Here is a 114,664-nt window from a genome sequence, read left to right on the forward strand (position 1 = left end):
ATGGCCTCCGAGCCGCCGCGCAGGATGCAGGCGTTGCCGCTCTTGATCGCCAGCGACGCGGCCTCGATGGTCACGTTCGGGCGGCTCTCGTAGATCATGCCGAACACACCCAGGGGCACGCGCATCTGGCCGACACTGATGCCCGAGGGCCGCCGCTTGACGCCGGTGATCTCACCCGTCGGGTCGGGCATGGCCGCGATCTGCTCGCAGCCTTCGGCCACGGTGGCCAGGGTCTTGGCATCGAGCTTGAGGCGGTCGCGCATCGGTGCGTCCAGGCCCGCTGCGGCAGCCAGATCCTTGGCATTCGCCTCGGCCAGGGCTGGGCCGGATTCACGCAGGCGCCGGGCCAGCGCCATGAGGGCCTGGTTCTTGGCGGCGGTGGAGGCCGCGGCCATGGTGGTGGCGGCGGCCCGGGCGGCGGCGCCCAGGCCGTCCATGTAGGAATGCAGATCTTGGCTCATCGTGAGCCCATTCTCGACGATGGGCCATAGTGGGCGCTTCGCGTCACAGCAAGGCCAGCAGCGCGAGCCACAAAGGCGCCGTCACGACAAAGAGCAGGGTGGAAAGCACGATGGCCGCGGTGGTTTCGCCCTCCAGCGTGCGGTAGCGCTGCGCAAAGATCAGCGCGTTGGAGCCCACCGGCAGCGCGCCCATCATCACGATGACCGCCAGCGGCTGGCCGCTGAGGCCCAGACCCCAATGCGCCAGCGCCAGCACCAGCGCGGGCAGCACCATCAGCTTCAAGAACACCAGGCCCAGCATGCCGCGCCAGCGCTGGGGCCATCCGTAGTAGGCCAGCGACATGCCGATCAGGGTCAGGCAAAGCGGCACCACGGCCGTGCCCAGCGTGGCCAGCACTTCGTCGACCACGGCGGGCAGGCCCAGGCCCAGCGCGTTCCAGAGGAGGCCGGCCACCACCGGCAACACGACCGGATGGATCACGGTGTTGCGCAGCGTGGTCTTGAGCGTTGCCACCAGGCCGGCCGGCGCTTCGCGCGAGCGCTCGCGGGCCAGGTCCAGTTCGACAAGCAGCGTCAGCACCGTCAGCAAGCTCAAGGCATGCAGGCTGACCACGGTGATGTGGATGGCAAGGCCCGATTCGCCGAACACACCGGCCGCCACCGGCACGCCCACCTGCAAGGTATTGCCGAACACGGTGGTGATGGCCCGCGTGGCCGGCATCGCGGCCGTGCCCGTGCCACGCCAGCGCTGCCAGGCATAGACCGCCAGCATCAGGAGCATCACCGGGATGAAGAACGCCAGAAGCGTGGGCCAGGGCATGACCGCGAAGTCGACCCGCGCAGTGGTGCGGAACAGCAGCGCCGGCACAAAGATGTAGAAGGCCGCGTTGGACAGCACGCGCGCCGGATCGCCGCCGCTGCCGCCCGCATCGGCCTGGCCCAGCCAGCGCATGCGGCCGACGAACCAGCCTATCGCCACGGCGATGAAGATCGCCAGCAGCTTGTAGAAGACCATCCAGGACATGGTGGCGAGTATGCAAGCCGCGGCTTATCGCCGGCTTGCGTACATCAGGCGGAAACCGGGACTTCGAGCTCGAAGCTGAAGCAGCTGCCGCCGCCGCGCTCGCTGACCACGCTGATCTGGCCGCCCATCAAGCGCACCAGCTGCTGGCTGATCGACAGGCCAAGGCCCGTGCCGCCAAGGCGCCGGGCGTCTTCGGAGACCTGCTCGAAGGGCTGGAACAGTCGCTCCAGTTGCGCCGGCTCGATGCCGATGCCGGTGTCGCTGACCTCGAAGCGCAAGCGCACGCGGCCGTCACCCTGCCAGACCGGCTGGCAGGCCAGGCGAACCTCGCCCGCATCGCTGAACTTCACGCCGTTGGACAGCAGGTTCAAGAGCACCTGGCGCAGTCGCTGGCCGTCGGCGCGCACGCGCGTGGGCAGGTCGTTGTGCAGCTCCATGCGCAACTCGAGATGCTTTTCCTCGGCACGCAGGCGCACGGCATCGCAGGCCACTTCCATCAGCGCACGCAGGTCCAGCGCTTCGCTTTGCAGACGCACCCGACCGGCCTCGATGCTGGCCATGTCCAGCACGTCGGTGATCAGGCTCAGCAGATGGTCGCCGGAGTCGCGGATCAGGTTGATCTTGCCGATCTGGCTGGCGTTCAGGCTCGCATCCATCTGCAGGAGCTGCGAGAAACCGAGGATGGCGTTCAGCGGCGTGCGGAACTCATGGCTCATCGTGGCCAGGAAACGGCTCTTGCTCTGGCTGGCGGCTTCGGCGCGCAGCTTGGCCTGGCTCAGCTCGGCGGTGCGCTCGGCCACGAGCTCTTCCAGGTGGTCGCGGTGGCGAGTCAGCTCCTGCTCGGCGGCACGGCGCTCGCTGATGTCGCTGAGCATGCCCTCGATGCGCGGGCCGGCGGCATCCGGCACGATGTGGGCGCTGAGCTCGACCCAGCGCTGCTGGCCGTCGTGCGTGGAGATCAGCAGCGGCACCTGCGTCAGCACACGGTGGCGCAGCAGGGCACTGGCCAGGCGGCGGTACTCGGGCAGCTCGATGCGGGCCAGGCGGCGCAGGCTGTGCGAGTGGCCCAGCACCTGCTCGGGCCGGGCAAAGCCCAGCATCTGCGCCAGGGCGCGATTCAGGCGCAAGAGTCGCCCTCGGGCATCGCACTGGAAGATGCCCATGGTCGCGTTCTCGAACAGGCTTCGGTAGCGCTCTTCGCTGGCGCGCAAGACCTCGGCCGAGCGCTGCAACTGCAGGCTCATGGTGTTGAACTGCTCGGTCAGCACGCCCAGCTCATCGCGCCGCTCGACCGGCGTGGTCGAACCCAGCTCGCCCCCTGCCACACGCTGCGCCACGGCGCCCAGCCGCGACACCGGCAGTTTGACGAAACGGCGTATCAGCAGGGCGCTGGTGGCAATCACCGCCAGCAGCACGGCCGCCAGGATGGAGGCGACAAAGCGGCGCGATTGCGCCACGGCTTCGGAGACGAACTGCCTCGTGTAGACCAGCCGGCCACTGCCCACCTTGGCCGGCGCGGCCTGGGGCGAAGCCTGGTGGACGATGTCGAACTCCACCGTCAGCGGCTGCACGGCCTCGCGCTCGCGCACGCGCCGGGTCGGCTCGGCATCCACGCCCACCGCATTCAACTCGATGGCGTGCACCTCAGGCTCGGCCATCACCGCGTCCAGCAGGTTGCCGACGGCTGCCGTATCGAGGTTCCAGATCGGGCCGGCGAAACCACGCGCCGCCAGCTCGGCCATGCGGCCCTGGCGTCGCTGCAGCGCCTGCGTCAGCTCGTTCTCTTCGCGTTCGGTCCAGTACCAGCCCAGAGCGGTGACCAGCACGGCAGCCGCCAGCGCGATGCCGGCGGTCAGGCGGGTCTGCAAGCTGGTCGTGGGTCTGATCAAGAACTGCTCACTTCACAAAAAACAGCTGGGCCGATTGTGCCGGCATCAAGCGCTCTTGGCTGCCTTCTTTGCGGCGACCTTCTTGGCGGCAGGGGCCTTGGCGGCCACCGTCTTCGTGGCGGCGGTCTTGGCGGCGGTCTTGGCAGCGGTCTTGCCGGCCGGTGCCTTGGCAGCACGCGGCTCAAACTCGAACATCACCTTGCCGGCCTTCTTGTCGTACGCCAGGAAAGCCTTGAACTTGCGGCGCGTCTTGTTGGAGACGAAGTTCTCCAGCAGGTCGGTCTTGCCGGTGGCCAGCAGCTTTTCCATCTGCGCCGCCTCGATGGGTTGCTGCAGGATGATCTTGCCGCTCTTGAAGTCGCAGTTCACGCTCGCGCCGACGGCATGCTCGCACACGTAGTTGCTGCCATGCTCGAAGACCCGGCCCTGGCATTTGGGGCAGGCGCCGAGCGGGGTCTGCGCGCCGAAGTCCACCGGTTCGCCGTCGCCCTCCGCCTTCTTGGCGTCCTCGCCGAAGTCGAACTCGAGCTTCCAGTTCTGGATCTCCTCGTCATAGACCAGGGCCAGCTCGGCCGTGAAGGGCCAGCCCGCCTTGGAGCGGAAGCCTTCCAGCGGGCCGATCTTCTTGTTGGCCAGGAACTGCTCGACCTCATGCAGCTCGAAGCTGCGCCCGCCCGGGATCTTGCCGATGGAGAAGCCACAGCCTTCTGCATCGCCAGACTTGCCGGTGCAGGTGAAGCGGCGGTAGTTCTCCTTCACCACGCCGCCGCACTTGGGGCAGGGCGTCTTCAGCGTCGCATAGTCACCGGGAATGGTGTCGCGGTCGTATTCCTTGGCCTTGCGCACGACCTTCTCGGTCATCGCTGCAATCTCGGCCATGAAGGCCTCGCGGCCCAGGCGGCCCTTTTCCATCTCGGCCAGCTTCTGTTCCCAGTTGCCGGTGAGTTCGGGCTTGGTCAGGTCCTCGATGTCGAGGCCGCGCAAGAGCGTCATCAGCTGGAAGGCCTTGGCCGTGGGTATCAGCTCGCGGCCTTCGCGCAGCATGTACTTCTCGGTGATCAGGCCTTCGATGGTGGCGGCGCGCGTGGCTGGCGTGCCGAGGCCCTTCTCGGCCATGGCTTCGCGCAGCTCGTCGTCATCGATCAGCTTGCCCGCGCCTTCCATGGCGGACAGCAGCGTGGCTTCGCTGTAGCGGGCCGGCGGCTTGGTCTGCAGGGCCTTCACGTCCACGCTCTCGGTGGCCACCATCTCGCCGGCCTGCACCGGCACCAGGTTGACGCCGCTGGCGTCGGTGTCGTCGTTCTGGGCTTCCTTGCCATAGATGGCCAGCCAGCCCGGCTTCACCAGCACCTTGCCATTGGTCTGGAAGGCGAATTCCTTGCCGGCAGCCTTGACGGTAGAGATACGCGTCGTGACCTGGAACTCGGCCGGCGGGAAGAACACCGCCAGGAAGCGCTTGACCACCAGGTCGTAGAGCTTGGCCTCGATCTCGGAGAGGCCCTTGGCCGGCTGCAAGGTCGGGATGATGGCGAAGTGATCCGACACCTTGGCGTTGTCGAACACCTTCTTCATCGGCTTGATGTAGCCGGACTTCAGGGCCAGCTTGGCGTGCGGGGCCAGCATGCCGCCTTCGTCGGCCAGCATCTCGGCGGTCTGCTTGGCCACCTCGACATAGTCTTCGGGCAGGTAGCGCGAATCGGTACGCGGGTAGGTCAGGACCTTGTGCTTTTCATACAGGGCCTGGGCCAGGGACAGCGTGGTCTTGGCCGAGAAACCGAATCGCGAGTTGGCCTCGCGCTGCAAGGTGGTCAGGTCATACAGCCCCGGGCTGGCCTGGTTGCTGGGCTTGCTTTCTTCGGTGACGCTGGCGGGCTGGCCCTTGACGGCCGTCGCAATCGCATCAGCTTCAGCCTTGGTCCAGACGCGGTCGGCGCGCTGTTCGGCGTCCTCGGGGTTCTTCTTCCACTTGGGGTCGAACCACTTGCCTTCGTACTGGCCGGCCTGCGCGTCGAAGGTGCTGCGCACTTCCCAGTAGTCGCGGTAGATGTGCTTGCGGATCTTCTCTTCGCGCTCGACCACGATGGACAGCGTCGGCGTCTGCACCCGGCCCACTGTGGTCAGGAAGAAGCCGCCGTCGCGTGAATTGAACGCGGTCATCGCGCGGGTGCCGTTGATGCCCACCAGCCAGTCGGCCTCGGAGCGGCAGCGCGCGGCGTCGGCCAGCGGCATCATCTGCGCGTCGCTGCGCAGCTTCTCGAAGCCTTCGCGGATCGCCGCCGGCGTCATCGACTGCAGCCACAGGCGCGTGACCGGCTTGGTGATCGCGGCCTTGGCCGTGCCGGCGTACTGCAGGATCAGGCGGAAGATCAGCTCACCCTCGCGGCCCGCGTCGCAGGCATTGATCAGCGAGGTCACGTCCTTGCGGCGGATCAGCTTCACGAGCGCGTTCAGGCGACCCTTGCTCTTGTCGATCGGGTTCAGGTCGAAGTGCGGCGGAATCACCGGCAGGTTGGCGAAGCTCCATTTGCCGCGCTTGACGTCGAACTCTTCCGGCGCCTTGATCTCGACCAGGTGGCCGACGGCCGAGCTGACGACATAGCCCTCGCTCTCGTAGTACTCGTCGTACTTCTCGAACTTGCCCGCGGTGGGCGTGAGAGCGCGCACGATGTCCTGGGCCACGCTGGGCTTCTCGGCAATGATCAGTGACTTGCTCATGACTCTTTCATTTTTACGACAGCGCAGCTTCCCGTTCCGAGACGCTGCCTACAATCCGGCCTCGCGTACGCGCGCCCACGCGCACGCACACCCATGAATTCAATGTAACCACAAGACTCGATGACGCAAGCCGCCGCCCCTAAATCCTCTGGCCGCCGTATCCAGGTCAGGCAATCCGGGGTTCATGGGCGCGGAGTCTATGCCGTCGCGGACATCGAGGCCGGCACCACCATCATCGAGTACACAGGCGAGAGGATCGACTGGCCGGAGGCACTGCGCCGCCATCCGCACGATCCCAAGCAACCGGACCATACCTTCTACTTCCATATCGAAGGCGGCCATGTCATCGACGCCCTCTTTGGCGGCAACAGCTCGCGCTGGATCAACCACAGCTGCGACCCCAACTGCGAAGCCGACGAAACGCCCGAGGGCCGTGTCTTCATCAAGGCGCTGCGCGACATCCTGCCGGGCGAGGAGCTGTTCTACGACTACGGCCTCGTGATCGAGGAGCGCCACACGGCCAAATTGAAGAAGCAGTTCGCCTGCCGTTGCGGCAGCGAGGTCTGCCGTGGCACGATGCTGGCGCCCAAGCGCTGAAGCCGCCTCATTCAACCAAGCCATCGCCCCACCATGAGCCTGAGCCCTGCCACACACCTGAACTGGGGCGCCGAGGCGCTCTGGCAGGAGCTCGAACCCCTGCTGCCCGGTCTCTCGATCGAGGTGCTGGCCCGTTGCGGCTCCACCAATACCGAACTGCTGGAGCGCCTGCGCCAGAGCAGCGAAGAGCCGTCAAGCGATCGCCGCGGCCACGCCCGCCGCAGCCACGACCTGCAGCCCTGCCTGCTGGTGGCCGAGCATCAAACCCAGGGCCGCGGCCGTATGGGCCGCAGCTGGGTCGCCAGCCCTGGCGCCTCGCTGACCTTCTCGCTGGCCCTGCCCATGGCCCTGGCCGACTCGGCCGGCCTGTCGCTGGCCGTGGGCACCGTGCTGGCGGACGCGCTGGAGCCGCCCGGTGAAGGCGCGCTGCACATCGGCCTCAAATGGCCCAACGACCTCTGGCTCGATGGCCGCAAGCTTGGCGGCATCCTGATCGAGACCGTGCCGGCCGGTGGCCAGCGCATGGTCGTCGTCGGCATCGGCCTGAACATCCTGGCCGAAGGCAAGCCGGTGGACGGCCACCAGTTCGCGACCGGCTTCGCGAGCCTGGATGAGCTCTATCCAGGCATCGATGCACCGCGCGCCCTGGCCCTGCTGGCACACCCGCTGATCAGCCTGCTGGCCGGCTATGCGAGCCAAGGTCTGACGCCCTGGCTTGACGCCTACAAGCGCCGCGACCTCCTGCGCGGCCAACTCATCACCGCTGGCAGCCTTGAAGGCCTGGGCGCTGGCGTGAACGCGCAGGGCGAGCTGCTGCTGCAGACCGGCAGCGGCGCGCCGCAAGCCGTCAGCGGCGGCGAGGTTTCAGTCCGTTTTTCACCCGGGGATCCCCATTGATGCTGCGCGCCCTTCTTGTTCTGCTGCTGGTCGTCAATGCGCTCTTCTTTTCCTGGACCCAGGGCTGGCTGGATGGCCTGACCGGCGTGCGCGCCATCGGCGAGCGCGAGCCCGAGCGGCTGAAGAAGGCCCAGCAGGTCGACCGGGTCAGCCTGCTGAGCCCGCAGGCCGCTGCCGCCTTGCAACTCACCGCCTGCATCGAAATCGGCCCGGTTGTGGGCGAGGCTGCCCTGCAGCAGGTGCAGAGCTCGCTGGAGCGCGTCGGCATCACGCCGGCCAGCTATGAGCTGCAGGCCAGCGAGCAGGCGGGCCAGTGGGGCGTGGCCACGATCAAGCTGACCAGCAAGGACTTCCGCGAGCGCAAGGAAGAAACCTACAAGCGGCTCAAGGTGCCCTATGAAGCGCTGCCCGGCATGCCCGAAGAACAGCCCAGCCTGCTGCTGAGCCGGCATGCCAGCGAAAAGGCGGCCGAAGCCGCGCTGGAAGCCTTCTCGCAGCGCGCCCTGAAGGGCCTGCGGGTGCTGCAATTGCAGAAGGCCCAAACCAGCCACAAGCTGCGCTTCGAAGCCGCCGACGGCGCCTTGCAGGCGCAGCTGCGAACGCTGACGGCCCGCGAGTTCGGCGGGCCGGGCCTGCACACTTGCGTGCCCTCGGCCGGCGTGGCGGCTTCTGCGCCCACGCCCGTGCCCGCACCCGCCCCCGCTGCAGCCTCAGCCGCGAGCTCGGGCGGCAGCCGCTGACAAGCGCCGAGAGCGGGCCGGGCCGCCCAGCAAGGCGCCGGCCAGCAAGAGGCCCAGCAGCCACAAGGGGCTGGTTGCACCGCCGCCGCCACCACCCCCGCCCGAGCTCACAGGCGGTGTCACCACCACAGGCACCGCAGAGACCGAGATCGTGCTCGGGTTGCCTGGGTAGCTCGTGCCCTGGTCGTCGGTCAGCGTGACCCGCACCACGAAGCTGCCGGCAGCCGAGGGCGTCAGGGTCACGGTCTGCGTGTTCGTGCCCGAGCTGAAACCGGTGACGATGCCGCCGCCGTCGACCAGGGTCCAGCTGTAGCCCGCAACGCTGCGGCCGGCAGCCAGGCCGGTGATGCCGGCGGTGAGCGTGACCGATTGGCCGGCCGTCGGGCTGGCACTGGCCTGCACGGTGACGCCATTCAGCGCCTGGGCCGCTGTCACGGCCGCGGCGGCATCCAGCATGCCGGCGCCGCAGTAGCTGGTATTGCAATAGCACTCGAGCAGCTCGGTGCCGTTGGGGGCGCGGCATTGCAGGGTGCCGGCCGTGGCACCGGTGCTGACGAAGGGCCGCGCGCTGCTGCGCAAGGCCGCCATCGCCTCGGCAGGGCTCATGCCCGGCCGCACCGACATCATCAGGGCCACGGTGCCCGCCACCAGGGGCGCCGAGAAGCTGGTGCCCACCGAGGCTGCGCCATCGGTATAGGCGTTGTCCGCCGCCTTGGGGCTTGTTGGTCCGCTGTTGGTCGTGCTCAGCATCGGGTAGAGGCAGGGCTCGCCCGCGCCGGTGTTGATGCAGTTGCCGCCAGGGGCGCTGATGGTCACCTCGGGGCCCAGGCTGGAAAAGCCGACCTTGCTGCCGGCATGGCGAAGCGCCGCCACCGCGACCACACCCGGGCAGTTGCCCGGCACGCCCACGGCCAGTCCGGCTGTGTTGCCGGCGGCCGCCACCACCAGGGCGTTGCGGGCCGTGACCTGGGTGATGACCTCCCGGTACAGCGCGCCGGTGCTGTCGCTGGCCGCGCAGCTGCCTTCGCCGCCCAGGCTCAGGTTGAGCACCCGGGCCGGGTTTGCATTGACCGTCGTGATATCGGGCACGCTCAGGCCCACGGCCCATTTCATGCCGGCAATGATGTCGGAGTCGTAGCCGCCACATTTGCCCAGCACCCGCACCGGCAGGATCTTGCTGCCCCAGCTGACGCCCGCAATACCCAGACCGTTGTTGCTGGACGCTGCAATCAGGCCGGAGACCCGCGTGCCATGCCAGGAGCTGTTGCTGATGTCGGCGCTGGTGCAGCCACTGCCCAGCGCGCCGCTGGTGATGTCGGCTTGCGAGACCCAGTCGCCCGGATCGTTGGCGTCGGCGTCATGCAAGTCACCATCATTGGCGGTAGCCCGGGCCACGGAGCTGCTGCTGGCGAAGCCGATCATGTCGTAGCCGGGCAGCAGCTTGGCCGCCAGGTCCGGGTGGTCGTAGCGCACGCCGGTGTCGAGCACGGCCACCACGATGGCAGCGCTGCCGGTGGTCTTGTCCCACGCGTCGGGCGCATTGATGCTGGAGACCACCTCGCCCGCCGGCGCCTTCAGGTACCACTGGCCGACGGCCGGCAGGTTGTTGTTGCCCACGGCGTAGAGCGGGTCGTTCGGCGTCGTGGCCGCGTGGCGGCGCAGGTGGTCGACCGCAACCAGTTCCACTTCGCTGTCCTGCGCCAGGCGCCTGGCAAGCTCGGCTGAGCTCAGGCCATCCGCAAGCATCACATGGGTGCGCTCGTCCAGGCTTCGCAGGGCCGCCAGCGGGCGACCGATTCTTTGCGCCAGGCTGAGTGCGCGTGTCTGAGCGATCTGGCGCACTTCGAGTGCGCCGCTGTTCACCGCCATGATCTTGGCCCGCACGCTCGGCGCCGCGGCCTTGAAGCGCACGATGACCCGCGCCGATTCATCGCTGGCGGCCTGGCTGGCGCCAGTGAACACGAAGGCCAGGCTCAGACTGGCCAGCAACTGCTTGGTCGCGAAATTCATCAGCACGCCTTGGGGGCTTGGTCGCAATGCCCGCAGTGTAGAAGCGCGGCCTGCCGCCTGCTGTGAAGAAAGGCAATCGCTTCCACGCTTGACGGACACAAACGGAAAAGCCCCGCAGAGCGGGGCTTCTTGAAGGCAGCGAGCGATGCCGCCCAGGCCAACAGGATCAGGCCGCGACCACGCGCACCATCTCCAGCACCTTGTTCGAATAGCCCCACTCGTTGTCGTACCAGGACACGAGCTTGACGAAGGTGGAGTCGAGTGCGATGCCGGCGTCGGCGTCGAAGATCGAGGTGCGCGCATCGCCGCGGAAGTCGGTGGCGACGACCTTGTCGGTCGTGTAGCCCAGCACGCCCTTGAGCGCGCCTTCCGACTGCGCCTTCATCTCGGCGCAGATCTCGGCGTAGGTGGCCGGGTTGTTCAGCTCGACCGTCAGGTCGACCACCGACACATCGCTCGTGGGCACGCGGAAGCTCATGCCGGTCAGCTTCTTGTTCAGCTCGGGAATCACCACGCCCACGGCCTTGGCGGCACCGGTGCTCGACGGGATGATGTTCTCGAGGATGCCGCGGCCGCCGCGCCAGTCCTTGTTGCTCGGGCCGTCCACGGTCTTCTGGGTGGCGGTGGCAGCGTGCACGGTGGTCATCAGGCCGCGCTTGATGCCCCACTTGTCGTTCAGCACCTTGGCCAGCGGTGCCAGGCAGTTGGTGGTGCACGAGGCGTTGGAGATGATGGCCTGGCCGGCATAGGTCTTGTGGTTGACGCCGTAGACGAACATCGGCGTGTCGTCCTTGGAAGGCGCGGAGAACACGACCTTCTTGGCGCCCGCAGCCAGGTGCTTCTCGCCACTGGCCTTGTCCAGGAACAGGCCCGTGGCTTCGATCACGATGTCGGCGCCGACTTCGTTCCACTTCAGCTCGGACGGGTCTTTCACGGCGGTCAGGCGAATGCGCCGTCCGTTGACGATCAGGGTGTTGCCGTCGACCGAGACTTCGCCGTCGAAGCGGCCATGCACGCTGTCGTAGGTCAGCATGTAGGCCAGGTAGTCAGGCTCCAGCAGGTCGTTGATGGCAACGACTTCCACGTCCTTGAAATTGGCGATGGCAGCGCGGAACACCATGCGGCCGATGCGGCCGAAGCCGTTGATACCGATCTTGATCGTCATGAGGAAAGCTCCTGGGTATTGGGAATTCTTGCGGCCCCGCGGTGCGTCAGGCGCCCGGAACGGCGAAGCCGCAAGGATACCCGGTCGCACTGCCGCCCGGGTTACCAAGGGCCATCAAGACACTGCGCGGCATCAAGCCTTCTTCAACACCACACGCACCGTGTCGGCCAGGTTCTCCGGCGTGAAGCCGAAGTGCTGGAACAGCACCGGCGCCGGGGCCGACTCGCCGTAGGTGTCGATGCCGACGACGGCTGCGCAGCCGTACTTCCACCAGCCGTCGCTGGCGCCCATCTCGACCGCCACGCGCGGGATGCCTTCGGGCAGCACCGAGAGCTTGTACTCGCGGTCCTGGCGATCAAACACGCTGGTGGAGGGCATGGAGACCACGCGCACGGCGATACCGCTCTTGGCCAGTTGGGCTTGCGCATGCAGGGCCAGCTGAACTTCGGAGCCGGTGGCGATGATGACGGCTTGCGCCTTCTTCTTCAGTCCGACTTCGCTCGGCTCGGCCAGCACGTAGCCGCCCTTGGCGATTTCATCGACCGCGGTCTTGGGCGCATAGGGCAGGTTCTGGCGCGACAGGGCCAGCACGCTCGGGCGCTGCGCGTTGCCGATGGCCATGGTCCAGGCGACCACGGTTTCGGTGGTGTCGGCCGGGCGCCAGACATCCAGGCCCGGAATCAGGCGCAGCGAAGCGACATGCTCGATCGACTGGTGGGTCGGGCCGTCTTCGCCCAGGCCGATGGAGTCGTGCGTGAACACATGGATGACGCGCTGCTTCATCAGCGCGGCCATGCGGATCGCATTGCGGCTGTAGTCGCTGAAGGTGAGGAAGGTGCCGCCGTAGGGGATGTAGCCGCCATGCAGGGCCACGCCGTTCATGATGGCGGCCATGCCGAACTCGCGCACGCCGTAGTTGATGTGGCGGCCGCCGTTGGGCACGCCGGCATCGTCAAAGCGCAGCGGCGCCGTCGACTTGGTGTTGGTGAGGTTGGAGCCGGTCAGGTCGGCCGAGCCGCCCAGCAGCTCGGGCAGCGCAGCGGTGAAGGCTTCCAGCGCCAGCTGGCTGGCCTTGCGGCTGGCCACGGTCTGCGCTTCGCTGTGGGCCTTGATGACGGCATCGACGGCGACTTGCGCGTAGTTGGCAGGCAGCACGCCCGCGATGCGGCGCGTGAACTCGGCGGCCAGCTCGGGGAAGGCCTCGGCATAGGCGTCGAACTGGGCGTCCCAGTCGGCTTCCAGGTTCGCGCCCTCGGTCTTGGCATCCCAGGCCTCGTAGACCTCCTTGGGCACGACGAAGGGCTCATGCTCCCAGCCCAGGGCTGCGCGGGTCAGCTTGATTTCGTCAGCGCCCAGGGCCTCGCCATGCGCCTTGGCCGTGCCGGCGCGGTTCGGGCTACCCTTGCCGATGGTGGTCTTGGCGATGATCAGCGTGGGCTTGGTCTCGCTCATCTTGGCCTTGGCGATGGCCGCGTCCACAGCGTTCACGTCGTGGCCGTCCACCGGGCCGATCACGTTCCAGCCATAGGCCTGGAAACGCTGGGCCGTGTTGTCGATGAACCAGGGCTGGACCTGGCCGTCGATGGAGATGCCGTTGTCGTCGTAGATGGCGATCAGCTTGTTCAGCTTCCAGGCACCGGCCAGGGCGCAGGCCTCGTGGCTGATGCCTTCCATCAGGCAGCCGTCGCCCAGGAAAGCGTAGGTGTGGTGGTCGACGATCGCGTGATCTTCGCGGTTGAATTCCTTGGCCAGCAGCTTCTCTGCCAGCGCCAGGCCCACGGCATTGGTGATGCCCTGGCCCAGCGGGCCGGTGGTGGTTTCAACGCCGGGGGTGATGCCCACTTCGGGGTGGCCCGGGGTCTTGCTGTGCAGCTTGCGGAAGTTCTTCAGCTCGCCGATGGGCAGCTCGTAGCCGGTGAGGTGCAGCAGCGCATAGATCAGCATCGAGCCATGACCGTTGGACAGCACGAAACGGTCGCGGTCGGCCCAGTGCGGATTGGCCGGGTTGTGGCGCAGGTGGCGGGCCCAAAGCGCAACGGAGATCTCGGCCATGCCCATGGGCGCGCCGGGATGGCCGGAGTTGGCTTCCTGCACGGCATCCATGGCCAGTGCGCGGATGGCATTGGCCATCAAATTGGTGTTGCGGGCAGCGGAGTTGGCCATGGTGTCTGTGTTGGGTTGGTTCTGGGGTAAACCCGGCATTTTACGTGGCCCGGCGATGGCGTCGATCCAGACCCTTGATCCAGGGCAAAGCAGGGTCGCGAATACGGGCGCAGGCTTGCGTCATGAACCCGCTGACCTTGCGCGTGATCCGTGAAGAACATCGAGCCCTTGCGGCCATGCTGCGCTCGATCCTTCTCCTGCTGGCCGAGCACCGCCGGCGCGCCACCCTGCCCGACTTCACCGCGCTGCGCGCCATGCTTTTCTATGTCGACGAGTTCCCTGAGCGGCTGCATCACCCGAAGGAGAGCGAGCTGCTGTTTCCGAAACTGCGCGCACGCGTGCCGGCGGTGCGCGAGACACTGGACCGGCTCGACGACGACCATGACCGCGGCGAGCGCGCGATACGCGACCTGGAGCATGCGCTGCTGGCCTTCGAAATGATGGGCGAAGCCCGCCGCAGCGCCTTCGAGCAATTGGCCGAGCGCTATGTGCAGGGCTATCTGCGCCACATGGAAATCGAGGAGCGCGAAGTGCTGCCGCTCGCGCTCGCACATCTGCAGGCGACCGATTGGGAAGACCTCGACGAGGCCTTTGCCGCCAACCGCGACCCGCTCACCGGCCATGCACCGGACGAGCCCTACCGCGCCCTGGTCGAACGCATCCTCAACAGCCTGCCCACGCCGCTGGGCCTCGGCCCGGCCCTCTAGGCCCCCTAAACTGCGGCTCCATGCGAGCCATCATCCTGGCGGCCGGGCGCGGAGAGCGCATGCGGCCGCTGACCGACCACACACCCAAACCCCTGCTCAAGGCCCGCGGCAAGCCGCTGATCGAATGGCATATCGAAGCGCTGGCCCGGGCTGGCGTGCAAGACATCGTCATCAACTGCGCCTGGCTGGAAGAGCAGTTCCCGGCCGTGCTCGGCGACGGCAGCCGCTGGGGCCTGCGCCTGCACTACTGCTTCGAGCAGCAGCGCTTTGGCGGCGCGCTGGAAACCGGCGGCGGCATCGCCACTGCCCTGCCGCTGCTGGGTGCCGATGGCGATGCGGCCTTCTGGGCGGTGTCGGGCGACATCTACATGCCCGGCTTCGAGTTCGACCCGGCCAAGGCCGCCGCATTTGCAGCCTCTGAACAACTCGCCCATCTGTGGATGGTGCCGACACAGGCCCAGCATCCGCAGGGCGATTTCGCCATCAATGCCGACGGCCATGTGCGCGCCGACGGCGGGCCGCTGCAGGTCTTCGCCAATATCGGCCTGTACCGGCCGGCGCTGTTCGGTGTCATCCGGGCGGGCGAACGCCAGCGCATGCGCGTGGCGCTGGACCATGGCATTGCGCTGGGCCGCATCACGGCGGAGCTCCATGACGGCCCCTGGATCAATGTGGGCACACCCGAGCAACTGGACGCGCTGAACGCGACCTAGCAGGCTAGCTGCGCACCACCTGCAGCGCCGGGTCTGCCAGCCATTCCGTGGCTGAGGCTCGCACACGGCGTTGCAGCTCGGCGGCGCTGAGCTGCTCGTCCGCGCCCAGCACGCCCACCCAGCGGTTGCGGCCGGCCCGCTTGGCGGCATAGAGCGCGCCATCCGCCAGCGTCACCACGCCCGCCCAGTCCACTGCGCGCGGATGCTGGCGCGACAAGGGGAAGACGGCGAAACCGACCGAGCAACTGCGGGTGACCTGCGCACCATCGGGCAGGATGAACGGCCGGTCGGCCACCATGGCGCGAGCGCGCTCGGCCAGTTCGATCGCATGCTCGCGCGATGCGGCGCGGGCCACGATCAGGAATTCCTCGCCGCCCCAGCGCACCAGGTAGTCGGCCTCGCGGAACACCGGCTGCAGCCGCTCGCGCATCTGCACCAGCACGGCATCACCGCCGGCATGACCATGCTCGTCATTGACCGACTTGAAGTGGTCGATGTCGACCAGGAAGAACACCAGGTCAGCGTCCAGCGGGGGAGCCGCATGGCCATGGGCCATGTCTTCGAAGCGGCGCAGGGTCCAGGCCACATCGGACTCGATGTGCTGGGTCAGGAAACGGCGGTTGCGCAGGCCGGTCAGCGGGTCGGTGAGGCTGGACTCCTCCAGCGCCGCGCTCTTCTGCTGCAAGGTGAGCGAAAGGCTTTCGAGCTCGGCCGTGCGGCTGCGCACCATGTCCTGCAGCACCTGCTGGCGACGGCGCAGGTAGCCGGTGCGCAGATGCACGATGATCATCAAGCCCAGCCACAGCAGCCCGATCAGCAGGGCGCGCGCCCACCAGGTCTGCCACCAGTTCGGCAGCACGTCGACAGGCATGCTCAGCTCATGCGGGCTCCAGGCGCCGCTGCGGTTGGTCGCCCGCACCCTCAAGGTGTAATGGCCTGGATTCAGGTTGCTGTAGCTGGCCACGCGCAACTCGGCGCCGGTGTTGATCCAGTCGTTGTCGTAGCCGTCCAGCTTGTAGCGGTAGCGGCTGCGCGCCGGGTCGCTGTAGTCCAGCGCGGCGAACTCGACACTGAAGCTGCGCTGGCCGGGCTTCAGGGCCAGGCCTTCGGCCGCCTGGCCCTGGCCCTGGCGGCGGCCGTCGATGCGCAACTCGGTCAGCACCACCGGTGGCTGGAAGCTCCAGCCGTCGAAATGGTTCGGGTCCACCACCAGGAGACCGCGGCTGCCGCCGAACAGCATGAGGCCGTCGCTGGTGGCGCCATAGGCCCGGAACCAGCCGGTGCCGAAGTCCACGCCGTCGGCAGGGGTCAGCTCGTAGACATGGTCCTTCTGCGGGTCGTAGACATGGTGCTGGGTCCAGATGCGACCCCGGTCGTCCTGCATCAGGTTGGCACCGAAGGCACGGCCGCCAATGCCATGACGTTCGCTGATGCGCTCGAAGGCGGCGGTCTTGCCATCCCATTCCAGCATGCGGTGCAGGCCGATGGCGGTGTCCACCCACAGCCGCTGCTCGCGGTCCACCAGCACGCCAACCACCGAGGCATGGGCCAGTCCCTGGCCGCTGCGCGCCTGGATGGCCAGCAGTTCGCGGCCGCCCGGCGCGATGCGGAACAGGCCCTTTTCCGTGCCCACCCAAAGGCCGCCATCGGCGGCTTCGGCCAGTGCATTCGCGTCGCCGCTGAGCACTTGGCCGCCGGCGATGTGCAGCCGCTGCAGCGCCGGCTTGCCACGCTCCAGCAGGTAGAGCCCGTCCTGCGTGGCTACCCACAGCCGGCCATCGCTGCTGGCCAGCATGCGCCGCACCCGGCCCTGACCCGGCTTGTAGGTGTTCAAGACCTGGCGGCGACTGGCGTCGAGCTGGTGCACGCCGGCATCGCTGCTCAGCCAGACCGCGCCGTCCGGCATCTGCGCGATGGCGCCGATGCGGCCATTGGGCAGGCCGCCAGCGCGGCCGGGCATGGGCAGCAGCGAGCCGACGAGTCGCATCCCGCGGTCGAAGATGGCCACACCCTTCTCGATCGTGCCGACCCAGGTCTCGCCGTCCGACAGCTGCTTGACGCTGCGTACATCGGGATCTTCGAACACGCCACCAAAGCCCTCGACCTCGCGCCTCACCCAGATGCTGCGGTTCTCGGGGTCATGCCGCTGCAGGCCGCCACCATAGCCGCCCACCCACAGCCAGCCGGCGCGGTCGCGCAGCAGCGAGCGCACCTCGTTGCCGGCCAGGCTGGCCGGATTGCGCGGGTTGTGGCGCAGCACGCGCAGCAGCTTTCCGTCGATCGCGCGCACCTCGATGCCGCCGGTGCGCCCCACCCACAGCTCCCGCTCATGCGCGGTGACGAAGGTGGCCACGGAACCGCGTCCGCCCTCACGGTCCAGCAGCTGGTGCTGGCCGGTCGCGGGGTCGAGCAGCAGCAGGTCGCCCTGCTGCGTGCCTATCCAGAGCCTGCCGTCCTCGGCCTCGTGCAGCGCATTGATGATGCGTTCGGCCAGCGGCTCGCCGCGACCCGAGAGCACCGGCTCGAAGTGCTCGCTGCCGGCCTGGCGCCGGGCCAGCCCGGCCCAGCTGCCCACCCACAGCGTGCCAGCCTTGTCGACCAGCAGGGTCTGCACTCGATCGTCGGGCAGACTGCCCGGCTGGCCGGCGTGGCGGTGGTGGCTGAAGCGGCCGCTGGCCGGGTCGAATCGCTTCAGGCCGCCACCTACGGCGCCAATCCAGATGCCGCCGTCCGAGCCCTCGGCCAGCGCGCGAATGGTGCCGGGCGCCAGGCTGTCGGCCTTGTCGCCGTCGTTGCGGAACACACGCACCTGCTCGCTGGCCGGGTCATAGACCGCCAGGCCATCAGATTCCGTGCCTATCCAGAGCCGTCCATCGCGAGCGGCCAGCAAGGCCCGCACAAAGCCCAGGCCCTTGCCGGCCTTCTCGCCCTCGGTGCGGAGCTGGACGCGAAAGCTGTAGCCGTCATAGCGCACCAGGCCGGCGCCCGTGCCTATCCAGAAGAAGCCGTATTTGTCCTGGGCCAGCGCGGCCACCACGGCGGAAGGGATTGCGCTGCCCTGGCCGACCGACTCGAAGCGCGGTTCGCTGAGCGGCTCCGCTGGCGCCGCCAGCACGGAGCCAGCGGCAAGCAGCGACAAGGACAGGGCGACTACAAGAACACGGAACATGACGCCTCATGGTAGCCGAGCCTTTGCCCGGCCCAGAAGACATGTGGTGCGGGGACCGCGTCGAGCCGCCCGCCCGCTCGGCAAGCTGCAAGCTTCAGCTCGCCAGCGCCTTGCACAGCGCATCGATGCGCGCCAGCACCTCGGGCGTCAGCCGCGGTGTCAGCGCCAGGGCGCCGAGGTTGTCCTGCAATTGCGAAAGCTTGCTGGCGCCGAGGATGACGGTCGAGACATGCGGGTTGCGGTTGACCCAGGCGATGGCCAGCTGGGCCACATTGCCCCCCAGCTCGTCGGCGATCTTGGCCAGCTCTGCGACCACGGCATTCTTGGCCGGGTCGGTCAGGCCCTCGCGCAGAAAGGCCATGTTCTCCATCGCGCCACGGCTGTCAGCCGGGATGCCATCCTTGTACTTGCCCGTCAGTAGACCCGAAGCCAGGGGGCTCCAGGTGGTCAGGCCCAGGCCCAGGTCTTCATAGAGGCGGGCATATTCCTGCTCGACCTTGCGGCGGCAGAACAGGTGGTACTGCGGCTGCTCCATCACCGGCTTGTGCAGGTGGTGGCGCTCGGCGATTTCCCAGGCGGCGCGGATGTCGGACGCGCTCCATTCGCTGGTGCCCCAGTACAGCGCCTTGCCTTGGGTGATCATGTCGCTCATCGCGCGCACCGTCTCTTCGATCGGCGTGTGCGGATCGGGGCGGTGGCAATAGACCAGGTCGATGAAGTCCAGCTGCATGCGCTTCAGGGAGCCGTCGATGGCCTGCATCAGGTACTTGCGATTCAGCGTGTCCTTGCGATTGGTCGTCGTATTGCCTTCGCGCGACAGGCCCCAGAAGAACTTGGTCGAGACGATGTAGTCCAGCCGGTTCCACTTGAGCGCCTTGAAGGCCTCGCCCATCACCACCTCGCTCTGACCTTGGGCATAGACCTCGGCGTTGTCGAAGAAGTTGACGCCGGCATCAAAGGCGGCGGCCAGCATCTCGGTCGCGGCCTTGGTGTCGACCTGGTTGTGATACGTGACCCAGGAGCCCAGCGAGAGCTCGGAAACTTGCAGGCCGCTGCGGCCCAGACGACGGTATTGCATGGTGTGCTTCTTCTGACTGCTGAAGTGGAAGCGCCAGAGCGTAGCGCAGACCGGCCGCTATAGTCTTTCGCATGAGCAATACCCCGCTGCCGCCATCGCTGAAACTGGCCGTCATCGGCGCCGGCCCCGCCGGCCTGACCCTGGCTCTGCATGCGGCCCGCAGCCTGCCGCAGGCGCAGATCAGCCTCTTCGATGCCCGCCAGGCAGACCGCGACGTGTCGGGCGATCCGCGCACGATTGCGCTGTCACTGGGCAGCGTGCAGCTTTTGCAAAGGCTCAAAGCCTGGCCGGCGAGCGATGCGGAGCCGATTCTTCAAGTGCATGTGAGCCAGGCGCCGCCGACGCTGCAGGACATGCCCGCTGTGCGCATCACGGCGGCTGAGCAGGGCGTAGAGCAGCTCGGCGCCGTGCTGCACTACGGTCAATTGGTAGCGCCCTTGCAAACGGCATGGCTGGCGGCTGCGGCGGCCGAGCCTGAGCGACTGCTCACGCGTTTCGGTTCGCCGGTGGCGGCGGTCAAGGCGGTGACTGGCGGCGTGGAAGTGGATGCCGGCATCGTCGAGAACTTCGACCTGGCCGTGGTCGCCGAGGGCGGCGTGTTTGCCGACCAGGCGCGCAAGTCTTTGGCCCGCGACTATCAGCAGAACGCCTGGGTCGGTACCGTCACCCTGAGCGCCGAAAGCCCCGCCGGCGTGGCCTATGAGCGCTTCACGCGCAACGGCCCCTTGGCCCTGCTGCCCTTGCGCCCACGTGATGGCCAGCGCCGCGCGGCCCTGGTCTGGTGCCTGCCGCAGGACGAGGACGATGTGGCCACGCTCAGCGATGCCCAGCGCCTCACCGTCATCAACTCCCTGCTGGCCGAGGATGTCGGGCCGCTGCAATCCATCAGCCCCTTGAAATGCTTTGCCCTGGGGCTGAATGCCGAGCGCAGCCTGGTGGACGGCCGTGTCGTGCGCATCGGCAATGCCGCCCAGACCCTGCACCCGGTGGCCGGCCAGGGGCTGAACCTGGGCCTGCGCGATGCCTGGAGCCTGGTCGATGCCCTGCGCCGCCATGGCGAGCACAAGATCGACGCCGCGCTGAAGAGCGTTGAATGGCAGCGCGGCCCCGACCGCTGGAGCACCATCGTCAGCACCGACTTCCTGGCCCGCACCTTCACCTGGCGCTGGCCAGGCCTGCCGGCGGCGCGGGCGCTGGGACTGGCCGCCCTGCAATCCTTGCCACCGCTCAAGAAGGCATTGGCAAGACAGATGATGTTTGGGCGGCGCTGAGCGCCCGCCAAGGAATCCACATGCGCCTTCATCCCTTCCTTGCCCTGCTGCTGGTGCTTGCGCCCCCCGCCGCCATGGCCCAGACGATCAAGCCCGCGCCGCTGCTCACCGCCGAGGCGCAGCAGGCCTTCTTCAATGCGCTGCGTGAGCATTGCGGCAAAGCCTACGAGGGCAAGGTCGTGATCGACAACCCCAAGGGCAGCGGCTTCGAGGGTCGGCTCGTGATGCATGTGCGGCGTTGCAGCGAGCAGCAGCTGCAGATCCCCTTCCATGTCGGGGAGAACCGTTCGCGCACCTGGCTGATCACGCAGACCGGCGCCGGTTTGCTGCTCAAGCATGACCACCGCAAACCGGATGGCAGCGACGACAGCTCGACCATGTATGGCGGCCACACGCAGGACGCCGGCTGGCCGCAAGTCCAGTCATTCCCGGTCGACGCGGTCTCGAAGGAACAGTTCGTCCGCCAGGGCCTGGCCGCCTCGGTGGGCAACACCTGGCAGGTGTACATCTACCCCAAGGTGTTCAGCTACCGCCTGGTGCGCGAGGGGCGGGAGTTCCGCGTCGATTTCGACCTGACCCGGCCGGTCGATCCGCCGCCAACACCCTGGGGTTATTGAAGCGGGCGGGAGGGCCTCCTTGAGCTGGCTCGGCAGGCTGTCGTCCGGCTGAGCAGAAAGCAGCCAGGGTAGGCCCGCTCACCGCGTGCCGCTGCGCTCCGTTAGCATCGCCGCCATGGCCCCGACCCGGGGCGACCGCAAAGCCATCCATGCCCGCAGCCATGCCCACCCCGCGTTTCAACGAGTTCTATCGCTATGACGCGCTGACCCAGCTCCTGTTTGAATATGCCGAGGCGCGGCCGAACCTGGTCTCGGTGCGCTCGATTGGCAAGAGCTTCGAGGGCCGTGACATCTGGCTGCTGGTGCTGACCAACACCGCCACCGGCGCCGACATCGACAAGCCGGCCTTCTGGCTGGACGGCAATATCCACGCTGCCGAGCTGACCGCCTGCACCACCTGCCTGTACTACCTGCACCAGCTCCTGCGCGACCACGGCAACGACGCCGCCATCACCCACCTGCTGGATACGCGCACCCTCTACATGGTGCCGCGCCTGAACCCGGATGGCGCCGAGCTCGCGCTGGCGGACCGGCCACGCCACATCCGCAGCTCGACCCGACCCTACCCCTACGACGAAGAGCCGGTCGACGGCCTCACGGTCGAAGACATCGATGGCGACGGCCGCATCCTCACGATGCGCATTCCAGACCCGCACGGCGGCTACAAGAAGCACGAGACCGACCCGCGCCTGATGGTGGCGCGCGAGCCGGGTGAATTCGGCGGCGAGTACTACCGCCTGATGCCCGAGGGCTTCATCAAGGCCCATGACGGCCTGACGGTCGTGGTCAACAAGGACCGCGAAGGCCTGGACCTGAACCGCAACTTCCCGAGCGACTGGCGGCAGGAATACAAGCAGCTCGGCGCCGGCCCCTACCCGACCAGCGAGCCCGAGGTGCGCGCAATGGTGGACTTCGTGTCCACCCATCCCAACATCGGCGCCGCCATCAGCTTTCACACGCACAGCGGCGTGATCCTGCGCCCGATGGGCACGCAGGCCGACGAAGACATGACGCCGGAAGACCTCTGGACCTACCAGCGCTTCTCGGCACTCGGGGAAAAGGCCACCGGCTATCCGGCCATCAGCATCTGGCACGACTTCCGCTACCACCCCAAGGAAGTCATCACCGGCACGCAGGACTGGATGTACGAGCACCTGGGCGCCTTGTTCTGGGTGGTGGAGCTGTGGTCGCCGGCGCGCGAGGCAGGCATCGCCAACACGAAGTGGATCGATTGGTACCGCGACCATCCGGTCGAGGACGACCTCAAGCTCATGAAGTGGAGCGACGAGCAGTGCGACGGCCAGGCCCATGTGGACTGGCGGCCCTTCTTCCATCCGCAGCTCGGCGCGGTCGAGATCGGCGGCTGGGACAAGATGAACTACTGGCGCAATCCGCCGCCCGCCTTGCGCGAGCGCGAAGCGGCGCGCTTTCCGGCCTGGCTGACGCAGATTGCCCTGTCGTTGCCCAAGCTGGAGCTGGTGCGCACCGAAGTCCGCGCCCTGGGCGCCGACACCTGGCGCGTGCGCCTGGCGGTCGCCAACAGCGGCTATCTGCCGGCCTATGTGACCAGACGCGCCCTCGAGCGCAAGGTGGTGCGCGGCGTGATGTTCGACATCCACCTGCCGGCCAACGACCCCGAGATCAGCCTGATCAGCGGCAAGGAGCGCGTGGAGGGCCCTCAGCTCGAAGGCCATGCACTCAAGCAGAGCCAGCTCGCCTTCATCGGTACCCGTGAGGTGACCGCCGACCGCGCCGTGGCCGAATGGGTGCTGCGCGCGCCCACCGGCACGCGGCTGACGCTGACCGCCAGCGCCGAGCGGGCCGGGACGATTCGGACCGAGGTGGTGCTCGACTGATTGATCAGTCGTTCTCTTCCTTGTCCGCCAGCCCCTGCGCCTGCGCTGCCTGCATGGCTTCGCGCCAGACGCGGGCCGGCACGAAGGTCTGCAGCTGCTCCATTGCTCGTGCGATCAGGGCTTCATGCAGCTCATGGCCGATGTCGGGCAGCACATCAGCCGTCACGTCGCCGCCGAGCTGCACCAGGCGCCGGGCGGCAGCAATCTGGTCTTGATAGGGCAGCACGCCATCGAGCTGGCCGTGCAGGATGTGCACGCTGACCTGCGGCGGCGCATGGCCGGGCATGGTGGCGTAGGCGCCGCTGAAGGCGAGCACCCGCCCTGCCAGCTCCACTTCCTGCTGTACCGCCTCCAGCGCGAGCACGGCGCCTTGCGAGAAGCCGGCGAGCGCCACACGCTGCCAGGGCAGGTCGAACTGGGCGGCCCAGCTGCGCACGGTGGCGATGAAGTCGGGCAGCACGGCGTTGATACGCCCGGCATGGTTGTCATCATTGGCGCCGGCGAGGGAGTACCACTGCCAGCCCTGATGCAGATCCACGCCACCGGGCATCTGGTCGTAAGGCTCGGGCCCGTTCAGCGACAGCACCGCGGCCTGCGGATACAGTGTGTGCAAGGCTTGAGCCAAAGGCCGCATCTGCGCCGCATCGGCGCCAGCGCCGTGCAGCAGCAGGAACAGCAACTCGGGCTGGCCCTCGGCGGGCAGTTTGGCCAGGGCCTGGGAGCGGTGGACATCGGGGTTGCTCATGCGCCCGATTGTCACTCGCTTGCTTGGGTCGAGGGCGCCGGTTTGAGCGCCGTCAAGCCCATGCAAGCGTAAGGCCTCATGATGACTGGTCTGAAAGGCGAGGAATCGATTGATCATGACCCTCTCGCGTCGTCCGCTGCTGCTGTTGCCTCTGGCGCTGGCCGCCTGTTCCGGGTCGGCCCCGCCACTCAAGCTGGGCTTCCTCGGCGGCCTGTCGGGCCGGGTGGCCGACCTGGGCGAGGCCGGTCGCAACGGCACGCTGCTGGCCGTCGAGCAGTGCAACCAGGCCGGCGGCCTGCAGGGCCGCCCGGTCGAGCTCCTGATCGCCGACGACGAGCAGAACGCGGATGCTGCCAGGCGCGGCATCGAATCCCTGCGCCAGGCCGGCGCCATGGCGCTGATCGGCCCGCTGACCAGCGCCATGGGCGTGGCGATGCTGCCCCTGATCAACCAGCACCAGCTGCTCACCATCAGCCCGACCATCACGTCCACCGAGCTCTTCGGCCAGGATGACTACCTGCTGCTGGTGGCCCCGCCTGTCAGCGAGAACTGCTTGCGCAGCGCCCGGCACCTGCATGCCAAGGGGCTGCGCCGGGCCGCCGTGGCCTATGACCTCGGCAACCGCAGCTACACCGAAGACTGGCTGCGGCATTTCACCAAGTCCTTCAGCGCGCTGGGAGGCCAGGTGGTCAGCCAGGCCTCATTCCAATCGGGCGCGGGCTATGGTGAGGTGGTGAGCCAGTTGCTGGCCAGCAAGCCGGACCTCCTGATGTTCGCGGCCAATGCCCTGGACACCGTGCGGCTCACCCAGGCCGCCCGCAACCAAGGGGCCACGCAAGCGATCAGCGCAGCCTCCTGGGCCGCCACGGAAAGCCTGCTGCAACTGGGCGGGCGAACGGTCGAGGGCATCAGCCTGCCCCAGTACTTCGACCGGGACGACCGCTCGCCCCGCTACCTGGCCTTTGCCGAGGCCTACCGCCAGCGCTTCAAGCAGGAGCCTGGGTTTGCCAGCGTCGCTGCGCATGACGCGACCCGGGCCCTGTTGAGCGTGCTCAATGGCAAGACAGGCCCGGCGCTCAAGACGGCCTTGCTCGGCGGCCAACGCTTCGAGGGCCTGCAGGCCACGTTCGCTTTTGATCGCTACGGCGACGCCGAGCGCCAGACCCACATGACCGAGGTGCGCGACGGCCGCTTCGTCCGCCTGCCGTGACACTGACGCGATTGCGCCCCGAGCTGCGCCTGCGCACCTCGCTGATGCTGCTGATGGTGCTCGCAGCAGCGCTGACTTTCGGCCTGGTTGGCGGCGCCATCCTGTCGCTGCGCCTGCCGCAGGTCGAGCAGCGCGCCCTGGAGCAACTGCAGCGGCGCGCGCTCAACACGGCACGCCTGCTGGACCTGGACCTGTCGGGCATCGAGGCTCAGCTGCGGCCACTTGGCCACCTGCTGGCTCAGGCTGCCGCCACCGAACCGCAGCCCGTGCTGGACGCGCTGACCCGGCCCGACAGCCCTTTCGTGGCCGTCTTCCTGCTGGAGGCCAGTGGCCGCGTGCAGGCGCTGGGCCTGCGCGGCGGCAGGGCCGAGGCGAAGACGGAATTGCGCGGCGCCGACTTCTCAGGCAATGCGCTGTTCCGCGCCCTGCGCGAGCGGGGCACCGCCAGCAGCGCCACGCTGTGGAGCGACAAGTACCTGTCCACGCTGGCCGGCACCACCACCGTGGCCCTGGCCCTGCCGATCGACCAGCGCATGCTGATCGCCGAGCTCGATCTCGCCCGCATGCTGACCAAGCTGGAGCGCGCCTCGCAGGATGCGGAGGCCGAAGTGATGATCGTCGATGGCCGCGGCCAATGGCTGGCCTCGACCCGCAGCGCCGTCAGCAGCACCGAGCGGCACCTGAACTACGCCAACCTGGCCAGCGTGCAGATGCTCGACCGCGGCGAGGCCGCGCCGGGCCGTGAGGAGCTGTTTGGCGAGCCCCGACTGGTCAGCGCCGTGCGGCCCGACCTGCTCGGCTGGAGCATCATCGCCAGCGCCTCGGCCGGCTGGGGCCAGTATTCCTATCGTGTCACGGTGCTGCTGGTGGTGGCGGGCTTCGGCGGCGCCCTGGCCATCAGCATGTTGCTGGCGCCCTGGTGGGCGGCGGTGTTCACCCGGCCGGTCCAGGCCCTGATCGCCCGCGCCCATGCAGTGGCCGGCGGCGACTACCTCGGAGCCTGGCCAGGGCGCGGCCCGATACGCGAGCTCAACCAGCTCGGCGCTGACCTGGCCCGCATGGTCAAGACCATACAGACTCACGGCGAGCGCCTGCGCGCCACGCTGGACAGCGCGCCGGCCGTGTCAGTGCAGTGGTACAGCCTCGAAGGCCGCGTCCTGTACTGGAACCAGGCCTCGGAGTCCATGTACGGGTACAGCGCCCGTCAGGCGCTCGGCGCCGAGCTGCGCGAACAGCCGCTGATGTACCTGGACGAGGCCCAGGTGCAGGCATTCCTTGGCATCCTGGCCACGCTGGACAACGAGGGCGGCAGCTTCGGGCCGGCCGAGTTCGAGCTGCGCCATCGCAAGGGCCATGCGGTCATCGTGCTGGCTTCCATCTTTGCAGTACCGGGCGAGCAGGGCCAGAAGATCTTCGTCTGCATGGACGTGGACATCACCGCCGCGAAGCGTAGCGAGGCCGAGATCCTGCGCCTCAACCAGGGGCTGGAGGCGCGCGTGGCCGAACGCACCGAGGCGCTGACGGCGGCCAACGAAGAGCTGCAGACCACGGTCGAGTACTTGAAGGCCACGCAGGCACAGTTGGTGCGTTCCGAGAAACTGGCCGCCCTCGGACGCCTGGTGGCAGGCGTGGCCCATGAGCTGAACACGCCGCTGGGCAATGGCCTGATGGTGATCAGCACATTGCGCGAGAGCCTGCGGAACCTGCAAACCGAGATGAACCAGGGCCTGCGGCGCAGCACGCTGGAAAGCTTTGTGACCCAGGCCGATCAGGGCAGCGACATCGCCGAGCGCAACCTGCGCCGAGCGGCCGAGCTGGTGGCCAACTTCAAGCAGGTGGCGGTGGACCAGACCAGCGCGCAGCGCCGTCAGTTCACCCTGAAAGAAATTGTCGGTGAAGCCTTGCTGATGCTCAGCCCGACAACGCGCAAGACGCCCCACCACCTGCGCACGGTGCTGCAGGAAGACATCTCGATGGACAGCTACCCCGGCGCCCTGGTCCAGGTGCTGAGCAACCTGGTCGAGAACGCGCTGGTGCACGGCCTGGCTGAATGTGCCGAGGGCGAGATCATGATCTGCACCGAGGCAGCCGCACCGGGCGAGGCCCGCATCGTGATCAGCGACAACGGCTGCGGCATCCCGAGCGAACACATAAGTCGCATCTTCGACCCCTTCTTCACCACGCGCATGGGACGCGGCGGCTCGGGCCTCGGCCTGCATGTGGTGCATGAGCTGGTGGGCAACGTCCTGGGGGGCCGCATCAGCGTCTTCAGCGCACCGGGCACTGGCGCCCGCTTCGTGATCGAGCTGCCCCTTTCCGCTCCCGTGCAGGTCACACAGCCGGGTGATCTCTGAACTTCGGTCTTGCCGCTTGCTTGATCCACATCATTCAGCGTGCCTGGAATTGGGCCAGGATGTCATCATTGGCGCTGTATGCCCCTAACTCGCTCAGCCAGTGACCCAGGATGCCATGCAGACCAACAGCGAACCCGGAGTGTCCCCGCCCCTCACCGTGCTGGTCGTCGACGACACCGGTGAGAACCTCGGCATCACCGGCCAGCTGCTGCGTCCCCACTACCGGGTCCGGGTGGCCAACTCTGGCGCGCATGCACTGGTGGCGGCCGCCGGCGAGCCGCGGCCCGATCTCATCCTGCTCGACGTGATGATGCCGGAGATGGACGGTCACGAGGTGCTGCGCCGCCTGCGCGCCCAGCCGTCCACCGCGGACATCCCGGTGATCTTCGTCACCGCCCTGGACGCTGACGAAGACGAAGAGATCGGCCTGGCCCTCGGTGCCGTCGACTACGTCACCAAGCCGATCAAGCCGGCCCTGTTGCTGGCCCGGGTCAAGGCCCAGCTTGAGCTCAAGCGCTCGCGGGACTGGTTGAGCCGGAAGAATGCCGAACTGGATGCCGAGGTGCATCGGCGCATGCTCGAGAACGAGCTGATCAAGGAGGTCAGCCTGCATGCCCTGGCCCTACTGGCCGAGAAGCGCGACAACGAGACCGGCAACCACCTGCATCGCACCCAGTCCTACGTGAGCGTGCTGATACGCGCACTGCGCAAGCATCCGCGCTTCGAGGCCGCGCTGGCCAACCCGATGGACTGCCAGCGCATGGTGCATGCCGCGCCGCTGCACGACATCGGCAAGGTAGGCATCCCGGATGCCATCCTGCTCAAACCGGGCAAGCTCACGCCGGACGAATTCGAGATCATGAAGACCCATGCCGCCATCGGCCGCCAGGCCCTGGCAGACGCCATCGACCGGGTGCGGCACCGCCTGCCGTTCGGCGGCATCGACTCCGACACCTCGCTGGCCTTCCTGGCAACGGCGCAAGACATTGCCGGGGGGCATCACGAGAAATGGGATGGCAGCGGCTACCCGCAGGGGCTGGCCGGCGACGCCATTCCGCTGGCCGCGCGCCTGATGGCGGTGGCAGACGTGTTCGATGCGCTGATGTCCCGGCGTCATTACAAAGAGGCCTTCCCGCTGGAGCAGGTGCTTGAAATCATGCGCGAAGGCCGCGGCCGGCATTTCGATCCGGACATCGCAGACGCATTTCTGCAAAGCGTGGACGAGTTCGTCGCCATCTCGCGGCGCTTCGCCGACCACGAGGCGGAGCAGGCGCCATGAGGCGGTGGCTGCTGCTGTGCAGCTTGCTGGGCGCCTCGCTGCTGGCGGCTGCGCCGGCCCTGGCGAACACGCAGGCGCCCAGCCCGGCAGCCTTCAAGGAGCGCATGGCCACGCCGGCCCAGTTGCAGTCCCTGCGCCAGGGCGGCTATGTGCTCTACATCCGGCACGGCGCGACCGACAACAGCCGCGCCGACCACCTGCCCGTCGATCTCGGCAACTGCGACACCCAGCGGGTGCTCAGTGATGAAGGTCGCGCAGGCATGCGCTTGCTGGGCCAACGCTTTCGCCAGTTGGGCATCCCTGTGCACGAAGTGTTGCACAGCCCGATGTGCCGCACACGTGACTCCGCCCTGCTTGCATTCCAGGATCGTCCGCGCCGCAGCGAGCACAACCTGATGTACTCCGCCAACTTCACCTCGGAGCAGAAGAAGCCGCTGCTCGTCACGATCCGCCGGCTCGTATCCACTCCGCCGCCCGCAGGGAGCAACACGGTGCTGGTCGCCCACGCCCCCAACCTGGCCGACCTGTTCGGCTACTTCGTCAACCCTGAGGGCACGATCGTCATTCTGCGGCCGCGCGGCAATGGCAGTTTCGAGTACCTCGCCAGCATCCCCCCGTCGCTCTGGGACAGCTTGCTGGCCCGCCCCGTGAGCCCATGACCGCCACCCAGAATTTCGCAAAGCGGGCCCGCCGACTGCGCTTCCTGGCCGTGTTCTTCGTGCCGATGGCGATGGCCCTGAGCGGCAGCCTGCTCTATGCGCTGTGGTCGGACCGGGCCCAGGCACAAGCCACGGAAGCCGTGTTCCTCGAGCAGCGGCACGACCTGGCGCTGGCCAACGATGCCCTGACCATCAGCCGTGAGTTGCTGGGCTTGCAGCAACAGGTCGAGGACCTGATGGCCGACAAGCGACGGCTGTCCGACGCGGCCCAGACCTATGCGCTGCACGCCCGTGCCGTCGATGCGATGGCCGGGGTCGAGCAACGCCTGCTCCAGCTGCCGGTGCCCAGCACGAACGCGAAGGCCGCGGCGACGCTGGCCGAGGCCCGCGAGCGCTTCAATGATTTCCGGCGCGACCTGATCCGTAGCACCGACCTCGCCGCGATCGATGCCACGCAGGCACGTGAGCTGCTGGGCCGCACGGCCCGGCATTTCCTGAGCTTCTCGCAGAGTGCGCATGTGCTGGCACAGCAGCTGACCCAGCACACCAGCGAGGAAGCACAGGCCTCCATTGCCCAAGGTCGCGAGGACAACGCGATTCGACTTCGCTGGCTGGCGCTCGGCACGCTGGCCCTGGTCCTGGCCTGGCTGGCCGTGGCCCGGCGCATCGCCGTGCGGCTGGACTGGATCAACGAGGCGGTGAACGACATCGCCCAGGGCAGCGGCATCGACGCCCCCACACTGCGCGAGCAGTTGCTGAAACAGGCCAGGCCCTCGGGCAGCCTGCTCGGCTCGCTGGCGGCTTCGCTGCTGGAGTTCTCGCGCGTGCAGGCGGAGCGCGACCAGGCGCAACAGGCCCTGGACGGTGAGCGCCAGCAAATGCAGGCCCTGATTCAGGGCATGCCCGACCTGGTCTGGCTCAAGGATGCCGGCGGCGCCTACCGCATCTTCAACCGGCGCTTCATGGAACTGACCGGGCACGAGGCGGCAGAGCTGGTCGGCAAGACCGACGCCGACCTGTTCGCGCCCGAAGATGTCGAGCGCTATCGCGAGGCCGACCGCCTGGCTCTGGCCACGAGCCAGCACACAGTAGAACCGCATTGGCGGACCTTTGCCGACGGCCACCGCGAACGACTGCTCGTGATCAAGACCCTGGTTCGCGACACGGCCGGACAGCTGATCGGGATCCTCGGGGTGGGACGCGACGTGACGGCCCTGCATGCGGCCGAGCAGGAACTGCTGCAGCACCGTGAACGGCTGGAGCAGCTGGTGGCCGAGCGCACCGAGGAGCTGCAGCGCGCCAACGAGGAGCTGCGCATCGTGTTCGACGCCGCCACGGTGGGCATCGTGCTGCTGCGCCGCCGACGCGTTGTGCGCTGCAACGCGCGGTTCGCACAGATGCTGGGCCGACCCATGGAGACGCTGACCGGCACCTCCACCCGCCTCTGGTATGGCAGCGACGAGGATTTCGAGCAGGCGGGACGCCAGCTCTACCCGGAAGGCGTCAGTTACGACAACCCGGCGGCCTTGGAACAGTCGCTGACGCGCGGCGACGGCAGCCGCTTCTGGGCACGCATCACCGGCGCGCCGCTGCGCCTGAAGGGCCAGGTCGACCTGGTGATCGGCATCATCGAAGACGTGACCCGCGAGCATGAGGTGGCCGAAGCGCTGCGCACCGCCAAGGAGGCTGCCGAGAGCGCCAACCGCGCCAAGAGTTCCTTCCTGGCCAATATGAGCCACGAGATCCGCACGCCGATGAACGCGATCATCGGCCTCACCCATCTGCTCAAGCGCGACCGGGTCAACGAGCGCCAGCGCCAGCAACTCGAGAAGATCTCCGGCGCCGCCCTGCACCTGCTGGCCGTCATCAACGACATCCTCGACTTCTCGAAGATCGAGGCCGGCAAGTTCACGCTGGAGCCCACGGACTTCGACCTCGAGCGCTGCATCGCCAACGTGTTCGCACTGAACGCCGATCGGGCCGATGCCAAGAACCTGGAGATGGTGGCCGACATCGGCAAGCTGCCGCCCCAACTGCATGGTGACGGGGTGCGGCTCGGCCAGGTGCTGCTCAACTTCGTCAGCAATGCGGTGAAGTTCACCGAGCACGGCAGCGTGGTGCTGCGCGGCAGCCTGGTGCTCGAGGAGGGCGAGGAGCTCTGGCTGCGCTTCACCGTCACCGACACCGGCATCGGCCTCACGCCGGAGCAGCAGTCCCGCCTGTTCAAGGCCTTCGAGCAGGCCGACACCTCGACCACCCGGCTGTACGGCGGCACGGGCCTTGGCCTCGCCATCTGCAGGCGGCTGGCCGACCTGATGGGCGGGCAGGTCGGGGTGCGCAGCGAGCCCGGCAAGGGCAGCAGCTTCTGGATCGAGCTGCCGCTGCGCCGCGCGCAGGCACCAGTGGCAGAGCCGGTCGCCCTGCCGGCGGGCACGCGGGTGCTGGTCGTGGACGACATGGAGGAAGCGCGGCAGTCCCTGTCCGACATCCTGAGCCGCCTCGGTGCCCGCGTGGACACTGCGAGCGACGGCAGCCAGGCCCTCGTGCGATTGGCCGAGGCCGAGGCCAGCGCCGACCCCTACAGCCTGCTGCTCACCGACTGGCAGATGCCCGAGATCAACGGCGTCGAACTGGTGAACCGGCTGGCCCAGCTGAATCTGCGCCAGCGTCCGGTCTGCATCCTCGTCAGCGGCTCGACCGGTTGCCCGCAGGCCGACATGCTGCCCGGCGAGATCGCGGCCTTCCTGCCCAAGCCGGTGCTGCCGGCACAGTTGCTGGACGCGGTGGCCAAGGCCTGGGCCCAGGCCTTGAACGCGGGGCCTGACCCGAAGCGGGCGCCGCCGGCTGCGGCTCCGTCCCCAAAGTCGGCGAGCGCACGCATCCTGCTCGCCGAGGACAACCCGCTGAACCAGGAGGTGGCGGCCGAGCTGCTGCGCGGACTGGGCTACCTCGTGGACCTGGCCGACGACGGCCTCGCAGCGCTGGAGATGGCGCAGCAGCAGCCCTACGACCTGATCCTGCTCGACCAGCAGATGCCGCGCCTGGATGGCCTGGAAACCTGCCGCCGGCTGCGGGGTCTGCCGGCCTACCGGACGACACCGATCATCGCCATGACCGCCAATGCCTTTGCGCAGGACCGTGCGGCGGCGCTGGCTGCCGGCATGAACGACCATGTGCCCAAGCCGGTGGAACCGGACCAGCTGCGCGACACGCTGGCGCGCTGGCTCCAGGCGGCGCCAAGGGCCGCCGCTGCACCCGACGCAGGGCCTGCACAGGCGGTCCTGACCAGCGAGGTGCGCGAGCGCTTGAAGGCGCTCGCCGGCTTGAATCTCGACCTGGGCCTGCGCAGCGTGCGGGGCCAGGAGCAGCGCCTCGCCGCCCTGCTGCAGCGTTTCAACCAGGACCACAGCGCCGACGCCCTGCATTGCCGACAGGAATTGCAGGATGGGTTTCCTGACCAGGCCCGCCACCGCATGCACACCCTGCGCGGCGTGGCAGGCACGCTGGGGCTGTCGGCCATCCAGCTGCAGGCGCGCGCGGTTGAACAGCCGCTGCAGGCCCAGACACCCGACACTGCCGCCGCAGAGGCAGCCCTCGAACCGCTCGCGCAAGCGCTGACGGAGCTCCACCAGCAGATGGGCACCTGGCCCGACCTGGCGCTGGCCCCGCCAAGTGCCGGCCCCAATCTGGAACGGCTTCGCGAGGCGCTGATGAGCTGGCTGATGCTGCTGCGGCGCGACGACCTGGACGCCGCAGAAGCCTTCACTCCATTGCGCCCCATGCTCGAGCAGTGCTGCCCGGAACTCGTGCGCCCGCTGACGGTCGCCGTCGATGCCTTTGATTTCCGGACCGCCGCCAGCCTGGCCGAGCAGGCCTGGAAGAGACTGAGCCCGTCCTGAAGCGCCGCGCTCAGCTGCGCTGCTTGTCGTTGTCCTTGTGACCGATCAGGCGAACCAAGGCCTGGCGCAGGCGCTGTGCATCGATCGGCTTGGTCAGGAAGTCGTTCATGCCCGCGGCGAGTGCCTCGTCACGTTCGGAAACGAGCGCTGCCGCAGTCAGCGCAATGATCGGCAGCTCGGTCGCATTGAAGCGGCGGCGCACCACGCGCGTGGCCTCGTGACCGCTCATCACGGGCATCTGCACGTCCATCAGCACCGCGTCGAAGGGCTTGCCCAGCGTGGCTGCTGCATTGATCGCCTCGATGGCCTGGCTGCCGTCGCTGGCCTGCGAAACCTCCAGCCCCCATTGCTCCAGGAGCGCCACGGCAATCATCATGTTGACCGGGTTGTCCTCGACCATCAGCACGCGCAGGCCTTCGAGCTCCTCGTTGCTGCGGGCCTCTCGAAGCTGGGTGCTGATCGGCGTGGGCGCGGCGGGCAGGTCCAGCTCGGCCCAGAAGACCGAGCCCTGGCCGTATTCGCTGTCCACGCCGACCTGGCCGCCCATCAGCTCCGCCAGCTCCCGGCAGATCGAGAGGCCGAGGCCCGTGCCGCCGAAGCGGCGCGTGGTCGATTCGTCGGCCTGCGTGAAGGGCTGGAAAAGGCGGCCGCGCAGCTCGGGCGAAATGCCGGGGCCGGTGTCCTGCACCTCGATGCGCACGCGTTCGGCACTCAGGGCACGCACCCGCACCGCCACCGAACCGCTTTCGGTGAACTTGAGCGCGTTGGTGAGGTAGTTGGCCAGAATCTGGCGCGTGCGCACCGGGTCGCCAACCACCCAGGCGGGCACATTGGCATCGACCTCGATACGGAACGACAGGCCGCGCGCCTGCGCCAGGGTCAGGTAGGCCAGGCGCATGGTGCCCAGCATGTCGCGCAAGGCAAAGGGCACGGTCTCCAGCGTGAGACGGCCCGCCTCGATCTTGGAGAGGTCCAGGATGTCGGAGATCAGGCCCGACAGGCTCTCGGCGCTGTCCAGCATCTGGTCCAGGTACTCGCGCCGGGTTTCATCCTTGAGGTCAGGCTGCTGCAGCATGCGTGCCAGGCCCACCAGGCCGTTCAGCGGCGTGCGGATCTCATGGCTGGTGTTGGCCAGGAAGGCACTCTTGGCACGGTTTGCGGCCTGGGCCTCGTCCTTGGCCTGGGCCAGCGCAGCCTCAACGCGGCGACGCTCGGTGACGTCTTCCAGAATCCAGATCGTGCCGCCGCGGCTGGGGTGGTGCGGGTCCACCGCGCGGGCCAGCAACCGGCACAGAAAGGTCGAGCCATCGCGGCGCTTCATCGGCCGCTCGGTTTCCACCTGCTCGCCGGTGGCCAGGCGCGGGCCCAGCTCGGCGCCTATCGACTGCCAGTCTTCCACGCTCGGCCAGACGACGCTGCCATGCTGGCCCACCAGCTCGCCATGGGCCCAGCCGAACATCTGCTCGACCATCGGATTGGCCAGCACGAAATGCTGGTCGCGCGTGAGCGCAATGCCGATCGAGGCGTTCTCCAGGATGCCGGAATGGACGAGGCGCGTGCGCTCGCTTTCGGTCACGTCGCGGCCATTGATGACCAGGTAGGTCTGGCCTTCCATCTCGAAGGGCGCGGCCGACATCACCATCGACACCGGCGTGCCGCTCTTGGTGCGGAAGTTCACCGGCAGATCGGTCGCACGCCCGTGCTCGCGCACTGCGCTGACCACGCGGGCCCGGTCGTCCGGGTCGTACCAGATGCCCAGCTCGTCGGCCGTGCGGCCGAGCACCTCCTCGGTCGTGTAGCCGCTCAACTGCTCGAAGGTCTTGTTGACCATGGCATAGCGGCCCGAGGTCATATCGGTCAGCGTGATCACGTCGGGGCTGGTGGCCACGAGGTGCGAGAGCAGGGCTTCGGAGCGGCGCAGCGCTTCCTGCGCCCGCGAGGCTTCGGTCTGGTCGATGAAGAAGGACAGGGTGGCCGGTCCGCCGATGGCATCAACCCGCACCGTCGTGACCTGCACCAGACGGCGGCGGCGCGACAGCGTGCGCAGCCGGAACTCGGCCTGCGGCAGCATGGCGCCCACGGGCATCGCCTCGATCTTGCCGGCCCGCTGGCGGGCGCGCTCGTCCTCGCCCGGCTCGTAGTGGGCAAAGATGTCCTGGCCGATCATGCTGGAACGCTGCGTGTAGCCGAACATGGCCATGGCGGCCGGGTTCGCGTCCAGCACGCGCCCCCAGCGGTGCAGCACCAGCGGCGAAGGCGAGCGGCGGAACAGCTCGCGATAGCGTGTCTCGGTGGCGTGGATCGTCTGCTCGGCCTGCACTTCGGTGGTCACGTCGCGGCCCACGCCCCAGTAGCCGCGGAAATTGCCTTCGGCATCGAAGCGCGGCTCGCCACTGATCGAGACAAAGCGCTGGTTGCCGTCGGCACCGCGGCGGCGCGCGACCAGCCCGTGGAAGGGGCGGTGCGACTCGAGGTCGGCGCGGTGGGCATCCAGCTCCTCGTCGGACAGGCCCATGCTGTCGAGTTCCCAGGGCGTCTTGCCCCGGCGCGAATCGAGGTCCATGCCCGAGGAGCCAGGCTTGTCTTCCGCCAGGTGCGTGAACCGGAATTCGCGGTCCATTTCCCAGTACCAGTCGGCCGCCATCGAGAGCAGATGGCGGAAGCGCGAATTTCGCTCATTGGCTTCGCGTATCGAGCGGCGCACCATGCGCATCGTCGACAGGCCGACCACCAGGCCGGTGAGCAGCACGGCCGCATGCGTGATCAGGGTCAGGGGCAGGGGCGGCGCGGCGGTTTGGGGCTGGATCAGGCCGCTCATCTGGCCCCAGGCAATCGTGATCAAGCCAATGCCGGCCACCGAAAGCACGGCCACGCCGGTGCGCATGCCATGCATGGCGGTGGCCATGGCGACCATCAGGGCCAGCACGCCCAGGCCGATGGCATTGAGACCGGCCTGGCGCACAAAGGCTCCCGCCACGGCCAGGCCGATGATGGAGAACAGCACGGCCAGCACGAAGGCGCGGCCATGCCTGCGCGGCACCTTCCACAACCCGAGGAAGCACAGGCCGCTCACCGTGAGCGTGAGCAGGGGCATCAGCAAGCCCTGCAAGACTTCATCCGGGTTGCGGGCTACGAGCAGCGCGATGGTCAGCAGCAGGGCCATCAGGCCGCAGCCCATCGCCAGCACACGCACCGAGCGCCACTGCACATTGCGCTCGAGTGCGCTCATGCGATCCAGCTGGTCTTGCTCCTGCCCGACCAAGCTGCTCAGCTCATCAAGGGTGTCCCTGCTCTTCCTGTTCACGCGCCCATGCTCCCGGCTTCGAGAGCATGAGTCTGACCCAGAAGCGCGGGACAGAACCATCGGGAGCAGCCCCTGAGGGCGCGAAATCCGCCCGCTTTGCCTCGCAGATCACGAACCGGCCGCCGGATCGAGAAATACTGCGCAGCTTCCTTCAGCGCGCGGCGTTGAGCATGTCGCGCGTCTGCATCGCCACGCGGCGTGCAGCGGCCGCAAAGTCATCCCCCGAGCTGGCATAGAGCACCGCCCGCGAGCTGCTGACGATGATGGGCGCGCCCTCGCGCCAGCCGGCCTTGACCGTGGCCTCGGCATCGCCGCCCTGCGCGCCCACCCCGGGAATCAGCAAGGGCAGCGTCGGCGCCAGCTCGCGCACCCGGGCGATTTCGCCGGGGAAGGTCGCGCCGACCACGAGGCCCAGCTGGCCATTCTTGTTCCACGCTGTCTGTGCCAGTGCAGCCAGGTGTTCGAAGAGGCGCGGCTGGCCCGGCACATCGGCCAGGCGCTGCATCTGCCAGTCGTTGCCGCCGGTGTTGGACGTGCGGCACAGCAGGATGGCGCCCTTGTCCGGATAGCGCAGGTAGGGTTCGATGGAGTCCAGACCCATGAAGGGCGACAGCGTCACCGCGTCGGCCTGGTAGCGCTCGAAGGCCTCGCGGGCGTACTGCTCAGCCGTGGAGCCGATGTCGCCTCGCTTGGCATCAAGAATCACCGGCACGTGGGGCGCCACGCGCTTGATGTGGGCCATCAGCCGCTCGAGCTGGTCTTCGGCGCGGTGGGCGGCGAAGTAGGCGATCTGCGGCTTGAAGGCGATCACCAGGTCCTTGGTGGCGTCGACGATGCCGGAACAAAAGTCAAAGATGCGGCCGGCATCGCCCTTCCAGGCGCCCGGAAACTTCGCCGGTTCCGGGTCCAGGCCCACGCACAGCAGGGAGTTGTTGAGGCTGGCGGCGGCGTGGATCTGCTGGATGAAATTCATGACGGAAGGCGGGGCGGTTCAAGGTGCCGTATTGTCCTGCTTTTGCAATCCGACGAGAGAGGGAGTGAGCGATGCTGGTTCTGAAGACGGAGCGCTTGCGGCTGCGCTGGTTCGATGCCGAGCGCCCCGGCGACGCCGAGTTCATCCTCGAGCTGCTCAACGAGCCCTCGTGGATAGCGAACATCGGCGACCGCAATGTTCACAGTCTCGATGACGCCAAGGCCTTCATCAGCGACCGCCTGGTGGGCGGCTACTGGTTCCAAGGCTTTGGCTTCTGGGCCGTGGAGCGCCTGGAAGACGGCGCCGTGCTGGGCATGTGCGGCCTGATCAAGCGCGACAGCCTGCCCCATGTCGATGTGGGCTATGGCTTCGTGCCGCGTGCCTGGGGCGCAGGCTATGCACGGGAGGCGGCCGCCGCCTGCCTTCGCTATGGCCATGAAGTGCTCGGGCTGAACACCATCCTCGGGATCACCTCGCCCACCAACACGGCGTCGGCACGGGTGCTCGAAGGCATCGGCCTGCACCATGTGGAAACCACGGTGCTGGAAGGCGAGACCCGCCAGACCGCCTTGTTCCGCTGGGATGCGCCCCTGCCGGCGCAGCTGGACGACCGCGCGCAGATCGAGCAGCTCGTGAACAGAATGCTCGGCTGCTTCAGCAATACCGGTGGCGCGATTCCCGTGCTCGCCAGCCTGCCTCACTGGCTGCTGCCCTATGCCAGCAGCGCCTGCGACCGGCCCGATGGCCTGGAGCTGATGGACCCGCGCACCTTCGTCAGCCAGCGTGCCGAGCTCTTGATGGAAGGCCGGCTGCGTGACTTCAGCGAGGCCGCCGACGGGCCATTGCAGATCGACTCGCTCGGCCGCAGCGCGCAAGTACGGCTGCGCTTTCGCAAGTCCGGCGTGCTGGACGGCGTGGCTTTCAAGGCCAGCGGAACAAAGCACCTGCAGGTCGTGAAGACGATCGAGGGCTGGCGCATCGCCGCGCTGGCCTGGCGCGATGATGACGACAACGAGGCTTGATCGGCGCGCCCGGTCCAACAAGAATCAAGCCAATTCCCAGGAGACACCCATGCGCCGCCGCCATCTGATTGCCGCCACGATTGCCGCTTCCGCCCTGACGCTGCCCCCGTTTCAGGCGCAGGCCGCGGGTGCGGCGAACTGGTATTTCATCTTCCTGGAAACCGGCAGGCCCACGCCCAACGACAAGGCCGCGGTGCAGAAAATGCAGCAAGGCCACATCGACAACTTCGTGCGCCTGCATGCCGAGGGCAAGCTGTTTGTGGCCGGCCCGATGCGAGACCCCGCCCGTGTCAAGCGCGGCATCGTGGTGGCCAAGGCTTCCTCGCGCGAAGAGCTGCAGAGCTATTTCGGCCCGGACGAGTATGTGCGCGAGGGCTATATGACACTGAACGCTGCCACAGCCGAACCCAACAAGGCCCTGATCACGCTGGCGGTGAACCCGGGTGGCATCGAAGAGGGCCGCATCATCCTGATCGGCCGCGACGCCAACGCCACCCCGGCCCTGCAAGCGCAGCGCCGCGCGATGCTGCAGCAGTTGATCGACAGCGGCCGCTTTGGCGCCTGGTACTCGCTCGCCAACGGCCCGGTAGCAGAAGTGCTGTTCGCCAAGACCCAGGACAGCGAGGCTGTGCAGGCTGCCTTGGCGAACTATCCCGGCGTGGCGGACAAGAGCGTCAGCCTGGACGTCTGGGCCCAGTACCTCGGCACCGGCGTCTGGAACTGAGCGCTCGCGAAGTTCAGATCCGCTTCGCCAGCGCTTCGGCCTTGCCGGTGTAGCTGCCCGGCGTCATCGCCAGCAGACGGGCCTTCTCGGCTTCGGGCAGTTCCAGCGTCGCAATGAAGGCGGCGATGGCCTCGCGGGTGATGGCCTTGCCGCGGGTCAGTTCCTTCAGGCGCTCGTAGGGGTTGGGCAGCGCGTAGCGGCGCATCACGGTCTGGATCGGCTCGGCCAGGACTTCCCAGGCGCTGTCGAGGTCGTCGGCCAGCGCGGCTTCGTTGATCTCGAGCTTGTCCAGGCCCTTCAAAAGCGAGTCGTAGCCCAGCACCGCGTAGCCGATGGCCACGCCCATATTGCGCAGCACCGTCGAGTCGGTCAGGTCGCGCTGCCAGCGGCTGACGGGCAGCTTCTGCGACAGGTGGGTCAGCACCGCATTGGCCAGGCCGAAATTGCCCTCGGCATTCTCGAAGTCGATCGGGTTGACCTTGTGCGGCATGGTCGAGCTGCCGATCTCGCCGGCCTTGGTGCGCTGCTTGAAGTAGCCCAGCGACACATAGCCCCAGACATCGCGCGACCAGTCGATCAGGATGGTGTTGACGCGAGTCATCGCATCGAACATCTCGGCCATGTAGTCATGCGGCTCGATCTGGATGGTGTACGGGTTGAAGGAGAGGCCCAGCTGGCCCTCGATCACGCGCTGCGAGAAGGCTTCCCAGTCGAACTCGGGCCAGGCGCTCAGGTGAGCGTTGTAGTTGCCGACGGCGCCGTTCATCTTGGCCAGCAGCTTCACGTCCGCGATGCGCTCGCGTGCATTGCGCAGGCGCGCGACGACGTTGGCGATTTCCTTGCCCACGGTCGTCGGGCTGGCGGTCTGGCCGTGCGTGCGGCTCAGCATCGGCGTGGCGGCCATGGCGCGCGCCATGCCGGTGAGCTTCGCGATGATCTTGTCGATGGTGGGCAGCACCACGTCCTGGCGCGCGGCCTTGAGCATCAGGCCGTGGCTGGTGTTGTTGATGTCTTCGCTTGTGCAGGCGAAGTGCACGAACTCGCCGGCGGCCTTCAGCTCCGGCTGCGACTCGAAGCGCGACTTCAGCCAGTACTCGACCGCCTTGACGTCATGGTTGGTGGTCTTCTCGATGTCCTTGATCGCCTGCGCATCGGCTTCCGAGAAGCGCGTCACCAGGCCGCGCAGCAGGCCGCGGGCGGCCTCGGACAAGGGCGCGAATTCGGCGAAGCCGGCATCCGACAGCGCAATGAACCACTCCACCTCGACCTGCACGCGGCGGTGCATCAGGCCGAACTCCGAGAGCAGCGGGCGCAGGGCGGCAAAGCGCGAGGCGTAGCGGCCGTCCAGCGGCGAGAGGGCGGTCAGTGCGGAGAGCGTCATGGCGGGTAGTGGCGCAGGGCCGGATGAGGGCAAACCCGCGGATTTTAGCCGCGAGGCCCAGCGGCGCTTTCGCCAGCACAATGTGGCCGCAAAACCGTCCACGTCAGTCACAAGCATCCGGGGAGCCCGTCCTTGTCTCTATCCTTGCGCACCGCCCTGCTCTGTGCCGGCCTGCTGGCCCTCGCCGCTTGCCAGCCCAAGAGCGCCGAAGCACCCGCTGCCGCGAGCGCGCCGGCAGCCAATGCCGCGCAGCTGGCCGAGCTTCAGCAAGGCGTCGACCAGGTGCTGGCCCGCTACCGCCAGATGATCGTGCTGATGGACGGCGAGGCCGCCTTGCCACCGGCGGAGCGGCGCGCGGTGTCGGGCGTCGGTCAGCTGATCTTTCATGAAATGCGTGAAGCCACCGAGAAGCTGTGGCGGCTCTCGGCCGCGCATCAGGACCCCGCCCTCGTTGCCGCGCTCGCCCAGGTGCTGGACCGCATCGAATCCGAGCCCACCTGGTTCGACGCCGACCGCCTCGCTTTCAAGGACTACCTGGGCCGCATTGCCGAGCAGTATTCGGGCGCGCAAAGCCTGGCCGCCCTGAAACTGGCCAAGCGCGCCAATGAAGACCTGGCCGTGCTGGCCGAGGTCGAACAGGCCTATGAGCGAGAGCTGAAAGACGCCTTCGGTCGATTCGGCAACAAGCGCGGCATCGAATTGAAGCGTGAGAAGTGGAGCGACTACGTGGCCAAGCTGCGCAGCCTCTACAGCCGCGAGCAGATCCTGCGCGACTACGCCACCATCGTGCCTTATGCCAGCGCCGCACCCTCGGCGGCCAAGCAGGCAGCGACCTCGTCAACACCGCCGCGCGAGTTGTTCGGCGAAGACCTGCCGCCGAAGACGGTGCTGCTCACCTTCGACGATGGCCCGCATGGCCGCTACACGGACGAGATCCTGGAGATCCTGAAGCGCTATCAAGCGAGCGCCGTTTTTTTTCAGCTGGGCCAGAACCTTGGCAAGCTTGACGCCAAGGGCCAGGTCCAGCCAGGGCCGGGCAGCCAGGTGGCGCAGCGGGTTCTGGCCGCCGGTCATCAGCTCGCCAACCACAGCTTCACCCATGGGCTGATGTCCAAGTTCGAGCAGACCAAGGTGCGCGAGGAAGCGGCCAACACTGAAGCGCTGCTGGACAAGGCCGGCCGCCAGGGCCAGGCGCTGTTCCGCTTCCCCTATGGCGCGCGCAACGAGGCTGCGCTGGCGACGGTCGAGGCCTTGAAGCTGCGTTCGATGATGTGGAACGTGGACTCGCTGGATTGGTCCGACCCGATCCCGAAGTCCATCGCTGCGCGCGTGCTCGGCGAGCTGGACAAGCGCCAGCGCGGCATCGTGCTGTTCCACGACATCCACGCCCGCACCGTGCAGGCCCTGCCCTTGGTGCTGGATCAGCTGAGCGCCGAGGGATACCGCTTCGCGAGCTGGAAGGACGGCCGCATCGTCACCGCTGATGCGGCTGCGCCGGCACCGATGCCCACGGCCGGCACCAGCCTTTACCGCGACAGCCACGCGCTGATCGTCGGTATCGACCAGTACGCCAAGTGGCCGCGCCTGGCGCATGCGGCGCGCGATGCCCGGGCCATGCGCGAGACGCTGGAAGCACGCTTCGGCTTCCGCCCCGAGAACATCACCATGCTGCTCGACGGCGAGGCCACGCGCGCCAACATCCTGCGCGCCTTGAACGACAAGCTGGGCGACGCCAGCAAGGTCAAGCGCGACGATCGGGTGCTGGTCTTCTTTGCCGGCCACGGCAGCACGCGGCGCCTGCCCAGCGGCCGCGAGATCGGCTACGTGATTCCGGTCGATGCCTCGCAAGATGATTTGCAGACCGACGCGATAGCGATGCCGCAATTGCAGGAAGTGGCCGAGTCCTTGAGCGCCAAGCATGCGCTCTTCGTCATCGATGCCTGCTACTCGGGCCTGGGCCTCACACGCGGCGGCGCCGCCAACTTCGCGCGCGACAACTCACGCCGCATCGGCCGGCAGATGATGACCGCCGGCGGCGCTGATCAGCAGGTGGCCGACGACGGGCCCGGTGGCCATTCGGTCTTCACCTGGACACTGCTGCAGGCGCTCTCGGGCAAGGCAGACCTGAACGGCGACGGCCTGATCACCGGCACCGAGCTGGCGGCCTATGTGGCGCCGGCCGTCTCGGCCATCGCGCACCAGACACCGGCGTTCGGCAGCCTGCCGGGTTCGGAGGGCGGCGAGTTCGTGTTCGAGCTGCCGGTCGTGGAGCAGGCCCTGAGCGGCGAAAGCGGCCAGCTCGATGCAGCGGCCAGCCGCCTGGCCAAGCGCATCGACGACGTGGCCGCGCCGCAAGCGGCGGCCAGCGCGGTGAAGGTGACGATCACGGGCCTGGATGGCCGCGAGCAGTCGCTTTCAACGTCCACCGCCAAGGTCGACCCCGGCTCGCGCGTCGCGGCGCAGCGCGCGAACGACCGCGGCCTTCAGCTCTACAAGGAGCGCCGTTACGACGAAGCCGAAGCAGCCTTTGTCGAAGCGCTCAAGCTGCAGCCGGCCTTCGCGCTGGCGGCCAACAACCTCGGCTTCATCTACTACAAGCGCGGCAAGCCGGCCGAGGCGGCGCGCTGGTACGAGAAGGCGATTGCAATGGATGGCAGCCGCGCGCTGGCCTGGCTGAACCTGGGTGACGCACGCCTGCAAGCGGGCGACGATGCCAAGGCGCTGGAGGCCTACAAGACCTTTGTCGGCCTCTCGCCCAAGCATGGCCGCGCGGCGGAATTGCAGGCCTTCATCGCAGAGCCGGATGCCGCCCATCGGCCCAAGCCGCCGCTCTGAATGTGCGCCAGCGCCGGCATGGGTCCGGCGCCGTGCGGAAACAGGAGCAAATCAGCTGCGCAGCTTGGCCAGCGTCTGGCGGATCCGCGCGGCGTCGCGCAGGCGCTGGCCGGAACCGTCGGCGTCCAGCAGCACCACGGTCACCGGCTTGCCGCCACTCATCATGCGCATGGTCAGGCAGCGGCCGGCTTCCTCGGTGTAGCCGGTCTTGGAGAGCCGGATGTCCCAGCCCCTGGCACCGACCAGCCGGTTGGTGTTGTTCACCTGGCGCGGCTTGCCGTTCAGCGCCACCTGTTCAAGCTTGTCGCTGGTGATGCGGCTGATGTCGGCGTAGCGGCCGGCCGCGCTCGCGATCTTGGCCACCTCGGTGGCTGTCGAAATATTCTGCGGTGACAGGCCCGTGGGCTCAGCGATGGCCGTGCGATGCAGGCCCAGGCTGCGCACCTTGGCCTGCGCCGCCTGGACGAAACCGGCCATGCCGCCGGGGAAGGTGCGGCCCAGCGCCGCTGCGGCACGGTTCTCGGAGGCCATCAAGGCCATCTTCAAGGCGGCCATGCGTGTCAGTTCGGTGCCCACGCGCAAGCGCGAGGCGCTGTGCTTGAGCGTGTCGACATCGTCGGGCTGGATGCGGATCTTCTCGTTCATGTCGAGCTTGGCATCCAGCACCACCATGGCGGTCACCAGCTTGGTGAGCGAGGCGATGGGCACCATCTCGTCCGGGTTCTTCTGCATCAGCACACGGCCCGTGCCCTCTTCCAGCACCAGCGCGTGCTTGGCGTTGACGGCGAGCTTGAAGGCAGGTTCGTCGGAGGCAGCTGCAGCGGCGGGGGAACTCTTGGACGGGGTGCGCGCCGCGGCCGGCAAGCTGGCGCCGGCAAGGGTGAAAGCGAGCGCGAAGGCGCAGGCCAGCAGGCGCGGACCGGCTTGGTGAGTGCAAGAAATCTTGAGGGGCATCTTCAACAACATGGCGCGCATTGTGGCTGCAAGCGATCCAGGTCAAGAAGCAGGCTGTGGGGCGGGGGTATGCTGAAGGCACTCACCCACTTCCGGCCAGGCCCATGCCCGAACAGACCAGCGCAGTCCCGCAGAGCTACGACCGCCGCAGCATCGTGCTTCACTGGGCCAGCGCTGTCCTCGTGCTCGCGCTGTGGTGCGTGGGCCAGACCATCGACTGGTTCCCGCGCGGCACGCCGCGCATCACGGTGCGCAGCCTGCACATCGTGTTCGGCTTCCTGCTGGCTTTTCTGGTGATCGCCCGTCTGCTCTGGTGGGCGCGCGGCAGCAGCCGGCCGCCGGCCGATCCGGGCTTGCTGGGCGGCGTGGCCAAGTCGGCCCATGGCCTGCTCTATCTGCTGCTGATTGCCGCGGTCGGTGCGGGCATCGCATTCACGCTGGTGCGCGGCGACAACCTGTTCGGCGTCTTCAAGCTGGACTCCATCGCCCCAGACAACAAGGCCCTGCGCCATGACATCGGAGAGCTGCATGAATTGGCGGCCAATCTCCTGCTGGGCCTGGCCTTGCTGCATGCCGCCGCCGCGGTCTGGCATCACCGGGTGCTCAAGGACGGCGTGCTGCGGCGCATGTGGCCGTCGCTGAAACAGCACGGCTGAGGCCGGCAGCATGCTGATCCGCAATGTCTGCCTGCCTGATGGCCGCGAGGCCCAGGACCTGCTGGTGCAGGACGGGCGCATTGCAGCGATCGGGCCCCAACTCGCTGCGCCGGAAGGCACTGAAATCATCGAGGGCCAGGGCTGGCTGCTCAGCCCGCCCTTTGTCGACGCCCACTTCCATCTCGATGCCGCGCTGAGCCATGGCCAGCCCCGCGTCAATGAAAGCGGCACGCTGCTGGAAGGCATTGCGCTGTGGGGCGAGCTGAAGCCTCTGCTGACGCAGGAAGCCATCGTCGAGCGCGCATTGCGCTATTGCGACTGGGCGGTGGCACGCGGCCTGCTGGCGATCCGCTCGCATGTCGATGTCTGCGACGACCGGCTGCTGGCGGTTGAAGCGCTCTTGCATGTCAAGAAGCTGGTCGCGCCCTATCTGGACCTGCAACTGGTCGCGTTCCCGCAAGATGGCTTGCTGCGCTCAGCCAACGCACTGGCGAATCTGCGGCGGGCGCTGGACCTGGGCGTGGAGGTGGTGGGTGGCATTCCGCACCATGAGCGCACCATGGCCCAGGGCGCCGAGAGCGTGCGCCTGCTGTGCGAGCTGGCGGCCGAGCGCGGCCTGCGCGTGGACATGCATTGCGACGAGACGGACGACCCGCTGTCACGCCATGTCGAGACGCTGGCCTTCGAGACCCAGCGCCTGGGCCTGCAAGGCCGCGTCACCGGCTCTCACCTCACGTCCATGCATTCGATGGACAACTACTACGCCGCCAAGCTGATACGCCTGATGGCCGAGAGCCGGCTCGGCGTGGTCGCGAACCCGCTGATCAACATCAGCTTGCAGGGTCGCTTCGACAGCTACCCCAAGCGCCGCGGCATGACCCGCGTGCCCGAGCTGATGGCCGCCGGCCTGGATGTGGCCTTCGGCCACGACTGCGTGCTCGACCCCTGGTACTCGATGGGCAGTGCCGACATGCTGGAAGTCGCCTCCATGGGCCTGCATGTGGCGCAGATGACTTCGCGCTCCGCCATGCGGCAATGCTTCGAAGCGGTGACGAGCATTGCCGCTCGCATCGTGGGGCTGGAGGGCTATGGGCTGGACGCAGGCTGCAAGGCCGACTTCGTGCTGCTGCAGGCCCGTTCGCCCGAGGAGGCGATACGCCTGCGCGCCGCGCGCCTGCTGGTGGTGCGCCGGGGTCAGGTCGTGAGCCGCATGGCGCCGGCCACCGCCCGGCTGAGCCTGCCCGGGCGGCCACCGAGCGTCGACTGGAGCAACACTGGCGGCGCGAAAGTGTGACCCAAGGCCGCGGGCCTGACAAGCCGCGTTTGCCTGCCCTAGATCGTCGATTTTGTACAGCCTATCGTGTCCGGACCGCTTGGCTAGAATCGCGCCGCACTAGAGGGAGCACACGCTCCTGCAGCACAAGACATGAAGCTCATCGGATCCCTTACCAGCCCCTACGTCCGCAAGGTCCGCATCGTGATGGCGGAGAAGAAGCTCGACTACCAGCTGGTGCTGGAAGACGTGTGGAGCAATGACGCCATCCTGAAGGTCAACCCGCTGGGCAAGGTGCCCTGCCTGGTGATGGAAGGCCAGGATTCGATCACCGGCGCGGTGTTCGATTCGCGCGTCATCGTCGAGTACGTGGACACGCTGTCGCCGGTGGGCAAGCTGATCCCGGAACGCGGCCGCGAGCGCACCGAGGTGCGCACCTGGGAGGCACTGGCCGACGGCCTGCTGGACGCCTCCATCCTCTCGCGCCTGGAGCAGACCTGGAGCGGCCGCTCGCAGGAGCAGCGCAGCGCCGCCTGGACCGAGCGCCAGATGGGCAAGGTCTACGGTGCCTTGCGCGCCATGGGCCAGGGCCTCGGAGAAAAGGCCTGGTGCTCCGGCAATCATTTCTCGCTGGCCGACATCTCCGTCGGCTGCGCTCTGGGCTATCTGGATCTGCGCTATCCGTCGATTGACTGGCGCGGCGACCATCCCAACCTGGCCAAGCTCTTTGAAAAGCTCAGCGCCCGCCAGAGCTTCATCGACACGGCGCCACCGGCCGCCTGAACAGGCGGGAAGGCCTGAGCGCCTGCAGCTTCAGGCGCTGTGCAGGGCCGCGCATTGCGGCAGCAGATGCAGGTGGCGATACAGCGCGGCGAAGCGCCGCTCCACATCCGCCGTGCTCAGGTGCCAACGCTGACCGATCTCGTCGCTCAGGAGGCCGCTGGCCACCAGGCTCAGCAGATGCTGGTCGCTGAGGTTCAAGGGCTGATGGCCACCCAGTGGCGTCAGGTCTTGCCCTGAGCTCACGCACTGGGCCAGTTGCAGGCTGCTGCGCGGCAGACCGAAGGCCGCCAGCATCTGGCGCGCGATCATGGGCGACATCGCTGCCCGCCCTTCATGAAGCTGGCTCAAGCCCGCCGGCAAGGCCGCGCCCGAGCCGGCATCGACGCAGTAGCCGTCGCCACCGCTGCGCAGCGCCTCGAACAGCAGCAGGTCGTCGGCCGACGGCGTCAAGAGCAGCACCAGCGGGCGCCGCTCGCCCGACGGTGGCAGCTCGCGCAGCAAGCGGGTGGCGTTGCCATCGACGAGGCGCAGATCGCAGGCGAGCACCTCGGGTGCATGCAGGCGCACCTGGCCGGCGGCCTCGCGGACCTGCTCGGTCTGGCCGCAGAGAAGCCAGCGGCCTTCTTCGGCCAGCACCGTGCCGGCGCGTATCAGCGATTGGTGGGTACGACGGATCAGGAAGGCGGAGGGCATGCAGCGGTAACGGGTAGCGCTGCGGATTGTCCCGAGCAGGCGGTAGCGGACAACCCCGTGAACCGGTGCCCCTCAAGCCCGGGATCGCTGCCGGCAGCCCGGGCCCGATTCAGGCGTAGGTCGCGCCCACCACACCCTGCGGCGCAAAGCTCTGCGCACTGGCCATCGGCCAGTAGACCTTGAACACGTTGCCAGGCAAATCGCCACCGCCCAGGAGCGCGCCCGGCTTGATGAAGGGCAGCAGATTGGCCAGCAGCTTGACCTCGTGCCGGCTGACACGGTGCACGATATGGGCCGCCGTGATGTCGCCCGGATGCAGGAGGCCTGCCGCCTGCACCAGCTCCTGCAGGGCCTTCAAGGTGAGGTCGTGATAGCTGAACACGCGCTGGGCCTTGTCGGGCACCACCAGCGCCTGCTGGCGCAAGCCGTCCTGCGTGGTCACGCCGGTGGGGCAATGGCCCGTATGGCAGGCCTGGGCCTGGATGCAGCCCAGCGAGAACATGAAGCCGCGTGCCGAATTGCACCAGTCGGCGCCGAGCGCCATCATGCGGGCGATGTCGAAGGCGCTGACCACCTTGCCGGCACAGCCCAGCTTCACCTTGTGGCGCAGGTTCAGGCCGACCAGGGTGTTGTGAACCAGCAGCAGGCCCTCCTGCAGCGGCGCGCCGACATGATCGGTGAACTCCAGCGGTGCTGCGCCGGTGCCGCCCTCGGCGCCGTCGATGACGATGAAGTCCGGCGTGATGCCGGTCTCGACCATGGCCTTGGCGATGGCAAACCATTCCCAGGGGTGGCCAATGCAGAGCTTGAAGCCGACCGGCTTGCCGCCCGACAGCGCGCTCAGGCGCTCCAGGAACTGCAGGAGCTCGACGGGCGTGCCGAAGGCACTGTGCGAGGCGGGCGAGATGCAGTCTTCACCGACCGGAATGCCCCGCGCCTCGGCAATTTCTGGCGTGACCTTGGCGCCGGGCAGCATGCCACCGTGGCCGGGCTTGGCGCCCTGGCTGAGCTTCAATTCGATCAGCTTGACCTGCGGGTCGCGCGCATTGGCCTCGAAACGCTCGGGGTTGAACGTGCCATCGGTGTTGCGGCAGCCGAAGTAGCCGGAGCCGATTTCCCAGATCAGGTCGCCGCCATTGGCGCGGTGGTGCACGCTGATCGACCCTTCGCCGGTGTCATGCGCAAAGCCGCCCTTCTTGGCACCCGAATTGAGCGCACGGATCGCGTTGGCGCTGAGCGCACCGAAACTCATGGCCGAGATATTGAAGATGCTGGCCGAATAGGGCTGGGCGCGGCCCTCGCCAATCGTGATGCGGAAGTCGTGCGAAGGCAGCTGGGTCGGCGTGAGCGAATGGTTGATCCATTCATAGCCTTCCAGGTGCACGTCGATCTGGGTGCCAAAAGGGCGCTTGTCAGGGTCGCCCTTGGCGCGCTGGTACACCAGCGAGCGCTGCTGGCGCGAGAACGGCGCGGCCTCGCTGTCGCTCTCGATGAAGTACTGGCGCAGCTCCGGCCGGATGTACTCGAGCAGGAAGCGCAGATGCCCGATCACCGGGTAGTTGCGCAGCACCGAGCGCTTGGTCTGACGGATGTCATGCCAGCCCACCCAGGTCAGCAGACCGAACAGCAGTACCAGCGGCACGCCATAGCGGCTGTAGACCAGCAGGCCCAGGCTGATGCCGAAGAGCACCGCACAGAGCAGCCAGGTGCCATAGCGGACCGGAAAGTGATGATCGACAGCTTGCAGCCAACGGGGCATGGAGGAACACCTTTCGCCTGAGGGGCTTTCTGGACCGCATGCTATGCCCAGCGGCAGGCGCTGTGCCCTGGGGCAAGCCATGCCCTGCTGCACAATCGGCGCGACATCCTAGGGAAGCCCGCAAATGATGCTGAAGAAAATCTGGTCGCCCATCGCCTGGCTCTGGAACAAGTTCTGGTGGTTGCTCGACGGCTCGCGCCGCGTGTTCCTGAACCTCTTGTGGCTGCTGATCCTGATCGCGCTGTTTGGCGCGATCTTCCGCAGCGGCCCCAAGCCCCTGCAGGAGAAGACCACCCTGGTGCTGAGCCTGCGTGGCCCGCTGGTGGAGCAGTTTTCCGGCTCGGCCCGCTCGCAGGCGCTGGCCGAATTGCAAGGCCAGAAGGCGGCCAGGCAGACCCGCTTGCGCGACGTGCTGGCGGCGCTGCAAGGTGCGGCCAAGGACCCGAACATCAGCGCCGTGCTGCTGGACCTGGACGACTTCAGCGGCGCCGGCATGGCCGGCCTGCATGAGGTGAGCGCCGCACTGCAGCGCTTCAAGAAGGACAGCGGCAAGCCCATCTATGCCTACGGCGACAGCTACAACCAGCGCGCCTACCTGCTGGCCGCACAGGCCGACGAGATCTACCTGCACCCGATGGGCAATGTGCTGATCGAAGGCTTTGGAGGCTACCGCACCTATTACAAGGACGCGTTCGACCGCCTCGGCGTCTCGGCCAATGTCCTGCGCGTGGGCACCTACAAGAGCGCCGCCGAAAACTACTTCACCAATGGGCCCAGCCCCGCCTCCAGGGAGGCCGACAGCCTGCTCTACGGCGCACTCTGGACCAGCTACACCGACCAGGTCGAGGCGGCCCGCAAGCTGGAGAAGGGTGCGATTTCTCGCGACATCGAACAGCTGCCCGAGCAGATGGCCGCGCTGAAGGGCGACACCGGCCAGCTGGCGCTGAAGCAGAAGCTGGTGGACGGCCTGAAGACCCGCGACGAGATGCGCGCCCTGCTGATCGAGCGCGGTGCCAAGGAAGGCCCGACCTTCCGCCGCATCGGCTACGGCGACTACCTCGCGCACCTGAAGCGTCAGGCGCCTTTCGGCGCCGCCGTGGGCGTGGTGGTGGCCGAGGGCTCCATCGTCGACGGCGAGACGCAGGCCGGCCGCGTGGGCGGCGATTCGACCGCGCAGCTGATCCGCCAGGCGCGCGAGAACGATCAGGTCAAGGCCGTCGTGCTGCGCGTCAACTCGCCCGGTGGCAGCGCCTTCGCGTCAGAGATCGTGCGCCGCGAGCTCGAGATCACGCGCAAGGCCGGCAAGCCGGTGGTGATCTCGATGGGCGATGTGGCGGCCTCGGGCGGCTACTGGATCTCGATGAGTTCGGACCGCGTGATCGCCGACGCCAACACCATCACCGGCTCGATCGGCGTGTTCGGCATGCTGCCCACCGCCGACAAGCTCGTGGAGAAGCTCTCGCTGCACAGCGCCGGCACGACGACCACCTGGCTCGCCCGCAACTACGACCCGATGCGTCCGCTGGACCCGCGCTTTGCATCGCTGGTGCAGTCTTCCATCAATCACATCTACGACGACTTCACCGCCAAGGCCGCCGTCGCGCGCAAGAAGAAGGTCGACGAGATCGATGCCGTGGCGCAAGGCCGGGTCTGGACCGGCGCGCAGGCACTGGAGCGCGGCCTGATCGACCAGCTCGGCAGCTACGGCGACGCCTTGAAGGCAGCGGCGCAACTGGCCAAGCTGGAAGGCGAGCCCCGCCTGATCTACATCGAGCGCGAACCGGGCAAGCTCGACAAGCTCCTGGCCTCGTTTGCCGATGCGCTGGCACCGTCGATTTCGGCAGCCGTCAGGGAGCAGCTCGGATTCACGGCTGCCATCCCCGCGCCCTTGCAGCAGGTCAAGTCAGACCTGGCCTGGCTGGGCGAAGTCAGCGAAGGCCGCAAGCCTTTTGCTGCCGTGGTGCATTGCCTCTGCGCAGCGCCTTGAGCCATACACCAGAGAGTTCCGAGATGAAGAAGATGCAGGTTCGAATCCTGGCCGGCGCCCTGTGCGCCCTGGCCCTCGCACACGCTGGTGCCCAGCCCTATCCGGCAACAGCCCGCATGCCGGTGCAGGACAGCTATCACGGCGTCACGATCACCGACGACTACCGCTGGCTGGAAGACTTCAGCAAGCCCGAGGTGAAGGCCTGGGTGGCGGCGCAGAACAAGCTGAGCCGCGCAGCGCTGGACGCGGTGCCCGGTCGCGCTGCGCTGGAGGAACGCATCCGCGGCCTCCTGAACTCGCGCTCCAGCGCCTACTACGGCCTGCACCCGGCCGGCGGCAAATGGTTTGCCATCAAGATGCAGCCGCCCAAGCAGCAGCCCTTGCTCGTGTTGCTCGACTCGCCCGATGCGCTCGCCAGCGAGAAGGTCGTGCTGGACCCCAATGTGCGCGCCGCCGATGGTTCGCTGGCCATCGACTTCTATGTGCCCTCGCCGGACGGCAAGCTGGTGGCGGTCTCGATGTCCGAGAAGGGCAGCGAAGATGGCTCGGTGCACCTGATCGAAGTCGCCACCGGCAAGCAGGTCGACGTGGTGATCCCGCGCGTTCAGTACCCCACCGGCGGCGGCTCGGTGGCCTGGGCGCCGGACGGCAAAAGCCTCTTCTACACGCGCTACCCGGCGCCGGGCGAGCGCGCCGAGGCCGAGTTGCATTTTCATCAAGAGGTCTGGCAGCACCGGCTGGGCCAGCCCTTGAGCGCGGATCGCTATGTGATCGGCAAGGAGTTCCCGCGCATTGGCGCGACCGTGCTGAGCGTGGCCAGGAGTGGCGAGCAGCTGGCCGTGGTGGCCAACGGCGACGGCGGCGAGCATGCGTTCTACCTGCGTTCAGCCAAGGGAAGGGGATCCTGGCAGCGCCTGGCCGCCTACGAAGACAACATCAAGGCGGCCGAGTTCGGCAATGACGGCTGGCTCTACCTGCTGTCGAACAAGGATGCGCCGCGCGGCAAGATCCTCCGCATTCCCCTGGCCAAACCGGCGCTGAAGAACGCGCAGGTGCTGCTGCCGCAGACAGAGGGCGTGCTGCAGCACATGGAAGTCAACGGCGGCAAGCTGTTCGTTTCGGCCTTGCTGGGTGGGCCCTCCAAGCTCAGCGTGGTCGACCTGAAGACCCGGGCCGTGCGAGACATCGAGCTGCCGCCCATCAGCAGCGTCAGCAGCCTGAAGGGCGGTGGCCCGGGCGAAGTGCTGGCGCTGGTGCAGAGCTATACCGAGCCGGCCGCCTGGTGGCGCCTGAGCAGTGAGGGAAAACCGGTGAAGACCGCGATGGCCAGCACGACGCCGGTGGACTTCTCCGACATCGAGGTCAAGCGCGAGTTCGCCACCTCCAAGGACGGCACCAAGGTGCCGCTGAACATCGTCCATCGCAAGGGCCTGAAGCTGGACGGCAGCAACCCGACCATCCTCAACGGCTATGGCGGCTACAACATCAGCCAGACCCCGGGCTTCTCGGTCACGCGCAAGCTCTGGCTGGAGCGCGGCGGCGTCTACGTGATTGCCAACCTGCGGGGCGGCGGCGAGTACGGCGAGGCCTGGCACCTGGCCGGCAACCTGACGAAGAAGCAGAACGTGTTCGACGACTTCATCGCCGCGGCCGAGCATGTGATCGCACGCGGCTACAGCTCGCCGGCCAAGCTCGCGATCCAGGGCGGCAGCAACGGCGGCCTCTTGATGGGCGCGGCGCTGACGCAGCGGCCCGAGCTGTTCCGCGCCGTGCATGCCTCGGTGGGCATCTACGACATGATGCGCATCGAGCTGGACCCCAACGGCGCCTTCAACGTCACCGAGTTCGGCACGGTCAAGGACAAGGCGCAGTTCGAGGCGCTCTATGCCTATTCACCCTTCCACCGCGTCAAGGACGGCACCGCCTATCCGGCCGTGCTGTTCACCACCGGCGACCACGATGGCCGCGTCAACCCGGCGCAATCGCGCAAGATGACCGCACGCCTGCAGGCGGCCGACCCGAGCGGCCGCCCCATCCTCCTGCGCACCAGCGCGGCCAGCGGCCATGGCATGGGCTCGTCGCTGGACGAGACCATCAAGCTGCAGACCGACACCTTCAGCTTCCTGCTGCAGCAACTGGGCGTGGCCCAGCCCTGAGCCGGGTGGGCCGCTACAATGCGGCCCACAGCGCCGATTTGTTCCGGATTGCGGGCGCTATAGAAATTCCGCTAAACAGGAACGCCATCCGGTGTTCCGTCTTGTCAGCGGCACCGGTTTTTCTTTTTTCGGAAGGCGTGAACCCATGACCCCGCAAAGCGTCGGCTTCGTCCAGCCGCAGCGCATGCAGTTCGATGAGCCCCTGCCCCTGCGCAGCGGTGCACAGCTGAGGCAGTACGAGCTGCACTACGAGACCTATGGCCAGCTCAATGCCGAGCGCAGCAATGCGATCCTGGTCTGCCATGCCTTGAACGCCAGCCATCACGTGGCCGGTGTCTACGAAGGGCAGGAGAAGAGCGAAGGCTGGTGGGACAACCTGATCGGCCCGGGCAAGCCGCTGGACACGAACCAGTTCTTCGTCATCGGCATCAACAACCTCGGCTCCTGCTTCGGCTCGACCGGGCCTATGCATGCCAACCCGGCCACCGGCCAGGTCTATGGCGCGGACTTCCCTGTCGTGACCGTGCAGGACTGGGTGGATGCGCAGGCCCGCTTGCTGGACCGCCTGGGCATCGGCCAACTCGCCGCCGTGCTGGGCGGATCCCTGGGCGGCATGCAGGCCCTGGACTGGTCGCTGCGCTACCCCGAGCGCATGCGCCATTGCATCGCGATTGCCACGGCACCCAGCCTCTCGGCGCAGAACATCGCCTTCAACGAAGTGGCCCGCCGCGCCATCATCACCGACCCCGATTTCCACGGCGGCCATTTCTATGCCCACGGCGTGGTGCCCAAGCGCGGCCTGCGCGTGGCACGCATGATCGGCCACATCACCTACCTCTCCGACGACGTGATGGAGCAGAAGTTCGGACGCCAGATGCGTGCGGCGGAACTCGGCTACTCCACACAAGACATCGAGTTCCAGATCGAAAGCTATCTGCGCCACCAGGGCGACAAGTTCAGCGAGTACTTCGACGCCAACACCTATCTCCTGATCACCCGCGCGCTGGACTACTTCGACCCGGCCCGCGAGCACGGCGGCGACCTCTCGCGCACCTTTGCCCAGGCCCGCTGCAAGTACCTGCTGGCCAGCTTCACGACCGACTGGCGCTTCTCGCCGGCCCGCTCTCGAGAAATAGTCAAGGCGCTGCTGGACAACAAGCTCGACGTCTCTTACGCGGAGATCGACGCGCCGCATGGCCACGATGCCTTCCTGCTCGAAGACCCGCGCTATCACGGGGTACTCCGGGCCTATTTCCAACGCATCGCAGGAGAGCTGGCATGAGCGCCGTGCAAGTGATGGAGCAGATCGCCGCCTTGGTTCCAAAGGGCTCGCGCGTGCTGGACCTCGGCTGCGGCACCGGCGAGCTGCTGGCGTATCTGCAGAAGCACCGCGGCTGCACCGGCTACGGCGTGGAGCTCGATGACGCCAACCTCTTGGAGTGCGTGAAGCGCGGCGTCAACACGATCCAGCTGAACCTCGAAGAGGGCCTGTCGATCTTCGAGGACCAGAGCTTCGACGTGGTCCTGCAACTCGAGACGCTGCAGCATCTGCGCAATACCGAGCTGATGCTGCGCGAGACGGCGCGCGTGGGTCGCAGTGGCATCGTCAGCTTCCCCAACTTCGCGCATTGGCCCAACCGGCTGCAGGTGCTGATGGGCCGCATGCCCGTGACCAAGGTGCTGCCCTACCAGTGGTACGACACGCCCAATATCCGCGTGGGCACCTATGCGGACTTCGAGGTGCTGGCCGGCAAATGCGGGCTGCGCGTGCTGGACAGCTTCGGCATCCAGGGTGGACGTACGGTGCGCACGCTGCCCAACCTGATGTCCAGCATGGCGGTGTTCAAGTTCGACCGTGGCTGAAGCCGCGTTGCCGGACGTGGGCATCCCTTATGACGGCTCTTCCGCACGGGCGGGTGACATGCACACCGCCTGTCTCATGGGGTGAGTGAGGGCCGAGGCCAGGCCCTCAGCTCTCGAACCGCCCCAGCCTCACCATCGTATTGCCCGGCCTGCCGTGCTGGGTGGAAGGCATGACCAGCACCGTCCTGTCGTAGCGGGTGCGCAAGATCGTGGCGCCATCCTGCGCGAAGGCGGTGCCGCGCTCCGCGATCACGTCCAGGCCCCGCACCGGGAACAGGAAATGGAAGTCGCTGCTGAGCGCGACGACGGCCTCGTCCACGCGCACCAGGTGTTGGACCTCGGGCAAGGGCAGGCGCAGGCGCGACGTAGCCCAGGCCTCGCCGACCACGCCGGTGAGCCGCAGGAAGCGCACGACGCTGTCGATGGCCACTTCGGCAGAGCGGGCCTCCCAGTGCTGGCCGCATTCGATCAGCAAGGCATTCCTGTCGCTGGCCGGGTCGCCAAAGCCGCCGCGGTCGCGCATGCGCAGGCCCGAAGGATGGCCGGTGTCGATCAGAAGATCACCCGGCATGCCCAGCTCGCGAGCGAATGCCGCACCCTTGTCGAGCAGGCCGCACACCATCAGCGGCCGGCAGGCGTCCTGCATCGAATGGATGTCCAGCAGCCAGTCGGCCGCATCGACAAAGGGCTGCAACTGGCGCGCACGGCGCAGCTCCAGCGAATCTCGCTTGCCGAACAGCTGCGCATCGTCCCAGACACGGTTCAGGTCTTCGTCGACGCAGCGCGAGCCGTTCGGATGGGCGGGATCGAATCGCTGATAGGCCGCCACATTCGCGAAGCTCAGGATCAGCTTGCCGCTGGGCGGGGTCAGCTCCTGCGGCGAATGCTGGCCCAGCAGCCAGTCCAGCGCAATCGCGCCACACAGCTCATTGCCGTGCGTCAGCGCCTGAATCATCACGACCTTGCCCAGCCGGCCCGAGTCGAAGACATGGACATGATCAACGCCGCTGCGGCCTTCGCGCCAGCGCGAGATGTCGGGCGGGCTCAGTTCAATGCGGGGTTCGGTCATGGTTTTCAGCGTGCAGCCGCCGACGCCAGATTCAAGGCCATCAGGTCGCGCAGCACCAGCTTGATGCTGTCGCGTATGGCCGCCTCATTGGCCAGCCGCAGCCGCTCGACCGGCAGGAGCTTGTCGCCCAGCTCGACCGTGGCCGCATTGCGCACCGTGCGCTCGTAGACCGTGGCCTTGCTGGCGCGCTCGACGAGGGCGTAGCTGACACCCAGACGCACCGTGGTGTCCAGCGACACCAGGGGCTGGTCCAGGTCGGTGAGCTTGATGTCGAGCCGGTAGCGGCCGGCTTCGCGGGTCGCGGGAAACAGGCCCACGGCGCGCAGAGAATCCTCGAAGGCCTGCTCCAGCGCCGCGCTGCTGACCTTGGAGCCCCACCAGCGATTGGTGGCCTGGCCACCGCTGACAGGGCCGAGGCCCACGTTCAGGCGCAGGCCATCGGGCACCCAGGCGCGCATCTGCAAGGCGTCAGCCGGGCTCAGGCCCATGGAGAGCGGTTCGGACGGCGTGCCGCAGCCGCCGACAAGAATTGCCAGCGCAGCCGCCGCGATGATCCTGCTTGCCTTCATCATCATCCTCACCCCTTGCCTCTCAGAGCCGGCGGTGCTGCAAGGCCGGCAGTTGCTGACGCACGGCAGCCAGCCGCGCCAGGTCCAGCTCGGCCTGCACCAGGCCTTCACCCTCGCCCAGACAGTCCAGCACCTCGCCCCAGGGGTCGACGATCATGCTGTGGCCCCAGGTGCGCCGGCCATTTTCATGCCGGCCGCCCTGGGCCGAAGCCAGGACAAAGGCCTGCATTTCGACCGCTCGCGCCCGCAAGAGCAGCTCCCAATGCTTCTCGCCCGTGGTGTAGGTGAAGGCCGCCGGCACCGTGAACAGCTCGCAGGGCGACTGGCCGAGCGCGAAGCTCAAGCCCCGGTACAGCTCGGCGAAACGCAGGTCGTAGCAGATGGACAGGCCCACGCGCACGGGCCCGGCCTGCACGGCCACCGGCTCATCGCCCGCTTCCAGCACCCGGCCTTCGTCGTACTGCTCGGTGTCGGTCTTGAAACGGAACAGGTGGATCTTGTCGTAGCGCGCCGCCAGCTGCCCTTGCGGGCCGTAGACGAGGCAGCTGTTGCGCACCCGCGCCGGGTCGGCCGTGCGCAGCGGCAGCGTGCCGCCAACGAGCCACAGGCCCAGCTCGCGGGCGCTGTCCGACAGCATGCGCTGGATCGGCGCGTCAGGGTCTTGATAGGCCTCGGCGATGCGCAACTTGTCGTCGTCGCGCTGGCCCATCAGGCAGAAGTACTCGGGCAGCAGCGCCAGCTTCGCGCCTTGCGCGGCCGCCTGCTCCAGCCAATGGCGTGCCCGCGCCAGATTGCGCTCAACATCGGGCGTGGACACCATCTGCACGGCGGCGATCTTCATTATTTCGAGGCTCCTGAGGCGGGCAGGCTGGCAGCGGGTGCGGCAGGCTTGGCTTCGGGCTTCTCCACCTTCTCGACCTTGGGATCGTCCCAGCTGCCCGAGACGAGGAACTCGCGCGTGCCGGCTTCCATCATCGGCCGGCGCAGTATCAATTGCGCCAGGAAGGTGGCCAGTCCCACGGCAGGGTTGATGGCCGCATAGGCCAGCGAAGCGCCGCCGGCATTGACCTCGGGCAGCACCAGCACGCGCAGGTTCTGCGTCTCGGCGGCGAGGTCGGCCTCGCCCTCCATCGCGACCACCGCCTGCACGCCGCGCATGCGCAGGTTCTTGCTGTGCGCCACGCCGCGGCTGATGTCGATATCACCCTCGACGCCGTCGAAGGCAAAGCCCTCCTGGAACACGTCACGGAAGTCCAGCAGAAAGCGGCGCGGCAGCGACTGCAGGCTCAGGACACCCAGCAGGCGGCCGACACCCGGCTCGGCCTTCAGGAACTGGCCTTCGTCGAGATGCATCTTGAGCTGGCCCGACATGCTCGGATAGTCCGGGCTCAGCGGCGAGCCCAGCCAGCCGATCTGGCCGGCGAGCAGGCCCTTGCCGCCGCGCAGCAGCTTGCCGTGGCCGAGTTTTTCCAGCAGCTGGCCGGCATCGCTGACCTCGAGCTTCCAGTCCATCTGCGCGCGGCGCTGGCTCTGGCCGGCCACCAGCGCCCAGGTGCCGGTGGCGCTGAGCAGCGCGTCCGGATGGCGGATCTGCAGCTTGTCCAGCCGCCATTCGCGCGTCGGTCCTTGGTGCTGGGCCTGCACTTCCAGGCGGCCCAGCTTCTTGCCGCGCAGCTCGAAATCATCGACCACGATGTCCAGTGCCGGCACGCTGCTGGGCGCCTGGTCCAGCATCTGGCTGACGCTGTCGACCTCGCTCTTGGGCAGGGAGAGCCGCGCCAGGCGCGCGAACACGGTGCCCGGCTGCGGCGCGCGCGCCGGGCGCAGCTCCACATAGCCGCTGAGCTGGTGAGCGTCGAGCGTGGCCCGCCAGGTCTGCTTGTCGCTGGCCAGCGAGACGCCGGCCATCACCCGGTTGAGCGAACGGCCCGCCACCTGCAGCGACTGGGCGCGCAGCGACACGCTGCCGGGCATGTAGCCGCCGCCCGCGTCGCCACCGGCGTCGCCCGGCTGCAGACTGAAAAGCCGCTGGGCCGCCTGGTTCCAGGCGTCCAGATTGACGACACCCAGATTGGCCGAGGCACGCACCCCGCTCTCGGGCAGCTCGCCCAGGCTGTCCTGCACGGCCAGGCTGCCGCGCAGCACCTTGGCACTGTCACCACTGACATCGCGCAGGTAGTGCGCTTGCAGCAGCGTGTTGCCCAGCTCGACCCGCAGCTCGTCGCGCTTGCTGTCGACCATGCTGATGCGCAGCAGCAGCGGCAGTTGCGCATCAGCCTCCTTCTTCAGCGGCGCTGGCAGTTCGGCCGCGAGGCCTTGCAGGGAGCTCGCGAGGTCGAGCTCCACATGGCCATGCACCAGGCCCAGCTGCAGCTTGTAGCTGGCCTGGCCCTGCAGTGCAGGCGCCAGCTTGGCAGCCAGGCCCAGCTCGGGCGAGCGGCGCAAGCCCTCGGCAGTGGCAACACCAGAGCCCGAGAAGCGCAGGCTGCCATCAGCCTGGCTGCCGCCTTCGAACTGGGCTTCGCCACCGGCCATCCGGGCCGCACCATTCGTGATCTGCACGCCCTTCTGGTCGAAGTCGACACGGGCCCGCGCATTGGCCAGCAACGGCACATCGGGCCGCAGCTTCAGGTCGTTGCCGCCCAGCAGGACCTGGCCCTTGACCGTGCTGTGGCTGATGTCGGCCAGCGGCAGTTGCAGCGCCAATTTCAGCCCGGCCACGCCGCTGGCCGTGGCGGCATCCAGGCCGTGGCCGGTCCAGCCAGCCACCGGGCTGGCACGCAGAAAGCCCAGGAGCGCCTCGGCCGAACCGCGCCCACCGCCTTCCAGCTCCAGCACCGGCTTGTGATGCATGAGGTCCTTGATGCCGCCGTTCACACCAGTGAGCTCGAAGCCCATGACCCGCGTTCTGCCGTTGCGGATCTGCAGGCTGCCGCGGTCGATCACGACCTGGGCATTCAGTTGCTCCATGACCGGCCAGGGCGACAGGTAGGCCGGCGCCTCGGCCGTGGCCGGATGGCTGGGCACATAGGCCAACTCCACGTCGCGCGCTTCGGTCGTGATGCGGAACTGGCCGGTACTCTTGGGCGCGTCGAAAGGGAACTCGGCCAGGTCGCCATTGAGCCGGACGCTGACCCCGCGGGCCTCGCCCGAGCGCAGCGCGTCACGCAGATAGAGGCGGGTGTGCGAGTCCATCACCTGCGGCAGGTAGCGCGCCACGCGCGTGGCTGGCGCGCGGTCGACCTTGCCGGTGAGCTTCAAGTGCCCAGGAAAGCGCCCACCCTTGCCCACGCCTTCGCCGCTGCCGGTGCGCCACTGCAGGTCGAACTCGCCGCGCAGGTCCTCGTTCGCCAGTTGCAGATTGGCCAGATTGAACCTAAGCGCGGGCGGCTTGCCATCCTTTTGCGCCTCGATGCGCCAGTCCAGGGTGCCAGCGAGCTTTTGCAGCGGCAAGATCGGTTCTTCGAACAGGCCCGGCAGGTCCAGCTCGCCGTCCGTCATCTTGAATCCAGCCTCGCCGCCCTTCTCGCTGGCCTCGATCTGGGCGCTGACGCCTGTGACGCCAGGCCGGCCAAGGCCGGTCTCTGCCGCTCGGCTGCGCAGGCTCAGGCCGTCGACGCGCGCGCGCGCCTTGTAGCTGCTTGGCGCAGCAAGCTCGCCCTGCCAGCTCAGGCTCAACTCGCTGATCACGCCTTCAGGCGCCAGCTCGGCCAGCCATTCACGCTGGCCGGCCGACAAGGGCGCGCGCTCGGCGATCTGTGCCATCAGCGCGAAGTCCAGGCGCTGCGCAGTCAAGGCACCGCCGGTGAGCTTGCTGGTGTCCACGGTCAGGCCGAGGCCACCCGGCTGTTGCAGCGTGACCGACCAATCGGAGCGCGGCCAGCTCAGCCCGTCGTTCGCCACGAAACCCAGCTGTTCGGCCGACAGCGTGAGGAGGTCGCCGCCGCGCGCCATCGTCAGCCGGCCTTCGATGCGGGCGAGTTCGAGTTCGGGCGCGTCCGAGGCCAGGCGCAGCTGCACCTGGCGCAAGCCCATGTCCACGGTGGCGCGCTCGGCCTGACCATTGCGGATATCGATCCAGGCCCGCAGCGCGCCGTCGCCGGCACTCAGCTCGAAAGGCAGGCTGACATGGCGGCGCAACTGGCTCACGTCAGCACGCGGCAGGTCGGCAAAGACCTGGCCGCTCCAGTGCTTCAAGTTGCCGGCGCGGTGCAGGAGTGACTGGTTGAAGCGGGCGCGGATGCTGAAGCGCTCGCCCCATTCGGCCGGCGGCGTGGCATCCAGCCTCAGCTCATGGCGGCGCAGGCCGTTGCGCACGACCAGGTTCAGGTCCGTCAATTGCAGCGCTTCGGCCTGGCGCGCTTCGTCCACCCAGCGCAGCCGGCCTTTCAGGATCACGAACTCGTGCTGGGCGAAGAACCAGTCGGCCAGGTCGTTGCCGGCTTCGGCTCGTTCGTCGGGTTGCAGGTCGAAGCCGGCCACGAAGATCCGGCCCTGGCGGTCGCGGCGCACCTCCATCTCGGGGCTGTCCACCAGCAGCTGCTCGAAGCGGGGCGAGAAGGCGAGCAGCGAGCGCGCTGACAGCGCCGCAGCCACACGGGGCAGCCTCAGGACCTCGCGCTGGCGCTTGTCCAGGAGGCGCAGATCGCGCAATTCCAGCGCCGGAATCCAGCCGCCGGAGCGCACTTCGATCTGCCCGATGCGCACATCCACGCCCAAGATGTGCGAGGCTTGGCGTTCTATCGCGGGACGCCAGTCGTCGATGTACGGCAAAATTGCCCAGTGCAGCAGCAACCAGCTCAGCAGAACCAGCCCCCAGGCCAGCATCAACAGACGCAAGGCCCAGCGCAGCGCCCGCCGCAACAATCGGTAGGGACGCAAGGCGGCTTTTCTGGCGGCGGCGGAAACGGTTGCTGGTACAGACATGAAAGAAGGCTCGCCCTGGAGCCGCGACCTGCTCCGGCTTCGCCGGGTTGTCGCTTGGCTTGTTGCCTTGACGCGAGCACCCAGGAGCGCAGCCAATCTAGCACAGCGCAGACCATCCAATGACCGAGGCTTCCCCCTTCGCAATGTTGCCGGCCAGTGCCGAGCACAGCCGTTTCGTGCAGCGCATCCGCCGCCGCTATGCGGCCGAGCTGCCCCTGCTGCCGGCCGGGTTGCCGGGTCGCAGTGAAATTGAAGCGCTGGTGAGCACGCTGCAAGTCGGCGGCCGAACTCTGGCATCGGCCCTGCGCGTGGCCCGCCACCTCGTGCTGGAGCGGCTCGCGGTGCTGGACATCGAGCAGGCCGCGCCGGTCAAGGACATCACCGAGGTGATGACCACGCTGGCCGAAACCACGCTGTGCCTGGCGCTGGAGCAGGCCCGCCGCGAGCAGGACGCGGTCAACGGCGTGCCGCGCAATGGCAACGGCGAGCGGATCGAGTTCTGGGTCGTGGGCATGGGCAAGCTGGGCGGCCGCGAGCTCAATGTCTCGTCCGACATCGACCTGATCTACGTCTACGACGACGACGGCCAGACCGATGGGCCCGCGCCGATCAGCGCGCACGAGTATTTCGCCCTGCTGGCGCGCAAGCTCTATGCCCTGATTGGCGAAGTGACCGAGGACGGCCAGGTGTTCCGCGTCGACCTGGCCCTGCGGCCCAATGGCAATTCCGGCCCGCCGGCGGTGAGCCTGGCGATGCTGGAAGAGTATTTCCTGGTCCAGGGCCGCGAATGGGAGCGCTTTGCCTGGCTGAAGAGCCGTGTGGTGGCGCCGCTGGATGCGCCCGCCCTGCAGCGTGCCCAATACCTGCGCCAGCTGGTGACGCCGTTCGTCTACCGCCGCTACCTGGACTACGGCGTTTTCGAAGGCCTGCGGCAACTGCATCGCAAGATCCGCGATGAAGCCAGCAAGCGCGCCGCCGGCCGGCCCGAACGGGCGAACGACGTCAAGCTCTCGCGTGGCGGCATCCGCGAGATCGAGTTCATCGTCCAGCTCCTGCAAGTCGTGCGCGGCGGCCAGTTCCCCGAGATCCGCACCCGCTCCACCGTGAAAGCGCTGCGCAGCCTGGCCGCACGCGGCCTGATGAAGCCGGCCACGGCAGAAGGCCTGGCCGAGGGCTACCGCTTCCTGCGCCAGGTCGAGCACCGCATCCAGTACCTCGACGACCAGCAGACCCATGCGCTGCCCGGCAATGACGAAGACCTGGGCTGGATCGCGCGCAGCCTGAAGCTGGCCTGCCGGGCCGACACCTGCGAGCTGCTGGACCGGCTCTGCGAAGTGCGCGAGCTGGTCGCCACCGAGTTCGATGCGCTGCTGCACGACGGCCAGGCGCCGCAAGCCGGCAGCAGCGGCAATGGCTGCAAGAGCTGCGGCGGCCCGCCGCTGCCGGTCGACTCGGAAGAATTCCTGGAAAGGCTGCCGGCCGAGCTGGCGGAAAGCGTGCGCCGCTGGGCCAAGCAGCCGCGCGTGCAGCACCTGCGCGAAGAGTCGCGGCTGCGCCTGGCCAAGCTGGTCGGCCGCGCGGCCGCCGCCGTCAAGGAAGGCAAGAGCACGCTCGACGCGGCGATCCGCTTCGTCGACTGGATCGAGCCGCTGCTGCGGCGCGAAAGCTATCTGGCCCTGCTGGTCGAGCGGCCCGCCGTCCAGGCCCGTTTGCTCTCGCTGCTGGGCCTGGCGCGCTGGCCGATGCGCTACCTGATGCTGCACCCCGGCGTGATCGATGAGCTCGCCGACAACCGGCTCCTCAATCAGCGCTTCGACGGTGCCGCCTTCGTGGCCGAGCTGGAGGAGCGCCATGCTGCCTGGGCCCGCCACGGCGAGGCCGACGAGGAAGCGCTGCTCGACACGCTGCGCCGCTCACACCATGCCGAGGTGTTCCGCACCCTGGTGCGCGACGTGGAAAGCCAGATCACGGTCGAGGAAGTGGCCGATGAACTCTCGGCCCTGGCCGACGCCACCCTGCAATGCGCGATCAACTGGTCCTGGGCCCGCCTGAAGCAGGCGCACCGCCCGGCGCCGCGCCTCGCGGTGATCGCCTACGGCAAGCTCGGTGGCAAGGAACTGGGCTATGGCGGCGACCTGGACGTGGTCTTCCTGTTCGACGACGACGACGAGAACGCGCATGAGATCTATGGCGCCTTCGTGCGCAAGCTGATCACCTGGCTGACCATACGCACCTCCGCCGGCGAGCTGTTCGATATCGACACGGCACTGCGCCCCAATGGCAATTCGGGCCTCTTGGTCACCTCGGTCAGCAGCTTCGAGAACTACCAGCAAGGCCGGGGCGGCAACACCGCCTGGACCTGGGAGCACCAGGCCATCACCCGCGCCCGCTTCTGCGCCGGTGACCCGGCCTTGGCCGAGCGTTTCGAAAGCGTGCGCCGTGCCGTGCTGACGGCACCGCGCGACCATGCGGCGCTGAAAAGTGAAGTGCAGGCCATGCGCGAGAAGGTGCGCTCGGCGCGGCCGGTGCGCGCCGGCCTGTTCGACGTCAAGCACAGCCCCGGCGGCATGATGGACGCCGAGTTCGCCCTGCAGTACCTGGTGCTGGCCGAAGCGGGTCAGCATGCCGAACTGCTCGACAACAAGGGCGCCATCGCCCTCCTGCAGCGCGCGGAGGACGCCGGCCTCTTGCCCGCCGGCGTGGGCAGCGCCGCCGCCGATGCCTATCGCGAGCTGCGCCGGGCGCAGCACAAGGCCAGGCTGGATGAGCAGCCCACGCAAGTGGACGAGGCGGCCCTGGCCGACAAGGGGCTGGCCGCGCCGCGCGAAGCGGTGCTGGCGCTGTGGCGCGCAGTCTTCGGTTGATCGCCTGGCCACTGCTGGCCGCGCTGATGGGCCTGGCGGCGCTGGCCTTGTTCCCGCTGTCGCTGGCGCCACCCGTGGCCTCGCCGCTGGCCACGCTGGTCCATTTGAATGAGCGCCATCTGCTGGCCAATCTGGCGGGCTGTGCTGTCCTCGCGTGGCTGGGATTGCGCGCGCAGATGGATCGCAGCAACGCATTTGCCTGGCTGCTGGCCTGGCCACTCGGCCAGGTCGCGCTGCTCGCCGGTCCAGCGATGAGCAGCTTCGGCGGGCTCTCGGGTTGGCTGCATGCCGGCTGCGCCGTCGTCATCGTCGAGTTGCTGCAGCGCCGCGGGAGAGAACGCCTCATAGGCGCCGCCTTGTTGGCGGGCCTGCTCGCCAAGCTGCTCCTGGAGCAGCCCTGGGGGGCGCTGCCACCCGTCGACCCCGCCTGGGGCTTCGCGCCCGCGCCCTTTGCTCATCTGGCCGGCAGCGTTACCGGTGCCGCGCTGGCCCTCGTCACGCGATACTGCAGGCCATCAATTCACCGCTGGAGACAAGACCCATGATCACGCTGCACGGCATGTCGCTGTCCAACTACTACAACAAGGTCAAAGTGGTCCTGCTCGAAAAGGGCATCCCCTTCCGGGAGGAACTGGTCAAGACCTTCTCCAACGACCCGGCCGTTCTGGCCGCCTCGCCGCTGGCCAAGATCCCCTACATCAGCCTGGCTGACGGCCGCACGCTGTGCGAGAGCGAGGTGATCTGCGAATACCTGGAAGCCATCCAGCCCGAGCCGCGCCTGCTGCCTGCCGACCCCTACCAGGCGGCCAAGGTGCGCGAGCTGGGCACCTTCATCGAGCTGCACCTGGAACTGGTCGCCCGCGAGCTGTACGGCCAGGCCTTCTTCGGCGGCAGCTGCAGCGAAGCCAATCAGCAGCGTGTGCGCAAGCAGTTGGTCAAGAACATCGCTGCCTTCAAGCAGTTGGCGAAGTTCTCGCCCTATATCGCTGGCGACAGCTACACCCTGGCCGACTGCGCCGCCTGGGCCAGCCTGTCGTTGGTGGGCATGGCCACCAAGGCCGTGCTGGGCGAAGACCTGCTGGTCGCCGCCGGCATCGACTGGAAGACCTACACGCGCTTCATCGCCGAACGGCCGGCCGTCCAGCAGGTGGTGGCAGATCGCAAGGCGGACGCCGAGAAGGCCGCGGCTGCAAAGGCCTGAGGCCGAGCGCGGGGCGCCGACGGCCTGTCCGTCGATTTCTGCAGTCTGTCGCGCTTCGTTTGGGCGGCCAGGGGCCTGGAGTTATGGTGTGCTACATCACTAACACACCGGCCCAAGGCCCAGCTCGATATGCAGACCTGGAACCAAACTGCCCCGATCTACCAGCAGCTCGCCGACCGCCTGGCCGTGCAGTTGCTGGACGGAGATCCCCCCGAAGGTGAAGCCATGCCCTCGGTCCGCGTCCTGGCAAGCCGCTACCTCATCAACCCGCTGACGGTCAGCCGTGCCATCCAGGCCCTGTCCGACATGGGCCTGGTTGAAACGCGCCGCGGCATGGGCATCTATGTCCGCCCCGGCGCCCGCGAAGCGCTCATGAAGAGCGAACGCGAGCAGTTTTTGCAGGAAGAATGGCCGGCGCTGCGCGAGCGGCTGGCACGCCTGGGCATCTCGGCCAAGGATCTGAACTGGGAGTCGCAATGATGGAACACCTGATCGAAGCCAGCGGCTTCTCGCTGCGCTACGGCCGCAAGACCGCCGTGGACAACCTGAGCTTTCACATTCCCAAGGGCCGCGTGGTCGGGCTGCTCGGCCACAACGGCGCCGGCAAGACCTCGCTGATGAAGGCCATGGTCGGCCTGCACGGCGGCTCCGGCTCGCTGAAGGTGCTGGGCCTGGACCCGATCTCGCAGCGCGGTGAGCTGCTCGAGTCGTTGAGCTACATCCCGGACGTGGCCGTGCTGCCGCGCTGGGCGCGCGTGCATGAGCTGATCACGCTGATGAGCGGCCTGCAGCCCAAGTTCTCGGCCGAGCGGGCCCGCAAGCTGCTCACCCGCACCAGCGTGGGCGTGAACGACAAGGTCAAGAGCCTGTCCAAGGGCATGGTCACGCAGCTGCACCTGGCGCTGATCGCCGCCATCGACAGCAAGCTGATGATCCTGGACGAGCCCACGCTGGGCCTGGACGTGATGTCGCGCAAGAGCTTCTACGAGATGCTGATCGACGAATGGTGCGACGGCGAGCGCAGCGTCATCATCTCGACCCACCAGGTCGAGGAGATCGAGTCGCTGCTGTCCGACGTGATGATGCTGGACGAAGGCAAGCTGGTGCTCAACATCAGCCTGGAAGAGATGGACTCGCGCTTCGTGGCGCTGGCGCACGACCCGGCCGCGGCCGATGCGATTGCTGACGCACATCCGCTCCTGCGCTACCGCCAGCAAGGTCGCCCGGCTGCGCTGTTCGACGGCGCGCCGCCGGCCCATCTAGAAGGTGTGGGCCAGCGCTTCCGCCCCAGCCTGGTGGACCTGTTCATGGCCCTGACCCGCAAGCCCGAGATGCAGCGCCAGCAGGCCTGAGTCGCGCACAAGGAGCAAACAATCATGACGACGACAAAACGTTTCTCGACCCTGATGCAGCGCGAATGGATGCAGCACCGCATCGGCTGGATGGTGGTGATGGCAATCCTGCCCGCGATTGCATTGGCAGTCATGCCCTTCCAGGGCGCGGTCAACGTCGGCGCCAAGCTGCCACCGGCTTCGCTGCTGGCCCTGATGATCGTGGGCGGCACGACGGCCGCCGTGTTCGGCCTCAGCTGGTTCGTGGCGATGTTCCAGTTGCCGGGCCTGGCGCGGCGCGACCAGCAGGACCGCACCATCGAGTTCTGGATGTCGCTGCCGGCCAGCCACAGCGAGAGCGTGGCCGCCACGCTGCTGACGCATGCGGTGCTGGTGCCCATGGCGGCGCTGGCGGTGGGCATGGGCTTTGGCCTGATCGTCGGTATGGCCTCGCTGGTCAAGCTGATTGGCCTGACCGCGTTGACCCAGGTGGGCTGGGGCAGCGTGATCCTCTCGGCCGCGATCGTGGTGCTGCGGGTGGCTTTCGGCGTCATCCTGCTGACGCTGTGGACTGCGCCGCTGTTCATGATCCTGATGGCTGCCTCCGCCTGGCTCAAGCGTTGGGGCGTGCCAGTCGTGATCGGCGCCCTGGTGATTGGCGGCAACATCCTGGACAAGCTCTACGGCATCCACATCGTCGGCGACTTGCTCAAAGCCCAGGCCCAGGGCGCCGGCCAAGCGCTTTTCAATGCCAGCAACACCTTTGAGGGCAACACCTTGAAGAACCATCCGGAAGTGAGCGATTTCCTGGGCAACCTCGGCCCCTGGGCCGTGCAGGACGCCGGGCACGCCATTCAGCAACTGGCATCGCCGCACCTGATTGGCGGTCTGCTGGTGGCCGCGACCTGCTTCTACCTGGTGATCCTGGCCCGCAAGCGCTCCACCTGAGCGCCCAGCCCGGCCCGATGGCAAAGAGCCCGCTTGTAGCGGGCTCTTGCGCTTTGATGGCAGCTCAGACCACGGCCTGAGGATTGCACGCCGCCGCTGCGAGCTTGGCTGACATCTCCTTGCGGAAACGGTTCAGCTCCTGAACGCTGGCAAAGCTGCGCTCCATCAGCAGGCTCATGTTGTGCAGGATGCGCTCGACCACCTTGTTTTCCCAGACGGCATCGAACTGGATCTGCTGATCCAGCCAATGTTCCAGCCATTCGGGGTCGGGCAGGCGGCTCTGGATGGTGTCGCGCGGGAACAGCTGCGAGTTCACGTGCAGATTGGTCGGGTGCAGCGGCTGGGCGGTGCGCCGGGCACTGGCCATCAGCACTCCGACCTTGGCGAAGGCGGCACGCGCCTCGTCGCCGAACCTGGTCATGGCCCGCTTCATGTAGCGCAGGTAGGCGCCACCGTGCCGGGCTTCATCACGGGCAAGGGTTTGGTAGATGGCCTTGATGACCGGCTCGGTATGCCACTGGGCGGCACGGCGGTACCAGTGGTTCAGTCGGATCTCGCCGCAGAAATGCAGCATCAAGGTCTCGAGCACGGGCGCCGGGTCGAAGTCGAAGCGAACTTCATGCAGTTCGGCTTCCGTCGGCACCAGGTCGGGCCGGAAACGGCGCAGGTATTCCATCAGCACCAGGGAGTGCTTCTGCTCCTCGAAGAACCAGACGCTCATGAAGGCGGAGAAGTCGCTGTCGTCGCGGTTGTCGCGCAGGAACATCTCGGTGGCCGGCAGCGCCGCCCACTCGGTGATCGCATTCATCTTGATCGTCCGAGCCTGGTCTTCGCTGAGCCGGGCGGCATCGAAGCTGTCCCAGGGGATGTCGCGGTCCATATTCCAGCGCACCGCTTCCAGCTGCTTGAAGAGTTCGGGGTAAAGCATGGTCGACGTCCTTTGCAAGGCCGGCGCGGATCTTATTCACGGCATGTGACAGATCCTAGGCAGGCAACGGCAGCCGCGAACGGCAGGTCCATTCGGCCAGGGCCGGGGCCAGGTCGGCCAGCTCACGCATCGGGCGGACCCCGGGCGGACAACGCCTCAGCGCCGCCGCCCGGCCGCCGGCCCAGAGTGCGATCTCGGCGGGCAGGCGTGCACGCAGGCTCCGCAACTCGTCCAGCAGTGCCGCCGCCGACAGGCGGCCGGTGAAGCTGAGTCCCACGATGTCCGTCTTTTGCACCAATGCTGCCTGGACGATGTCGCCCGGCGGGGTCTGTACCCCAAGGGACAAGCAGCGGCAGCCTTCAAGCGTCAGCAGGGCCTCGACCATCAGGAGTCCCAGGCCGTGCTGTTCGCCAGGCAAGGTGGTCAGGAGCACGCGCGGCCCGCCGTCCGGCGTGGCGCGCTGAACCCCATGGATCGCGGGCCGCAAGACCTGCTGCAAGGATTCGCTGTAGATGTGCTCCTCGAAGACCTGTAGTTCGCCGTGCATCCAGGCCTCACCCACGGCGGTCGTCAGGGGCGCGATCAAATCCTTGATGCAGGCAGCCAGTCCCATGCGGATGATGGCCTGGGCCAGCCTCTGCCTCAATAACTCCACCTCATGGGTGCGCAGCAAACTTATATAGCTTGCCAATTCCGGTACGGCAAGCGTGCTGCTCCCGGCCTGCTTCAGGCGTCGGGCATGACTTTCGGCCAGCAATTTTTCGAGCTCGTCGGGCGTCGCCGCGACGATGCGCCCCGGGCGGAAACCCGCATCCAGCAAGCGTTTGAGCAAAATCAGCCGCTTTACTTGTGCATCCGGATAGAGGCGTTCGCCGCACTCATCGCGATACGGCGAAGGGAAGCCATAGCGGCGCTCCCAGATTCGCAGCGTGTCCTTGCTGATGCCGGTGATGCGCTCGATCGAAGCAATGCCATGCAGGCTGATTTCCTCCGCCGATCCGCTCATCGGGTGCTCCACGATACGCCGGCAACTTGCCAAAGCAGAATGTGCGACAAATCACGTTTCATGGCCAAGTCCTGCCCCTATTTCCTTATTTGACTAAGACAAATATACTTCGCCAAGCAAACTGAACTGGCCAGGCAAGGCAGGCATTCCTTGTTCCCGGCCTGTCGTTCGGCTGGGCGACAGACAGGCCAAAGTGGGCCGCTACCGCAAGGGCTTGTCCGAACGCAAGGCAGGTGCGTGATGATCGCGGAACGGCTTTCCATTTCCAGCCTCGATGTTGCATACTTCAGTCCTCGCGAATAAATTTGTCCCAGCTGGGCGGGACACTGCCGAACAAGGCTCGCAAAGCACCAGCCGCAAAGAGTACATAAGCAACATGCCGCGCAAGCAGCACGGCGCGCGAGGGACAGGGGAGAGCCCCCCACCCACGCCAACAGAAGTCAGAACACAGGACGTATTTCAGTCGCCAGATCTCCCCGTTCAGGGGATGCAATCCCGAAGCCTTTCTCCTCCTCCTCCCTCCCTCCCTCGTTAGCTTCGGGGCGTCTCGCGACTACTTTTATGACCAGGGCTTCCGCCAACGGCGGGAGCCCTTTGCTTTTGGGCCATCGCCAATGCAAGAAGCCGCCCCGGGGGCGGCTTCTGACGACGAGTTGCTTTTGCCCCAGGCCTATCGCAACCAGCCCTTGCGACGGAAGTAGAGGAAGGGCGCCGCCACCGAGGCCACCATCAGGCCCAGCACATAGGGATAGCCGCCATTGCCCAGCCACTCGAGCTCGGGGAAATGCATGTTCATGCCATAGACACTGGCAATCAGCGTGGGCGGCAGCAGGGCAACGCTGGCCACCGAAAAGATCTTGATGATCTTGTTCTGGTTGATGTTGATGAAGCCGACCGTGGCGTCCATCAGGAAGTTGATCTTGTCGAACAGGAAAGCCGTGTGTGAGTCCAGCGAGTCGATGTCGCGCAGGATCTGGCGCGACTCCTCGAACTGCTCGGCGTTCAGCATGCGGCTGCGCATCATGAAGCTGACGGCGCGGCGGGTGTCCATCACGTTGCGGCGGATGCGGCCGTTCAAGTCCTCTTCGCGGGCGATCGCGGCCAGCACTTCGCCTGCCTCGGTGTCGTTGACATCCTTCTTGAGGACGCTGGCGCTGATCTTCTCCAGGCTGTCGTAGATGCTCTCCAGCGCATCGGCCGAATATTCAGCGTCGGCGTCATAGAGCTTCAAGAGCACGTCCTTGGCGTCTTCGATCAGGGCCGGGATGCGACGCGCACGCAGACGCAGCAGCCGGAACACCGGCAGGTCCTCGTTGTGGACCGAGAACAGCACCTTGTTGAAGAGGATGAAGGCCACGCGCACATTGCGCGGCGCCTCGTCGTCGTCGATCAGGAAGTCGGAGCGGATGTGCAGCTCGCCGTTGTCTTCTTCATAGAAGCGGGCCGATTCCTCCAGGTCGTCGTCGACGATGTTCTCGGGGATGGTCAGGCCGAAACGGTCGCGTATCCAGCCCTTCTCTTCGGCGCTGGGATTTTCAAGATCGACCCAGACCGGCTGCGATTGCGCCAGGGCTTCGGGGCTTTCGATTTCTTCTTGAAACAGTCCGCCCTTCAGACGGCCATTGTCCAGCGTGAACACATTGAGCATGCAAATCTCCAGCGCACACGCGCCGTCACTTCGTAGAGGGAGGACGGGTCTTGCCGCCCGGAAGGGGAGGGGTGCACCCGTCTCACTCCGGACAAGCTGCCGCAGCACAGCGAACACCGCCGAACCGCAGCCTACTGATGCCACAAGGCATCTACTTGGCGCTGGAGTGGACGGTCACCGAGGGTGATCGCTGTCCAAGGAAATGCTCCAGAGATTGGATCAAAGGATTATGTCATCCACCGTCGCGCCGCAGCAAGCCAGAAATCTTCTTGCGCCACCGCCAAAAAGTGCACTTGCAAAAGGCTTGTCAGCACCCAGCTTCGGTAGCACACTGGACTCGCACTTCCCCTCAACTCAAGCCTCAACTCCGCTACTCGACACCTCACTCAACTGCTCTTTGGTTCTCTCATTTTTTCCCTCGAAGATTTGACCTACCCCTTGTGAAAGGAGGCTCTATGAACCTGACTATCAGTGGCCACCATCTCGAAGTGACTCCAGCGCTGCGCGAATATGTGCTGACCAAGCTGGACCGGGTGACCCGCCACTTTGACCAGGTCGTTGACATCAACGTCTTGCTCACCGTGGAGAAGCAGAAGGAAAAGGAACGCAGGCAAAAGGCCGAAGTCACCTTGCATGTCAAAGGACGAGACATCTTTGTTGAACAATCAAGCGAAGATCTTTACGCCGCCATTGATCAGTTGATGGACAAGCTGGACCGCCAGGTCTGCCGTCACAAGGATCGCATTCAGGACCACCAGCACGCCTCGGCCAAGCGCCTAGAGGTACCTGCCCCCTGAACCGAACCGGGCTCGATCCCACAACGAAAGCGACCCTCAGTGGTCGCTTTTTTGCGCCCGCTGGCGGGCCTTGCGTCTTGTTGCTGCGCCGCCGCAAAATGCGCAATACTGCGTTCCGGGGGATGAGCGGTGCGATATCCGATCCGCTCCCTTCCTATAATTCTTCTTCACCTATCCGAACAAGCGTCCTGCCCAAGGCCCATCCGGCCGTCGACGGCGCTGTGACCTGATGAACCGTCTCGCCGCTATCCTGCCCGCCAGCAATGTGCTGGTGAATGTGGACGCATCCAGCAAGAAGCGAGTTTTCGAACAAGCGGGCCTGCTGTTCGAAAACAACCATGCGATTGCACGGGCCCTCGTCACAGACAACCTGTTCGCCCGTGAGCGACTGGGCTCCACCGGCCTTGGCCATGGCGTCGCCATTCCGCACGGCCGCATCAAGGGCCTGAAGAACCCGCTGGCCGCTGTGCTGCGCGTGCAGCAATCCATCGGCTTCGATGCACCTGACGACGAGCCCGTTGGCCTCCTGATCTTCCTGCTGGTGCCCGAAGCGGCCACCCAGCGCCATCTCGAGATCCTGTCCGAGATTGCCGAGATGCTGTCGGACCGCGAGCTGCGCGAACGACTCAAGACCGAAGTCGAAGCCAGCGCGGTGTTCCGCCTGATCGCCGACTGGGAACCTTTGAAGTCCGTCGCCTGAGTGAAACCAACATCAATAAGCGCTGACAGGCTCTTTGAAGAGCACCGCGAAGCGCTTCGCTGGGAGTGGATTGCCGGGCATGCGCATCCCGAGCGCCGCTTCGATGAAACCGCCGTGCGCGACGCGCAATCGGCTGCCGACCTGGTCGGCTACCTGAATTACATCCACCCCTACCGGGTCCAGATCGTCGGCCGCCGCGAAGTGGCCTACCTGAGCCAGGCCTCGGGCGAGGTGCTGGACCGGCGCGTCTCGCGCATCGTCACGCTGGAGCCGCCGGTCATCATCGTGGCCGACAACCAGCCACCGCCGGACAAATTGGTCGCCATGTGCGACCGGGCCGAGATTCCGCTGTTCGTCACCGCCGAATCGGCCGGCCACGTCATCGACGTGGTGCGCGCCTACCTGGCCCAGCTCTGCGCCAACCGCAGCACCCGCCACGGCGTGTTCATGGACATTCTGGGCCTGGGCGTGCTGCTGACCGGCGAATCGGGCCTGGGCAAGAGCGAACTGGGCCTGGAACTGATCTCACGCGGCCATGGCCTGGTGGCCGATGACGCTGTGGACCTGTTCCGCATCTCGCAAACCGCCATCGAGGGCCGCTGCCCCGAACTGCTGGCCAATCTGCTGGAAGTGCGCGGCATCGGCCTCCTGGACATCAAGGCCATCTTTGGCGAGACCGCGGTGCGCCGCAAGATGCGGCTGAAGCTGATCGTGCACCTGGTCCGCAAGGAGACGATGGAGCGCGATTTCGAGCGCCTGCCCTATGAGCCGCTCTATGAAGACGTGCTGGGCATGCCGGTGCGCAAGGTCGTGATCGCCGTGGACGCCGGCCGCAACCTGGCCGTGCTGGTCGAGGCCGCCGTGCGCAACACCATCCTGCAACTGCGCGGCATCGACACCTATCGCGAGTTCGTCGAGCGCCACCAGCGTGCCATCGCCAACGGCGGGCACGGCGACGACGACCTGTAAGCCGGCTGCCGGCGCGTCAGTCAACCGCGGTGCGGGCAGGCCGTCTTGGTGCAGGCGGCGTAGAGAGCCAGCGAATGCTCTTGCAATTCGAAGCCACGCTCGCGTGCAATCGCGTGCTGGCGCTCCTCGATGGCGGGGTCGTAGAACTCCTCGACCCGGCCGCAGGTGAGGCAGACCAGGTGGTCATGGTGATGCCCCTGGTTCAGTTCGAACACGGCCTTGCCGGTCTCGAAGTGATTGCGGGACAGCAGGCCAGCCTGCTCGAACTGGGTCAACACCCGGTAGACCGTGGCCAGGCCGATGTCCGCGCCTTCGGTCAAGAGCGCCTTGTAGACGTCTTCAGCCGTCATGTGCCGCTGCGCCGTGTTCTGGAACACCTCCAGAATCTTGATGCGGGGCAGAGTGGCTTTGAGGCCGCTGTTCTTGATCTCTTCGGTCTGGTTCATCGGGTTTGAGCGCAGCCGGCCACATCCGGGGCCTGCCGCTAGAATGCGCCGATCATAGCCAGCTTGGCTGCTCTCGCGACACGGCAAGTCCTACACATGCGCTCGATTTCCAGAACTGCGTTGCTCCCGTTGACGGCCCTGTCCGCCCTGCTTGGCGGCTGCTCGTCCCTGCCCTCGCTGAGTGACCTCACCAGCATCACCGGCGAAAAAATGATGGGCATCGTCACCCCTTATCGGGTCGAGGTGGTGCAGGGCAACGTCCTGACCAAGGAACTGGTCGCCAAGGTCAAGCCCGGCATGCCCCGCGCGCAAGTTCGCGACCTGCTCGGCTCGCCGCTCCTGACCGATGCCTTCCATGAAGATCGCTGGGACTATGTGTTCACGATCCAGCGCCAGGGCGCCCTGCCGCAGAACCGCAAGGTCGTGGCCCTGTTCGACGGCGACAAGCTGAAGTCGCTGGAAGTGCCGGACGACCTGCCGGCCGAGAGAGACTTCGTCACCGCGATCAATACTTTCAAGCCGACCGGACCGGTTCCCAAGCTGAGCCTCAGCGAGGCCGAGCGCAAGGCACTGCCGTTGCCGCCCAAGGCCGCTGCCCAGCCGGCGCAGGAGCCCACCGGCGCGGTGCGCACCTATCCGCCGCTGGAGCCGCGCTCGTGACGAGCGGAAGCAAGAAAATCCGTATTGCCATCGCCGGGGCCTCGGGCCGCATGGGCCGCATGCTGCTCGAAGCGGTTCACCTGGCGCCTGACTGCGAACTCAGCGGCGCGCTGGCCCGCGAAGGCAGCGAAAGCCTGGGGGCAGACGCCTATGCCTTCCTCGGCCAACGCAGCGGCGTGACCATCACCGCGGACCTGCGTGCCGCCCTCACCGGCGCCGATGTCCTGATCGACTTCACCCGCCCCGAAGGCACGCTGGCCCATCTGGCCATCTGCCGCGAGCTGGGCGTGCGCGCCGTGATCGGCACCACCGGCTTCAGCGAGGCGCAAAAGGCCGAGATCGCCGAGGCCGCAAAGCAGGTCGGCATCATGATGGCGCCAAACATGAGCGTGGGCGTGAACGTCGTGCTGCGCCTGCTGGACATGGCGGCCAAGGCCTTGAACGAAGGCTACGACATCGAGATCATCGAAGCCCACCACCGCCACAAGGTCGACGCCCCGAGCGGCACCGCGCTGGCGATGGGGGAAGCCGTCGCCCACGCACTGGGCCGTGACCTCAAGCAATGCGCCGTCTACGGCCGCGAAGGCGTGACGGGCGAACGTGATCCATCGACCATCGGCTTTGCCACCGTGCGCGGCGGCGACATCATCGGCGACCATACCGTGCTGTTCGCCGGCACCGGTGAGCGCATCGAGATCTCGCACAAGTCCAGCAGCCGTGCCACCTATGCCCAGGGCAGCCTGCGCGCCTCGCGCTTCCTGATGGGCGCCGGGCCGGGGCTGTACGGCATGAACGACGTGCTGGGCCTGAACTGAAACAAGAACACACCATGGGCGGCCTATGAGTGGAGTCGGCGATTTCTGGATGCAAGGTGACCTGGTCACCCGTTTGGTTGCCCTGCTGCTGCTCTTGATGTCGATCAGCGCCTGGGTGGTGATCTTCTGGAAGAGCTGGGTCCTGCACCGCACCCGCCGCGACATCGTCCGTGCCGTGCCGGCCTTCTGGGCCGCCGCCTCGCTGGCTGACGGCCGCCAGGCCTTGCAGAACTTTGACCGCGAGCAGGTTCTGCTGCCCCTGCTGGACGCCGCCGCAGCTGCCGCCAACAGCGGCACGCTGGAATCCGCCGGCCGTCGCGAATCGCAACTGACCCGCCGCCTGCGCGACGCGCTGCATTCAGTGCTCGGCCGCCTGCAATTCGGCCAGGTGCTCCTCGCGTCCATCGGCAGCACGGCGCCCTTCGTGGGCCTGTTCGGCACGGTCTGGGGCATCTATCACGCGCTGGTCGGCATCTCGGCCAGCGGCGCCATCTCCATCGAGAAGGTCTCCGGCCCGGTCGGCGAAGCGCTGATCATGACCGCCGCCGGCCTGGCCGTGGCCATTCCTGCCGTGCTGGCCTACAACATCTTCGGCAAGCGCGTCGCTGCTTGCGAAGCCGAGCTTGAAGGCTTTGCGCATGACCTGCGCGAGCTGCAATCTCACCAAGCCTGAAGAATTGTGAGCCCCCACGCTCTCTTCATTCGCCGCCCCCCAAGGGGGCGCTCAGCGCCCTTCGGGCGGCCGGGCGGGCGCTGATATGGCCTTTGGTCGCCTTGACCGCAGCGACTTGCCCAAGCCCATGGGCGAGATCAACATGACGCCGCTGATCGACGTGATGCTGGTGCTGCTGGTGATCTTCATGATCACCGCGCCTTTGATGAGCAGCTCGCTGCGCATGGACCTGCCGCAAAGCGCCGCGGGCACCCCTTCGGATGCACCGCAGTTCCTCGCCGTGGCCATCACGCCCGATGGCTCGCTCTACATAGGCGACAGCAAGGTCGGACCGGCCGAATTCCAGGTCCGTATCAAGGCCCAGGCCCAGGCCCGCCCCGACACCGAAGTGCAATTGCGCGCCGACAAGGCCGCGCCCTATGGCCAGGTGGCCGAGCTGATCGGCTGGGTGCAGGCCGGCGGCCTGAACCGCATCGCCTTTGTCACCGAGACGCCGGCCGCCCCCTGAACGGTCGAAGCGCCAGGCGGCCAGCCGCTGGGCCCTCCTTCTACAATCCCCTCCTTTCGCGCCCCATGCCGGGGCTGCGCGCCGTGAGCCTTTGCCAGCATGAACGACAAGTACGCACCGAACGAGATCGAAGCCGCCGCCCGCCAGTACTGGAACGAGCGCGACGCCTACAAGGTCGTTGAAGACCAAAGCAAGCAAAAGTTCTACGCCTGCTCCATGCTGCCCTATCCCAGCGGCAAGCTGCACATGGGCCACGTGCGCAACTACACGATCAACGACATGCTGACCCGCCAGCTGCGCATGAAGGGCTACAACGTCCTGATGCCGATGGGCTGGGACGCCTTCGGCCTGCCGGCCGAGAACGCGGCGATGAAGAACAAGGTGCCGCCGGCTCAGTGGACCTACGACAACATCGCCTACATGAAGTCGCAGATGCAGGCGATGGGCCTGGCGATCGACTGGTCGCGCGAAATCGCCACCTGCACGCCCGAGTACTACAAGTGGAACCAGTGGCTGTTCCTGAAGATGCTGGAAGCCGGCATCGCCGAGCGCCGCACGCAAGTCGTCAACTGGGACCCGGTCGACCAGACCGTGCTGGCCAACGAGCAGGTGGTGGACGGCCGAGGCTGGCGCTCCGGCGCGCTGGTCGAGAAGCGCGAGATCCCGGGCTACTACCTGAACATCGTCAAGTACGCCGACGAGCTGCTGGCGGCCGTGGCCGACCCGACGAGCCCGCAATACCTCTCAGGCTGGCCCGAGCGCGTGCGCCTGATGCAGGAAAACTGGATCGGCAAGAGCGAGGGTGTGCGCTTCGCCTTCCCGCATGAGATCAAGGGCGCCGATGGCTCCCTGATCCAGGACGGCAAGCTGTACGTCTTCACCACGCGCGCCGACACCATCATGGGCGTGACCTTCTGCGCCGTGGCGCCGGAGCATCCGCTGGCCTCGCATGCTGCGGCATCGAACCCGACGCTGGCTGCCTTCATCGACGAATGCAAGCGCGGCGGCACGACCGAAGCCGAGCTGGCGACGCAAGAGAAAAAGGGCATGGCCACCGGCCTGTTCGTCACGCATCCGCTGACCGGCGCTGAAGTAGAGGTCTGGGTCGGCAACTACGTCTTGATGAGCTATGGCGACGGCGCCGTGATGGGCGTGCCGGCGCATGACGAACGCGACTTCGAGTTCGCAAACAAGTACGGCATTCCTATCAGTCAAGTTCTTGAAAACACTGCTGTATACACGGATGAGCTCAAGGCCCAGCGGCCTCGCTCTGAGTATGAAGCGCACTACTTTGATTGCAGCATTTGGAAAGAGTGGTATGGGGCCAAGAGCGCAGATGAGGTTCTTCTCATCAACTCCGGCAAGTACAACGGACTGAGCCACAAGGAAGCCGTCAATGCCGTCGCAGCTGACCTGGCTGCTCAAGGCCTCGGCGCCAAGAAGACCACCTGGCGCCTGCGCGACTGGGGCATCAGCCGTCAGCGGTACTGGGGCACGCCTATCCCCATCATCCATTGCGAAGAGCATGGCGCCGTGCCGGTGCCGGAGAAGGACCTGCCGGTCGTGCTGCCCGAGGAATGCATCCCGGACGGCAGCGGCAACCCGCTGCGCAAGCATGCCGGCTTCCTGAACGTGGCCTGCCCGACCTGCGGCAAGCCGGCGCAGCGCGAGACCGACACCATGGACACCTTCGTGGATTCGTCCTGGTACTTCATGCGCTACTGCGACGCGAAGAACAGCGAGGCCATGGTCGGCGACGGCACGGCCTACTGGATGCGCCAGGGCGCCGCGATGGACCAGTACATCGGTGGCATCGAGCACGCCATCCTGCACCTCTTGTACGCCCGCTTCTGGACCAAGGTGATGCGCGACCTGGGCCTGGTGAAGATCGACGAACCCTTCACCAAGCTGCTCACGCAGGGCATGGTGCTGAACCACATCTACTCGCGCCGCAGCGACAAGGGCGGCATCGAGTACTTCTGGCCGCATGAGGTCGAGAACACGTTTGACGAAGGCGGCAAGATCACCGGCGCCAAGTTGAAGAGCGATGGCTCGCATGTGGACTACGAGGGCGTGGGCACGATGTCCAAGTCCAAGAACAACGGCGTCGATCCGCAGGAGCTGATCAACCAGTACGGCGCCGACACGGCACGCCTGTTCGTGATGTTCGCTTCGCCGCCGGAACAGACGCTGGAATGGAACGATGCCGGCGTCGAAGGCGCGCACCGCTTCCTCAAGCGCGTCTGGGGCTTCGGCGCCAAGAATGCCGAGGCAATCAAGGCCGCCGGCACTGACTTCGCCGCGTTGAGCGGCGACGGCAAGGCCCTGCGCCGCGAGGTGCACCTGGTGCTCAAGCAGGTCTCGTACGACTACGAGCGCATGCAGTACAACACCGTGGTCTCGGGCGGCATGAAGCTGCTGAACGCGCTGGAAGGCTTCAAGGCTGGCGGCCAGGACGCGGCCGTGCGCGAAGGCTTCTCGGTGCTCCTGCGCGTGCTCTACCCGGCCTGCCCGCACATTGCCCACACGCTGTGGCAGGACCTCGGCTTTGCCGCCGAGCTCGGTGACCTGCTGGACGCGCCCTGGCCCGTGGTCGACGAGTCCGCCCTGGTACAAGACGAGATCGAGCTGATGCTGCAGGTCAACGGCAAGCTGCGCGGCGCCATCAAGGTGGCGGCGGGTGCGGACAAATCCGTCATCGAAGCGGCGGCACTGGCCAACGAGGAGTTCCACAAGTTCTCCGAAGGCAAGACGCCGAAGAAGATCGTCATCGTGCCGGGCCGCCTGGTCAACGTGGTCGTCTGATGCCCGCCCTGCTCTCGCGCCGCCGTTTTGCCCTCTTGCTGCCGGCCACGCTGGCAGCCTGCGGCTTCGAGCTGCGGCGCGACAGCGAGCTGAAGATCCACGCGATCTCGCTGCAAGGTTTCAAGCCCGAGTCGCCGATGCTGGCCGAGCTGCGCCGCCAGCTGGGCCACAGCCAGGTGCGACTGGAAGACGATCCGCAAAAGGCCGAGCTGATCCTCGAAACCAAGCGCGACCTGCGCGACAAGACGGTGGTGGCGTCCACCAGCGCCGGCCAGGTGCGTGAATGGCAGTTGCGCCTGCGCTTCGATTTCCTCTTGCGCACGCCCGGCGGCGAGGTACTCCTTCCGCGCACCGAAATGCGCCTGACCCGCGAAATGAACTACACGGAGACGGCAGCACTGGCCAAGGAGCAGGAAGAGGCAGCGCTCTACCGAGCCATGCAATCCGACGCCGTGGCGCAGATCATGCGGCACCTGGCAGCGGTCCGGCTTCCCACCACCTGATCCCATGCAACTGCGCGCCGAGGCCTTGCAGGCCCATATCGCCAAGGGCCTGAAGCCGATCTACACGGTCCATGGCGACGAGCCCCTGCTCGCCCAGGAAGCGGCCGACACGATACGCGCCGCGGCACGCGCACAGGGCTACGCCGAGCGCAAGGTCTTCACCGTGGCCGGCGCCCATTTCGACTGGAGTCCGGTGCTCAATGCGGCCCAGGCCATGAGCCTGTTTTCCGAACGCCAGTTGATCGAGATCCGCATTCCTTCCGGCAAGCCCGGCAAGGACGGCTCCGAGGCCCTGCAGCGCTATTGCGAGGCAGCGCCCGAAGACATACTCACGCTCATCACCCTGCCGCGCCTGGACAAAACCCAGCTCGGTAGCGCCTGGTTCCTGGCGCTGGATGGCGCGGGCGTCACGCTCAAGGTCGAGCCGGTCGAGCGCCGAGCGCTGCCGCAGTGGATCGCCCAACGTCTCGCCGCCCAAGGGCAGCGCGTGACCGAGGGCGAGGAGGGCCAACGCGCGCTGGCCTTCTTTGCCGACCGCGTCGAAGGCAACCTGCTGGCGGCGCACCAGGAGCTGCAAAAGCTCGCGCTGCTGCATCCGGCCGGCGAGCTGACTTTCGAGCACATCGAGCAGGCCGTCCTGGACGTGGCCCGCTTCGACGTCTTCAAGTTGAGCGAAGCGGTGCTGGCCGGCCAGACCGCCCGCGTGATGCGCATGCTCGGCGGCCTGGAGGCCGAGGGCGAAGCGGCTGTGCTGGTGCACTGGACGCTGGCCGAGGACATCCGGGCACTGAAAAGGGTGCGCGACGGCATGGACGCCGGCAAGCCGCTGCCGATGGCGCTGCGCGAAGCGCGCGTCTGGGGCAACAAGGAGCGGCTCTTCGAGCGCCTGCTGCCCGGGCTCAAGACCCGCGAGCTGGCCCGCCTGCTGGAGGCAGCTCAGGTGGTGGACGGCATCGTCAAGGGCCTGCGCCATCCGCAGTGGCCGTCCGAGCCCTGGGCTGCCCTGCAGCGCCTGGCCATGATGCTGATGCGCGAAGCTGCGCCAAAGGCCGCACCGGGCCGGCATTAATCCGCGGGGCGCCCGGGCGAATCGGGTTATCGTGCAAGCTGCATCTCACCTAGCATCCTGCCCATGCGACCTCGCCTGCCCCTGATCGTCGCCCCCCTGTTGCTGAGCCTGGCCGCTACGGCTTCTGCCGCGCCCTGGACGGTGATCGTGCGCGGCCCCGACGGCAAGCCGCTGGCTGACGCGGTGGTGGCCGTGGAGATCAAGGGCCAGCACAGCAGCACCACAAGCGCCAAGGCCGAGATCTCGCAGAAGGACCGCAAGTTCCTGCCCTATGTGCTGGTGGTCCAGACCGGCACCGCCGTGAACTTCCCGAATTTCGACACGGTGCGGCACCACGTCTACTCCTTCTCGCCGACCAAGAAGTTCGACTTGAAGCTCTATGCCGGCACGCCGGCAGCGCCGGTGGTGTTCGACAAGGCCGGCGTCGCCACGCTGGGCTGCAACATTCATGACCAGATGAGCGCCCATGTCGTGGTCGTCGACACCCCCTTGTTTGCCAAGACCGATGCCGCTGGCGTTGCCAGGCTGGACCTGCCCGCTGGTGAGCATCAACTCAAGACCTGGCACCCCAGGCTGCCGGATCCGCGCCTGCAAGCCCAGGCGCTGACAGTGGGCGGCACAGCCGGCCAGACCGTCGTGACGCTGCAGGTGGAGTGACACCGCGCATGAGGCTGCCCCGCTTCCTCGACCCGCGCCGCCTCGAAGGCCGCATCGTCGCCATGTGCCTGGGCCTGCTGCTGGCGGTGCAGCTGCTCAGCTTCTACATCATCGGTATCAGCGTCGAGCGCAATGCCGAGGCCTCGATCTCGGCCCAGCTGGAAACCGGCGAGCGAATGCACCGGCGGCTGCTGGTCTCCGAAGCCGAGAAGCGCAGCGATGCAGCCCGTGTGCTGGCCTCGGACTATGGCTTCATCGAGACCATTGGCAAGGGCGAGGGTGTGCAGGACGTGGCCACCATCAAGGACGCTCTGAGAAACCACGGTGACCGTATCGGCGCCTCGGTGGTGGTCTACACCGATCAGCAGTTGCACCTGGTGGCCGCCACGCGAGACGAGCAGGTCCAGGCCTTCGTCAAGCTGCTGGCACCCATGACCCGCCGCGCCAAGTGTCGCGGCAGCAGCGATCCGGTCCAGGGGCCCAATCTGGCCATCGTCGGCGACATGCCTTACCAGGTGGTGGCAGTGCCCGTGTGCACGCCGGCGCCCAACGGCTGGGTGCTGATGGCCTTCGCGATGGATGCCTCGACGCTGCAGGACCTCAAGCAGCTCTCGCGGCTGGATGCCATCATCGTCAACAACGGGCCGGACTGGCACAGCCTGGTGAGCAGCCTGCCCGCGGAAGCTGCCAGCGTACTGGCGCCGCAAATCACGGCAGACGGCACCCTTTTCAAGCTCAACCTGGCCGGCGAACACCTGCGCGGCCGCTATGTCAGCCTGGTGCGCGAAGGCTCGCAGGAGGTCGGCGCCGTGCTGCTGCGCTCCTTCGACGAGGCGGTGGCACCCTACCGCAAGCTGCAATGGACCCTGCTGGGCCTGACAGGCGCCGGCGCCGCGGCGTTTGCGCTTTTGAGCATCCCGTTCGCACGCCGCATCACGGAGCCGATCAAGGCTCTGGCCGAATCGGCCAAGCGCCTGGGTCGCGGCGATTACGACACGCCGATCGAGCGCCGCTCGTTCGATGAGGTCGCTGCCCTGGCCGGCGCCTTCGAGGCGATGCGGGTGGACATCCGCAGCCGCGAGGAGCAGGTGCATCGCCTCGCTTTCTGGGACCCGCTGACTGGTTTGCCCAACCGAGAACAGTTCAGCCAGCGCCTGCATGAGCAGCTGGCAGAAGGTCAGCCCTTCGCCGTACTGATGCTGGACCTGGACCGCTTCAAGCATGTCAACGACGTGCTCGGCCATGCCTTCGGCGACAAGCTCTTGTGCAGCGTCGCGCAGCGCTTGGGCCAGATCTCGCCCAGCGAGCGCGGCATGCTGGCGCGCTTGGGGGGCGATGAGTTCGTGCTGCTGCTGGAGCGGGCCGATGCCAGGGCCGCGCAGGCACTGGCGCAGCGCATCCTGACCGACTTCGAACAGCCGCTGCATATCGAAGACCAGACCGTGGACATTGGCGCGGGCATCGGCATCGCGCTGAGCCCCGCGCATGGCCAGGAGGTCAGCCTCCTGATGAGCCGCGCCGAGCTCGCCATGTACTCGGCCAAGCGGCGGCAATGCGGCAGCATGACCTACGAGGCATCGCTGGATGCAGGCAGCCAGGAGTCGCTGTCGCTCTTGACCGAACTGCGCCGCGCGGTCGAGAACAACGAACTGAGACTGTTCCTGCAGCCCAAGGTCGACCTGAAGAGTGGCGCCGTCATCAGCGCCGAGGCGCTGGTGCGCTGGGAGCATCCGCAGCGCGGCCTGGTGCCGCCGATGGAATTCATCCCGTTCGCGGAGCAGACCGGCTTCATCCGGCAGTTGACAGCCTGGGTGCTGGCCGAATCGGCCCATGCGCTGAAGCTGGCGCAGGGCCATGGCTTTGACCTGCGCATCAGCGTCAACCTGTCCACCCGCGACCTGCTGGACCAGGACCTCCCGACCAAGATCGACCAATTGCTGGCCGGCTATTCGGTGACGCCCCAGGGCCTGTGCCTGGAGATCACCGAAAGCGCAATCATGGACGATCCACAGCGGGCCTTGCAGACGCTGGAGCGCTTGAGCGAAATGGGCTTCAAGCTGTCGATCGACGACTTCGGCACGGGCTACTCATCGCTCGCCTACCTCAAACGTCTGCCGGTCAATGAGCTGAAGATCGACAAGAGCTTCGTGATGGCGATGGAGCGCGACCTGGACGACGCGCGCATCGTGCGCTCGACCATCGAGCTGGCGCACAACCTGGGCTTGACCGTCGTTGCCGAGGGTGTCGAAACCGGCAAGGCCTGGAAGCTGCTGGCGGAGCTGGGTTGCGACGAAGGCCAGGGCTATTTCATCAGCCGGCCCATGCCAACGCCCAGGTTCTTCGAGTGGCTGCAGGGCTGGCAGGCGCCGGACCTGAGCGGCGAAACGCTGGACACAGCATTCGCAGATCTCGGCTGAGGCGAGCCTCGCCCAGCCCTTGCAACTGCATGGCGCCGGGCCTTGTGCGCGCGGCCTCAGTAACCTCGCTGGCGCTGCACCTCGTGCAGGAGCGGCCGGCCGGCACGCACGGCCAGCACATTGGCAGCCACCACGGCCGCCGCCGTGCGCGCATCGGTCTGCGCGGCGGTATGCGGCAACACGGTCACCTGCGGATGCGTCCAGAAGCGATGCTCGGACGGCAGCGGCTCCTGCTGGAACACGTCGAGCACCGCATGGCCGATCTGGCCGCTGTCCAGCGCCGCCAGCAGGTCAACCTCCACCACATGAGCGCCGCGCGCCAGGTTCACCAGCGTGCTGCCCTTCTTGAACTGCGCCAGGCGCCTGGCGTCGAAGAAATCGCGGGTGGCAAGCGTCAGGGGCAGGAGATTGACCACCGTGTTGGCTGAAGCCAGTTCCCAGGCCAAGGCGTCTTCGCCATGGCTGCAGGCCACACCGGGCAAGGTCAGCTCGCGCGTGGACCAACCGCTGACCGCATAGCCCTGCCCCGCCAGCGCGCGCGCCACGCGGCCGCCCAGCTCGCCCAGGCCCAGCACCAGCACGCGCCATTCGGAAGCACGGCGGTACTTGAGTGCATGCCACACGCCTTCGCGCTGCTGCGCCTGCAACTCGAAGAAGCGCCGATGCAAGCTGAGCACCGCCCACAGCGCGGTGTGCACCATGGCCTCGTTCATGGCCGGATCGACCATGCGTGCCAGCGGCACCGCGGACGGGAGCGTCGCATCGTTCAGCAACTTGTCGACGCCGGCCCAGACCGACTGGATCAGCTTCAGCTGGGGCAGGCCCTGCAAGCTGCCGGCCGGTGGGTTGGCCACGATGGCCACCTCCACCCTGGCGGCCTGGGCCGGGTCGGTGGGCGGCTGCAAAAGCCACTCCTCATGCGGCAAGGCCTCCTGCAGGGCAGACAGGTATTGCGCACGCTCGTCCTGCGCAGCCGGGTCGCTGCTGCCGTTCCAATGTCCGACAAGAAGAAGGCTCATGTGCAGTGCTCCCTTGCGGCGGCCCGCCGGCTCACGATTCTTTCTCCTCGACCGCTTCGCACAGCGCCATCAAGCCGGCGCGCAGCGTCGCGGCGCGCACCTCGTGGCGGCCGCCTTCGAACAACTCTTTCCAGACCTTCGTCGGCGTGCCTTGATGCGCAAGCGCCAGCCACACGGTGCCCACAGGCTTGCTGGCGCTGCCGCCAGTGGGGCCGGCGATACCGGTGACGGCGAGTGCCCAGTCCAGGGGCGCATGGGCCAGCAGGCCGCGCGCCATGTGGTGGGCCACTTCGCCACTGACCGAGCCATGCAGGGAGATCAGCGCCGCCGGCACGCCCAGCAATTCGGTCTTGGACTGGTCGCTGTAACTGACCACGCCGCGCTCGAACCACTGGCTGGATCCTGACACGCTGGTGCAGGCAGCGGCAATGAGGCCGCCGGTGCAGGACTCGGCCGTGCCCATGCGCTCGCGGCGCCGGATCAGGGCCACGCCGATGCGATCGATCAGCTCGTTTTCCTCTGGAAAAAGCATGGTTCAGCCTTTCATCCGAAGACAGCGCGCCACAGCGCGATCACGGCAAGCGTACATCCGGCAGCGACGAAATCGTCAAACAAAATGCCGAAGCCTTGCGCCCAGCCCACAGGCGCGCCAGGGCGCCCCTTGAAGAGGCTGTCGGCCCAGCGCACCGGGCCCGGCTTGGCGGCATCGAAGTAGCGGAACAGCCCAAAGGCGACGGCCTGGCCCAGCAGGCCGTCGGGCATCACCATCCACAGCACCAGCCAGAAGGCCAGCACCTCGTCCCAGACGATGGCGCCGGGGTCAGGTATTGCCAGGTTGCGAGCGGTGACGGTGCAGGCCCACCAGCCCACCAGCGTGCCGCCGCCTATCAGCGCGGCCCAGCCGAGGTCGCTCAACCAGGGGTTGATCACGAGGAAGGCCAGCCAGGCCCACAGCGTGCCGGCCGTGCCGGGCGCCTTGGGCGAGAGCCCGCTGCCAAAGCCCAGGGCGATCCAGTGCGCCGGGTGGCGCAGCATGAAGCCGGCGGTGGCGCGGCGAGGAGCTTGCTCAGGCATGCGGCGTCTTGAAATGGTCGAAGGAATCGAATGTGGCTGGCACGGCCTTGCCGACGGCATCCACCAGTCGCAGCCCGGCTCGCTCCTCGATGCGGCCGATGCGGGCCACCGGCGTGTCGGCCGCGCGCGCGGCGGATTCGACGGCAGCTCGGGCCGATACAGGTGCGGTGAAAAGCAGCTCATAGTCATCGCCGCCACTGAGCGTGCACAGGTGTTGTACAGCCAGGCGCTGCACTGACATGATGCTGCTGCGCGGCAGCGCATCGACCTCCAGCGTGCAACCGACCTCGGAGCGCGCGAGCACATGGCCGAGATCGCCGATCAGGCCGTCCGAGATGTCGATGGCACTGCTGGCGATGCCGCGCAAGGCCTGGCCCAGCGCCACGCGCGGCTGCGGCACTTCCATCGCGCTGCGAACGCGCTCGAACTCATCGCCGGGCAGACTCAAGGCACCCCGGAACACTTCCAGCGCAAGCCGCGCGTCGCCAACCTGGCCGCTGACGTACACATCGTCGCCCGCAGTCGCGCCACTGCGCAGCAAGGCCTGGCCTCGCGGGGCCTCGCCAAACACCGTGATGCAGAGGTTCAGGGGGCCGGCCGTGGTGTCGCCGCCGATGAGCGGGATGTCATGCGCATCGGCCAATGCGAACAGGCCGGCGGCAAAGCGCTCCAGCCAGGCCGCATCGGCTCGCGGCAGAGCCAGGGCCAGCGTGAAGCCGCGTGGCGTGGCGCCGCAGGCCGCCAGGTCGCTGAGATTCACCGCCAGCGCCTTGTGACCCAGCCGCTCCGGCGCGACGGTGGCGAGGAAGTGGCGCCCTTCGACCAGCATGTCGGACGAGACCAGCATTTGCCGGCCCGGTGTCGGCGTCCACACCGCGCAGTCGTCGCCTATGCCCACATCAATGCCGGGCTGCGGGCGAGCGCGCTGGAAGAAGCGCTTGATCAGGTCGAATTCGCCAAGAGACATGGCCGCATTCTCGCAGTCGAGTCCTTGTCCGGGCACTGTCGGACAGCTGTCAGCTGCACTCCTACAATCACTGCCCGATCTTGCACGGCCCTCACGCCACCGAGCCCATGTCCACGTCCGACGAAAAAAGCGCAGAACTCCGCAAGGCCGCACTCGAATATCACGAGTTTCCGACCCCGGGCAAGATCGCCATCGCGGCGACCAAGCAGCTGGTGAACCAGCGCGACCTGGCCCTGGCCTATTCGCCCGGCGTGGCTGCGGCCTGTGAAGAAATCGTGGCCGATCCGGCCAATGCCTTCCGCTACACCTCGCGCGGCAACCTGGTCGCCGTGGTCACCAACGGCACGGCCGTGCTGGGCCTCGGCAACATCGGCCCGCTGGCTTCCAAGCCGGTGATGGAAGGCAAGGGCGTGCTGTTCAAGAAGTTCGCCGGCATCGATGTGTTCGACCTGGAGATCCAGGAGAACGACCTCGACAAGCTGGTGGACGTGATCGCCGCGCTGGAGCCGACGTTTGGCGGCATCAACCTCGAGGACATCAAGGCGCCCGACTGCTTCTACGTCGAGCGCAAGCTGCGCGAGCGGATGAAGATCCCGGTCTTCCACGACGACCAGCATGGCACGGCCATCGTGGTCGGCGCGGCCTTCCTGAATGGCTTGCAGGTGCTGGGCAAGGACATCAAGCAGGTCAAGCTCGTGACCTCGGGCGCGGGTGCTGCGGCGCTGGCTTGCCTGAGCCTGCTCGTGAAGCTGGGCCTGCCACGCGAAAACATCTGGGTGACCGACCTGGCCGGCGTGGTCTATGAGGGCCGCACCGAGCTGATGGACCCGGACAAGGCCCAGTTCTGCCAGAAGACCGATGCGCGCAGCCTGCGCGACGTGATCCAGGGCGCCGACGTGTTCCTGGGCCTGTCGGCCGGCGGCGTCCTGAAGGCCGACATGGTGGCGACCATGGCCGCTCGGCCGATGATCTTCGCGCTGGCCAATCCGACGCCGGAAATCCTGCCGGAAGAGGTCAAGGCGGTGCGCACGGACGCCATCATGGCGACCGGCCGCACCGACTATCCAAACCAGGTCAACAACGTCCTGTGCTTCCCCTACATCTTCCGCGGCGCGCTCGACTCCGGCGCCACGACCATCACTGATGAGATGGAAATCGCCGCCGTGCGCGCCATTGCCGAGCTGGCCCAGGCCGAGCAGAGCGAGGTGGTCGCTGCGGCCTATGCGGGTGCCAATCTCTCGTTCGGACCCGAGTACCTGATTCCCAAGCCCTTCGACCCGCGCCTGATGATGAAGATCGCGCCGGCCGTGGCTCAGGCGGCTTTTGCATCGGGCGTGGCTGCGCGCCCGATCAAGGACATGGACGCCTACCGCGAGAAGCTGCAGAGCTTCGTGTACGCGTCGGGCACGACGATGAAGCCGATCTTCAACGTGGCCAAGCGAGCGCAGAACAAGCGCGTGGCTTACGCCGAAGGCGAGGAAGAGCGCGTCCTGCGCGCGGTGCAGGTGGTGGTGGACGAATGCCTGGCCCGCCCGACCCTGATCGGTCGCCCCGAAGTCATCGCCGAGCGCTGCGAGCGCTTCGGCCTGCGCCTGAAGCAGGACCGCGACTACGACATCGTCAATGTCGAGCAGGACCACCGCTACCGCGACTACTGGCAAACCTACCACCAGATGACCGAGCGCAAGGGCGTGACCCAGCAGCTCGCCAAGATCGAGATGCGTCGCCGCCTGACGCTGATCGGCTGCATGATGCTGCACAAGGGCGAGGTCGACGGCATGCTCTGCGGCACGTGGTCGAACACGGCCATGCACCTGCAGTACATCGACCAGGTCATCGGCAAGCGACCCGGTGTCAAGAATTTCGCCTGCATGAACGGGCTGATCCTGCCGGGCCGCCAGGTCTTCCTGGTCGACACGCATGTGAACTACGACCCGACGGCCGAGCAGTTGGCCGAAATCACCCAGATGGCAGCCGAGGAGCTGATGCGCTTCGGCATACGCCCCAAGGCCGCGCTGCTCTCGCACAGCAACTTCGGCTCCAGCAACAACCCCTCGGCCGTGAAGATGCGCGACACGCTGGCCCTGTTGCAACAGACGGCACCCTGGCTGGAGGTGGATGGCGAGATGCACGGCGACACGGCGCTCGATGCAGCCTACCGCGCCCAGCTGATGCCGCGCTCCACCCTGACCGGCGAAGCCAACCTGCTGGTGCTGCCCAATATCGACGCCGCCAACATCTCCTACAACCTGCTCAAGACCACGGCCGGCGGTGGCATTGCCATCGGCCCGGTGCTCTTGGGTGCGGCCAAGCCGGTGCATGTGCTGACGCCTTCGGCCACGGTGCGACGCATCGTCAACATGACGGCCCTGACCGTTGCCGACGCCAACGCGGCGCGCTGAGCGCCCATCTGACCCGGCTGTTTACAAAAGTTTGTAAGAGCTCACCAGACGCAGAATTCGGTCCAATATTCATAGCCAGCCGATCGCATAGCAACTGTGTGCGCACACTAACTCAGCTGGAATTCCCGTCCAGGCCGGGGGTGGCGGCTTGAGCTTTTCGAGCCCATTCGGTACCATGTTGCCTTTCAGGAACAGGGTAAACCCGTGTCTTTGCTCGATCGGTCACCGATGTGGCCATCTTGGCGCCGTCTTGGTCTGGCAGCCGTCTTCGCGACGAGTCTGGCCGTCGGCGCCCAGGTGCAAGCCAAGGAATCGGCGCCCGGCATGGCTACGGTGTCCTTGTCGGCATTGCCTTCGCAGGCCCAATCCACGCACAGCAAGATCCTCGCCGGGGGGCCCTTCCCCTACGACAAGGACGGCAGCGTGTTTGGCAATCGCGAAAGGCTGTTGCCGATCAAGGCCAGGGGCTTCTACCGCGAATACACCGTCAAGACGCCCGGCGCACGCAACCGGGGTGCCAAACGGCTGATTTGCGGCGGCACGCCACCATCCCAGCCTGAAGTTTGCTTTTACACCGACGACCACTATGCGAGCTTCCGGCGCGTGACAACGCCCTGAAGCCAGCGGACCGGCGGCCCAGAGTTGATGACTATATAGGAGGAACGTGACCATGCTTTTGCAGACCGTCCGTCCCAATATCGTGCAGGCCATACGGGCCTACCGCGTAGAGGACTTGATGCAGGCAGCACAGGATGCCGGCCAGCATTTCCTGTACGCCAACTTGACCGAGGCACAGTCCAAGCAGGACGTCCTCGAGGGCATCGCCCAATCGTTTCTGTTCCCGGCCCATTTCGGCAAGAACCTGGACGCTCTGTACGACTGCATGACCGACCTGGTCCACAAATCCGGCAGCCAGCCGGGCTTTGTGGTGGTGCTGGAGCAGTTGCCCGACAACATCCGCTTCGACCGTGAAGCACGCGAGCAACTGCTCGACGTGTTCCGGGAAGCCGCCGACTACTGGGGCGATAGAAAGATCCAGTTCAGGTGCTTCTATTCTTTTCAGTAGCCCGCTCACAAGAGAATGTCTCTTGGGAGCGGGCTACCGAAGAAGTCCCCGCACCAGTTGCCACCAAGCCGGCGGCAAAGAACAGCAAGGCAGCCGCCAATGCGAACTTCGGCATGAACATGCCGATGATGAGCAGCGCATTTGATACGGCCATGTGGCTCAGCGCGGCTTGATCGCCTGAACACACGCCAAGCAAGAAGAGGCCCCGCGGGGCCTCTTTTTTATTGCCTGGTCCCGAGTGGACCTCGCCAGGCCCCTCAGGGCTTGGCTTCGCTCAAGGCCTGGGCCAGCGCCACGAACTCTTCCACCGGCACTTCCTCGGCCCGGCGCTGCAGGTCGAAGTGGCCCGTGAAGCCCCGCGCCGTCAGCCACACGCCCAGGCTGTGGCGAAGGAGCTTGCGGCGCTGCGAGAAGGCGGCCGCCACCATCTCGCCCAGCAGCGCAGGGTCCAGCGCCGGCGGCACCGCATAGGGCTGCATGCGCACGATGGCCGAGTCGACACGCGGCGGCGGGTCGAAGGATTCCGGCGGCACGTCCAGGATCGACTCGACCCGGTAGCGCCACTGCAGCATCACCGACAGGCGGCCGTAGTCCTTGTTGCCCGGGCTGGCCGCCATGCGGTCGACCACTTCCTTCTGCAGCATGAAATGCTGGTCGGCCACGCTGTCGACAAAGCCGAGCAGATGGAAAAGTATGGGCGTGGAGATGTTGTAGGGCAGGTTGCCGACCACGCGCAGCTTCTGGCCCTTGACCTCAGCCAGCGCGCCGAAATCGACCTTCAGCACGTCGGACTCGATGACCTCCAGCCCCTCGCGCTTGCGCAGCTTGGCTGCCAGGTCGCGGTCCAGCTCGACCACGGTCAGGGGCTGGATGCGTGCCAGCAAGGGCAGGGTCATCGCACCCAGGCCAGGCCCGATTTCCACCACCGCCTCGCCGGCTTGCGGGTCGATGGCATCGACGATGGCGTCGATGATGAAGCGGTCGGTCAGGAAATGCTGGCCGAAGCGCTTGCGGGCGATGTGGGCCATCAGCTTACAAGTTCCACTCGCGCATCTCGACGAAGGCCTTGGCGCGCAGGTCCTTGACCCAGTCCTGGTACGCCTCTTCGTACTTCTGCTCGCGCAGGGCCGAACGGGCCTGCTCGCGCTGCTGCTTGACGTCCACCTCGACCACGCGGCGCTCCAGCACCTGGATCAGGTGCACGCCAAAGCGCGACTGCACGGCGCCCGACATGCCTTGCAGCGGCAGGGCATTCATCGCTTCCTCGAACTCGGGCACGAAATTGCCGGGCCCAACCCAGCCCAGGTCGCCACCGGCCGAGGCGCTGCCGTCTTCAGAGTTGTCGCGCGCAATGTCTTCGAACTTGGCCTTGCCCGATTCGATCTGGCGCTTGAACTCCATCAGGCGCTGGGCCGCCACTTCAGCCGTCAGCTGGGGCGAGGTGCGCAACAGCACATGGCGGGAACGGGTTTGCGTGACCTGGTTGATGGCCAGGGGGGCCTGGCGCTCGATCAGCTTGAGGACATGGAAGCCCGACGGCGAGCGCAGCACGGTCGGGCGCAGCTCGCCGCTCTTCAGGCCCTTGACGCCGTCCACCAGCAGGTCGGGCAGACGCTCGGCAAGGCGCAGGCCGATCTCGCCACCCTTTTCGCGGAAGCTGTCCTCGGACAGTTCCTTGGCCACCTTGGCAAAGTCTTCGCCGGCCTTGATGCGGGCCAGCGCGCCTTCGGCACGGGCCTGGCGCTCTGCCACCACGGACTCCCCAGCACCTTCGGGCACGCTGATCAGCACCTGCCCGATGTTCAGCTGCGGGTTCTTGTTGGCCTTCTCAAGCTGGTCCAGCAGGTACTTGTCGATCTCGGCATCGCTGATCTTGATGCGCTTCTGCACTTCCGATTCGCGCACCCGCTCCATCAGCATCTGGTCGCGCATGTTGTCGCGGAAGCGCCGGTAGTCCATGCCATCGGCCTTGAGACGCTCGCGCAGTTGCTCCATGGTCAACTTGTTCTGTGCAGCGATATTGGCCACCACGCGGTCGAGCTCGGGCTCGTCCACCTTGGCGCCGGACTCGCGGGCATTGGTGATCAGCACGCGGTCGACGATCAGTGCCTCCAGCGCCTGCTTGCGCAGTTCTTCCAGCTCCAGCACTTCGCCGCGACGGCGGCTTTCCTCACGCAACTGCGCGATACGCCCGAGCACCTCGCTGGCGGCCACCAGGTCGGAATTGACGACCGCGGCGATCTGGTCGCCCGGCCGCACGGTGCTCGTGCTGCCTTGAGCCTGGGCGGGCAGGGAGCTCATGGCGGCAAAGGCAGCACAAAAGGCCGCGGCCGAGGCCAGGAAACGGAAAGAGCGATCAGTCATAGGAGGCTTCGGGGCTGGCCGAGCGGTCAGAACTCAGGGGACGGTAACCGGGGATATTGTCTCTCAGGACCTTGAGGGCGTTGGAACCCAGTCTGGACAGGCCCACCAACTCCAGCTGCAGGAGCAATCGGGTATTGGTCTCGGCCCGGCCGGTGGACAACCTTTCGGCACCCACGCGCAGGATCCAGCAGCCGGCGTCGTACTCGACGCCGACCACCGAATCGGTGAAGCGGCGGTCCCGCAGGCTGTACTGGACCCGGCCCGCGCTGTACCAGGCGCCGCCGCAGCTGCCACCCGCGCTGTCGCGACGGGGGCTGCCATCAGCCTGGGCACCGAAAAGCGGCCATTGCCAGCCCAGTTCGACCTGCTCGCTCTGGCCCCGGGCCAGGCGGTAGGCGGCACTGACGGTGCGGAACGGGCCCGGCGAATAGCGCAGCGAAGTCACCGTCCGCACGGCCCGGCTGCTGTCCGGGTTGTATTGCACCGCGGCGTCCATCCACCACTGCGTGTTCAGGTGGGCCGAGCCGAGCAGCAGCAGGTCGGACAGGCGCTGCGTCTGCGGCTGGCCGTCCGGCGTGATGCGCTGGTCGCGGAAAAGATAGCGCTGCACCAGGCCCAGGCGCAGCAATTCGCCGCCCTGCGACGGATTGACCCAGCGGCTGATCGCACCAAAGCTCAGCTGGTGGTTGTCGGACACACGGTCGACACCCGAGAACTGGTTGTCGGTGTAGATCGAGTCGAAATTGAAGTCTTTCGGCGCCGCATCGAAATTGGGCATGCCGGACTGATCGCGGAACGGTGTGTTCACGTAGAGCAGGCGCGGCTCCAGGGTCTGCAAGGTGCCGCGGCCGAACAGCGCGGTCTGGCGCTCGAACACCCAGCCCTGGTCCACGCTCAAGCTGGGCACGCTGCGCGACATGCTGCGTCGGCCATCCATCTGCGTCTGGTCAAGCGAATAGGCGGCGGCATTGAGCGACAACTTGGGTATCAGCCACCAGCCTGCGCCGCCAAAGGGCAGGCTGACATGACCCAGCAGATGCGCCCGCTGGCCGCTGGGCAAAGTGCTGCGCTGGCTGTCCAGCGCTTCACGTGGCAGCTCGAAACGGTTGTATTCCAGCTCCACCGCGCCTTCCAGGCGAGCGCGGCGGCCCCAGGGCCGGAAGCCCGCCATCACCGCGTCGTCGGCCTCGGTGGACAGGCGCAGCCCGACCTGGGGCACGCGCTGGTACGGCGTCTCGAAGCGGGTGAGCGGATCGGCGCCCTGCAATGCCTGCCAGGCCTGGACGCGGGCATAGGCCTGAGCCTCGCCCCATTCGCGCTGCACCGAGCGGCCAAAGCGCAGGTCGGTGGCCAGCAGCCGAGGCGTCTGGCTTTGCAGGCGCTTGGGCAGGTCTTTCCAGTATTCGTCGTCGGAGGCGCGTTCGGAGCGGATCTGGTAGCGCCAATCGCGGCCGACTTCGCCCTGCTGGGCCAGGTCGAGCGCCCAGCGCGCACGATTGGCCACGCGGTCGTTCGGCAACCAGGCCAGCTTGATCTCGCCGTTGTGGCCGGGCTCGAGATAGCGGTACTCGCTGTCCAGGCCCGCACCACGGCGTGTCATGATGAAGGGAGTCAATGTCGCGTCGTGCTGCGGCGCAATATTCCAGTAGTAGGGCAGGCCCAGCTCGAAGCCGCTGCGGTTGTCCAGGCCGATGTTCGGCGGCAGCCAGCCCGACTTGCGGGTCGAACCCAGGGAGAAGCTGATCGTCGGCGCCGCCAGGATCGGCACGCCGTAGAAGCGCAGCACCGCGCCGCTGGCGATGCCTTCATTCGCTTCGAAGTCCATGCGCAGCTGCGTGGTCGTCAGCTGCCAGGCCGGCTCCTTGCCGTCCTCGACCGGGCAGGAGCTGTAGGTGCCGCCATCGGCCAGCACCCGCTGCTGCCCGATGAAGCGCAGGCGTTCGGCCTTGCCGCCGCCACCGGTCAGCGAGAAGAAGTAGCTGGGGTCCAGGAACTCGCCCTCGAAGCGCTGCACGAACAACTGCAATTCGCTGCCGCGGAACACATTGCCGGCAACGCTGACCTCCACCTTGCCGGTGGCACGCGCTTCGTCGCTTGGCTGCAGGTAGCTGAGCCGGTCGGCCTTCATCAGCAGCTCGCCATAGCGCAGCTCGGCTTCGCCTTCGGCCATCGACAACTGATCCAGCTGGCTTTGCAGGCTTTTGGCGCTGAGCACCACGGCGGGTTTCACCCCGCTGCTGCTGCCCGGCATCGTCAGCACCTTGGCGCGACGCAGCTGCAGTCCGCCCTCTTGCGCCGCGGCCAAGCCGCTGGCGGCCATCATCAGGACCAGGGGCAGCAGCCGCGCTGCAGGACAGAAAAACGGGAAGCGCGGCACGGCAGGCTGGATGGGCGGAATGTGAGAGGAAGGAAGCGACGACGTTTGTAGAATTCATTATCCATGAGGGGCCTGCGTTGGCCGGCGCCCTGTTCGGCCCCTTTATTGGCCATTTCCTTGGCCATTTCCCTGACCACTTGCCGCCCCTCCAGCCCGCCCTTTTCAATGACCCAGCCCCTTTGGCCCGACGCGGCCCGTGAATCCGTCTACAAGGACTGGCTGCAAGCGCTGATCGCGCCGCATCGCCTGCTGCCCGAGAGCCTGGCGCTGGCCAGCATCGACGCCAGCACGCGCCGCTACCTGCGCCTGCAGCAGGCAGGCGGCGGCTCGCTGATCGTGATGGACGCGCCACCCGACTGCAACGACGTGCGCCCCTTCGTCAGCATCGCTCAGCACATGGCCGAATGCGGCCTGCGCGTGCCGGCCATCGTGGCCGAGGACGCCGAGCGCGGCTTCCTCCTGCTGGGCGACCTGGGGCAGCAAACCTATCTGCAGGCGCTGCAGCAAGCCACGCCTGCCGAGGCCGACAAGCTGATGCGCGCCGCGGTCCAGACGCTGATCCAGTGGCAGCAGCGCGGCGACGCCAACCGACTGCCAGCCTTCAACGAGGCCTTCATCCGCCGCGAGCTGCAGATCTTTGTCGACTGGTGCGTGCAGCGTCACTACGGCAAGCACTGGGACGCAAAGCAGCAAGGCTGGTGGGAGCATTGCTGCAAGGTGCTGGTCAAGGCCATCGAGCAACAGCCGCAACTGGCGATGCATCGCGACTACATGCCGCGCAACCTGATGACCAGCGCCGATGGCGTGCCCGGCGTGCTGGACTTCCAGGACGCGGTCTGCGGCCCAGTCAGCTACGACATGGCTTCACTGCTGCGCGACGCCTTCATCTCCTGGGACGAGGAGCGCGAGCTCGACTGGGCGATCCGCTACTGGGAGCAGGCCCGCAAGGCCGAGCTGCCGGTGGGCGAAGACTTTGGCGAGTTCTGGCGCGCGCTGGAGCTGACCGGTCTGCAACGCCACCTGAAGATCCTGGGCATCTATTGCCGCCTGAACTATCGCGATGGCAAGCCCGGCTACATCGTCGACCTGCCGCGCTTCTTCGCGTATGCGATCAAGGTCAGCACGCGCTATATCGAACTGTCGCCGCTGACCCACCTGCTGGAAGACCTGCGCGGCGGCCTCACGCAGACGGGCTTCAATCTGCGCTGAAGCGCTCGCGCACCAGCGAGGTTTCGCAGCCGGCCGCGGCCAGCCAGGGGTCGCGGTCTTCGCCGCCAAAGATCTCGAGCAGGAAGTCGAGGAAGGCGCGGGTGCGGGCCGGCATGTATTTGCGCGTCGGCAGCGCCGCCCAGATCGTGAAGTGATAGAGCTGCCATTCCGGCAACACCCGCTCCAGCGCTTGCTCCATCAAGGCATCCTCGGCCAGGAAGGATGGCAGGCCGGCAATGCCCAGGCCATGCAGGGCTGCCGAGTAGTTCGTGTCGATATGGCTGGCGCTGAGCACCGGTTTGTGCGGCGCCAGGTTAATCACCTCGCCATCGCTCACGCGCGTTAGTGAGATGCCGCGCTGCAGGTCCGACATCGGCGGCAGCAGCGCGTCGTGGTGGGCCAGGTCACGCGGATTCTGGGGCCGACCACGCTTGTCCAGGTACTCCGGCGAAGCGCACATGATGACCTCGGTGCGCGCCAGGCGGCGGGCCACGAAATCACCGTCCAGCGGATGCTTGCTGGTGACGATGGTGATGTCGTAGGCCTCGTCCACCGTGTCCACCGGGCCGGGCGAATGCAGCTCCAGCGTCACCAGCGGATGGCGCTCATGAAAACGCGAGAGATGCTTGGCCAGCTGATGCACGGCCACGGCCGGCGGCAGGAGCACACGCAGATGGCCGCGCGGCTCGGCCGTGGCGGAGCTGACCAGGGCTTCCGCCTCATCCAGCTCGGCCAGGATGCGGCGGGCGCGCTCCAGGTAGCTCTCGCCGATATCGGTCAGCGCCAGGCGTCGCGTGGTGCGGTTCAGCAGGCGCGAGCCGAGGTGCTCTTCCAGCTCGGCCACCAGGCGTGTGACGACCGCGGGCGCCAGATCGAGCGACCGCGCCGCGCCGGCGAAGCTGCCCTCGTCGATGACACGCACGAAGATGCGGATCGCTCTCAGCTGGTCCATGCGTTCAGTCTGCCCGCTCGCGGTGAGTCGTGTCTTCCCCAGCGAACCCCGCTGATCCGGCTTTGCCGGGCAGCCGGGGTTGCCCCCTTGAGGGGGCGCGCGAAGCGCGTAGGGGGTGGGTCAAGGGTGCGCCGCCATGACCTGCGCGACCGCAGCGGTCAGGCGCTTGCCGTAGGGCACATGCAGGAACTCGTTCGGGCCATGGGCATTGCTCTTGGGGCCCAGCACGCCGCAGACCATCATCTGCGCCTTGGGGAAACCCTTTTGCAGCATGCTCATCAGCGGGATCGTGCCGCCCTGGCCGATGTAGCCGACCGGCTTGCCGAAGTGCGTCTGGCTGGCGGTGTTGATCGCTTCCGACAACCACGGCGACAGGTCCGGCGTGTTCCAGCCGGTGGCGCCCAGGGCGCCGGCACGGCCATCCGGCGTGAAGGTGACATTGGCGTTGTAGGGTGCGTTGTCTTCCAGCAGCTTCTTGAGCTCCAGCGCGGCGTTGTTGCCGTCGATCACCGGCGGCAAGCGCAGCGACAGCTTGAAGGCGGTGAAGGGGCGCAGGACATTGCCGGCACTCTTCAGCTCAGGGAAGCCATCCACGCCGGTCACCGACAGCGTCGGACGCCAGGTGCGATTCAAGAGCACCTCCACCGGCTCGGCCGTCATCGGCAGCACCGGGCCGCCGTCCGCGCCGCAGGCCCAGGGCATGCGCTTGTAGACCTCGTCCTTCAGGATCGCGGCCGTGGCCTGTGCCTGCGCTATGCGGTCGGCCGGGATCTCACAGTGGAAGCTATCGGGCAGGAGGCGGCCGGTCTTGGAATCTTCCAGGCGGTCCAGCACCTGGCGCAGGACGCGGAAGCTCGAAGGCACGACGCCCGAGGCGTCGCCCGAGTGGATGCCTTCGGTCAGCACCTCCACCTTCAGGACGCCCGAGACCATGCCACGCAGCGAGGTGGTCATCCAGAGCTGCTCATAGTCGCCGGCGCCGGAATCGAGGCAGACCACCAGCGAGACATTGCCCAGGCGGGGCTTGAGCATGTCGATATAGGCCGGCAGGTCGTAGGAGCCGCTTTCCTCGCAGGTCTCGATGATGCCCACGCAGCGCGGGCGCGGAATGCCCTGCTTGTCCAGCGCCATGATGGCCGTGAGCGAGGCGTAGATCGCGTAGCCGTCGTCGGCGCCGCCGCGGCCGTAGAGCTTGCCGTCTTCGTACTTGGGCGTCCAGGGGCCGAGGTCGGCGCGCCAGCCATTGAACTCGGGCTGCTTGTCCAGGTGGCCGTAGAGCACGATGCTGTCTTCGCTGCCGGCCTTGGTGGCGGGCACCTCGAAGAAGATCACGGGCGTGCGGCCCGGGATGCGAATGACTTCCAGCTTCAGGCCGGCCACCTTCTTGCTCTCGACCCAGGTGGCGGCGTCGCGCAGCACCTTCTCGATATGGCCGTTGGCCGCCCAGTCGGCATCGAACATCGGGCTCTTGGCCGGAATGGCGATGTACTGGGTCAGGGCGGGGACGATTTCCTCGTCCCAGACCCGGGCGGCGAACTCGCCCAGGGCGCTGGCTTCATCGGCTTGCAGCGGTAGCTGCGGATCGCGTGCGTTCATCTCGGGTCTCCGGCGGGTGGCGCTTGGTAAGCGCAGACCCCGGAGTTTAAATCCGCCCGGTTCAGAACCTGCTGGTGTGGGAAAAGCGCTCGTCGAGCCAGGACTGCATGCGCGCGAACACCTGCTCCTGCTCCGGTTCGTTCATCACCTCGTGAAAGAGGCGCTCGAAGCAGTAGCTCTGCACCACCAGCCGCGGTGCGGCAGCGGCAAAGGCGGCGCTGCCGGCCGGGGCCACGCAGCGGTCAGCACCGGCCCACAGCAAGAGCGTGGGCACCAGCCATTCGGATGCATGGTCCAGCACCTCTTCGCCACCGTCCACGATCATCCGCGCCAGCATCGGCGTGATCTTCTTGTGCACCAGCGGGTCCGAGACATAGTCCTTGACCACGGCCGCATTGCGGGAGATCCAGGCCGGCTTCAGGCCGTTGCCAGCCGCCAGATGCGGCGCCAGTGGCTTCGCGATGGCCAGCAAGGCCTTCTGGAACCAGGACATGCCGGGGTCCAGCGCGGGCGAGGTCATCAAGAGCCCATCGATCGGCCGGAACCAGGCCGGCAGCACGCCGCCCGCGCTGGCGCTCAGGCCGCCGGCCACGAAACGGGCCGCGACCAGGCCGCCCATGCTGTGACCCAGCAGGACCAACGCGCCACCACTCAATTGCTCATCGGCATGCAGCTCGTCGATGACCAGGGCCAGGTCCTGCAACAGCTGCTCGGGCTTGGGAATGTCGCCGCGCGGACCGCCAGACGCACCATGACCGCGCTGGTCGTAGGCCACCACATGCCAGCCCCAGCTGTTGAGCTTGGCCGCCACATGCTGATAGCGGCCGGCATGCTCGCCCAGGCCGTGCACGATCAGCACCGTGCCGCGCGCCTTGTCCAGGCCCGGCTTGCTCCATTGCCGCCAGTGCAAGGGCAGGCCGTCATCGGTTCTCAGCGTTCGCATGCCGGTCAGTGTAGGCAGCGCTCCTGGGCACGAGCCCGAGGGCTTCCCCGGACGGTAAAACTACTGTCACCAAGTGGATGGACAGGGCGGCCCGCGACGCTAGGCTGTCGACATGAACGAATTCTTCAGCGTCGAACGCGATGCACGCGGCATCACCGGTCTGGCTCATCTTCAGCTGTGCCAGCCGGCCCGGCTCAACACCATGAGCCTGCCCTTCTTCCCGGCGCTGCGCGACACCTTGCGCAGCCTGCACGACGAGGGCCGCACCCGGGTGCTGGTGATCTCGTCCACCGGCAAGCACTTCAGCGCGGGCATGGCGCTGGATACCTTTGCCGGCGACAGCCCGGCACTCGACACCAGCACCTCGCGAGCCCGCCTGAGCTTCCAGGACATGCTGGGCCGCCTGATGGACTGCTTCACGGCGCTGGACGAAGCCCGCTTCCCGGTGCTGTGCGCGGTGCAGGGCGGCTGCATAGGCGGCGCGCTGGACCTGGCGGCCGCCTGCGACATGCGCTACGCCTCGGCCGACGCCTTCTTCTGCGTGCAGGAGATCAATATCGGCATGGCCGCCGACCTCGGCGTGCTGCAGCGCCTGCAACGCCTTCTGCCGCAAGGGCTGGCGCGCGAGCTGGCCTATACCGGCGAGCGCCTGGGCGCCGAGCGGGCGCTGTCGTTGGGCCTGGTGAACGCCGTGCTGCCCGATGCCCAGGCGCTGCTGGAGCACACCATGAAAGTCGCTCAGCAGATCGCCACCAGGTCGCCCCTGGCCATCGCCGCCAGCAAGCTCGCCTTGAACCATGCGCGCGACCACGGCACCGCTGCGGCGCTGGCCCAGATGAAGCTGCTGCAGAGCGCCGTCTTTGACACCGGCGAAATGGCCCGCGCCATCAGCGGCTGGCAGCAGAAGGAGGACGCCGATTTCGATCCCCTGAATCCGGTACCGTCGCTATAGGGACCCTCTACATCAGCGGGAAGACACGCGTTCCCGCTGGCACGGCGGCCCCCTAGACTGGCCTGAGCAAGCTTCGGATGTCTGTCATGCCGCCTGTTCGCGTCTTCCTGGATCGCTGCAGCCTTTGGGCCATGCTGGCCCTCGTCAGCCTGTTGAGCGCCTGCGCCTCCGCGCCCAAATACACCGTGGACGACGGCCGCAAGGTCGACCCCGTGCTGCTGGGCAGCATCTCCACCTACGGCGCCGGCGAGCGCGCCATCCGCCCGGCCATTGCCCGCAGTGCCACGCTGAAGGACACGGAATGTGACAAGCAATGGGAGCTGCCTTTTGCCGTCGTCTCCAGCCAGGGCTGGGAAGAAACCGACCGCGTCGCCTGGGTGCGCGCCCTGGGGGTGGACGAGCGCCTGACCGTCATCGCCACCTCACCCGGCTCGCCCTTGAACCCGGGCGACAAGATCATCGCGGTGGCCGGCAACGACAGTGCCGAGGCCGAGCAGCAATTGCTGGCGCTGTCCGAAATCCGCGACCGCGGCCGCGCGTTCTCGGTGCTGCTGTCGACCGGGCGCAACGTGGTGATCCAGCCCTTCGAGGTCTGCCGCGGCTACACCCGCTTCGCGCCGCCCAACACACCGAAGATGCAGGACTACCACTGGCTGATGAGCATGCATCCGCTCGAAGTGCCACTGGCCAGCATGACCGAGGACGAGGCGCTGTGGCTGGTGCTGTGGTCGCAAGGCGTTTCCGAGGAAGGCGGCGCGCGCATGAAGACCGTGCACTACGGCAGCAAGATCGCCAGCACGCTCTACAGCATCTTCACCATCGCCACCGGCCTGAAGGGCGCTGCGCTGGCGGCCGATGCGGCGGTGAGTGCCGCCAAGAACGCGGCCGCGTCGGCGGTGTCCGAAGTGCTCAAGCAGCAACTGATCGACCAGGGCAAGGCGCTGGCCCTGCAAAAGCTGCGCGAGTCCTTCACCGAATCGCTGGAAAGCATGACCAAGAGCCAGGTGCTGGGCGCCTTGCAGAAGGCGGCCGCCAACCGCGGGGCGCTCTCAGGCATTTCCTATATTGCCTCGACGGCCTTCGAGCGCGCCGACACCTGGGCCTTCGCGCGTGTCGAAAAGCTCAACGGAAATCCGCTGGCCGCGTTCAGCCTGCACCAGAAACTGCTGGAGCGCGACCTGACCTCCAACTCGATGATCATGGATGCCGAGCGCCTCAGCGCGCTCAACAAGGTCGCCGCGGCCAAGGGTTTCGAGACCGAGGTGGTGGCCATCCTCAAGGGCATCAAGCCCGACGAGATGGTGGCCGATGTGGGCGCCATGCCAGTGGCCTCGGCGCGCAAGCGCTTCAGCTACACGCTGGACAACGACCCCGGCGCCAACCCCTATGCCAATGGCCTGATCGATGCCACGCTGTCCATGCCGCTGGCCACCAAGAAGGGAAAGTAAGGGAATGCCGTTGACTCCGCGTCTTGCTGCTCTGCTGCTTCCGTCGATGCTGGCCGCAGGGCTGGTCTTTGCCCAGTCCGACACACCGCCGCCGGCTGCCCTGCCGGTCACACCCGCAGCCTCCGCAGCTTCCGCACCCGAGGCTGCCCTGCCCGCCTCGGCGCCCGAGCCCGCCGCCAGTGCGCCGGTCGCGCCGGTCGTGCCACCGCCAAGCTGCGGCGCCCTGACCACCCGGGCCAATGCCGCCGACCTGCGCGCGGCCACGGCCCTGGCGCAGAACAAGCCGCTGGAAGAACAGGTCAGGCTCTATGACGAGGCGCTGTCGCTCTGGACCCAGGCCGCCAACACCTGCGACGGCCGGGCCCGCGAGCGTGCCAACCGCAACCTGGCCGACACGCTCGGCCAGCGCGAACAGCTGGCCGAACGCCTGGCCGCCGGCAGCCAGTGCGAAACCGCGCATCGCGATGCCGCGGCGCTGGGCGAACTGGCGACGCAGGCTTTGTCGGAAAGCCGCTGGGACCAGGCGGCACTGCTGTTCCGCAAGGCCGAGAACGGCTGGGACCTGGCCACCGAGGTCTGCACCGGCGTGCAGCAGACGGTGGCCACCAAGCGCCGCGATGAGGCTGAGGTCGATGCCCACAACGCCGAGTTCTGCGCACCGATGTTCGATCGCGCCCGCAGCTTCTGGCAGAAGTTCCGCAGTGCCCAGGCGGGTCTGGCGCCCGACGAACGGCAGCGCCAGTCGCAGATCTCGGAAACGCTGTGGCGCGAGGCGGCCAACCAGTGCCGCAACGAAGCCTCGACCACGGCCCGCAACACCGCCCAGACCCTGGCCCGCGAACGCGGCACGCCCTGGGTGGCCACGCAGCCGCCCGCACCACCACCCGGCACCATGGTGGCTGCTGCCCCGCGCGCGGCACCGGCCCGCCCGGCGCCAGCGCCCGCGGCCAGCAACCCGCTTGCAGCAACTGCCAAGCCGGCATCGGTGCCCACACCGACGGCACCGACAGGCGCCACGGCGGCCACAACAGTCGCCAGCAGCGGCACCCCGGTCGCCGGCGCTGCAGCCACTGCGGCGGCACAGGCCTTGAGCAAGGCGCCGGCCCTTGCCGAGAAGACTGAACCCAGAGCCGAACCGAAGGCCGAGCCCCTGCCCGCGGCTGCCACCGCAGCCCAGGAAGTCGACCTCAAGTCGGGCAACGCCCATTTCAAGGGCCTGTTCGTGCGCGAAGGCGCCGGCAATCTGCTGACCGGCAAGGGCCGAATCGCCTGGGACAACGGCGACAGCTACGAAGGTGAGCTGCTGCGCGGTGAGCGCCATGGCCAGGGCGAATTCAAATGGGCCAGCGGCCAGCAGTACAAGGGCCAGTGGGTCAACGACCGCGCCAGCGGCCAGGGCGAGATGCGCTTTGCCAATGGCAACGTGTTCAAGGGCGCCATCGCCGACGGCCAGCCGCAGGGCGAGGGCGAGATGCAATACGCCTCGGGCGACAAGTACAAGGGCACCATGCACCAGGGCCTGCCGGAGGGGTTGGGCACCTACCTCTGGAAGAGCGGCCAGCGCTACGAGGGCCAGTGGGTCAACGACAAGCCCAATGGCCGAGGCAAGCTGCGCTTTGCCAACGGCAACTACTACGAAGGCCAGGTCCAGAACGGCCTGCCGCACGGCACCGGCAAGCTGCAGTTCGCCTCAGGCGATGTCTACGAGGGCGAGTTCAAGCTAGGCCAGCCGGACGGCCAGGGCACCTATGTCTGGAAGCATGGCGACAAGTACATCGGCCGCTGGATCGCCGGCCTCAAGGAAGGCCTGGGTGCCTTCCTGTGGAGCAATGGCGACCGCTGGGAAGGCGTGTTCAAGAACGACGACCGCAGCGAGGACGGCAAGCTCATCCGCCACGGAACTCAATAGGTCTTATTGACCTTTGAACAAGCCTTGGAACTGCCTGGATACGGGCAGCTTTTCCTCGCGCCCCTTCAGCGTCAGCACCATCGTGTTCTCATCCACGCGGATTGCGCTGGCGATGCAGCGGCTGTTCACGAGCACCGAGCGGTGCACCTGCCAGAACTCATCGGCGTCGAGTTGCGTGAGCAGCTCCTTCAGCGCCGTGCGGATCAAGGCCTCGCCGCCGGTGTAGACGACGCGGGTGTAGCGGTTGTCGCTCTCGAAATAGATCACGTCTTCGGGCGCGATCATCTTGACCTCGCGGCCCAGCGAAGCCTGGATCATCTTCGGCCGCGCAGCAGCGGCCGGCAGCAGCTGCTTGAGCAGCGCCTGCAGGTCAGGGCCGGCGCTGGCAGGCGGCGTGTCCTGCTGCAGGCGGCCGCGCACCCGCTCGATGGCCTGGGCCAGGCGGGTGTCGTCCACCGGCTTCATCACGTAGTCGACCGCACCGGCATCAAAGGCCGACAGTGCATGGTCGCCAAAGGCCGTGACGAACACCACCTGCGGCGGCGTGGCCGTGGCTGCCATGCGGCGCGCCACCTCGATGCCGGTCAGGCCAGGCATGCGGATGTCCAGGAAGCAGACCTCGGGCTCGTGCTGCAGGAAGTCGTCCCAGGCATCGACACCATGAATGCTGGCCGCCACGATCTCCAGCTCGGGCCACAGCCGCTTCAGCGCAGCGCGCAGCTGCTCGCGCGGGCCTTCCTCGTCGTCGGCGATCAGGGCGGTGGGGTTCCTCTTGCTCATGGGTTCTCTCTCCTAGGTTTTTACTGTTTGATCTTTCGTTGCTGTCAGCGCGCGCAGGCCAAATGCACGGCCGCACAGCAGCCACCCTCGGCCCGGTTGCCCAGCTTCAGCGCGGCCCGGCCACCAAAGGCCTGGTGCAGTCGCAGCCGGCTGTTGTGCAGGCCCAGGCTGCCTTCGGAGACGGCCGCCTGCGGGCCAAGCCCCGGGCCGTCGTCCAGCACCTCAAGAAGCAGGTCGCCGCCGTCCAGCAAGCTCGCCTGCACTTTCACTTCGCCGCCAGCCAGGCTGGGCTGCACGCCGTGCTCGACCGCATTCTCGACCAGGGTCAGCAGCACGCCCGGTGGCAGGAGCACATCGGCCGCAGCGGGTGAAATCTCCAGCGAGAAACGCAGCCGCTCGCCCAGCCGCGCCTGCATCACCTCGAGATAGCGCCGCACCGCCTCGGCCTCCTCGCCCACCGCCAGCAGTGGCCGGTCGAACAAGGGAAGCGTGGCGCGCAGGTAAGCCGTCAGCGACTCCAGCAATGGCGCCGCTCGGTCGTCCTTGGTGGCGACCCAGTGGTGCAGCGAGGCCAGGGAGTTGAAAAGAAAATGCGGCTGGATCTGGGCGCTGGAGAGCTTGCGCGAAGCCTCGGCGGCCTGCGCGCGCAGCTCCTCGTCATGCAACCAGTCGGCCAGGAATTCGTTGCGCCACATGGCCACGACCCAGATGCCGAAGGCGAACAGGACGCCCAGCATCAGGTCGCGCATCAGGACCTCCTGGGCGATGTCGCCGAGGCCATGATTCTTGAGATAGGCCATGGTGAAGCCAGCCAGGAAGCCGGCAGGCACCGAGGTCAGGCCATAGGCCAGGTAGAGCCGCTTCATCGTCGGCCGGCGCCAGATGGCTGCAGCCAGGCCCAGCATCAGGAGCGCCTGGGCGAGGAAGATCAGAAAGGTCGGCCCGGCAACGCCTTGCGGCAGGTTCTGGACCAGCAAGCCCGAGACCAGCACGGCGTTCAGCAGCGCTGCGACCTTGACGCTGGGCGAGATCGCGACCTGCGGCGCCAGACGCTGCCATTGCTCAGGCGTGAAGGTGTGGCGCGGGCCCAGCATCAGGGCCATGCGCCAGTCGACCTTGGCAAAGAAGCTCTTCATCGCAGCCAACATCAGGCGGGCTCCACACGCAATTGGGCCAGGCAGCCGCCCAAGGGACCGTTCTCCAGACTCAGGCGCGCCCGCTCGCCAAAGCGTTGTGCCAGCCGCAGCCGCGAATTGCTCAGGCCGACACCTCGGCCCGGCGCCTGCGGTGCCGGCTGTTCCGGGAGGCCGGGGCCATCGTCGGCCACGCTGATCAGCACGCCCTTCTTGAGCTGGCGGCCTTCGATGCGCAACGTGGCTTCGCCCAGCTTGGGCACGACGCCATGCTCGATGGCGTTTTCCACCAGCGTCAGAAGAATGGCCGGCGGCAGCAACTGTTCATGCAGGGCCGGGTCGACGTCGATCTCCACCTTGAGCCGCTCGCCCAGGCGGGCCTGCATCACGGCCAGGTACTCGCGCACGGCGGCCAGCTCTTCACCAACGCTCAGCTGTTCGCGATTGAACAAGGGCAAGGTCGCGCGCAGATAGGCGGTCAGCGCCTCCAGCATCGGCGCAGCGCGCGGGTCCTGGCTGCGCACCCAATGACCCAGCGAGGCCAGCGAATTGAAGAGGAAATGCGGCTGGATCTGCGCCTGCAGCAGCTGGGCCTGCAGCGCCGATTGCAGGTCGCGCTCTTCGAGCTCGCGCAGCCGGCCCTTGATCTGGGTCTGACGGAACATCAGCAAGCCCCACCAGGCCGAGGTGCAGAAGAACAGCAGCACCGCCAGCACCACGATGGCCGCGACCGAATGGGCCTTCTCGAGAAGACCTGCGGAAGCGAACACGCCAGCCATATAGATCAGGCCGGCAACACGGATCGCTGCATTGACCCGCTTGGACGACGGATCACGCCAGAGCCGGCGGCTCTCGGCCATGATGCCCAGCAACAGCAGCAGCCCGCCGCCGATCAATACCGGCGCGAGGTGGCGAGGCATCAGCACGAAGAAGGCCGTCGAGATCGCCGCGTACTGGATGAACACATAGCGGTCGAGTTGCCGCGGCCAGGGCTGGTCGCCGGCACGGGCCAGTTGCTCCGGCGCGAACGCCTGCAGGTCCTGCGGCATGCACCAGCGCTTGAAGCGCGCCAGCAGCGGGAACTCAAACGCCATGGCTGCCTCCCTGCACGCAGATGGTGGCGCGCGTGCCGCGCCCGTCGGGGTCGGCATCCAGCACCAGGCTGGCCTGATCGCCGAAGGTGTGGCCCAGGCGGGCCCGGCAATTGGCCAGGCCCAGCCCCTCGACACCGAAGTCATGCATGCCGACGCCGTCGTCGCAGATCTCCAGGCGCCAGCCCTGGGCCGCGTCGGGCATCAGCACAATGCGCAGCAAGCCGCCGCTGAGCGTGGGCGCCAGGCCATGCTCAAGCGCGTTCTCGACCAGCGAGAGCACGATGCCGGGCGGCAGCATGGCGCGCTCGGACAACGCCTGGTCGATTTCCAGCTCGTATTGCAGCCGCTCGCCCCAGCGCGCCTGCATCACCTGCAGGTAGTGCTGCACCTGGGTCAGCTCCTCGGCCAGGCTGACCTGGGGCTTGAGCATCTGCTCCGCGCTTCCTCGCAGAAAGGCGGTGAGCGAACGCAAGAGGCCGCTGGCGCGCGGGTCGGCGCTGTCCACCCAATGCTGGACCGCCGACAGGCTGTTGAAGATGAAGTGCGGCTGGATCTGGGCCTGCAAGAGACGCAGGCGGGCTTCGGTGGCCTCGCGCTGGTTCTGGGCCTGGGCCTCGGCCTCGCGGCTGCTCTGCAATTGCTGCTGCAGCATGTTGCGGCGCGCCGCCGCCATCAGGGAGAGCAGCAGGCCGATGGCCACTGCGACGCCCAGCGCCAGCGGCAGGCCGACCTTGAGCAGGCCTTCCAGGTCCTCGGGCAGGCGCTCCAGGCCCCCCAGTCCGTGGCGGGTGATGCGCCCGACCATCCAGCCCAGCAGCACGCCCAGCATGATGCCCAGGGTGACCCGCAGGAACATGCCGCCGAAACGCCGGCGGCCGAGGAACTTCTCCGGCTGCAGCCAGGCGGCCAGCAGGGCCACCAGCAGCCCCGCGACGCAGAGCAGGGAAATGCCGAAGGACGAAACCCAACCCATGCCCGCGCCATGCAGGCCCAGGGTCGAACCCACCAGGCCGCCCAGCAGACCGAACCATATGCCCAGGCCGCGGCGGCTGTAGAGCAGGCGGTCGAGTTCGCGCGCCTGGGCCTGCAGCTCCGGCGAAAGCCGCTGGTAGTGCGGCTCCGCCCAGCCGAAGTACCAGCGCTGGAAGCGGTTGGGGGTCGCGGTCGATGTGCTCATGGGGCCGCAGTCTAGGCGCTGCCCCGGCCCCGGCGGGCGGTTCGGGCGGCGAGTGGCGGGATGGCGGGATGAATGGGACGGGGCAGGGGATTGGCCGGCGGCTCAGGCCAGCGGCAGCCCGTCGACAAAGACCTTGAGCTGGCCCGGCTCGAAAGCGACCCAGGCTTCGTCGCGGGTGAGCGGCTCGGTGGCGATCACGGCCACGCGGTCACGCACCGTGGTGGCCTGGGCAAAGTCGACGCTCAAGTCTTCGTCATGCAATTGCACCTTGCCGAAGGGATGCTGGCGCAGCAGGTAGTGCAGCTTGGTCGAACCATGGGCCCACAGCGCCTGGCCGTTGGAGAGCAGCATGTTGAAGGTGCCGTAGGCGTTGAGCTGCGGCATCAGCTCGGCCAGCGTCAGGCTCAGCTCCTCGATGCTGGGCACCGAGCAATGGGCCTTGGCCAACTCCTGCATCAGCCAGCAGAAGGCGCGCTCGCTGTCGGTGTCGCCCACCGGCTTGAAGGCGGCATGCAGGCGCGGATGGAAGTCGACCAGGTTGCCGTTGTGGGCAAACACCCAGTAGCGGCCCCAGAGCTCGCGCTGGAACGGATGCGTGTTCTCCAGCGACACCACACCCTGCGTGGCCTTGCGGACATGGGCGATGACGTTCTGGCTCTTGATCGGGTAATGCTTGACCAGCTCGGCCAGCGGCGAGACCCGTGCGCTGTGGTGATCGACGAAATGGCGCAGGCCGCGGCCCTCGAAGAAGGCGATGCCGAAGCCGTCCTTGTGCTCATCGGCCCGGTTCGCGAGGCCGGCGAAGCTGAACATCACGTCGGTGGGCGTGTTGGCATTCATGCCGAGGAGCTGGCACATATCGAATCAGCGGGTCATTCGAAGAAAAGGCGCGTCAGCCCCTTGAGGCTGACCAGATGGCCCGGGTTGCTCGTTTCGTTGAGCACGCCGCTCATGCGCCGCAGCAGGGTCGGGCTGCGCTGGGCGCGCCAGATCAGGAGGTCGGCCAGCCAGGGCATGTCATTGACACGATTGGCCCGCTGGTAAAGGTCGAACTTGGGCTTCAGCGCGTGCAGCGAGGCCTCATAGCCGGCGCGCACCGCGCCATCGTCCAGGCCCTGGCGGCGGCCCTGCAAAACCGCCTCGGCGGCCAGCATGCCGGTTTCCATCGCCTTGCCAATGCCCTCACCGGTGAAGGAGTAGGTGCTGCCTGCGGCTTCACCGGTGACCAGCAGGCCGGGCCGCGTCCAGCGCGCACCCTCCAGCGTGCAGCGCAGTGGCGCCCCCTTCAACTCGCCGACCAGCTCGCCTTCGCGCATCAATCTGGCGGCCGGTTCGTAGTGCTCGCAGAAGGCGTCGAAGATCGCGCGCAGATTGATGTCCTTCTTGGCACCCTTGCCATTCAAGGTGTTGTGGCTGTTGGTCACGCCGACGCCGATATTGAAGCAGCCGTCAGGCGCCGGGAAGATCCAGCCATAGCCCGGCCGCACCGCCTTGGACCACACCACTTCGAGTGCCTTGAATTGGCCGACCAGCGAGGGCGCGCGCACATAGCCACGCAAGGCCACGCCGCTGGGCGTGTGGCGTTCGCACAGGCCGGCGGCACTGAGCGCCTTGGGCACGGCGCCGGTGGCAAGCACCACCCACTGCGCCTGCACCTCGATCTCGTCGCCATCGACCTTCAGGTGGGCGCCGGCCACGCGACCGGCTGCGTCCACGACAGGCGCTTCGAAGCGGGCCGGCGCCAGCAGCCGGGCGCCGGCATCTTGCGCGGCGCGCAGCAGCAGGGCATCGAGTTCACGGCGCGGCAGCACCGCCAGCGTGCCGGGCACGTCGATGCGGCCGCCGCGAGGCCCGATGCAGCCGACATGGTCGACCCGCTGGGCCCGAGCCATCACCTGGTCCAGCACGCCCAGGCGCGCGAGGGCGGCGTGGGCGTCGGGAATCAGGCCGTCGCCACAGATCTTGTCGCGACCCGGCGCGGCCTGGTCGATCAGCAAGACATCCACGCCGGCCTGCGCCAGCACGCGCGCGCAAGCGCTGCCGGCCGGGCCTGCGCCGACCACCAGAACGTCACACTGCATCGAAGAGCTCTCCATCGCTATTCCCTATCGAAGGGTGGATTCTCGCAGCCCATGAAAAGGGGCCCCGCGAGGGGCCCCTGGTCAGCGCTGGGAAGTGGCTGCAGCAGATCAGTAGTCGTACGACACATTGAGCGTCATCGAACGAGCCGACTGGCGCGACATGGGACGCATGAAGGTATTGCTGATCGTGTACGGGCCGGTTTCCGAGGTCACGTCGTACTGCGTCACACGCTGCTGATTCAGCATGTTGAAGACGTTCAAGGTCACGGCCAGCTTGTCGTCCAGCGCCTTCGGGCGGAATTGCAGGCCCAGATCGATGCGATAGGTCCAGGGCGTGCGCACATCACCTGGTCGGGAAATCTTGCCCAGGCAGGTGTGATACGCCGCGCCGTAGGAGATCGGGTCGCCGGCAGCCGAGCCTTCGTCGATCTTGCCGTCCGGGTTGTAGTAGCCCAGGCAGCTGACCGGCGTGCCGGAGAGGATGCGCGCATTGCCAGTGATCATCCAGTCCTGCGCGAACTGGTAGGAGCCGCGGACCTTGATCTGATGGCGACGGTCGTTGAACAGGTAGCCGTTGGCGTACTCCATCATCTGCCAGGCGTCCCAGTCCTGGGTCTTGGAGATGTTGTCCTGGCCGAACTCCGACTTCACCTGGCCTTCGTTGTTGCCCTTGAGCTTGGAGTAGGTGTAGTCGACACGCAGGCCCCAGTCATTGTTGAAATTGCGCTCCAGGAACAGGTCGATCGAGCTGTAGTCACGCTTCAGGCCTTCCGTGAAGCCCAGCTGTGCGGCGCTGATCTTCTTGGTGAGGCGTTCGCCGCCACCCACCTGCTCGAAGCTGTAGGTGTTGCTGCCGCCCGGGTTGAACATGTAGCAGCCCGACACGTAATACTGCTTGCCGTCGCTGGTCTTGTAGATGTGCCGACCGGCCACGTCCTTCACATGGGTCAGGCCGGCCTGAGCGGCCAGCGAGGCGCGGTCGCAGAAGTCGTCGACCGAGGATTTCAGCGAACGATAGGTGAACTTCGCGCCCGCCGTCCAGCCCTTGCTCACCGCCTTCTCGAAGCCGAGGATGAACTCGTCCTGGTACATGTTCTTCAGGTCCTTGGGCGAGAAGCCCTGGACATCGACCGGCGTGCCGTACTCGCTATTGCCTGACACAGCACCCGGTGCAGGTGCGCCACCAATGCCCGGCACGCTTGTGAGCCCCGTGGGCATGCCATTGGCGGCGATGCCGGTGTAGGTGAAGTACTGCCAGGTGTAGGTCGATGCGGAAGCGCCGCGGATGGCCACATTGTTCGGCAGGGCCAGGAAGTAGCGGCCGGCATTTCCGAAGGCCTTCAGCGAGGCATCACCCATCACGTCCCAGGTGGCACCCAGGCGGGGCGCCCACTGGTTCTTGGCATTCATATAGGCTTCGCCGACGTTGTTCTTGTTGGTGAACTGGTCATTGCGCAGGCCCATCGACAGCAGGAAATTCCTGCTCAGGTTCCAGCGGTCTTCGACGTACCAGGCCTTCTGCTCCAGCGACATGTCGGTGCTGTTGAAGTACTTCAGCTGGCGCACGTAGTAGCCGTTCGGATTGGTCGGGCTGTAGGGGTTGCCGACACCCAGGTTGGCATCGATGTTGCCGGACTTGCCCAGGCGGGCGTACTGCCAGTACTCGGCCACTTGGGCGTCGCCCTCGTTCTTCGCCACGAACTTGATGTTGTCGATACCCGCGCTCAGGGTATGGGCCGAATTCAGGCGCCACTCCAGGTCGGCACGCAGGCCGTTGGTGTTGTCGCGACCATCGTGGCCCTGGTAGGCACCCTGGATGTTGGGAATGGGCGTGCTGCCGACGATGGCGGGGTTCTGGCTGGTCACGCCCGACAGATAGGGCACACCCGGCAGGACGCTGGGATTGACCTGCTTGTTGGTGAATCGGCTGTTGCCGTAGGTGGCGCTCAGGGTCAGGTCGTCGGTGAGGTAGCCGGTGTACTTGAGGATGTTGTAGCCGCTGTTCTTGTAGACCGGCGTGGGCACGGTGCTCAACACCGCGCCTTCGACGCCGGTCGCGAAGTTGTAGGCATTGCGCGTGCCTTCAGAGCTGTAGCGCTCGCCCAGGTAGGTGTACTCGAGCAGGTGGTCATTGCTGACGTTCCAGTTCAGCTTGAGGTAGGCCTTGGGGTCCCTCGAACTGCTGCGCGTGCTGTAGGCCGTGCCGTTGACAGGCACGCTGAGCGAATCCGTGCTGCTGCCTTCCAGGGCCGCGAAGATGAACAGCTTGTCCTGGATCACCGGGCCACCGACATACGCGCTGAGACTGGCGCTTTCACTCCGGTTCTGGCTGTTGCGGCGGTACAGCGTGCCGGGGAGTTCCTTGTCTTCGTACTCGTAGTCGCCCGGCAGCGCGAGCTTGGGATAGAAGCTGTCCTTGGCCTTGGCGCGGGTGCCGGCAGGCGTCAGCGAGAACTGGCCGCCATACACCCACTTGTTCGTGCCGGCCTTGCCGACCTGGCTGATCACGCCGCCAGCGGAGCGACCGTACTTGGCGCCGTAGCCGCCGGTATAGGTTTCCTGCTGGGCAATGGCGCCGTAGGGCAGCTCGAACTGACCCAGATTGCTCAGCGGCTCACCGCTGAAGTAGCCGTTGACGTAGTAGGCGTTCTCGGAGACGCCAGCACCGCCGAACGAGGTCAAACCGCCGAAGTAGCTGGCCGCGCCGGCGTTGGCGCCCGGTGTCAGCAAGGCAATGGCCTGCGCCGACTGCACCAGCGGCAGGCGCGACAATTCCTTGGCGGTGATGACGGTGCGGACATCGGTGGAGCTCGTGTCGATCATGAGCTTGGTGCCGCTCACCGTGACAGTCTCCAGCGTGTTCTCGAAGGACACACCGGCCGCCGAGCCCACGGTCACCGTGACCTTGCGGCTGCCCAGGCCCTTGGCTTCGACCTTGTAGTCGCCAATGGGCAACTGAGCGACGCTGAAACGCCCGCTCGCATCCACCGTGACCGTGCGGCTGAAGCCACTGTCGTTGGAGATGGTGACG

Annotated in this window: 89 protein-coding genes and 1 riboswitch (2 of these 90 cut by a window edge); of the genes, 48 read left to right on the plus strand and 41 right to left on the minus strand. The window is 67.0% G+C overall.

Annotated elements, in window-relative coordinates; translation table 11 throughout:
- The 4 genes in view from V3596_RS19260 to V3596_RS19275 are tightly spaced (at most 45 nt apart) and all read right to left on the minus strand, a layout consistent with a single transcriptional unit that may run on beyond the window.
- On the minus strand, positions 1 to 461 hold the beginning of the coding sequence (locus V3596_RS19260) for a glutamate-5-semialdehyde dehydrogenase (protein ID WP_334279441.1). It extends 811 nt beyond the left edge of the window; 461 of the gene's 1,272 nt are visible here — the first part of the coding sequence; the start codon lies at positions 459 to 461; its stop codon lies beyond the left edge, outside the window.
- Positions 462 to 504: 43 nt separating this feature from the next.
- Positions 505 to 1,485, minus strand: a complete 981-nt coding sequence (locus V3596_RS19265) for an AEC family transporter (RefSeq protein WP_334279442.1) — start codon at positions 1,483 to 1,485, stop codon at positions 505 to 507.
- Positions 1,486 to 1,529: 44 nt separating this feature from the next.
- A complete protein-coding gene (locus V3596_RS19270) occupies positions 1,530 to 3,374 on the minus strand; it encodes an ATP-binding protein (RefSeq protein ID WP_334279443.1) in 1,845 nt (614 codons plus the stop codon).
- 45 nt (positions 3,375 to 3,419) lie between these two features.
- Positions 3,420 to 6,089: a DNA topoisomerase III gene (locus tag V3596_RS19275; protein WP_334279444.1), complete on the minus strand. Its 2,670-nt coding sequence runs from the start codon at positions 6,087 to 6,089 to the stop codon at positions 3,420 to 3,422.
- 120 nt (positions 6,090 to 6,209) lie between these two features.
- Between V3596_RS19275 and V3596_RS19280 the strand changes: the two genes are divergently transcribed.
- Genes V3596_RS19280 through V3596_RS19290 form a run of 3 tightly spaced genes read left to right on the plus strand, consistent with a single transcriptional unit; the run spans position 6,210 to position 8,323 of the window.
- A complete protein-coding gene (locus tag V3596_RS19280; protein WP_334279445.1) occupies positions 6,210 to 6,686 on the plus strand; it encodes an SET domain-containing protein in 477 nt (158 codons plus the stop codon).
- Between the two features lie 33 nt (positions 6,687 to 6,719).
- On the plus strand, positions 6,720 to 7,583 hold the full coding sequence (locus V3596_RS19285) for a biotin--[acetyl-CoA-carboxylase] ligase (protein WP_334279446.1): 864 nt from the start codon (positions 6,720 to 6,722) through the stop codon (positions 7,581 to 7,583).
- Positions 7,583 to 8,323, plus strand: a complete 741-nt coding sequence (locus V3596_RS19290; protein WP_334279447.1) for a hypothetical protein — start codon at positions 7,583 to 7,585, stop codon at positions 8,321 to 8,323. Before V3596_RS19285 ends, V3596_RS19290 begins: the two co-directional genes overlap by 1 nt.
- On the opposite strand, the gene V3596_RS19295 is transcribed toward V3596_RS19290, so the two are convergent.
- From V3596_RS19295 to tkt, 3 genes are all read right to left on the minus strand, one after another.
- Entirely contained in the window at positions 8,294 to 10,333 is a 2,040-nt protein-coding gene (locus V3596_RS19295) for a S8 family serine peptidase (protein WP_334279448.1), read from the minus strand. The two genes, V3596_RS19290 and V3596_RS19295, sit on opposite strands and share 30 nt — an antisense overlap.
- 166 nt (positions 10,334 to 10,499) lie before the next feature.
- A complete protein-coding gene (gap, locus tag V3596_RS19300) occupies positions 10,500 to 11,498 on the minus strand; it encodes a type I glyceraldehyde-3-phosphate dehydrogenase (RefSeq protein WP_334279449.1) in 999 nt (332 codons plus the stop codon).
- 132 nt (positions 11,499 to 11,630) lie between these two features.
- Complete coding sequence (gene tkt, locus V3596_RS19305) at positions 11,631 to 13,661, minus strand: transketolase (protein WP_334279450.1); 2,031 nt, start codon at positions 13,659 to 13,661, stop codon at positions 11,631 to 11,633.
- A gap of 122 nt (positions 13,662 to 13,783) precedes the next feature.
- On the opposite strand from tkt, the gene V3596_RS19310 reads away from it, so the two are divergent.
- Together V3596_RS19310 and murU are read left to right on the plus strand one after the other, a co-directional pair.
- On the plus strand, positions 13,784 to 14,368 hold the full coding sequence (locus V3596_RS19310) for a hemerythrin domain-containing protein (protein ID WP_334279451.1): 585 nt from the start codon (positions 13,784 to 13,786) through the stop codon (positions 14,366 to 14,368).
- Between the two features lie 20 nt (positions 14,369 to 14,388).
- Positions 14,389 to 15,081 (plus strand): N-acetylmuramate alpha-1-phosphate uridylyltransferase MurU, encoded by a 693-nt coding sequence (gene murU / locus V3596_RS19315; protein ID WP_334279452.1) that lies wholly within the window; start codon positions 14,389 to 14,391, stop codon positions 15,079 to 15,081.
- A gap of 4 nt (positions 15,082 to 15,085) precedes the next feature.
- Here murU and V3596_RS19320 read toward each other — a convergent pair whose 3' ends face one another.
- Entirely contained in the window at positions 15,086 to 18,250 is a 3,165-nt protein-coding gene (locus V3596_RS19320) for a two-component regulator propeller domain-containing protein (protein ID WP_334279453.1), read from the minus strand.
- A gap of 94 nt (positions 18,251 to 18,344) precedes the next feature.
- Positions 18,345 to 19,328, minus strand: coding sequence for a potassium channel beta subunit family protein (locus V3596_RS19325; protein WP_334279454.1), 984 nt, complete (start codon positions 19,326 to 19,328; stop codon positions 18,345 to 18,347).
- Between the two features lie 71 nt (positions 19,329 to 19,399).
- Here V3596_RS19325 and V3596_RS19330 point away from each other — a divergent pair, with 71 nt between their 5' ends.
- The 3 genes from V3596_RS19330 to V3596_RS19340 all read left to right on the plus strand — a co-directional run bounded on the left by V3596_RS19330 (position 19,400) and on the right by V3596_RS19340 (position 23,072).
- The gene (locus V3596_RS19330) at positions 19,400 to 20,599 is read left to right on the plus strand and encodes an FAD-dependent monooxygenase (RefSeq protein ID WP_334279455.1); all 1,200 of its coding nucleotides are present in this window, start codon (positions 19,400 to 19,402) and stop codon (positions 20,597 to 20,599) included.
- 20 nt (positions 20,600 to 20,619) lie between these two features.
- Positions 20,620 to 21,216 carry a hypothetical protein gene (locus V3596_RS19335; RefSeq protein ID WP_334279456.1) on the plus strand — a complete coding sequence of 199 codons (597 nt, stop codon included), beginning with the start codon at positions 20,620 to 20,622 and terminating at the stop codon, positions 21,214 to 21,216.
- Positions 21,217 to 21,377: 161 nt separating this feature from the next.
- Positions 21,378 to 23,072: a M14 family metallopeptidase gene (locus V3596_RS19340; RefSeq protein ID WP_334279457.1), complete on the plus strand. Its 1,695-nt coding sequence runs from the start codon at positions 21,378 to 21,380 to the stop codon at positions 23,070 to 23,072.
- 4 nt (positions 23,073 to 23,076) lie between these two features.
- On the opposite strand, the gene ypfH is transcribed toward V3596_RS19340, so the two are convergent.
- Positions 23,077 to 23,817 (minus strand): esterase, encoded by a 741-nt coding sequence (ypfH, locus tag V3596_RS19345; RefSeq protein ID WP_334279458.1) that lies wholly within the window; start codon positions 23,815 to 23,817, stop codon positions 23,077 to 23,079.
- A 115-nt stretch (positions 23,818 to 23,932) separates the two neighbouring features.
- Here ypfH and V3596_RS19350 point away from each other — a divergent pair, with 115 nt between their 5' ends.
- The 5 genes from V3596_RS19350 (at position 23,933) to V3596_RS19370 (ending at position 33,218) form a co-directional block, all read left to right on the plus strand.
- Positions 23,933 to 25,027, plus strand: coding sequence for an ABC transporter substrate-binding protein (locus tag V3596_RS19350; RefSeq protein WP_334279459.1), 1,095 nt, complete (start codon positions 23,933 to 23,935; stop codon positions 25,025 to 25,027).
- A complete protein-coding gene (locus V3596_RS19355) occupies positions 25,024 to 27,381 on the plus strand; it encodes an ATP-binding protein (RefSeq protein ID WP_334279460.1) in 2,358 nt (785 codons plus the stop codon). The genes V3596_RS19350 and V3596_RS19355 overlap by 4 nt, the downstream gene beginning before the upstream one ends.
- Positions 27,382 to 27,520: 139 nt before the next feature.
- On the plus strand, positions 27,521 to 28,660 hold the full coding sequence (locus tag V3596_RS19360; RefSeq protein WP_334279461.1) for a response regulator: 1,140 nt from the start codon (positions 27,521 to 27,523) through the stop codon (positions 28,658 to 28,660).
- Positions 28,657 to 29,319: a histidine phosphatase family protein gene (locus tag V3596_RS19365; protein ID WP_334279462.1), complete on the plus strand. Its 663-nt coding sequence runs from the start codon at positions 28,657 to 28,659 to the stop codon at positions 29,317 to 29,319. The genes V3596_RS19360 and V3596_RS19365 overlap by 4 nt, the downstream gene beginning before the upstream one ends.
- Positions 29,316 to 33,218, plus strand: coding sequence for a hybrid sensor histidine kinase/response regulator (locus V3596_RS19370; protein WP_334279463.1), 3,903 nt, complete (start codon positions 29,316 to 29,318; stop codon positions 33,216 to 33,218). Before V3596_RS19365 ends, V3596_RS19370 begins: the two co-directional genes overlap by 4 nt.
- A gap of 10 nt (positions 33,219 to 33,228) precedes the next feature.
- Here the strand turns inward: V3596_RS19370 and V3596_RS19375 are convergent, their stop codons facing one another.
- Positions 33,229 to 36,447 carry a PAS domain S-box protein gene (locus V3596_RS19375; RefSeq protein ID WP_334279464.1) on the minus strand — a complete coding sequence of 1,073 codons (3,219 nt, stop codon included), beginning with the start codon at positions 36,445 to 36,447 and terminating at the stop codon, positions 33,229 to 33,231.
- 226 nt (positions 36,448 to 36,673) lie between these two features.
- A complete protein-coding gene (pyrF, locus tag V3596_RS19380; protein WP_334279465.1) occupies positions 36,674 to 37,495 on the minus strand; it encodes an orotidine-5'-phosphate decarboxylase in 822 nt (273 codons plus the stop codon).
- Positions 37,496 to 37,566: 71 nt separating this feature from the next.
- On the opposite strand from pyrF, the gene V3596_RS19385 reads away from it, so the two are divergent.
- On the plus strand, positions 37,567 to 38,517 hold the full coding sequence (locus V3596_RS19385; protein WP_334279466.1) for a GNAT family N-acetyltransferase: 951 nt from the start codon (positions 37,567 to 37,569) through the stop codon (positions 38,515 to 38,517).
- A gap of 49 nt (positions 38,518 to 38,566) precedes the next feature.
- On the plus strand, positions 38,567 to 39,241 hold the full coding sequence (locus V3596_RS19390) for a YciI family protein (protein ID WP_334279467.1): 675 nt from the start codon (positions 38,567 to 38,569) through the stop codon (positions 39,239 to 39,241).
- 13 nt (positions 39,242 to 39,254) lie between these two features.
- On the opposite strand, the gene purB is transcribed toward V3596_RS19390, so the two are convergent.
- The gene (gene purB, locus V3596_RS19395; protein ID WP_334279468.1) at positions 39,255 to 40,622 is read right to left on the minus strand and encodes an adenylosuccinate lyase; all 1,368 of its coding nucleotides are present in this window, start codon (positions 40,620 to 40,622) and stop codon (positions 39,255 to 39,257) included.
- Positions 40,623 to 40,754: 132 nt separating this feature from the next.
- Between purB and V3596_RS19400 the strand changes: the two genes are divergently transcribed.
- Entirely contained in the window at positions 40,755 to 43,457 is a 2,703-nt protein-coding gene (locus tag V3596_RS19400) for a polysaccharide deacetylase family protein (RefSeq protein ID WP_334279469.1), read from the plus strand.
- A 51-nt stretch (positions 43,458 to 43,508) separates the two neighbouring features.
- Here the strand turns inward: V3596_RS19400 and V3596_RS19405 are convergent, their stop codons facing one another.
- Positions 43,509 to 44,423, minus strand: coding sequence for a serine hydrolase (locus tag V3596_RS19405; RefSeq protein WP_334279470.1), 915 nt, complete (start codon positions 44,421 to 44,423; stop codon positions 43,509 to 43,511).
- Between the two features lie 92 nt (positions 44,424 to 44,515).
- Here V3596_RS19405 and V3596_RS19410 point away from each other — a divergent pair, with 92 nt between their 5' ends.
- The 3 genes from V3596_RS19410 to V3596_RS19420 all read left to right on the plus strand — a co-directional run bounded on the left by V3596_RS19410 (position 44,516) and on the right by V3596_RS19420 (position 47,123).
- On the plus strand, positions 44,516 to 45,067 hold the full coding sequence (locus V3596_RS19410; RefSeq protein WP_334279471.1) for a cytochrome b: 552 nt from the start codon (positions 44,516 to 44,518) through the stop codon (positions 45,065 to 45,067).
- A 10-nt stretch (positions 45,068 to 45,077) separates the two neighbouring features.
- The gene (locus tag V3596_RS19415) at positions 45,078 to 46,361 is read left to right on the plus strand and encodes an amidohydrolase family protein (protein WP_334279472.1); all 1,284 of its coding nucleotides are present in this window, start codon (positions 45,078 to 45,080) and stop codon (positions 46,359 to 46,361) included.
- 132 nt (positions 46,362 to 46,493) lie between these two features.
- The gene (locus tag V3596_RS19420; protein WP_334279473.1) at positions 46,494 to 47,123 is read left to right on the plus strand and encodes a glutathione S-transferase family protein; all 630 of its coding nucleotides are present in this window, start codon (positions 46,494 to 46,496) and stop codon (positions 47,121 to 47,123) included.
- A gap of 30 nt (positions 47,124 to 47,153) precedes the next feature.
- Here the strand turns inward: V3596_RS19420 and V3596_RS19425 are convergent, their stop codons facing one another.
- Complete coding sequence (locus V3596_RS19425; RefSeq protein WP_334279474.1) at positions 47,154 to 47,816, minus strand: response regulator; 663 nt, start codon at positions 47,814 to 47,816, stop codon at positions 47,154 to 47,156.
- 109 nt (positions 47,817 to 47,925) lie between these two features.
- Complete coding sequence (locus V3596_RS19430) at positions 47,926 to 49,575, minus strand: FMN-binding glutamate synthase family protein (RefSeq protein ID WP_334279475.1); 1,650 nt, start codon at positions 49,573 to 49,575, stop codon at positions 47,926 to 47,928.
- Between the two features lie 124 nt (positions 49,576 to 49,699).
- Here V3596_RS19430 and sppA point away from each other — a divergent pair, with 124 nt between their 5' ends.
- The 4 genes from sppA to metW all read left to right on the plus strand — a co-directional run bounded on the left by sppA (position 49,700) and on the right by metW (position 55,581).
- Positions 49,700 to 51,562 carry a signal peptide peptidase SppA gene (gene sppA, locus V3596_RS19435; RefSeq protein ID WP_334279476.1) on the plus strand — a complete coding sequence of 621 codons (1,863 nt, stop codon included), beginning with the start codon at positions 49,700 to 49,702 and terminating at the stop codon, positions 51,560 to 51,562.
- 23 nt (positions 51,563 to 51,585) lie between these two features.
- Positions 51,586 to 53,718, plus strand: coding sequence for a prolyl oligopeptidase family serine peptidase (locus V3596_RS19440; protein ID WP_334279477.1), 2,133 nt, complete (start codon positions 51,586 to 51,588; stop codon positions 53,716 to 53,718).
- A 20-nt stretch (positions 53,719 to 53,738) separates the two neighbouring features.
- Positions 53,739 to 53,814, plus strand: a riboswitch (SAM riboswitch).
- Positions 53,815 to 53,863: 49 nt separating this feature from the next.
- Entirely contained in the window at positions 53,864 to 55,000 is a 1,137-nt protein-coding gene (gene metX, locus V3596_RS19445; protein WP_334279478.1) for a homoserine O-succinyltransferase MetX, read from the plus strand.
- A complete protein-coding gene (gene metW / locus V3596_RS19450; protein WP_334279479.1) occupies positions 54,997 to 55,581 on the plus strand; it encodes a methionine biosynthesis protein MetW in 585 nt (194 codons plus the stop codon). The genes metX and metW overlap by 4 nt, the downstream gene beginning before the upstream one ends.
- Positions 55,582 to 55,687: 106 nt before the next feature.
- Here the strand turns inward: metW and V3596_RS19455 are convergent, their stop codons facing one another.
- Genes V3596_RS19455 through V3596_RS19470 form a run of 4 tightly spaced genes read right to left on the minus strand, consistent with a single transcriptional unit; the run spans position 55,688 to position 62,100 of the window.
- Positions 55,688 to 56,650 carry a M14 family metallopeptidase gene (locus V3596_RS19455; RefSeq protein ID WP_334279480.1) on the minus strand — a complete coding sequence of 321 codons (963 nt, stop codon included), beginning with the start codon at positions 56,648 to 56,650 and terminating at the stop codon, positions 55,688 to 55,690.
- 5 nt (positions 56,651 to 56,655) lie between these two features.
- Positions 56,656 to 57,219: a hypothetical protein gene (locus V3596_RS19460; protein WP_334279481.1), complete on the minus strand. Its 564-nt coding sequence runs from the start codon at positions 57,217 to 57,219 to the stop codon at positions 56,656 to 56,658.
- A 22-nt stretch (positions 57,220 to 57,241) separates the two neighbouring features.
- On the minus strand, positions 57,242 to 58,060 hold the full coding sequence (locus V3596_RS19465; RefSeq protein WP_334279482.1) for a carbon-nitrogen hydrolase family protein: 819 nt from the start codon (positions 58,058 to 58,060) through the stop codon (positions 57,242 to 57,244).
- Positions 58,060 to 62,100 (minus strand): YhdP family protein, encoded by a 4,041-nt coding sequence (locus V3596_RS19470; protein WP_334279483.1) that lies wholly within the window; start codon positions 62,098 to 62,100, stop codon positions 58,060 to 58,062. Before V3596_RS19470 ends, V3596_RS19465 begins: the two co-directional genes overlap by 1 nt.
- A gap of 164 nt (positions 62,101 to 62,264) precedes the next feature.
- On the opposite strand from V3596_RS19470, the gene glnE reads away from it, so the two are divergent.
- From glnE to V3596_RS19500, 6 genes are all read left to right on the plus strand, one after another.
- Positions 62,265 to 65,009 carry a bifunctional [glutamate--ammonia ligase]-adenylyl-L-tyrosine phosphorylase/[glutamate--ammonia-ligase] adenylyltransferase gene (gene glnE / locus V3596_RS19475; protein ID WP_334279484.1) on the plus strand — a complete coding sequence of 915 codons (2,745 nt, stop codon included), beginning with the start codon at positions 62,265 to 62,267 and terminating at the stop codon, positions 65,007 to 65,009.
- Positions 65,006 to 65,554: a rhombosortase gene (gene rrtA, locus V3596_RS19480; RefSeq protein ID WP_334279485.1), complete on the plus strand. Its 549-nt coding sequence runs from the start codon at positions 65,006 to 65,008 to the stop codon at positions 65,552 to 65,554. Before glnE ends, rrtA begins: the two co-directional genes overlap by 4 nt.
- A complete protein-coding gene (locus V3596_RS19485) occupies positions 65,551 to 66,210 on the plus strand; it encodes a glutathione S-transferase family protein (RefSeq protein ID WP_334279486.1) in 660 nt (219 codons plus the stop codon). The genes rrtA and V3596_RS19485 overlap by 4 nt, the downstream gene beginning before the upstream one ends.
- Positions 66,211 to 66,339: 129 nt before the next feature.
- Positions 66,340 to 66,690, plus strand: coding sequence for a GntR family transcriptional regulator (locus V3596_RS19490; RefSeq protein WP_334279487.1), 351 nt, complete (start codon positions 66,340 to 66,342; stop codon positions 66,688 to 66,690).
- On the plus strand, positions 66,687 to 67,562 hold the full coding sequence (locus V3596_RS19495) for an ABC transporter ATP-binding protein (RefSeq protein WP_334279488.1): 876 nt from the start codon (positions 66,687 to 66,689) through the stop codon (positions 67,560 to 67,562). The genes V3596_RS19490 and V3596_RS19495 overlap by 4 nt, the downstream gene beginning before the upstream one ends.
- A gap of 24 nt (positions 67,563 to 67,586) precedes the next feature.
- On the plus strand, positions 67,587 to 68,489 hold the full coding sequence (locus tag V3596_RS19500) for a hypothetical protein (protein ID WP_334279489.1): 903 nt from the start codon (positions 67,587 to 67,589) through the stop codon (positions 68,487 to 68,489).
- A 64-nt stretch (positions 68,490 to 68,553) separates the two neighbouring features.
- On the opposite strand, the gene V3596_RS19505 is transcribed toward V3596_RS19500, so the two are convergent.
- From V3596_RS19505 to corA, 3 genes are all read right to left on the minus strand, one after another.
- A complete protein-coding gene (locus V3596_RS19505; RefSeq protein ID WP_334279490.1) occupies positions 68,554 to 69,417 on the minus strand; it encodes a ferritin family protein in 864 nt (287 codons plus the stop codon).
- A 55-nt stretch (positions 69,418 to 69,472) separates the two neighbouring features.
- Positions 69,473 to 70,435, minus strand: coding sequence for a MerR family transcriptional regulator (locus V3596_RS19510; RefSeq protein ID WP_334279491.1), 963 nt, complete (start codon positions 70,433 to 70,435; stop codon positions 69,473 to 69,475).
- 658 nt (positions 70,436 to 71,093) lie between these two features.
- Positions 71,094 to 72,071 (minus strand): magnesium/cobalt transporter CorA, encoded by a 978-nt coding sequence (gene corA / locus V3596_RS19515; protein WP_334279492.1) that lies wholly within the window; start codon positions 72,069 to 72,071, stop codon positions 71,094 to 71,096.
- Positions 72,072 to 72,526: 455 nt separating this feature from the next.
- Between corA and hpf the strand changes: the two genes are divergently transcribed.
- The 3 genes from hpf to hprK all read left to right on the plus strand — a co-directional run bounded on the left by hpf (position 72,527) and on the right by hprK (position 74,537).
- Entirely contained in the window at positions 72,527 to 72,868 is a 342-nt protein-coding gene (hpf, locus tag V3596_RS19520; RefSeq protein ID WP_334279493.1) for a ribosome hibernation-promoting factor, HPF/YfiA family, read from the plus strand.
- A 229-nt stretch (positions 72,869 to 73,097) separates the two neighbouring features.
- The gene (locus tag V3596_RS19525; RefSeq protein ID WP_334279494.1) at positions 73,098 to 73,568 is read left to right on the plus strand and encodes a PTS sugar transporter subunit IIA; all 471 of its coding nucleotides are present in this window, start codon (positions 73,098 to 73,100) and stop codon (positions 73,566 to 73,568) included.
- On the plus strand, positions 73,569 to 74,537 hold the full coding sequence (gene hprK / locus V3596_RS19530) for an HPr(Ser) kinase/phosphatase (RefSeq protein WP_334279495.1): 969 nt from the start codon (positions 73,569 to 73,571) through the stop codon (positions 74,535 to 74,537). It begins immediately after the preceding gene.
- Between the two features lie 20 nt (positions 74,538 to 74,557).
- Here the strand turns inward: hprK and fur are convergent, their stop codons facing one another.
- On the minus strand, positions 74,558 to 74,983 hold the full coding sequence (gene fur / locus V3596_RS19535) for a ferric iron uptake transcriptional regulator (protein WP_334279496.1): 426 nt from the start codon (positions 74,981 to 74,983) through the stop codon (positions 74,558 to 74,560).
- 129 nt (positions 74,984 to 75,112) lie between these two features.
- Between fur and V3596_RS19540 the strand changes: the two genes are divergently transcribed.
- The 9 genes from V3596_RS19540 (at position 75,113) to V3596_RS19580 (ending at position 85,090) form a co-directional block, all read left to right on the plus strand.
- Positions 75,113 to 75,643, plus strand: coding sequence for an outer membrane protein assembly factor BamE (locus V3596_RS19540; protein ID WP_334279497.1), 531 nt, complete (start codon positions 75,113 to 75,115; stop codon positions 75,641 to 75,643).
- Positions 75,640 to 76,458 carry a 4-hydroxy-tetrahydrodipicolinate reductase gene (gene dapB / locus V3596_RS19545; protein ID WP_334279499.1) on the plus strand — a complete coding sequence of 273 codons (819 nt, stop codon included), beginning with the start codon at positions 75,640 to 75,642 and terminating at the stop codon, positions 76,456 to 76,458. The genes V3596_RS19540 and dapB overlap by 4 nt, the downstream gene beginning before the upstream one ends.
- A gap of 25 nt (positions 76,459 to 76,483) precedes the next feature.
- Complete coding sequence (locus tag V3596_RS19550) at positions 76,484 to 77,131, plus strand: MotA/TolQ/ExbB proton channel family protein (protein ID WP_334279500.1); 648 nt, start codon at positions 76,484 to 76,486, stop codon at positions 77,129 to 77,131.
- A gap of 85 nt (positions 77,132 to 77,216) precedes the next feature.
- Complete coding sequence (locus V3596_RS19555) at positions 77,217 to 77,639, plus strand: ExbD/TolR family protein (protein WP_334279502.1); 423 nt, start codon at positions 77,217 to 77,219, stop codon at positions 77,637 to 77,639.
- Positions 77,640 to 77,738: 99 nt separating this feature from the next.
- Positions 77,739 to 80,444, plus strand: coding sequence for a leucine--tRNA ligase (gene leuS / locus V3596_RS19560; protein ID WP_334279503.1), 2,706 nt, complete (start codon positions 77,739 to 77,741; stop codon positions 80,442 to 80,444).
- Positions 80,444 to 80,947 carry an LPS-assembly lipoprotein LptE gene (locus V3596_RS19565; protein WP_334279504.1) on the plus strand — a complete coding sequence of 168 codons (504 nt, stop codon included), beginning with the start codon at positions 80,444 to 80,446 and terminating at the stop codon, positions 80,945 to 80,947. Before leuS ends, V3596_RS19565 begins: the two co-directional genes overlap by 1 nt.
- A gap of 4 nt (positions 80,948 to 80,951) precedes the next feature.
- Positions 80,952 to 82,016 carry a DNA polymerase III subunit delta gene (gene holA, locus V3596_RS19570; protein ID WP_334279505.1) on the plus strand — a complete coding sequence of 355 codons (1,065 nt, stop codon included), beginning with the start codon at positions 80,952 to 80,954 and terminating at the stop codon, positions 82,014 to 82,016.
- A gap of 63 nt (positions 82,017 to 82,079) precedes the next feature.
- Positions 82,080 to 82,673: a methylamine utilization protein gene (locus V3596_RS19575; protein ID WP_334279506.1), complete on the plus strand. Its 594-nt coding sequence runs from the start codon at positions 82,080 to 82,082 to the stop codon at positions 82,671 to 82,673.
- A gap of 8 nt (positions 82,674 to 82,681) precedes the next feature.
- Complete coding sequence (locus tag V3596_RS19580) at positions 82,682 to 85,090, plus strand: putative bifunctional diguanylate cyclase/phosphodiesterase (protein WP_334279507.1); 2,409 nt, start codon at positions 82,682 to 82,684, stop codon at positions 85,088 to 85,090.
- 56 nt (positions 85,091 to 85,146) lie between these two features.
- On the opposite strand, the gene V3596_RS19585 is transcribed toward V3596_RS19580, so the two are convergent.
- Genes V3596_RS19585 through thiL form a run of 4 tightly spaced genes read right to left on the minus strand, consistent with a single transcriptional unit; the run spans position 85,147 to position 88,150 of the window.
- Positions 85,147 to 86,109 (minus strand): 2-hydroxyacid dehydrogenase, encoded by a 963-nt coding sequence (locus tag V3596_RS19585; protein ID WP_334279508.1) that lies wholly within the window; start codon positions 86,107 to 86,109, stop codon positions 85,147 to 85,149.
- 31 nt (positions 86,110 to 86,140) lie between these two features.
- A complete protein-coding gene (locus V3596_RS19590; protein ID WP_334279510.1) occupies positions 86,141 to 86,641 on the minus strand; it encodes a CinA family protein in 501 nt (166 codons plus the stop codon).
- 11 nt (positions 86,642 to 86,652) lie between these two features.
- On the minus strand, positions 86,653 to 87,183 hold the full coding sequence (locus tag V3596_RS19595; protein ID WP_334279511.1) for a phosphatidylglycerophosphatase A family protein: 531 nt from the start codon (positions 87,181 to 87,183) through the stop codon (positions 86,653 to 86,655).
- On the minus strand, positions 87,176 to 88,150 hold the full coding sequence (gene thiL / locus V3596_RS19600) for a thiamine-phosphate kinase (RefSeq protein WP_334279512.1): 975 nt from the start codon (positions 88,148 to 88,150) through the stop codon (positions 87,176 to 87,178). Before thiL ends, V3596_RS19595 begins: the two co-directional genes overlap by 8 nt.
- A gap of 107 nt (positions 88,151 to 88,257) precedes the next feature.
- Here thiL and V3596_RS19605 point away from each other — a divergent pair, with 107 nt between their 5' ends.
- From V3596_RS19605 to V3596_RS19615, 3 genes are all read left to right on the plus strand, one after another.
- The gene (locus tag V3596_RS19605; RefSeq protein ID WP_334279513.1) at positions 88,258 to 90,552 is read left to right on the plus strand and encodes an NADP-dependent malic enzyme; all 2,295 of its coding nucleotides are present in this window, start codon (positions 88,258 to 88,260) and stop codon (positions 90,550 to 90,552) included.
- A 228-nt stretch (positions 90,553 to 90,780) separates the two neighbouring features.
- Positions 90,781 to 91,170 (plus strand): guanyl-specific ribonuclease, encoded by a 390-nt coding sequence (locus V3596_RS19610; protein ID WP_334279514.1) that lies wholly within the window; start codon positions 90,781 to 90,783, stop codon positions 91,168 to 91,170.
- A gap of 52 nt (positions 91,171 to 91,222) precedes the next feature.
- Complete coding sequence (locus tag V3596_RS19615; protein ID WP_334279515.1) at positions 91,223 to 91,618, plus strand: barstar family protein; 396 nt, start codon at positions 91,223 to 91,225, stop codon at positions 91,616 to 91,618.
- 257 nt (positions 91,619 to 91,875) lie between these two features.
- On the opposite strand, the gene rsmA is transcribed toward V3596_RS19615, so the two are convergent.
- Genes rsmA through V3596_RS19630 form a run of 3 tightly spaced genes read right to left on the minus strand, consistent with a single transcriptional unit; the run spans position 91,876 to position 96,359 of the window.
- Positions 91,876 to 92,646, minus strand: a complete 771-nt coding sequence (gene rsmA, locus V3596_RS19620) for a 16S rRNA (adenine(1518)-N(6)/adenine(1519)-N(6))-dimethyltransferase RsmA (protein ID WP_334279516.1) — start codon at positions 92,644 to 92,646, stop codon at positions 91,876 to 91,878.
- Positions 92,647 to 92,650: 4 nt separating this feature from the next.
- Positions 92,651 to 93,982: a peptidylprolyl isomerase gene (locus V3596_RS19625; protein WP_334279518.1), complete on the minus strand. Its 1,332-nt coding sequence runs from the start codon at positions 93,980 to 93,982 to the stop codon at positions 92,651 to 92,653.
- Positions 93,975 to 96,359 carry an LPS-assembly protein LptD gene (locus V3596_RS19630; protein ID WP_334279519.1) on the minus strand — a complete coding sequence of 795 codons (2,385 nt, stop codon included), beginning with the start codon at positions 96,357 to 96,359 and terminating at the stop codon, positions 93,975 to 93,977. Before V3596_RS19630 ends, V3596_RS19625 begins: the two co-directional genes overlap by 8 nt.
- A 165-nt stretch (positions 96,360 to 96,524) precedes the next feature.
- On the opposite strand from V3596_RS19630, the gene V3596_RS19635 reads away from it, so the two are divergent.
- Complete coding sequence (locus V3596_RS19635; RefSeq protein WP_334279520.1) at positions 96,525 to 97,568, plus strand: aminoglycoside phosphotransferase family protein; 1,044 nt, start codon at positions 96,525 to 96,527, stop codon at positions 97,566 to 97,568.
- On the opposite strand, the gene V3596_RS19640 is transcribed toward V3596_RS19635, so the two are convergent.
- The 3 genes from V3596_RS19640 to V3596_RS19650 form a co-directional block, all read right to left on the minus strand.
- Entirely contained in the window at positions 97,555 to 98,520 is a 966-nt protein-coding gene (locus V3596_RS19640; RefSeq protein ID WP_334279521.1) for a LysR family transcriptional regulator, read from the minus strand. The two genes, V3596_RS19635 and V3596_RS19640, sit on opposite strands and share 14 nt — an antisense overlap.
- Before the next feature lie 120 nt (positions 98,521 to 98,640).
- Positions 98,641 to 100,116: a M20 family metallopeptidase gene (locus V3596_RS19645; RefSeq protein ID WP_334279522.1), complete on the minus strand. Its 1,476-nt coding sequence runs from the start codon at positions 100,114 to 100,116 to the stop codon at positions 98,641 to 98,643.
- Positions 100,117 to 100,177: 61 nt separating this feature from the next.
- A complete protein-coding gene (locus V3596_RS19650; RefSeq protein WP_334279524.1) occupies positions 100,178 to 101,059 on the minus strand; it encodes an alpha/beta hydrolase in 882 nt (293 codons plus the stop codon).
- 112 nt (positions 101,060 to 101,171) lie between these two features.
- Between V3596_RS19650 and V3596_RS19655 the strand changes: the two genes are divergently transcribed.
- From V3596_RS19655 to V3596_RS19665, 3 genes are all read left to right on the plus strand, one after another.
- Positions 101,172 to 102,011 carry an enoyl-CoA hydratase-related protein gene (locus V3596_RS19655; RefSeq protein ID WP_334279525.1) on the plus strand — a complete coding sequence of 280 codons (840 nt, stop codon included), beginning with the start codon at positions 101,172 to 101,174 and terminating at the stop codon, positions 102,009 to 102,011.
- Between the two features lie 86 nt (positions 102,012 to 102,097).
- A complete protein-coding gene (locus V3596_RS19660) occupies positions 102,098 to 103,459 on the plus strand; it encodes a hypothetical protein (protein ID WP_334279527.1) in 1,362 nt (453 codons plus the stop codon).
- A 10-nt stretch (positions 103,460 to 103,469) separates the two neighbouring features.
- A complete protein-coding gene (locus V3596_RS19665) occupies positions 103,470 to 105,368 on the plus strand; it encodes an MORN repeat-containing protein (RefSeq protein ID WP_334279528.1) in 1,899 nt (632 codons plus the stop codon).
- Positions 105,369 to 105,371: 3 nt separating this feature from the next.
- Here V3596_RS19665 and V3596_RS19670 read toward each other — a convergent pair whose 3' ends face one another.
- From V3596_RS19670 to V3596_RS19700, 7 genes are all read right to left on the minus strand, one after another.
- Complete coding sequence (locus V3596_RS19670) at positions 105,372 to 106,148, minus strand: LytR/AlgR family response regulator transcription factor (protein WP_334279530.1); 777 nt, start codon at positions 106,146 to 106,148, stop codon at positions 105,372 to 105,374.
- A 44-nt stretch (positions 106,149 to 106,192) separates the two neighbouring features.
- Positions 106,193 to 107,296: a sensor histidine kinase gene (locus V3596_RS19675; protein ID WP_334279532.1), complete on the minus strand. Its 1,104-nt coding sequence runs from the start codon at positions 107,294 to 107,296 to the stop codon at positions 106,193 to 106,195.
- Entirely contained in the window at positions 107,296 to 108,375 is a 1,080-nt protein-coding gene (locus tag V3596_RS19680) for a sensor histidine kinase (RefSeq protein ID WP_334279533.1), read from the minus strand. The genes V3596_RS19675 and V3596_RS19680 overlap by 1 nt, the downstream gene beginning before the upstream one ends.
- Entirely contained in the window at positions 108,365 to 109,552 is a 1,188-nt protein-coding gene (locus V3596_RS19685; protein ID WP_334279534.1) for a sensor histidine kinase, read from the minus strand. The genes V3596_RS19680 and V3596_RS19685 overlap by 11 nt, the downstream gene beginning before the upstream one ends.
- A 102-nt stretch (positions 109,553 to 109,654) precedes the next feature.
- On the minus strand, positions 109,655 to 110,410 hold the full coding sequence (locus tag V3596_RS19690; protein WP_334279535.1) for a class II glutamine amidotransferase: 756 nt from the start codon (positions 110,408 to 110,410) through the stop codon (positions 109,655 to 109,657).
- Between the two features lie 14 nt (positions 110,411 to 110,424).
- Positions 110,425 to 111,633: an NAD(P)/FAD-dependent oxidoreductase gene (locus V3596_RS19695; protein WP_334279536.1), complete on the minus strand. Its 1,209-nt coding sequence runs from the start codon at positions 111,631 to 111,633 to the stop codon at positions 110,425 to 110,427.
- A 108-nt stretch (positions 111,634 to 111,741) separates the two neighbouring features.
- Positions 111,742 to 114,664: the 3' portion of a TonB-dependent receptor gene (locus V3596_RS19700; protein WP_334279537.1), read on the minus strand. It continues 140 nt past the right edge of the window; 2,923 of the gene's 3,063 nt are visible here — the last part of the coding sequence; its start codon lies beyond the right edge, outside the window; the stop codon is at positions 111,742 to 111,744.

Origin of the sequence: Roseateles microcysteis (assembly GCF_036880965.1) — a bacterium.
Classification (GTDB): domain Bacteria; phylum Pseudomonadota; class Gammaproteobacteria; order Burkholderiales; family Burkholderiaceae_C; genus JAUASW01.

What these genes read in the sequence shown, in the direction of transcription:
- V3596_RS19265 (WP_334279442.1), bottom strand. Translation starts at nt 1,485, where the DNA reads ATGTCCTGGATGGTCTTCTACAAGCTGCTGGCGATCTTCATCGCCGTG.
- V3596_RS19275 (WP_334279444.1), bottom strand. Translation starts at nt 6,089, where the DNA reads ATGAGCAAGTCACTGATCATTGCCGAGAAGCCCAGCGTGGCCCAGGAC.
- V3596_RS19280 (WP_334279445.1), top strand. Translation starts at nt 6,210, where the DNA reads ATGACGCAAGCCGCCGCCCCTAAATCCTCTGGCCGCCGTATCCAGGTC.
- V3596_RS19285 (WP_334279446.1), top strand. Translation starts at nt 6,720, where the DNA reads ATGAGCCTGAGCCCTGCCACACACCTGAACTGGGGCGCCGAGGCGCTC.
- V3596_RS19290 (WP_334279447.1), top strand. Translation starts at nt 7,583, where the DNA reads ATGCTGCGCGCCCTTCTTGTTCTGCTGCTGGTCGTCAATGCGCTCTTC.
- V3596_RS19295 (WP_334279448.1), bottom strand. Translation starts at nt 10,333, where the DNA reads ATGAATTTCGCGACCAAGCAGTTGCTGGCCAGTCTGAGCCTGGCCTTC.
- gap (WP_334279449.1), bottom strand. Translation starts at nt 11,498, where the DNA reads ATGACGATCAAGATCGGTATCAACGGCTTCGGCCGCATCGGCCGCATG.
- tkt (WP_334279450.1), bottom strand. Translation starts at nt 13,661, where the DNA reads ATGGCCAACTCCGCTGCCCGCAACACCAATTTGATGGCCAATGCCATC.
- V3596_RS19310 (WP_334279451.1), top strand. Translation starts at nt 13,784, where the DNA reads ATGAACCCGCTGACCTTGCGCGTGATCCGTGAAGAACATCGAGCCCTT.
- murU (WP_334279452.1), top strand. Translation starts at nt 14,389, where the DNA reads ATGCGAGCCATCATCCTGGCGGCCGGGCGCGGAGAGCGCATGCGGCCG.
- V3596_RS19320 (WP_334279453.1), bottom strand. Translation starts at nt 18,250, where the DNA reads ATGTTCCGTGTTCTTGTAGTCGCCCTGTCCTTGTCGCTGCTTGCCGCT.
- V3596_RS19325 (WP_334279454.1), bottom strand. Translation starts at nt 19,328, where the DNA reads ATGCAATACCGTCGTCTGGGCCGCAGCGGCCTGCAAGTTTCCGAGCTC.
- V3596_RS19330 (WP_334279455.1), top strand. Translation starts at nt 19,400, where the DNA reads ATGAGCAATACCCCGCTGCCGCCATCGCTGAAACTGGCCGTCATCGGC.
- V3596_RS19335 (WP_334279456.1), top strand. Translation starts at nt 20,620, where the DNA reads ATGCGCCTTCATCCCTTCCTTGCCCTGCTGCTGGTGCTTGCGCCCCCC.
- V3596_RS19340 (WP_334279457.1), top strand. Translation starts at nt 21,378, where the DNA reads ATGCCCACCCCGCGTTTCAACGAGTTCTATCGCTATGACGCGCTGACC.
- ypfH (WP_334279458.1), bottom strand. Translation starts at nt 23,817, where the DNA reads ATGAGCAACCCCGATGTCCACCGCTCCCAGGCCCTGGCCAAACTGCCC.
- V3596_RS19350 (WP_334279459.1), top strand. Translation starts at nt 23,933, where the DNA reads ATGACCCTCTCGCGTCGTCCGCTGCTGCTGTTGCCTCTGGCGCTGGCC.
- V3596_RS19365 (WP_334279462.1), top strand. Translation starts at nt 28,657, where the DNA reads ATGAGGCGGTGGCTGCTGCTGTGCAGCTTGCTGGGCGCCTCGCTGCTG.
- V3596_RS19370 (WP_334279463.1), top strand. Translation starts at nt 29,316, where the DNA reads ATGACCGCCACCCAGAATTTCGCAAAGCGGGCCCGCCGACTGCGCTTC.
- V3596_RS19375 (WP_334279464.1), bottom strand. Translation starts at nt 36,447, where the DNA reads ATGAGCGCACTCGAGCGCAATGTGCAGTGGCGCTCGGTGCGTGTGCTG.
- pyrF (WP_334279465.1), bottom strand. Translation starts at nt 37,495, where the DNA reads ATGAATTTCATCCAGCAGATCCACGCCGCCGCCAGCCTCAACAACTCC.
- V3596_RS19385 (WP_334279466.1), top strand. Translation starts at nt 37,567, where the DNA reads ATGCTGGTTCTGAAGACGGAGCGCTTGCGGCTGCGCTGGTTCGATGCC.
- V3596_RS19390 (WP_334279467.1), top strand. Translation starts at nt 38,567, where the DNA reads ATGCGCCGCCGCCATCTGATTGCCGCCACGATTGCCGCTTCCGCCCTG.
- purB (WP_334279468.1), bottom strand. Translation starts at nt 40,622, where the DNA reads ATGACGCTCTCCGCACTGACCGCCCTCTCGCCGCTGGACGGCCGCTAC.
- V3596_RS19405 (WP_334279470.1), bottom strand. Translation starts at nt 44,423, where the DNA reads ATGTTGTTGAAGATGCCCCTCAAGATTTCTTGCACTCACCAAGCCGGT.
- V3596_RS19410 (WP_334279471.1), top strand. Translation starts at nt 44,516, where the DNA reads ATGCCCGAACAGACCAGCGCAGTCCCGCAGAGCTACGACCGCCGCAGC.
- V3596_RS19415 (WP_334279472.1), top strand. Translation starts at nt 45,078, where the DNA reads ATGCTGATCCGCAATGTCTGCCTGCCTGATGGCCGCGAGGCCCAGGAC.
- V3596_RS19420 (WP_334279473.1), top strand. Translation starts at nt 46,494, where the DNA reads ATGAAGCTCATCGGATCCCTTACCAGCCCCTACGTCCGCAAGGTCCGC.
- V3596_RS19425 (WP_334279474.1), bottom strand. Translation starts at nt 47,816, where the DNA reads ATGCCCTCCGCCTTCCTGATCCGTCGTACCCACCAATCGCTGATACGC.
- V3596_RS19430 (WP_334279475.1), bottom strand. Translation starts at nt 49,575, where the DNA reads ATGCCCCGTTGGCTGCAAGCTGTCGATCATCACTTTCCGGTCCGCTAT.
- sppA (WP_334279476.1), top strand. Translation starts at nt 49,700, where the DNA reads ATGATGCTGAAGAAAATCTGGTCGCCCATCGCCTGGCTCTGGAACAAG.
- V3596_RS19440 (WP_334279477.1), top strand. Translation starts at nt 51,586, where the DNA reads ATGAAGAAGATGCAGGTTCGAATCCTGGCCGGCGCCCTGTGCGCCCTG.
- metX (WP_334279478.1), top strand. Translation starts at nt 53,864, where the DNA reads ATGACCCCGCAAAGCGTCGGCTTCGTCCAGCCGCAGCGCATGCAGTTC.
- metW (WP_334279479.1), top strand. Translation starts at nt 54,997, where the DNA reads ATGAGCGCCGTGCAAGTGATGGAGCAGATCGCCGCCTTGGTTCCAAAG.
- V3596_RS19455 (WP_334279480.1), bottom strand. Translation starts at nt 56,650, where the DNA reads ATGACCGAACCCCGCATTGAACTGAGCCCGCCCGACATCTCGCGCTGG.
- V3596_RS19460 (WP_334279481.1), bottom strand. Translation starts at nt 57,219, where the DNA reads ATGAAGGCAAGCAGGATCATCGCGGCGGCTGCGCTGGCAATTCTTGTC.
- V3596_RS19465 (WP_334279482.1), bottom strand. Translation starts at nt 58,060, where the DNA reads ATGAAGATCGCCGCCGTGCAGATGGTGTCCACGCCCGATGTTGAGCGC.
- glnE (WP_334279484.1), top strand. Translation starts at nt 62,265, where the DNA reads ATGACCGAGGCTTCCCCCTTCGCAATGTTGCCGGCCAGTGCCGAGCAC.
- V3596_RS19485 (WP_334279486.1), top strand. Translation starts at nt 65,551, where the DNA reads ATGATCACGCTGCACGGCATGTCGCTGTCCAACTACTACAACAAGGTC.
- V3596_RS19490 (WP_334279487.1), top strand. Translation starts at nt 66,340, where the DNA reads ATGCAGACCTGGAACCAAACTGCCCCGATCTACCAGCAGCTCGCCGAC.
- V3596_RS19495 (WP_334279488.1), top strand. Translation starts at nt 66,687, where the DNA reads ATGATGGAACACCTGATCGAAGCCAGCGGCTTCTCGCTGCGCTACGGC.
- V3596_RS19500 (WP_334279489.1), top strand. Translation starts at nt 67,587, where the DNA reads ATGACGACGACAAAACGTTTCTCGACCCTGATGCAGCGCGAATGGATG.
- V3596_RS19505 (WP_334279490.1), bottom strand. Translation starts at nt 69,417, where the DNA reads ATGCTTTACCCCGAACTCTTCAAGCAGCTGGAAGCGGTGCGCTGGAAT.
- corA (WP_334279492.1), bottom strand. Translation starts at nt 72,071, where the DNA reads ATGCTCAATGTGTTCACGCTGGACAATGGCCGTCTGAAGGGCGGACTG.
- hpf (WP_334279493.1), top strand. Translation starts at nt 72,527, where the DNA reads ATGAACCTGACTATCAGTGGCCACCATCTCGAAGTGACTCCAGCGCTG.
- V3596_RS19525 (WP_334279494.1), top strand. Translation starts at nt 73,098, where the DNA reads ATGAACCGTCTCGCCGCTATCCTGCCCGCCAGCAATGTGCTGGTGAAT.
- fur (WP_334279496.1), bottom strand. Translation starts at nt 74,983, where the DNA reads ATGAACCAGACCGAAGAGATCAAGAACAGCGGCCTCAAAGCCACTCTG.
- V3596_RS19550 (WP_334279500.1), top strand. Translation starts at nt 76,484, where the DNA reads ATGAGTGGAGTCGGCGATTTCTGGATGCAAGGTGACCTGGTCACCCGT.
- V3596_RS19555 (WP_334279502.1), top strand. Translation starts at nt 77,217, where the DNA reads ATGGCCTTTGGTCGCCTTGACCGCAGCGACTTGCCCAAGCCCATGGGC.
- leuS (WP_334279503.1), top strand. Translation starts at nt 77,739, where the DNA reads ATGAACGACAAGTACGCACCGAACGAGATCGAAGCCGCCGCCCGCCAG.
- V3596_RS19565 (WP_334279504.1), top strand. Translation starts at nt 80,444, where the DNA reads ATGCCCGCCCTGCTCTCGCGCCGCCGTTTTGCCCTCTTGCTGCCGGCC.
- holA (WP_334279505.1), top strand. Translation starts at nt 80,952, where the DNA reads ATGCAACTGCGCGCCGAGGCCTTGCAGGCCCATATCGCCAAGGGCCTG.
- V3596_RS19575 (WP_334279506.1), top strand. Translation starts at nt 82,080, where the DNA reads ATGCGACCTCGCCTGCCCCTGATCGTCGCCCCCCTGTTGCTGAGCCTG.
- V3596_RS19580 (WP_334279507.1), top strand. Translation starts at nt 82,682, where the DNA reads ATGAGGCTGCCCCGCTTCCTCGACCCGCGCCGCCTCGAAGGCCGCATC.
- V3596_RS19585 (WP_334279508.1), bottom strand. Translation starts at nt 86,109, where the DNA reads ATGAGCCTTCTTCTTGTCGGACATTGGAACGGCAGCAGCGACCCGGCT.
- V3596_RS19590 (WP_334279510.1), bottom strand. Translation starts at nt 86,641, where the DNA reads ATGCTTTTTCCAGAGGAAAACGAGCTGATCGATCGCATCGGCGTGGCC.
- V3596_RS19595 (WP_334279511.1), bottom strand. Translation starts at nt 87,183, where the DNA reads ATGCCTGAGCAAGCTCCTCGCCGCGCCACCGCCGGCTTCATGCTGCGC.
- thiL (WP_334279512.1), bottom strand. Translation starts at nt 88,150, where the DNA reads ATGTCTCTTGGCGAATTCGACCTGATCAAGCGCTTCTTCCAGCGCGCT.
- V3596_RS19605 (WP_334279513.1), top strand. Translation starts at nt 88,258, where the DNA reads ATGTCCACGTCCGACGAAAAAAGCGCAGAACTCCGCAAGGCCGCACTC.
- V3596_RS19610 (WP_334279514.1), top strand. Translation starts at nt 90,781, where the DNA reads ATGTGGCCATCTTGGCGCCGTCTTGGTCTGGCAGCCGTCTTCGCGACG.
- V3596_RS19615 (WP_334279515.1), top strand. Translation starts at nt 91,223, where the DNA reads ATGCTTTTGCAGACCGTCCGTCCCAATATCGTGCAGGCCATACGGGCC.
- rsmA (WP_334279516.1), bottom strand. Translation starts at nt 92,646, where the DNA reads ATGGCCCACATCGCCCGCAAGCGCTTCGGCCAGCATTTCCTGACCGAC.
- V3596_RS19625 (WP_334279518.1), bottom strand. Translation starts at nt 93,982, where the DNA reads ATGACTGATCGCTCTTTCCGTTTCCTGGCCTCGGCCGCGGCCTTTTGT.
- V3596_RS19635 (WP_334279520.1), top strand. Translation starts at nt 96,525, where the DNA reads ATGACCCAGCCCCTTTGGCCCGACGCGGCCCGTGAATCCGTCTACAAG.
- V3596_RS19640 (WP_334279521.1), bottom strand. Translation starts at nt 98,520, where the DNA reads ATGGACCAGCTGAGAGCGATCCGCATCTTCGTGCGTGTCATCGACGAG.
- V3596_RS19645 (WP_334279522.1), bottom strand. Translation starts at nt 100,116, where the DNA reads ATGAACGCACGCGATCCGCAGCTACCGCTGCAAGCCGATGAAGCCAGC.
- V3596_RS19650 (WP_334279524.1), bottom strand. Translation starts at nt 101,059, where the DNA reads ATGCGAACGCTGAGAACCGATGACGGCCTGCCCTTGCACTGGCGGCAA.
- V3596_RS19655 (WP_334279525.1), top strand. Translation starts at nt 101,172, where the DNA reads ATGAACGAATTCTTCAGCGTCGAACGCGATGCACGCGGCATCACCGGT.
- V3596_RS19660 (WP_334279527.1), top strand. Translation starts at nt 102,098, where the DNA reads ATGCCGCCTGTTCGCGTCTTCCTGGATCGCTGCAGCCTTTGGGCCATG.
- V3596_RS19670 (WP_334279530.1), bottom strand. Translation starts at nt 106,148, where the DNA reads ATGAGCAAGAGGAACCCCACCGCCCTGATCGCCGACGACGAGGAAGGC.
- V3596_RS19675 (WP_334279532.1), bottom strand. Translation starts at nt 107,296, where the DNA reads ATGTTGGCTGCGATGAAGAGCTTCTTTGCCAAGGTCGACTGGCGCATG.
- V3596_RS19680 (WP_334279533.1), bottom strand. Translation starts at nt 108,375, where the DNA reads ATGGCGTTTGAGTTCCCGCTGCTGGCGCGCTTCAAGCGCTGGTGCATG.
- V3596_RS19685 (WP_334279534.1), bottom strand. Translation starts at nt 109,552, where the DNA reads ATGAGCACATCGACCGCGACCCCCAACCGCTTCCAGCGCTGGTACTTC.
- V3596_RS19690 (WP_334279535.1), bottom strand. Translation starts at nt 110,410, where the DNA reads ATGTGCCAGCTCCTCGGCATGAATGCCAACACGCCCACCGACGTGATG.
- V3596_RS19695 (WP_334279536.1), bottom strand. Translation starts at nt 111,633, where the DNA reads ATGCAGTGTGACGTTCTGGTGGTCGGCGCAGGCCCGGCCGGCAGCGCT.